This is a genomic window from Candidatus Blochmannia vicinus, assembly GCF_023586525.1.
Taxonomy (GTDB): Bacteria; Pseudomonadota; Gammaproteobacteria; order Enterobacterales; family Enterobacteriaceae; genus Blochmanniella; species Blochmanniella vicinus.
In genome coordinates, this window is record NZ_CP097763.1 from 173014 (window position 1) to 288356 (window position 115343).

General features: G+C 30.5%; 85 protein-coding genes, 4 tRNA genes, 2 rRNA genes, 1 other RNA gene and 1 pseudogene (2 of these 93 only partly in view). 27 read left to right on the forward strand and 66 right to left on the reverse strand.

Translation table 11 applies throughout. The features are described 5' to 3' along the window. A protein-coding gene (gene gyrA / locus M9408_RS00735; RefSeq protein WP_250248730.1) for a DNA gyrase subunit A crosses the window boundary here: on the reverse strand, window positions 1-413 show its 5' end (the start). The gene continues 2143 nt to the left of window position 1, outside the view; the window shows 413 of its 2556 coding nt (coding positions 1-413); it begins with the start codon at window positions 411-413; its stop codon lies off the left edge, out of view. 247 nt (window positions 414-660) lie between these two features. On the opposite strand from gyrA, the gene ubiG reads away from it, so the two are divergent. The 4 genes from ubiG (at window position 661) to yfaE (ending at window position 5598) form a co-directional block, all read left to right on the forward strand. Then, window positions 661-1395, forward strand: a complete 735-nt coding sequence (gene ubiG, locus M9408_RS00740; RefSeq protein WP_250257296.1) for a bifunctional 2-polyprenyl-6-hydroxyphenol methylase/3-demethylubiquinol 3-O-methyltransferase UbiG — start codon at window positions 661-663, stop codon at window positions 1393-1395. A 457-nt stretch (window positions 1396-1852) separates the two neighbouring features. Continuing rightward, on the forward strand, window positions 1853-4135 hold the full coding sequence (nrdA, locus tag M9408_RS00745; protein ID WP_250257297.1) for a class 1a ribonucleoside-diphosphate reductase subunit alpha: 2283 nt from the start codon (window positions 1853-1855) through the stop codon (window positions 4133-4135). Window positions 4136-4202: 67 nt separating this feature from the next. After that, on the forward strand, window positions 4203-5333 hold the full coding sequence (nrdB, locus tag M9408_RS00750; protein ID WP_250257298.1) for a class Ia ribonucleoside-diphosphate reductase subunit beta: 1131 nt from the start codon (window positions 4203-4205) through the stop codon (window positions 5331-5333). 31 nt (window positions 5334-5364) lie between these two features. Then, window positions 5365-5598, forward strand: coding sequence for a class I ribonucleotide reductase maintenance protein YfaE (gene yfaE / locus M9408_RS00755; protein ID WP_250257299.1), 234 nt, complete (start codon window positions 5365-5367; stop codon window positions 5596-5598). Between the two features lie 100 nt (window positions 5599-5698). Here the strand turns inward: yfaE and nuoN are convergent, their stop codons facing one another. The 18 genes from nuoN to fabB all read right to left on the reverse strand — a co-directional run bounded on the left by nuoN (window position 5699) and on the right by fabB (window position 28133). Continuing rightward, complete coding sequence (gene nuoN, locus M9408_RS00760) at window positions 5699-7189, reverse strand: NADH-quinone oxidoreductase subunit NuoN (RefSeq protein ID WP_250257300.1); 1491 nt, start codon at window positions 7187-7189, stop codon at window positions 5699-5701. 22 nt (window positions 7190-7211) lie between these two features. Continuing rightward, on the reverse strand, window positions 7212-8765 hold the full coding sequence (nuoM, locus tag M9408_RS00765) for an NADH-quinone oxidoreductase subunit M (RefSeq protein WP_250257301.1): 1554 nt from the start codon (window positions 8763-8765) through the stop codon (window positions 7212-7214). Between the two features lie 82 nt (window positions 8766-8847). Further along, window positions 8848-10737, reverse strand: a complete 1890-nt coding sequence (gene nuoL, locus M9408_RS00770) for an NADH-quinone oxidoreductase subunit L (RefSeq protein ID WP_250257302.1) — start codon at window positions 10735-10737, stop codon at window positions 8848-8850. Next, on the reverse strand, window positions 10734-11036 hold the full coding sequence (nuoK, locus tag M9408_RS00775; RefSeq protein ID WP_250257303.1) for an NADH-quinone oxidoreductase subunit NuoK: 303 nt from the start codon (window positions 11034-11036) through the stop codon (window positions 10734-10736). The genes nuoL and nuoK overlap by 4 nt, the downstream gene beginning before the upstream one ends. Before the next feature lie 5 nt (window positions 11037-11041). Then, window positions 11042-11584 carry an NADH-quinone oxidoreductase subunit J gene (nuoJ, locus tag M9408_RS00780; protein ID WP_250257304.1) on the reverse strand — a complete coding sequence of 181 codons (543 nt, stop codon included), beginning with the start codon at window positions 11582-11584 and terminating at the stop codon, window positions 11042-11044. Window positions 11585-11622: 38 nt separating this feature from the next. Next, window positions 11623-12165 (reverse strand): NADH-quinone oxidoreductase subunit NuoI, encoded by a 543-nt coding sequence (nuoI, locus tag M9408_RS00785; RefSeq protein WP_250257305.1) that lies wholly within the window; start codon window positions 12163-12165, stop codon window positions 11623-11625. Between the two features lie 23 nt (window positions 12166-12188). Next, the gene (gene nuoH, locus M9408_RS00790; RefSeq protein WP_250235828.1) at window positions 12189-13163 is read right to left on the reverse strand and encodes an NADH-quinone oxidoreductase subunit NuoH; all 975 of its coding nucleotides are present in this window, start codon (window positions 13161-13163) and stop codon (window positions 12189-12191) included. After that, complete coding sequence (gene nuoG, locus M9408_RS00795) at window positions 13160-15919, reverse strand: NADH-quinone oxidoreductase subunit NuoG (RefSeq protein WP_250257306.1); 2760 nt, start codon at window positions 15917-15919, stop codon at window positions 13160-13162. The genes nuoH and nuoG overlap by 4 nt, the downstream gene beginning before the upstream one ends. Window positions 15920-16035: 116 nt before the next feature. Then, window positions 16036-17367, reverse strand: a complete 1332-nt coding sequence (gene nuoF / locus M9408_RS00800; protein ID WP_250257307.1) for an NADH-quinone oxidoreductase subunit NuoF — start codon at window positions 17365-17367, stop codon at window positions 16036-16038. Next, window positions 17364-17888, reverse strand: a complete 525-nt coding sequence (nuoE, locus tag M9408_RS00805) for an NADH-quinone oxidoreductase subunit NuoE (protein WP_250257308.1) — start codon at window positions 17886-17888, stop codon at window positions 17364-17366. The genes nuoF and nuoE overlap by 4 nt, the downstream gene beginning before the upstream one ends. Before the next feature lie 13 nt (window positions 17889-17901). Next, the gene (gene nuoC / locus M9408_RS00810; protein ID WP_250257309.1) at window positions 17902-19677 is read right to left on the reverse strand and encodes an NADH-quinone oxidoreductase subunit C/D; all 1776 of its coding nucleotides are present in this window, start codon (window positions 19675-19677) and stop codon (window positions 17902-17904) included. Between the two features lie 81 nt (window positions 19678-19758). Beyond that, window positions 19759-20439, reverse strand: coding sequence for a NuoB/complex I 20 kDa subunit family protein (locus M9408_RS00815; RefSeq protein WP_250257310.1), 681 nt, complete (start codon window positions 20437-20439; stop codon window positions 19759-19761). Between the two features lie 2 nt (window positions 20440-20441). Then, entirely contained in the window at window positions 20442-20816 is a 375-nt protein-coding gene (gene ndhC / locus M9408_RS00820; RefSeq protein ID WP_250257311.1) for an NADH-quinone oxidoreductase subunit A, read from the reverse strand. Window positions 20817-21502: 686 nt separating this feature from the next. Then, window positions 21503-22786 carry a bifunctional tetrahydrofolate synthase/dihydrofolate synthase gene (gene folC / locus M9408_RS00825; RefSeq protein ID WP_250257312.1) on the reverse strand — a complete coding sequence of 428 codons (1284 nt, stop codon included), beginning with the start codon at window positions 22784-22786 and terminating at the stop codon, window positions 21503-21505. A 92-nt stretch (window positions 22787-22878) separates the two neighbouring features. After that, window positions 22879-23742, reverse strand: coding sequence for an acetyl-CoA carboxylase, carboxyltransferase subunit beta (gene accD, locus M9408_RS00830; protein ID WP_250257313.1), 864 nt, complete (start codon window positions 23740-23742; stop codon window positions 22879-22881). 357 nt (window positions 23743-24099) lie between these two features. Beyond that, window positions 24100-24885 (reverse strand): tRNA pseudouridine(38-40) synthase TruA, encoded by a 786-nt coding sequence (gene truA, locus M9408_RS00835; protein ID WP_250257314.1) that lies wholly within the window; start codon window positions 24883-24885, stop codon window positions 24100-24102. Between the two features lie 498 nt (window positions 24886-25383). Beyond that, on the reverse strand, window positions 25384-26517 hold the full coding sequence (locus tag M9408_RS00840; protein WP_250257315.1) for a 4-phosphoerythronate dehydrogenase: 1134 nt from the start codon (window positions 26515-26517) through the stop codon (window positions 25384-25386). Between the two features lie 401 nt (window positions 26518-26918). Then, a complete protein-coding gene (fabB, locus tag M9408_RS00845) occupies window positions 26919-28133 on the reverse strand; it encodes a beta-ketoacyl-ACP synthase I (protein WP_250257316.1) in 1215 nt (404 codons plus the stop codon). An 823-nt stretch (window positions 28134-28956) separates the two neighbouring features. On the opposite strand from fabB, the gene prmB reads away from it, so the two are divergent. The 3 genes from prmB (at window position 28957) to M9408_RS00860 (ending at window position 31302) form a co-directional block, all read left to right on the forward strand. Then, on the forward strand, window positions 28957-29877 hold the full coding sequence (gene prmB / locus M9408_RS00850) for a 50S ribosomal protein L3 N(5)-glutamine methyltransferase (protein ID WP_250257317.1): 921 nt from the start codon (window positions 28957-28959) through the stop codon (window positions 29875-29877). 19 nt (window positions 29878-29896) lie between these two features. Further along, window positions 29897-30961 carry a chorismate synthase gene (gene aroC / locus M9408_RS00855; RefSeq protein ID WP_250257318.1) on the forward strand — a complete coding sequence of 355 codons (1065 nt, stop codon included), beginning with the start codon at window positions 29897-29899 and terminating at the stop codon, window positions 30959-30961. Between the two features lie 269 nt (window positions 30962-31230). Continuing rightward, window positions 31231-31302, forward strand: a tRNA-Arg gene (locus M9408_RS00860). A 384-nt stretch (window positions 31303-31686) separates the two neighbouring features. Here the strand turns inward: M9408_RS00860 and M9408_RS00865 are convergent. After that, window positions 31687-32925 (reverse strand): Nramp family divalent metal transporter, encoded by a 1239-nt coding sequence (locus M9408_RS00865; protein ID WP_250257319.1) that lies wholly within the window; start codon window positions 32923-32925, stop codon window positions 31687-31689. A 338-nt stretch (window positions 32926-33263) separates the two neighbouring features. On the opposite strand from M9408_RS00865, the gene M9408_RS00870 reads away from it, so the two are divergent. Next, complete coding sequence (locus tag M9408_RS00870) at window positions 33264-34451, forward strand: NupC/NupG family nucleoside CNT transporter (protein WP_250257320.1); 1188 nt, start codon at window positions 33264-33266, stop codon at window positions 34449-34451. A gap of 373 nt (window positions 34452-34824) precedes the next feature. Here M9408_RS00870 and gltX read toward each other — a convergent pair whose 3' ends face one another. Next, the gene (gene gltX, locus M9408_RS00875) at window positions 34825-36258 is read right to left on the reverse strand and encodes a glutamate--tRNA ligase (RefSeq protein ID WP_250257321.1); all 1434 of its coding nucleotides are present in this window, start codon (window positions 36256-36258) and stop codon (window positions 34825-34827) included. A gap of 170 nt (window positions 36259-36428) precedes the next feature. Between gltX and M9408_RS00880 the strand changes: the two genes are divergently transcribed. Both M9408_RS00880 and M9408_RS00885 read left to right on the forward strand, forming a co-directional pair. Then, window positions 36429-36501 (forward strand) — tRNA-Val (locus M9408_RS00880). Window positions 36502-36524: 23 nt separating this feature from the next. Next, a tRNA-Lys gene (locus tag M9408_RS00885) sits at window positions 36525-36597 on the forward strand. Between the two features lie 300 nt (window positions 36598-36897). Here the strand turns inward: M9408_RS00885 and ligA are convergent. Beyond that, complete coding sequence (ligA, locus tag M9408_RS00890; RefSeq protein WP_250257322.1) at window positions 36898-38685, reverse strand: NAD-dependent DNA ligase LigA; 1788 nt, start codon at window positions 38683-38685, stop codon at window positions 36898-36900. A 373-nt stretch (window positions 38686-39058) separates the two neighbouring features. On the opposite strand from ligA, the gene cysK reads away from it, so the two are divergent. From cysK to ptsI, 3 genes are all read left to right on the forward strand, one after another. After that, complete coding sequence (cysK, locus tag M9408_RS00895; protein WP_250257323.1) at window positions 39059-40006, forward strand: cysteine synthase A; 948 nt, start codon at window positions 39059-39061, stop codon at window positions 40004-40006. Window positions 40007-40386: 380 nt separating this feature from the next. After that, entirely contained in the window at window positions 40387-40644 is a 258-nt protein-coding gene (locus M9408_RS00900) for an HPr family phosphocarrier protein (RefSeq protein ID WP_250236733.1), read from the forward strand. Between the two features lie 68 nt (window positions 40645-40712). Beyond that, complete coding sequence (ptsI, locus tag M9408_RS00905; RefSeq protein WP_250257324.1) at window positions 40713-42428, forward strand: phosphoenolpyruvate-protein phosphotransferase PtsI; 1716 nt, start codon at window positions 40713-40715, stop codon at window positions 42426-42428. Between the two features lie 485 nt (window positions 42429-42913). Here ptsI and cysA read toward each other — a convergent pair whose 3' ends face one another. The 4 genes from cysA to cysP all read right to left on the reverse strand — a co-directional run bounded on the left by cysA (window position 42914) and on the right by cysP (window position 46713). Next, window positions 42914-43981 carry a sulfate/thiosulfate ABC transporter ATP-binding protein CysA gene (cysA, locus tag M9408_RS00910; protein ID WP_250257325.1) on the reverse strand — a complete coding sequence of 356 codons (1068 nt, stop codon included), beginning with the start codon at window positions 43979-43981 and terminating at the stop codon, window positions 42914-42916. 22 nt (window positions 43982-44003) lie between these two features. Then, window positions 44004-44768 (reverse strand): sulfate ABC transporter permease, encoded by a 765-nt coding sequence (locus M9408_RS00915; RefSeq protein WP_250248886.1) that lies wholly within the window; start codon window positions 44766-44768, stop codon window positions 44004-44006. An 89-nt stretch (window positions 44769-44857) separates the two neighbouring features. After that, complete coding sequence (gene cysT / locus M9408_RS00920; RefSeq protein WP_250257326.1) at window positions 44858-45691, reverse strand: sulfate/thiosulfate ABC transporter permease CysT; 834 nt, start codon at window positions 45689-45691, stop codon at window positions 44858-44860. Next, complete coding sequence (gene cysP / locus M9408_RS00925; RefSeq protein WP_250257327.1) at window positions 45691-46713, reverse strand: thiosulfate ABC transporter substrate-binding protein CysP; 1023 nt, start codon at window positions 46711-46713, stop codon at window positions 45691-45693. The genes cysT and cysP overlap by 1 nt, the downstream gene beginning before the upstream one ends. Window positions 46714-48602: 1889 nt before the next feature. On the opposite strand from cysP, the gene tkt reads away from it, so the two are divergent. After that, entirely contained in the window at window positions 48603-50609 is a 2007-nt protein-coding gene (tkt, locus tag M9408_RS00930) for a transketolase (protein WP_250257328.1), read from the forward strand. A 173-nt stretch (window positions 50610-50782) separates the two neighbouring features. After that, entirely contained in the window at window positions 50783-51943 is a 1161-nt protein-coding gene (gene dapE / locus M9408_RS00935; protein ID WP_250257329.1) for a succinyl-diaminopimelate desuccinylase, read from the forward strand. 119 nt (window positions 51944-52062) lie between these two features. Here dapE and bamC read toward each other — a convergent pair whose 3' ends face one another. Then, a complete protein-coding gene (bamC, locus tag M9408_RS00940) occupies window positions 52063-52383 on the reverse strand; it encodes an outer membrane protein assembly factor BamC (RefSeq protein WP_250257330.1) in 321 nt (106 codons plus the stop codon). A gap of 35 nt (window positions 52384-52418) precedes the next feature. After that, entirely contained in the window at window positions 52419-53303 is an 885-nt protein-coding gene (dapA, locus tag M9408_RS00945) for a 4-hydroxy-tetrahydrodipicolinate synthase (protein WP_250257331.1), read from the reverse strand. 441 nt (window positions 53304-53744) lie between these two features. Between dapA and bcp the strand changes: the two genes are divergently transcribed. Beyond that, window positions 53745-54221: a thioredoxin-dependent thiol peroxidase gene (bcp, locus tag M9408_RS00950; RefSeq protein WP_250257332.1), complete on the forward strand. Its 477-nt coding sequence runs from the start codon at window positions 53745-53747 to the stop codon at window positions 54219-54221. A gap of 217 nt (window positions 54222-54438) precedes the next feature. Here bcp and upp read toward each other — a convergent pair whose 3' ends face one another. The 9 genes from upp to guaB all read right to left on the reverse strand — a co-directional run bounded on the left by upp (window position 54439) and on the right by guaB (window position 64457). Then, window positions 54439-55065 carry a uracil phosphoribosyltransferase gene (gene upp, locus M9408_RS00955; protein WP_250257502.1) on the reverse strand — a complete coding sequence of 209 codons (627 nt, stop codon included), beginning with the start codon at window positions 55063-55065 and terminating at the stop codon, window positions 54439-54441. Window positions 55066-55840: 775 nt separating this feature from the next. Beyond that, complete coding sequence (ureG, locus tag M9408_RS00960) at window positions 55841-56467, reverse strand: urease accessory protein UreG (protein WP_250257333.1); 627 nt, start codon at window positions 56465-56467, stop codon at window positions 55841-55843. Between the two features lie 75 nt (window positions 56468-56542). Then, window positions 56543-57229 (reverse strand): urease accessory protein UreF, encoded by a 687-nt coding sequence (locus tag M9408_RS00965; protein WP_250257334.1) that lies wholly within the window; start codon window positions 57227-57229, stop codon window positions 56543-56545. A gap of 463 nt (window positions 57230-57692) precedes the next feature. Then, the gene (ureC, locus tag M9408_RS00970; RefSeq protein ID WP_250257335.1) at window positions 57693-59399 is read right to left on the reverse strand and encodes an urease subunit alpha; all 1707 of its coding nucleotides are present in this window, start codon (window positions 59397-59399) and stop codon (window positions 57693-57695) included. 2 nt (window positions 59400-59401) lie between these two features. After that, window positions 59402-59710 (reverse strand): urease subunit beta, encoded by a 309-nt coding sequence (locus M9408_RS00975; RefSeq protein ID WP_250257336.1) that lies wholly within the window; start codon window positions 59708-59710, stop codon window positions 59402-59404. A 26-nt stretch (window positions 59711-59736) separates the two neighbouring features. After that, complete coding sequence (locus tag M9408_RS00980; RefSeq protein ID WP_250257337.1) at window positions 59737-60039, reverse strand: urease subunit gamma; 303 nt, start codon at window positions 60037-60039, stop codon at window positions 59737-59739. Window positions 60040-60054: 15 nt separating this feature from the next. Further along, window positions 60055-60891 (reverse strand): urease accessory protein UreD, encoded by an 837-nt coding sequence (locus tag M9408_RS00985; RefSeq protein ID WP_250257338.1) that lies wholly within the window; start codon window positions 60889-60891, stop codon window positions 60055-60057. Window positions 60892-61275: 384 nt separating this feature from the next. Next, window positions 61276-62886, reverse strand: a complete 1611-nt coding sequence (gene guaA / locus M9408_RS00990) for a glutamine-hydrolyzing GMP synthase (RefSeq protein WP_250257339.1) — start codon at window positions 62884-62886, stop codon at window positions 61276-61278. A 98-nt stretch (window positions 62887-62984) separates the two neighbouring features. Beyond that, window positions 62985-64457 carry an IMP dehydrogenase gene (gene guaB, locus M9408_RS00995; RefSeq protein WP_250257340.1) on the reverse strand — a complete coding sequence of 491 codons (1473 nt, stop codon included), beginning with the start codon at window positions 64455-64457 and terminating at the stop codon, window positions 62985-62987. A gap of 669 nt (window positions 64458-65126) precedes the next feature. Here guaB and M9408_RS01000 point away from each other — a divergent pair. After that, window positions 65127-65351: a malate:quinone oxidoreductase gene (locus M9408_RS01000; RefSeq protein ID WP_250257503.1), complete on the forward strand. Its 225-nt coding sequence runs from the start codon at window positions 65127-65129 to the stop codon at window positions 65349-65351. Here the strand turns inward: M9408_RS01000 and M9408_RS01005 are convergent. Then, window positions 65282-65602 (reverse strand): annotated as a pseudogene (locus M9408_RS01005) (malate:quinone oxidoreductase); the annotation flags it as partial. The gene M9408_RS01000 and the pseudogene M9408_RS01005 overlap by 70 nt on opposite strands. Window positions 65603-66500: 898 nt before the next feature. Between M9408_RS01005 and mqo the strand changes: the two are divergent. Next, the gene (mqo, locus tag M9408_RS01010; RefSeq protein WP_250257341.1) at window positions 66501-68075 is read left to right on the forward strand and encodes a malate dehydrogenase (quinone); all 1575 of its coding nucleotides are present in this window, start codon (window positions 66501-66503) and stop codon (window positions 68073-68075) included. 77 nt (window positions 68076-68152) lie between these two features. On the opposite strand, the gene der is transcribed toward mqo, so the two are convergent. From der to M9408_RS01040, 6 genes are all read right to left on the reverse strand, one after another. After that, on the reverse strand, window positions 68153-69577 hold the full coding sequence (gene der / locus M9408_RS01015) for a ribosome biogenesis GTPase Der (RefSeq protein ID WP_250257342.1): 1425 nt from the start codon (window positions 69575-69577) through the stop codon (window positions 68153-68155). 161 nt (window positions 69578-69738) lie between these two features. Further along, on the reverse strand, window positions 69739-71046 hold the full coding sequence (hisS, locus tag M9408_RS01020; RefSeq protein ID WP_250257343.1) for a histidine--tRNA ligase: 1308 nt from the start codon (window positions 71044-71046) through the stop codon (window positions 69739-69741). Between the two features lie 43 nt (window positions 71047-71089). Beyond that, window positions 71090-72190 (reverse strand): flavodoxin-dependent (E)-4-hydroxy-3-methylbut-2-enyl-diphosphate synthase, encoded by a 1101-nt coding sequence (gene ispG, locus M9408_RS01025; RefSeq protein ID WP_250257344.1) that lies wholly within the window; start codon window positions 72188-72190, stop codon window positions 71090-71092. A 308-nt stretch (window positions 72191-72498) separates the two neighbouring features. Continuing rightward, window positions 72499-73617, reverse strand: a complete 1119-nt coding sequence (rlmN, locus tag M9408_RS01030) for a 23S rRNA (adenine(2503)-C(2))-methyltransferase RlmN (RefSeq protein WP_250257345.1) — start codon at window positions 73615-73617, stop codon at window positions 72499-72501. 259 nt (window positions 73618-73876) lie between these two features. Continuing rightward, window positions 73877-74287 carry a nucleoside-diphosphate kinase gene (ndk, locus tag M9408_RS01035; RefSeq protein WP_250248675.1) on the reverse strand — a complete coding sequence of 137 codons (411 nt, stop codon included), beginning with the start codon at window positions 74285-74287 and terminating at the stop codon, window positions 73877-73879. A 496-nt stretch (window positions 74288-74783) separates the two neighbouring features. Continuing rightward, on the reverse strand, window positions 74784-75953 hold the full coding sequence (locus tag M9408_RS01040) for an IscS subfamily cysteine desulfurase (RefSeq protein WP_250257346.1): 1170 nt from the start codon (window positions 75951-75953) through the stop codon (window positions 74784-74786). 809 nt (window positions 75954-76762) lie between these two features. Between M9408_RS01040 and M9408_RS01045 the strand changes: the two genes are divergently transcribed. Next, entirely contained in the window at window positions 76763-77569 is an 807-nt protein-coding gene (locus M9408_RS01045; RefSeq protein WP_250257347.1) for an inositol monophosphatase family protein, read from the forward strand. Between the two features lie 104 nt (window positions 77570-77673). On the opposite strand, the gene glyA is transcribed toward M9408_RS01045, so the two are convergent. The 7 genes from glyA to lepA form a co-directional block, all read right to left on the reverse strand. Next, on the reverse strand, window positions 77674-78915 hold the full coding sequence (gene glyA / locus M9408_RS01050) for a serine hydroxymethyltransferase (RefSeq protein ID WP_250257348.1): 1242 nt from the start codon (window positions 78913-78915) through the stop codon (window positions 77674-77676). Between the two features lie 449 nt (window positions 78916-79364). Beyond that, the gene (gene tadA, locus M9408_RS01055; protein WP_250257350.1) at window positions 79365-79850 is read right to left on the reverse strand and encodes a tRNA adenosine(34) deaminase TadA; all 486 of its coding nucleotides are present in this window, start codon (window positions 79848-79850) and stop codon (window positions 79365-79367) included. Window positions 79851-80087: 237 nt separating this feature from the next. Beyond that, window positions 80088-80468 (reverse strand): holo-ACP synthase, encoded by a 381-nt coding sequence (gene acpS / locus M9408_RS01060; RefSeq protein ID WP_250236736.1) that lies wholly within the window; start codon window positions 80466-80468, stop codon window positions 80088-80090. Beyond that, window positions 80468-81202 (reverse strand): pyridoxine 5'-phosphate synthase, encoded by a 735-nt coding sequence (gene pdxJ, locus M9408_RS01065; protein ID WP_250257351.1) that lies wholly within the window; start codon window positions 81200-81202, stop codon window positions 80468-80470. Before pdxJ ends, acpS begins: the two co-directional genes overlap by 1 nt. 502 nt (window positions 81203-81704) lie before the next feature. Beyond that, window positions 81705-82385 (reverse strand): ribonuclease III, encoded by a 681-nt coding sequence (gene rnc / locus M9408_RS01070; protein WP_250257352.1) that lies wholly within the window; start codon window positions 82383-82385, stop codon window positions 81705-81707. 136 nt (window positions 82386-82521) lie between these two features. Beyond that, window positions 82522-83514: a signal peptidase I gene (lepB, locus tag M9408_RS01075; protein WP_250257353.1), complete on the reverse strand. Its 993-nt coding sequence runs from the start codon at window positions 83512-83514 to the stop codon at window positions 82522-82524. Window positions 83515-83529: 15 nt separating this feature from the next. Next, window positions 83530-85338, reverse strand: coding sequence for a translation elongation factor 4 (gene lepA / locus M9408_RS01080; protein ID WP_250257354.1), 1809 nt, complete (start codon window positions 85336-85338; stop codon window positions 83530-83532). Window positions 85339-85716: 378 nt separating this feature from the next. On the opposite strand from lepA, the gene ung reads away from it, so the two are divergent. Next, the gene (gene ung / locus M9408_RS01085) at window positions 85717-86397 is read left to right on the forward strand and encodes a uracil-DNA glycosylase (RefSeq protein WP_250257355.1); all 681 of its coding nucleotides are present in this window, start codon (window positions 85717-85719) and stop codon (window positions 86395-86397) included. 380 nt (window positions 86398-86777) lie between these two features. Here the strand turns inward: ung and grpE are convergent, their stop codons facing one another. Further along, complete coding sequence (grpE, locus tag M9408_RS01090; protein WP_250257356.1) at window positions 86778-87368, reverse strand: nucleotide exchange factor GrpE; 591 nt, start codon at window positions 87366-87368, stop codon at window positions 86778-86780. Window positions 87369-87498: 130 nt separating this feature from the next. Here grpE and nadK point away from each other — a divergent pair, with 130 nt between their 5' ends. Continuing rightward, entirely contained in the window at window positions 87499-88392 is an 894-nt protein-coding gene (gene nadK, locus M9408_RS01095) for an NAD(+) kinase (protein ID WP_250257357.1), read from the forward strand. Between the two features lie 176 nt (window positions 88393-88568). Further along, window positions 88569-88826, forward strand: a complete 258-nt coding sequence (gene bamE / locus M9408_RS01100) for an outer membrane protein assembly factor BamE domain-containing protein (protein ID WP_250257358.1) — start codon at window positions 88569-88571, stop codon at window positions 88824-88826. 119 nt (window positions 88827-88945) lie between these two features. Here the strand turns inward: bamE and M9408_RS01105 are convergent, their stop codons facing one another. Next, window positions 88946-89380 (reverse strand): type II toxin-antitoxin system RatA family toxin, encoded by a 435-nt coding sequence (locus tag M9408_RS01105; protein ID WP_250257359.1) that lies wholly within the window; start codon window positions 89378-89380, stop codon window positions 88946-88948. Between the two features lie 161 nt (window positions 89381-89541). Here M9408_RS01105 and smpB point away from each other — a divergent pair, with 161 nt between their 5' ends. The 4 genes from smpB to pssA all read left to right on the forward strand — a co-directional run bounded on the left by smpB (window position 89542) and on the right by pssA (window position 93008). Continuing rightward, entirely contained in the window at window positions 89542-90009 is a 468-nt protein-coding gene (gene smpB, locus M9408_RS01110; RefSeq protein ID WP_250248653.1) for an SsrA-binding protein SmpB, read from the forward strand. A gap of 48 nt (window positions 90010-90057) precedes the next feature. Next, window positions 90058-90459: a transfer-messenger RNA gene (ssrA, locus tag M9408_RS01115) on the forward strand. Between the two features lie 345 nt (window positions 90460-90804). After that, window positions 90805-91134: a DMT family transporter gene (locus tag M9408_RS01120; protein WP_250257360.1), complete on the forward strand. Its 330-nt coding sequence runs from the start codon at window positions 90805-90807 to the stop codon at window positions 91132-91134. A gap of 497 nt (window positions 91135-91631) precedes the next feature. Next, window positions 91632-93008, forward strand: coding sequence for a CDP-diacylglycerol--serine O-phosphatidyltransferase (gene pssA / locus M9408_RS01125; protein ID WP_250257361.1), 1377 nt, complete (start codon window positions 91632-91634; stop codon window positions 93006-93008). Window positions 93009-93059: 51 nt separating this feature from the next. Here the strand turns inward: pssA and M9408_RS01130 are convergent. The 3 genes from M9408_RS01130 to M9408_RS01140 all read right to left on the reverse strand — a co-directional run bounded on the left by M9408_RS01130 (window position 93060) and on the right by M9408_RS01140 (window position 98015). Further along, window positions 93060-96045, reverse strand: a 23S ribosomal RNA gene (locus tag M9408_RS01130). Between the two features lie 206 nt (window positions 96046-96251). Next, window positions 96252-96324 (reverse strand) — tRNA-Glu (locus M9408_RS01135). A gap of 120 nt (window positions 96325-96444) precedes the next feature. Continuing rightward, window positions 96445-98015, reverse strand: a 16S ribosomal RNA gene (locus tag M9408_RS01140). The 16S and 23S rRNA genes sit together here with 1 tRNA gene alongside, the layout of an rRNA operon. A 433-nt stretch (window positions 98016-98448) precedes the next feature. Here M9408_RS01140 and purH point away from each other — a divergent pair. Then, window positions 98449-100074: a bifunctional phosphoribosylaminoimidazolecarboxamide formyltransferase/IMP cyclohydrolase gene (gene purH, locus M9408_RS01145; RefSeq protein ID WP_250257363.1), complete on the forward strand. Its 1626-nt coding sequence runs from the start codon at window positions 98449-98451 to the stop codon at window positions 100072-100074. 493 nt (window positions 100075-100567) lie between these two features. On the opposite strand, the gene rpoC is transcribed toward purH, so the two are convergent. The 10 genes from rpoC to fusA all read right to left on the reverse strand — a co-directional run. Beyond that, on the reverse strand, window positions 100568-104821 hold the full coding sequence (gene rpoC, locus M9408_RS01150; RefSeq protein ID WP_250257364.1) for a DNA-directed RNA polymerase subunit beta': 4254 nt from the start codon (window positions 104819-104821) through the stop codon (window positions 100568-100570). Window positions 104822-104914: 93 nt separating this feature from the next. Then, window positions 104915-108940: a DNA-directed RNA polymerase subunit beta gene (rpoB, locus tag M9408_RS01155; protein WP_250257365.1), complete on the reverse strand. Its 4026-nt coding sequence runs from the start codon at window positions 108938-108940 to the stop codon at window positions 104915-104917. A 270-nt stretch (window positions 108941-109210) separates the two neighbouring features. Beyond that, on the reverse strand, window positions 109211-109579 hold the full coding sequence (gene rplL / locus M9408_RS01160; protein WP_250235983.1) for a 50S ribosomal protein L7/L12: 369 nt from the start codon (window positions 109577-109579) through the stop codon (window positions 109211-109213). An 85-nt stretch (window positions 109580-109664) separates the two neighbouring features. Further along, on the reverse strand, window positions 109665-110162 hold the full coding sequence (gene rplJ, locus M9408_RS01165; protein WP_250235985.1) for a 50S ribosomal protein L10: 498 nt from the start codon (window positions 110160-110162) through the stop codon (window positions 109665-109667). A gap of 389 nt (window positions 110163-110551) precedes the next feature. Next, window positions 110552-111253 carry a 50S ribosomal protein L1 gene (gene rplA / locus M9408_RS01170; RefSeq protein WP_250257366.1) on the reverse strand — a complete coding sequence of 234 codons (702 nt, stop codon included), beginning with the start codon at window positions 111251-111253 and terminating at the stop codon, window positions 110552-110554. Between the two features lie 6 nt (window positions 111254-111259). Next, on the reverse strand, window positions 111260-111691 hold the full coding sequence (gene rplK, locus M9408_RS01175; RefSeq protein ID WP_250257368.1) for a 50S ribosomal protein L11: 432 nt from the start codon (window positions 111689-111691) through the stop codon (window positions 111260-111262). A 140-nt stretch (window positions 111692-111831) separates the two neighbouring features. Further along, on the reverse strand, window positions 111832-112377 hold the full coding sequence (gene nusG / locus M9408_RS01180; RefSeq protein WP_250257370.1) for a transcription termination/antitermination protein NusG: 546 nt from the start codon (window positions 112375-112377) through the stop codon (window positions 111832-111834). A 1-nt stretch (window position 112378) separates the two neighbouring features. Further along, complete coding sequence (secE, locus tag M9408_RS01185) at window positions 112379-112756, reverse strand: preprotein translocase subunit SecE (RefSeq protein WP_250257371.1); 378 nt, start codon at window positions 112754-112756, stop codon at window positions 112379-112381. 65 nt (window positions 112757-112821) lie between these two features. Further along, window positions 112822-114006, reverse strand: coding sequence for an elongation factor Tu (tuf, locus tag M9408_RS01190; RefSeq protein ID WP_250257372.1), 1185 nt, complete (start codon window positions 114004-114006; stop codon window positions 112822-112824). Between the two features lie 62 nt (window positions 114007-114068). Next, a protein-coding gene (fusA, locus tag M9408_RS01195; protein WP_250257373.1) for an elongation factor G crosses the window boundary here: on the reverse strand, window positions 114069-115343 show its 3' portion. The gene runs 840 nt beyond the window's last position; the window shows 1275 of its 2115 coding nt (coding positions 841-2115); its start codon lies beyond the right edge, outside the window; the stop codon is at window positions 114069-114071.

Consider the following 115343-nt stretch of genomic DNA (forward strand, 5'->3'; position numbering starts at 1 on the left):
AGATCTAATAACAATTCATTTGCTATTTTAGACATACGTACTTCAGTATAACGCATAGCTGCTGCTGGATCTCCATCTACTGATCCAAAATTACCTTGTCCATCTACTAAAGCATAACGCATTAAAAAAGGTTGTGCCATACGTACAATTGTTTCATATACTGCCGCATCTCCATGAGGATGATATTTACCAATGACATCACCTACTACTCTAGCTGATTTTTTATAACCTCTATTCCAATAGTTACCTAGTACTTGCATAGCAAATAATACGCGCCGATGCACAGGCTTTAATCCATCTCGTACATCTGGTAATGCACGTCCAACAATTACCGACATAGCATAATCTAAATAAGAACGCGTTAATTCTTCTTCTACATCAATCTGTGTAATTTCTTTAGAAAAATTATTCATGCATTTATATCCTCTATTTATTCTTTAGTTATATGATACTAGAAATTAATTTACATCATTTATAATCTATAATATAAATCACTCAGCAATATAAAATTATTACATAAAAAATAAACGTATTTATTACTTTATATATATCATCTGATTTATAATCATATTTTAATAAACTAATAATTTTGTAAATCATTTATATTACTAATATTAAATATATAAAATTTAACATTTATTATTTTAGGAAAATCTTAACATGAAAAACATAGTTAACGATAAACTTACAATAGTTCAAAAAAATATAAATAAAACAAAAATTAATAAATTTAACGTATCTACATCTCAATGGTGGGGTCCTCACAATATATTTAAACCATTACATCATATTAATTTGACACGCTTTAATTATATTATCGAACACAGTAATGGACTGTTTGGAAAAAAAATATTAGACGTTGGATGCGGCGGAGGTATTTTATCGGAAAGTATGGCGCAAGCAGGAGCAAAAGTTATTGGACTAGACATAAATACTTCTGCTTTAGAAGCAGCAAAATTACATGCCTTAAACCAAGACTTAAATATTCACTATACTCAAGAACCCATAGAAAATCATGTTCTCAATCACACTGATTACTATGATGTAATAACCTGTATGGAAGTTTTAGAACATGTACCGGATCCTATATCAATTATTCATGCCTGCTCTACCATGATCAAAATAGATGGATCAGTGTTTTTTTCTACATTAAATCGTACTTTTAAATCATGGCTACTGGTTATAATAGGCGCTGAGTATTTATTCAGCCTTATCCCCAAAGGTACTCACAATTTTAATAAATTTATTACCCCGTCCGAGTTACTAGAATGGATTGACTCTACCACTTTAGAAGAACAAAACATCACTGGATTATATTATAATCCCTTTACAAATAAATGTACCTTAATCAACAACGTTGATGCGAACTATATTTTACACACTCAACGAAAATAAATACTCCTGTTTCTAAACAAAGATATTAATATAATTACTCTAATAAATAATAAATATTTTATACCATTAAAAGATAATTTAATATAACAAATACAATCTTCAAAAATATAATCTAAATTATATAATCATGTTGAAAATAAACAATATTTCTAATAATTCATTAAAACGCAATGCATTTGTTTCGATACGTTTAAAATTAAAAAATAATATAATATAATGTAATAGTGGGCTTTTGCGAGACAATTAATTACAATTATTTTTTAATACTTATATCAAATTAAAATAATACGAACATTCTTTACTTATATTGCTTGTAATTAATTATTATTATTTTTGCACATAAAAATTATAATGTCATCATTAATTCATTATTGTACTACAAATCTAAGCTAGAATTTATTCATAACGAATTACTGTGACTAATACTATTAGTATTTTAAAATAGGCATGTACTTATATGAATCAAACTCTACTAGTTACTAAACGAAATGGTCATCTCGAACCTATTAATCTCGACAAAATTCACCGAGTTATCAATTGGGCCGCCAAAGGCCTAAAAAAAGTTTCTGTTTCGCAAGTAGAATTACGTTCTCACATACAATTTTATAACGAAATAAAAACTTCTGATATTCAAGAAACCATCATAAAATCAGCAGCAGACTTAATTTCTAAAGAAGAACCAGACTACCAATATCTAGCAGCACGCTTAGCAGTATTTAATTTACGTAAAAAAGCTTATGGGCAATTTGAACCACCAACACTTTACAATCATGTATTACGATTAGTAAAAATAGGTAAATACGATAAACATTTACTAAACGATTATAATGCGGAAGAATTCGATCAAATGGATACATTTATTGATCATTGGAGAGACATGAATTTTTCATACGCTGCTATAAAACAATTAGAGGGAAAATACTTAGTACAAAATAGAGTAACTGGAGAAATCTATGAAAGTGCTCAGTTTTTATATATATTAACTGCAGCTTGTTTATTTTCTAAATATCCTCAGAAAACTCGCATGAGTTATATCAAACAATTTTACAATGCAATTTCAACTTTCAAAATTTCTTTAGCAACACCTATTATGTCTGGAGTACGTACACCTACACGTCAATTTAGCTCCTGTGTATTAATCGAATGTGATGACAGTCTCGATTCTATCAATGCAACATCTAGCGCTATTGTAAAATACGTTGCGCAGCGCGCTGGAATAGGTATTAATGCTGGACGCATTAGAGCATTAGGTAGTCCAATACGTAACGGAGAAGCATTTCACACTGGATGTATTCCATTTTATAAACATTTTCAAACAGCAGTAAAATCATGTTCTCAAGGAGGTGTACGTGGAGGAGCTGCTACATTATTTTATCCTATTTGGCATTTAGAAATAGAAAATTTACTTGTTTTAAAAAACAATCGTGGAATAGATTCTAATCGAATACGCCATTTAGACTATGGTGTACAAATCAATAAGTTAATGTATCAACGACTCATTCAAGGAAAATATATTACACTATTTAGTCCGTCCGATGTCCCCGGATTATATGAAGCTTTTTTTACTAATCAAAATGAATTTGAACGCTTGTATAATACATATGAACATAATCACAATATTAGACACCGAAGAATTAAAGCAATAGAACTGTTTTCTTTAATGATGCAAGAAAGAGCTTCTACTGGAAGAATTTATATTCAACATACAGATCATTGTAATACTCATAGCCCCTTTAATAGTGCTACTACACCAATTCGTCAATCTAATCTGTGCTTGGAAATAACATTACCAACAAAACCGTTAAATAATATTAATGACTATAATGGTGAAATTGCTTTATGTACATTATCTGCTTTCAATCTTGGTAACATTGAAAATCTTGACGACTTATCTGAATTATCTACTCTGATAGTACGCGCTCTCGATGCTTTGTTAGATTATCAAAACTATCCGATTCCTGCTGCACAGCGTAGTGCTATAAGAAGACGTTCTCTAGGAATTGGGGTAATTAATTATGCTTATTATCTAGCTAAACATGGAGTACGTTATTCAGACGGTAGTGCTAATAAACTAACACATCGTACTTTTGAAGCTATTCAATATTATTTATTAAAAGCTTCTAACAATTTAGCCAAAGAAAAAGGATCTTGTGAGTGGTTTAATGATACTTCATACGCTAAAGGTATACTGCCTATTGATACATATAAAAAGGACCTCAATTTTTTTATCAATGAACCATTACATTATAACTGGGAAGAGTTACGCGCTAAAATCAGACAATATGGATTACGAAATTCTACATTATCTGCGCTAATGCCATCAGAAACTTCGTCACAAATTTCCAATGCTACTAATGGAATAGAACCTCCTAGAGGTTACATTAGCATAAAAACTTCAAAAGACGGAGTTTTGCGACAAGTAGTACCTGAATCTATTAGGCTAGAATCTGCTTATGAATTATTATGGCAAATGCCAAATAATCGAGGATATCTGCAATTAATAGGAATTATGCAAAAATTTATCGACCAATCCATTTCAACTAATACTAACTACGATCCATCTCGTTTCCCGGGATCAAAAGTACCCATGAAACAACTACTTGCGGATCTATTATATGCATATAGACTTGGTATTAAAACATTATACTATCATAACACTCGTGATGGCGCTAAAGATACGCACAAATTAATATCACATAATCAATCCAATATATGTACTAGTGATGCTTGTGTAATTTAAAAATACAGTTACTATTATCTATAATCTAAATTATATATTTATGTTTCGTTTTAATATAGGAATAAAAATGACTTATACAACTTTCTCTCAAAAAAAAAATAATCAACTACTCGAACCAATGTTTTTGGGACAACCAGTGAATATTGCTCGATTTGACCAACAAAAACATTCTATTTTTGAAAAACTAATCGAAAAACAACTTTCTTTCTTTTGGCGCCCAGAAGAAATAGATATCTCCAAAGATCGAATAGATTTTCAATCATTACCAGAACACGAAAAACACATTTTTATTAGCAATTTAAAATATCAAACATTATTAGACTCTATTCAAGGACGTAGCCCCAATATAGCTCTATTACCATTAATTTCGATACCAGAACTAGAGACTTGGGTAGAAACTTGGTCATTTTTTGAAACTATCCACTCTCGTTCTTATACTCATATTATTCGTAATATTGTTAATCATCCGTCCTTAATATTCGATGATATTATTAGTAACAAAGAAATTTTAAAACGTGCTAAGGATATTGCAATATACTATGATAATTTAATTGAATTAACCAGTTATTATCATATTTTAGGAACTGGAATCCATCATATTAATAATAAAACTGTCACAGTAAACTTACATGAACTCAAAAAAAAACTATATTTATGTCTAATTAGCGTTAACGTTTTAGAAGCTATTCGCTTTTATGTAAGTTTCGCTTGCTCTTTTGCATTTGCTGAAAGAAAACTTATGGAAGGAAATGCAAAAATTATACGATTTATAGCCCGTGATGAGGCCTTACATTTAAACTCTACCCAACATATCCTTAATCTAATGCGTTATAGATTAGATGATCCAGAAATGGCTGACATCAGCGCGGAATGCCAAGAAGAAAGTTACGCACTGTTCTTAATGGCTGCAGAACAAGAAAAAAATTGGGCTAAATATTTATTCAAAGATGGTTCTATGATAGGTTTAAATGAAGATATACTTTGTCAATACATTGAATACGTTACCAACATGCGTATGCAAGCAATCGGACTGAACATGCCCTTTAATACTAAATCTAATCCAATACCCTGGATTAATTCTTGGCTATCATCGGACAATGTACAAGTAGCACCTCAAGAAGTAGAAGCTAGTTCTTATCTAGTAGGACAAATAGATGCCAATATTAAGGATGATGAATTTAATGATTTTCAACTGTAAAATATTTATTTTTTCAAAAAAATATCTAAATATGCAATTTTATCATAACAATAAAAATTATCGTTCTTTATTAGAAGCGCTGGAAATACACCGTATACCACTACTAAATTATCAATGCCGATCAGGTTATTGCGGAAGTTGCCGCGCCTTATTAATCAAAGGAAAAGTACAATATCATAAAGAACCTTTAGGTTATACTAGTTCCAATGAGATCCTGACCTGCTGTTGTGTCCCTATAGAACACATTATATTAAAATTGTTGTAACACATTTTTAGTCATGTTCTCATTAAAATGTATTCATTCAAAAATTCATTTGTTAAATTATTCATATTATGTGTTAAGATTTACAATCATCTTTTGTTGTTTAAAATAATCCGATTGCATCACCTAAATGCATTACATGGATTAAATAAATTATGGGTTGCGGATATAGCCCTAAAAACAATATAAAAAAAGATACAATAATTACTAATATTCCATTTGGAGTAATAATCCAACTAGACGCAGAACTAGAATTAATACCTACACAATTTCTAATAGGATTAAGGTATAAATTTATTATAATTCTTAAATAATAAATTATACTAATCACGCTGCTCATTGCTATAAAAATAGTAAGCCACCATAATTGACTGTTCATGCCCAACACAAATAAATAAAATTTACCAATAAAACCTAACGTCATTGGTATACCTGCTAAAGATAATATCATAATTGTAAATAATATCGATAAAATCGGTTGGCGCCAAAAAAGACCACGATATGTAAACAATACATCTGTATACGCATCAGCACAAAAAACTGATATGATAGAAATAACACCAAATACTCCTATATTAGCAAGCAAATAACTTATTAGATAAATACTAATGGCTTCTAAAGCCATGGAATTAGTTTGTAATGCTGCAATTACACCGATTAATGTATAACCTATATGTGCAATCGAAGAATAAGCTAAAACCCGCTTAAGATTATTTTGTTTAATGGCCATTAAATTTCCAAATAACGTTGAACAGCATGCTGTTCCTGATAAAAATATATAAAATATCTTATTATACTGATCAGGAAAAACCATAAACAATCGTATCAAAACTGATATAATAGCTATTTTACTACTAGTTGTTAGATATAGAGACACTGAAGATGGGGCCCCTTGATATACGTCAGGAGTCCATAAATGAAATGGAACTAATGATAATTTAAATCCAAATCCAATCATCACCATGCCCAATCCTATAATTAACAACAATATAGACTGATGCGACATAATGAGGTGTAATGCGCTAATAATACTAGTAAAAGATAAACAACCAGTTACAGCATATATTAGCGCTATACCAAACAATATAAACGATGAAGATATCCCGGATAATATAATATATTTAATACTTGCTTCTAAAGAAAATTTTTTAAAGAAAGAATAACCTATCAACCCAAACAACGGCAACGAAATTAATTCTATTCCTAAAAATAATATACCTAAATTATTTGTACTCGCTAATAGAATCCCGCCAATACTAGAAATAAGTAACAACAAATAAAATTCATCCCGGTTACTTGGATAGCTCAATAACCAATTATAAGCTAATATAGCGCTTGCTAAACTAGAAGCCAATACCAATATTATATATAATGTAGCGAAATTATCGATACATATTGATTGAAAAATATTTTGAATACCTTGATGCCGTACTATTCCAAGTGACCCCATCGCTGTACTCAATCCAAATATTGTCAATAAAGCATGTAAAAATAAATTACGCCGATACGCAATAGATAACAAAATAATGACTGTTGTCATTCCAATAATTAGTACAGGCAGTAATGAAATTATTTGTATCCAAGTTATTACCATTCAGAATTAATGCCCTATTATGTTACAATGTGATTATGTTTGAATAATTATATTCTTTTAACCAAACATCAATACTTTGCATAGTTATGCGCGAAGTATCCAAAATATATTGCGGGAAAAACCCAAGTAAAAAAATACACAATAATAATATTATAATGATAGACTTTTCTCGTAATGTCATATTCGTTAACAACTTACTTCTACTATCAATAGAAATTAATGTTGGACCATAATACATACGTTGTATCAAAATAAGAGAATAAATTGATGAAAATATTATCCCAAAACAAGCTAGTATTGTAATTATAGGAGCTGCTTTAAAATTACCAAATAAAATAGCTACTTCTCCGATAAAATTTCCAGTTCCTGGTAATCCTAATGTTGCTACCGAAAAACATAAAGAAAATGCAGGAATTAAATACGAACGACTCCATAGCCCTCCCATTAAACGCATATCTCTAGTATTTATTCGTTCATATAACTGACCAAAAAGTATAAACATTCCAGCAGCCGACAAACTATGAGAAATCATTTGTACAACAGCTCCTTGATATGATAAAGGAACACCACTATAAATCGCAATTAATACAAATCCCATGTGAGATATACTAGCGTATGCAATTAAACGCTTAACATCAGTTTGTGCAAATGCCATAAAAGCTCCATAAAAAATATTTAATAAGCCTAAACACATAGCAATCGAAGCAAAAGATTTAGAAGCACAAGGAAATAACGGCAAAATAAATCGGAAAAATCCATAAGCTGCTGTTTTTAATAAAATTCCTGCCAAATCTACTGACCCAGCAGTAGGAGCTTGACTATGAACATCTGGTAACCATGCATGAAACGGAACGATTGGCATTTTTACTGCAAAAGCAAAAAAAAATCCTAACATAATCAAGTATTCCATGTTCGATGATAACATCGTATTCAATAAATCTTGATAACTAAAAGACCACACTCCATTTATATTATAATTTATAGAAACAAGAGTAATAATAGAAATCAACATTAATAACCCACTAAATTGAGTATAAACAAAAAATTTAGTAGCAGTATTAATCCGATCACTTCTGTTTACTTCTTTATGTCCCCATAAAGATATTAAAAAATACATTGGAACAAGCATTATTTCCCAGAAAAAAAAGAATAAAAACATATCAATTGACAAAAAAACACCGATAACTCCACTTAAAATCCATAATAAATTGAGATAAAAAAGACCTTGATAACGATTAATTTCACACCAAGAACACAACACTGCCATACATCCTAAAAATCCGGATAATGTCACCATTAACAAAGAAAATCCATCTAACGCTAAATGAAAATTAATCCCGAATCTTGGAATCCAAGGATATATATATTCTAATTCCCATTGAGGAAATACATACCCTGTTGAATATACATTCAATACATTATTAAACTTATTTTTCCATATAAACAAAGTAATAAAAAATGTTGTACCTATTCCAGATAAAGCAACCCAACGAGGCATCCAATACCCAATACGTTCTGATTGCCAACATAACAATCCAAAAGAAAAAGGGATAAATATTAAGATAAGTAATAACATACTATTTTATTTTTCTCGCTGAAACACACATTCTAACATTTATTTTGTATTCATATACATCCAAATAGTATATTGGACTAACTTACATATGATTATAAGTTAAAATCATAATAAGTATAATCACTGCTCCTATATTCATTGACACTATATACCAATTTAGTTTTCCATTTTCACTTAATATCAAACCACTCTTAAGCCAACATAATAATGATGTGAAAATATTTATGATTATATTAATTGGATCAGAATAGGATAATTTTTTTGTTATAAACAAATATGGTTTTACAAATAGTAATTTATACAACCAATCAAACCCCCATCCATAGTAACATAACAATATTATATATCGCTCTACTATTTCAGGTAAACGAGGTCTAATAATCTGTCTTTCAATGCTATTTAAAGAATCCAGCCAAAAAATAGAAGCAAACCAAATACCAAAAATCACTAAAAACCCAGACGCTATTTCAAAATATACTTGGCTATAATTACATATCATATTGGTATCAGTACCAACGATATCTACTGATAAAGGTAATTTTATCCATCCCCCAATGAACGTAGATAATAACAACAACACAACTAGAGGAAAATTTTGAGTAAATTTATTACATATGCGTGGCTCTATTTTATTAGAACCATGAAACACAATAAAAATCATACGAAACGTATAGATAGGTGTCAAAAATATTCCTATTAATCCTGAAAACAGGAAAAAATAATCATGATTAATCAAGGTTTTTAACATAATTAATTCTTTCGAATAAAATCCAGCAGTAATTATAGGAACTCCAGATAAAGACGCGCCGCCTATTAAAAAACATACATAAATGAAAGGTATAGATTTATATAACCCTCCCATTTTAAAAATATTTTGTTCATATCTGCAAGCATAAATTAATGATCCTGCCGCTAAAAATAACAATGCTTTAAAAAAAGCATGCGTTACTACATGAAACATAGCAGCTCCCCAATGACGTCCTCCTAAAGCTAAAAACATGTATCCTATTTGACTAATAGTAGAATATGCTAAAATTTTTTTAATATTGCTTTGTAATAACGCGGAACAACCAAATAACACTATAGTCAATGAACCGATAACACCAGTCAAATATAAAATATTTGGAGTCATTAAAAAAAAATTATTCATACGAATTACTAAATATACACCAGAAGTAACCATAGTAGCTGCATGGATTAATGCCGACACCGGAGTTGGTCCAACCATAGCGCTTGTTAACCAAGTTTGTAAAGGTAACTGAGCTGATTTTCCTATTGCTCCGATGAGTAACATAAAAGATATCCATGTAGTATCACTAAAAAAATGATATGATGAAGAATATTTGAGTTCTAATGCTAATAGTCTACTAACACTTAAAGTTTGATATTGATCAAAAATCATAAATAGTGCGAATATCAAACATATATCTCCAAAGCGTGTTATAATAATCGTTTTTAGCGCTGCCATTCCGTTCCTAAAATCAAAATAATAAAACCCAACTAATAAATAACTACACAAACCTACGCCTTCCCATCCAAAATACATCAACAATAAATTATCTGATAATACTAAAAGAATCATATTCGCCATAAATAAATTAGTATAAGCAAAAAAACGAGAATAACCTTCACATCCACTCATATACCAAGCAGCATATAAATGAATAATAAATCCAACTCCAGTTATTAATGATAACATTATTAAGGATAATCCATCTAACCTAAGTGCTACAGCAATACATAAATCGTTAATAGAAAACCATGTCCACAGATCCTGTACAAACACAAAAGTCATGTCATTACCAACATTACAATAAAGATTAAATATTATACATATAGTAGTCAATAGAGATAAACTTACCGTACCTACTCCTATTATAGCAGAAATATTTTCAGACCATCTTCCTTGAGAAATAGCTAATATAGTAAATCCTAAAAACGGAAACAATATAGTTAAAAAAAGTAGATTCATCCACGCATCCCACTAATTTTATCAATCTGCAATGTGTGATAACGACGATATAGTTGAAGTAGCAAAGCTAAAGAAATTGCAGCTTCAGATGCAGCTAAAGTAATTACTAATATATATATAACTTGACCATCTGATTGCCCTAAATATGATCCTACAACTACAAAAGCTGAAGCAGCTGCATTCATCATAATTTCTAGCCCTAATAATATAAATAACATATTACGTCTTATTATTAGACCCACTAATCCTAATACGAATAAAATTATAGATAAACTAAGACCGTGCGATAAAGGAATCATATTCTCTATTCTTTCGACTGATCAGAAACAATATAATTATCAGATAATTTATGATCTCGTGATAAATGAAACACAGAGATTAATGCGCTTAATAATAAAAATGATGCCAACTCTACCATCAATAGATATGACCCAAATAACGAAATTCCAATTTGTTTGGAGTCTATCATTGGTCTATTTATATTGATGAAACAATCTTTCAACCCAAAAGAAACATACAATAAAATAATAAGCAAAATACTTGTCAATAGCATAGCGCCACAGCTTAATATAGGACTTAAAAATCTACTTTTTTTTTGTGCTCTAAATGTGATAGTTCTTGCATTAAGCATCATTATTACAAATACAAATAAAATCATGATAGCTCCGGCATAAATAATAACTTCTACAGCGCCGGCAAAAGGAGCTCCTAAAGAAAAAAAATTGCACGATAAAGATATAAATGAAACTATTAAATATAGCAAAGCATGTACTGGGTGATAATGCACAATTACGCACACTGTAGATATTATTGCTATAACACCAGAAACATAAAATAAAGCTGTCATAATACATCCCTCTTAATTACCCCTTCTTAACTTCAAGATTAAGGCAATATATTTTTAACGCTTATAGGCTGCATTTCTTTTTTTGCATCTCCCTTTTTTTTATCCAATATTTCTTTACCAGAAAATCGATAAAAATCATATTCTGAGTATTTACCAGGACCTGATATTAATAAATCAGATTTTTCGTACACTAAATCACGCCTTTTAAAATCACTCATTTCAAAGTCTGAAGTTAACTGAATAGCTGCAGTTGGACACGCCTCTTCGCACATACCACAAAAAATACACCTAGAAAAATTAATCCTAAAAAACTCTGGATACCATCGTCCATCCACAGATTCTCCTTTTTTTAAAGAAATACATCCTACTGGACAAGCTACAGCGCATAAATTACAAGCTACACACCGTTCTTGACCTGAAGAATTTCGAGTTAATACAATACGACCACGATATCTATGTGATGGAATATACGGAACATCAGGATACAGCTGAGTTTCACGTTTACTGAATGCCCGCATTCCTATCATCCAGACACTACGCAATATAGAACTGATATCTGTAAAAATCTTGCTCAACTTCATTATATTTAACCCATATAAATAATCTATAATAAAATAATAACAGCAGTACTTAATAAATTAAACAACGTAACAGGTAAAAGAAACTTCCAACCTATTAACATCACTTGATCATAGCGTGGACGAGGTAATGCCGCGCGAATTAATACAAATATAATCAAAAATAAAAAAGTTTTACCGACAAACCAGATAATAGGAGGAAACCAAGGTCCTTTCCAACCCCCAAAAAATAGCGTTACAATAAACGATGAAATTACAATCATGTTGATGTATTCAGAAATAAAAAACATACTAAATTTAATGCCAGAATACTCAATATGATAACCAGCAGCTAACTCTTGCTCTGATTCTGGTTGATCAAATGGATGCCTATGACACAAAGCTATTCCTGCTAAAAAGAAAGTAACAAATCCTAAAAATTGAGGAATTATATTCCATAAATATACTTGATCCTCAACTATATTTTTTAAATTAAATGATCCAGATTTAGCAACTACACCCATGACAGATAATCCTAAAAATACCTCATAACTAAGAGTTTGTGCTGCAGCACGCACAGATCCAATTAAAGAATACTTATTATTACTCGCCCAACCTGCAAGTAATACCGAATAAACCATTAATCCTGACATCATAAGAAAAAATAATACGCCAATATTACAATCTAATATTACCCATGTAGGAGTAAATGGGATAATTAATGCACTCATTAGTGAGAAAATGAAAGCTATTACTGGAGCTAAAATAAATATAACACGATCAGAAAATGGAGGGACCCAATCTTCTTTAAACATAATTTTAATTAAATCAGCCCATAACTGCAATAATCCATTCCAACCTACTCGATTAGGACCATAGCGATTTTGAAATAATGCTAACAGTCTGCGCTCTAAAAAACTCATATACGCGCCACAAGCAACTATCGCTAACAAAATAATTATGGCACGAAGAATAGCAGAACACCAATGTAGTGTAATAATTTCTGACGAACAACAAATCATGATAATACTCCTTGAACATCGTGCGCGTACATACCAGATAAAAATACAGGAATACCTGGAAAACCTAAAGGTAATCCAATATGTCCTTTAGGCAAATTAATGCTAAATTTTATTGGTAAACATAAAATTTGTTCAGCACACGTAAATTTAAGCAACATATTTTTTTTTATGTTCAATTGCAACGCATCTAATTGATTAATCATGACATAAGGATTAGGCATATAATCTTGAATACATTTAGCTCGTTGAGAAGTTTCTTCGCTTCCAAATAAATGCCAATAAGGTACTATTAACCATCGATCAAAATTTTTCATGATTTTAAAAGATTTAGGAATCATGTCAAACCAACTTAATATCGAACTATTATTAGTATGTAGTACACGTACTCCTGGATCTCCAGAATATAAATGACCACCTACCTTATCTTGAAATTTATTCCAAGCTTGTGGAGAATTCCATCCTGGAGCCCATGCAAATGCCACTTGTTTATGAATAGATCGAACATTATGACTGCCTTCCATAGAAAAAGAAAACATCGTATCATCATCTTTTTCTATACAGGGTTCATGTACATCAACATTAGTATGTATAGCTGTACGTCCACTATAACGATGTGGAGCTCGAGCTAACTTTTGCCCATGAATACGAAAAGTTGCATCTGGAGATGTTTGTTTAATTCCGATTAATTTTGGAAAACAATAAACAACCGCATCTATAACCTGATCAATATTCAGGTCCTTTTTCCTAGTATAGTCAATATAACAATCACGTATTGAATATAACCATCTCCAACTTTCTAAAACAACTACATTTCTCTCATACACCTGTTTCTTATATAAACTAAAAAATCTCTGTGCTCGTCCCTCATAATTAATCACGGTTCCATCGCTTTCAGCGAAGCTAGAAACCGACAAAACTAAATTTGCTTTTTCTTGAATCAAATTATATTGATGATCCAATACAATTAAATAATTAATTTTATTTAAAGCAGCATTGACTTGAGTTGCCTTTGCATGACGATATAAATCGTTTTCTAATACAATTAAACCAATAGATGAAGTATCACCGCTACAAATATCGATAAGAGCTGAATCCAAATCTTTTTTACCTAACATTACCAAACCCATACTATTCACTTCGCTCACAATAAAAGTAATGCCAACATCACTTCCACGATTTTTTAAAGCACGAGCGACATTTGCTGCAGAAGCAATTAATTCTTTACTACCTGCATTACTTCCTGAGATAATTAATGGTTTACGTGCTTCCATTAATTTTTGTACAGCTATATCTAATTTATCATTCAGTTTAGAGTCAAAATCTTTAACTGAAGGAGCAGTATTATCTAATGCGTGAGCAATAGCAAAACCGAAACGTGCTTGATTTTGTACTGAATCATAATATGTTAATATAGCAATATCATCTAATTTTGTTTTATCAACACTAGTAATTAATATAGGGTTTCTAACATTTTGAGAATTATTTATAATGGCTGCAGATTGCCAATCAAAAATTCCCTGAGCTTCCGCTTCTTTACGAGATTTTTCTTTAGAAGCTTGACGTACTGACAACGCTAGGCGTGCTCCAGTTTGAGTTAAATCCTCCCCCAATATTAATATCGTATCGTAACTTTCTATTTCGCGTAATGACGGAACATAAATTCCACTATTACACAATATTTCAGCTATTAATAATAATCGTTCTTGTTCGCAACTATTAATACCAGTATAAAAATTATCTGCTCCTACTAATTTTAATAAAGCAAAATTACTTTCCACACTAGCACGAGAAGATCCAATACCAATGATTTTATTACAATTATTTTTCAGTGTACTAGCAGCTTCTTGTATCGCTTGTTCTTTACTAAGCACAACCCAATCATCACCTTTCTTATGTAATGGGTTCTTAGGTCTATTATCAATATTGACATAATCGCAACCAAATCGACCACGATCACACAAAAAATAAGTATTAATGTTACCATTATAACGATTTTCAACACGACATAATTTTCCGTAACGTTCCCCTACAATAATATTGCATCCAATACTGCATTGTTGACAAATGCTAGGAGAAAAAATCATGTCCCACTTACGAGTATAATATTTTAATTGTGTTTTATCAGTAAACACCCCAGTAGGACACACTTCTACTAAATTACCAGAAAACTCACTTTGTAATGCGCCATCCTCAGTTCGTCCAAAATAAATATTATCATGTGCTCCAAATACACCTAAATCATCCCCGCCAGCATAATCTCTATAATAACGTACACAACGATAACAACTAATACATCTATTCATTTCATGAGAAATAAATGGCCCTAAGTATTGATTATAATGTGTTCGCTTAGTAAATCTATAACGACGGTATGTTTGCCCCACCATTACTGTCATATCTTGAAGATGACAATTCCCTCCCTCTTCACATATAGGACAATCATGAGGATGATTAATCATTAATAACTCTAATATATTCTTTCTAAATTCTTCTACTTCATCATCAAAAATAGTGATCACACTGCCATCTGATGCCGGTGTCATACAAGCCATCACTAAATAACCTTCCATATCATTTATCTTATTATTATTACGGTATGTTTTAACCGCACATTGTCTACAAGCTCCAATACTACCTAAGGCAGGATGCCAACAAAAATAAGGAATGTCGAATCCAAGAGATAAACATATTTCTAGTATATTTTTTGAATCTTCCACTATATATTTTTTACCTTCTATGTAAATAGAAACCATCATTTTTAATATACCAATTTTATTTTTTATTTAGCATCTCAAAAGTTAAATCAATTAATATACCCGTTTATTTTAATTAAGTTGATTACGTACAATTAATTTATATATTTAACTAAAAACTAATGTATTTGCACACAACGAATATAATTCGTTTCCTGTTGATAAAATTTATAAATACCCGATTCAAATTCATTCCTAAAATATCTTAAAGCACTTTTCAAAGGTTCTATAGCACCTGGAGCATGCGCACAAAAAGTTCTTCCAGGCCCAAGTGTACGACACAATTTATCTAATAATTCTATATCCCCAGGCCTACCATCTTTATTTTCTAAAGAAATTAATAACTTTACTATCCATGGTAACCCATCTCTACATGGAGTACACCAACCACAAGATTCCCGTGAAAAAAATTCTTCTAAATTACGTACTAAAGAAACCATATTTACAGTATTGTCTATCGCTATCGCCATACCAGTTCCAAATCGACTACCAGAAGCTGCAATATTTTCAAAATCCATGGGTACATCTAAATGATCTTGAGTTAAAAAATCTGTACTTGCTCCCCCAGGTTGCCATGCCTTTAAAGTAAATCCAGTGCACATACCTTGAGCATAATCTTCTAAAATTTCTCTAGCAGTTGTTCCAAAAGGCAACTCCCATACTCCTGGATTTTTTACTTTCCCGGAAAATCCCATTAATTTAGTACCTGAATCATTACTTTTTTTAGCAGAAATATTCTTGTACCAAGTCACTCCATGCTCTATAATTCCTGGAATATTACATAATGTTTCAACATTATTAACACAGGTAGGTTTTCCCCATAATCCTACATGACTAGGGAATGGTGGTTTAAACCGCGGTACTGCCCGACGGCCTTCTAAAGCATTAATCAATGCCGTTTCTTCCCCACAAATATATCTTCCCGCTCCTGTATGTAAGAATAACTCAAAATCAAACTCACTATTAAAAATGTTTTTACCAATCAAACCGATTGATTTAATCTCACTAATAGCACGATTTAAATACTCAGCTACAAGCATATATTCATATCTCAAAAAAATATATGCTCGTGATACTCCTAAAGCATAACTTGCAATTAACATACCTTCTAATAATAAATGAGGTAATCGTTCCATTAAAAATCTATCTTTGTAAGTCCCTGGTTCCATTTCATCTGCATTACATACTAGATAACGAGAACAACTGAGTTTATTTTTCCACATCATAGACCATTTTATTCCAGTAAAAAACCCGCCACCACCACGACCTCTTAAACCAGAATTGCTAACTAACTCAACAATCTCTTTTGGAGACATGCAAGTAATGGCTTTATGTGCAGCCTTATACCCATTTTTATCTTGATATTCACGTAGCCATACTGGCTTTTTATCACGACGCATCCTCCACATAAGTGGATTATTTTCTACATTAAGATTATAAATATTACTCATAGATACTGCCCCAATAATTTTGTAATTATTTCTGGAACCACATCAAGATAAATATCTTTGTTTATCATGATTACCGGGGCTTTATGACAAACACCTAAACAACAAGTAGGCAATAATGTAAAACGATTATCTGAAGTGGTCCCGCCTACCTTAATGTTTAACACATATGTTAATTTTTTTTTAATATTTTCATATCCAACTAAATAACATACTACACTGTCACAATACCTAATAATATTACGACCTACCGGTTGACGAAAAATTTGATTATAAAATGTAGCTACTCCTTCTACATCAGCAACAGAAATACTTAACATTTTAGCAATCAATATAATTGCTTCATCTGGTACCCAGCCACGATTTTTTTGAATAATTTTTAACGCTTCAATAGAAGCAGCGCGCATATCTTCATAGTGCGTACACTCTTCTTGAATGGCGCTATTTTCTGATTGACTCAATTTAAACCCACACTCACCATTATTTAAACTAACAGATACATCATTAATTTTATTTATAACCATACTGCCTCATTCATTAACGGTCCACATCAGACATAACAAAATCAATACTGCCTAAATATACAATTAAATCAGATACTAAATGACCACGAATAACATATGGAATTTGTTGTAAATGAGGAAAACTAGGAGTACGAATTCGCGTGCGATAACTCATAGTATTTCCGTCACTAATTAAATAATAACTATTAATACCTTTGGTAGCTTCCACCATCTGAAAAGATTCATTCGCCGGTATAACAGGACCCCAAGACATTTGAAGAAAATGAGTAATAAGCGTCTCTATGTGCTGTAAGGAATATTCCTTCATCGGTGGAGTAGTTAAAGGGTGGTCTGCTTTAAACGACCCCATTGGCATATTTTGTAAGCACTGCTCCAAAATTCGTACACTTTGATATATTTCTTCTACTTTTAACATCACTCTACTATAAGAATCACTAATGCCGTTCCCTATTGGTATGTCGAAATCAAAATTTTCATAACCAGAATAAGGACGCGCTTTACGTATATCAAAGTCAATACCAGTAGCACGCAAACCTGCACCAGTTACTCCCCAATCTAATGCCTCCTTAGCATTATATGCCCCAATACCACAAGCCCTTTTTTTCAATATACTATTTTCTAATGCTGACTTAACATAAAAAGAAACACGATTCGGTATCCAATCAAGACATTTTTTCAATAAAGAATCCCAACCTTTAGGCAAATCGTGAGCGACCCCACCAATTCGAAACCATGCTGGATGCATGCGAGATCCAGTAATTAATTCAACTACATCATAAATTTTTTGCCTATCAGTAAATGCTAAAAAAACTGGAGTCATAACTCCCACATCTTGCAAATAAGTGCTGATATACAATAAATGACTATTGATTCTAAATAATTCAGATAACATAACCCGAATTACTTTTACTCTATCTGATACTGTAATTTTAGCAAGTTTTTCAACGGCTAAAATATAAGGCATTTCATTTATACATCCTCCCAAATACTCAATACGATCAGTATAAGGAATATAACTATGCCAAGTTTGTCGTTCTCCCATTTTCTCAGCGCCACGATGATGATAACCAATATCCGGAACACAATCTACAATTTCTTCTCCATCTAATTGTAAAATAATACGAAATACTCCATGTACTGAAGGATGATTAGGTCCTAAATTAAGAAACATAAAATTTTCATGTTTTGTATGTTTCTGCATACCCCATTCTTCTGGTTTAAACAATAATTCTTCCATTGCTAAACTTTCTTTTTGTTTTGTAAGAGTAAAATAATTAAATTCCGTAGCTCGGGCTGGATATTCTTTTCGCAACGGATATCCGTTCCAATTCTTTGGCATAATTATACGCCTCAAATTAGGATGGTTATTAAAATGTATTCCAAACATCTCCCAAGTTTCTCGTTCATACCAATTTGCATTTATAAACAAAGAAACTATTGTTGGCAAATATAAAGACTGTTCTAACAAAGGAACTTTTATAAGTATGTCATCGTTACGTAATATGGAAACTAAATGATAAAACACCGTAAAATCTGATTTTGGTAACCCCTCTCTATGTATACGTAGCCTTTCATCTATACCATGCAAATCATATAACATAATATATGGTTTTGATGTTGTTTTCAAAAATGTCAATACTGGAATCAAGATCTCACGTTTTATCCAAATTATTAAAGTGCCAGTATAAGAAGATTGTAATACGAAAGCATTAGAACTAAATACAGAAAATAAATCAGCCAATATTGAAGTATCATTTGTACCAAACTTACTTGTAAGGTTATTATACATAATATCATCAACTAATGATAACCATCGAATAACTCATCTTTAATATTTATCACATTGCTTCATTTTATTTCAAATAAAAAATCAAATCTCATCATCTGGAGAAGAGAAGACAGTTTCTGCAATACGAGTATTACCTTTACGTTTCCGTTCTGATTGCATATTTTTTCTATATATTCCTTTGTCTCCCAATATCCAAGAAAGCGGACGTCGTTCTTCATTAATAGATTTCTTCAATAATAATAATGCCTGAATATACGCTTCGGGTCTAGGTGGACAACCAGGAATATAAATATCTACCGGAAGAAATTTATCTACTCCTTGTACTACAGAATAAATATCGTACATCCCGCCAGAATTAGCACAAGCCCCCATAGAAATTACCCATTTAGGTTCTAACATTTGATCATATAATCGTTGTATCACTGGAACCATTTTAATAAATGGCGTGCCGGCTATAACCATAAAATCTGCTTGCCGAGGAGATGCACGTAACACTTCTGAACCAAACCGAGCAACATCATGTATTGCAGTAAATGCAGTAGTCATTTCAACATAACAACATGATAATCCAAAATTATAAGGCCATAAAGAATTACTGCGTCCCCAATTAACAATTTTATGCAATAAAACACTCAGTTTTCCAAAAAACACATTCCGTTTAATAATTTTTTCTAACGGATCTGATATGATCTTTTTTTCTTGAAGAGGATATCGATCATCTTCGTTATGATTTGTTTTAGCTGTCGTTAAAGTATATTTCATACTTATTTCCTTCTGCTATTTTTTAATCGTTTTACAGTATCAATGTCAAAATGATCTACATAATTACCATGTCGCATTGATTGGTTTGTCCAATCAAACACACCAATTCTTACTAAATATATTAAACTAGCCAACAAAACAAAAATAAAGATAAAAACCTCACTAAATCCAATCCAACCTACATCTCGTATAGATACAGCCCAAACATACAAATATATCCCCTCTATATCAAAAATTACAAATACCATCGCGATCAAATAAAATTTAACAGAGAATCTTATTCTAGCATTCCCTACGGATTCAATACCTGATTCAAATGGTGTATTTTTAATACGTAAATCAGAGCGTCCTCCCAGAAAATATCCACACAACAACATAAAAACACATATAACCAAAATACCAAGTATGAATGTTATCACACCTAAATAACGAGTATCACACAAATTATATACCTTTTATTTTATTATTAGCTACTTAAATCAATACCAAATTATGCGCTCTTATAAACAAATAATTCAAATATTTTTAGTTTTAATATTATATTAAAGATCGATGCATAACTATTTATTGAATGATCTATTTAATATAATAATAAAAATTATTTTATATAACTATATTAATCTTATATTAAATAAAACTAATAATTATATAAACTCTAATCATGTATTACATCTATTATTAAAGTATGATTATTTTATGCTATACAAAATCAACATATTAATATTTAATGAAATATTCTTATAAATATTTTTATTTGCGTTACAAAATAATATAATCACAACTATTCAATTTATATCAATCAACTAAAGTATAAGAATTAAATTTGTTCTTACTCTCTTCTCCCAAAGAAAAATATTTCAAAAAATAAACATAAAAATTATATACAAAATTTATCTAAGTTTATTTAATTACTAGTATGGCAATAAGCTTACCAAAACATACACATTTACAAAAAATTATATCATCTTAGTAACTAAAAATTAATGACTAATAATTTTTAGTTACTAAGATGATATCATGTACTGACATTGGCTTACTAGTTGTACCAAAAACTATAAATCAACTAACAACTACTTATTATTTTTCTCATAATTGGACTTACAGCATGAAATGACCCAAATGCTATAACACAATCATCAAATGTAGCATCAGACATTGCTTGATTCCAAGCCTCTAATATATTACTAAATTGATGAACATTATCAGAATTAACCAAAAAAGCAGATAGTTCCTCAGAACTCGCAGAAAATGGTGTATCTAAATTAGAACAATACCAAACATTAATCAAATGATTTAAACAACATATGGTACCATGAATATCTTTAGTTTTTAACATTCCTATAACTATCCTTACACTACCTGTCCTGTCTAACAGGATTGCAGCTAATCGTTTAGCCAAATAATTAGCAGCATGAGGATTATGGCCCACATCCAAAATCACAAGCGGGCTATTAGTAATGATCTGGAAACGCCCTGGTAAATTAGCAGCCCGCAACCCATGACATATAGCCGTTTTTACAACTAAAAAAGGTAACCAACACAACACACTTAATGCAGTAGCAGCGTTTTCTAACGGAATGAGAGGTAATGGTAAATCATATAAAAAACCATTGTGACTAGAATACCTCCACCACATCCATTTATTTTCATAAACATGAAACCCCCAATCACGTCCGCGTGTGAACAGTATTGCCCCATAATATTTAGCCATTTTACTTATAGTTGTTGGAAGACAACTATCACCAATTACTACTGGTTTGTTAAAACGAAAAATACCAGATTTTTCTTTTGCAATCATATCACGACTTGTTCCTAAAAACTCAGTATGATCTATTGCAATATTAGTTATTACAGAAATATCAGGATCGACAATATTAGTAGCATCTAATCTGCCACCTAATCCAACCTCTAAGATGACCAAATCTAATTTTTCCTGCTTAAACATATATAAAGCAGATAAAGTAATAAATTCAAAATAAGTCAGCGCAATCTTATTACGAGCATCTTCTATCACAGACATTGCTGTAATATGAGCGCAATCCGGTAGCTCTTTGCCACAAATACGAATCCGTTCATTGTAAGAAAGTAAATGAGGTGAAGTATACAAACCAACCGTATTATTATTATTTAATAAAATCGCCTCCAATACACTACACGTCGTTCCTTTACCATTCGTCCCTCCTACCAGGATAACATATTCCGCAGGATGTATCAAATCAAGGTCAATCGCTATTTTTCGTATCCTATCCAGACTTAAGTCAATTGACACACAACTTAAACGTTCAATATAATATAACCATTCTGTCAATGACGATTGTTCGGTAGGAATAGATAAAATTTTACTCATATCTTGTACACTATTTCCACTATATAGTTATATGAATCTAAAACCTGAATATTAACAATAACATAAATGTTTATTTAAATAAATTGTAATAATCAACTTTGAGGTATTGATTTATGCATTAATTTTGCTAATAACCCTGCTACTTTAATTCGTAAATCTGGTCTACGAACAATCAAATCAATTGATCCCTTCTCTAATAAAAATTCACTACGTTGAAATCCTAATGGTAATTTTTCCCGAACTGTTTGCTCAATAACCCTAGGACCAGCAAATCCTATAAGAGCTTTTGGTTCAGCAATATTTAAATCTCCTAACATGGCTAAGCTAGCAGATACCCCCCCCATAGTAGGATTAGTTAAAACAGAAATGTATGGTAAACATTGTGCACGTAAATTGGCCAATGCAGCACTAGTCCTAGCCATCTGCATCAAAGACATCAACGCTTCCTGCATACGAGCACCGCCGCTCGCAGAAAAACAAACTAATGGACACCTAATTTTTAAGGCTTGATTTACCGCATACACAAAACGAGCTCCCACTACAGAAGACATTGATCCACCAATAAAAGCAAATTCGAAAGAAGCAGCGATGATCTCCATGCCATATAAAGTACCTTGCATAACTATTAATGCATCCTTTTCTTTCGTCATTTTTTGCGCTGAAAGCAGACGATCTTTATATCGTTTTACATCTTTAAACTTTAAAACATCTTTAGGTTCCAATTCGCTTCCTAATTCAAATGTACTATCTTGATCTAAAAAAGAAAGTAAACGTACTCGAGCCGAAATTATCATATGATGATCACATTTAGGGCATACTTCCAAATTGCGTTCTAATTCTTTTTTATACAATAATTGCCCACAATTATTGCACTTAGTCCATATACCTTCTGGAACATTTATTTTTCGGGTTGGAATAATGGCGTTTTTGTTAATAATTCGTTCAATCCAACTCATTTTTAACCTTTAATTTCTAAATTATTTTTAAAAAAATCATATTTGCTTAATAGTATTCATATACTTGAATAATTATACATATCATATTATTCGAAAATCTTTGACAGGAGAAATACATTACTCTCACAAAATAACTTAACAAAATCATAATATTATTTGTAGTAGCGTAACGATGTTATGCTAACATTATATCTTTATTTTTTACATGACACATTTTTTATAAAAATCTAATAACAGTACTCTATTCTAGTAAGTACTGTTTATAAAAAACTATAATTATTTTATAATTTATTTCTTGTTAAAACATAAATATATAGTATATTCACAAAAAATAATAAAATACGAATATAAATATGTTTACACACGCCATAATTCTTCTCTAAAAGAAGAAGGAATAGAAAAATATGAAGGATATTTAACTTCTACTAGATACAAACCACTAGCTGGAGCAGTCGAACCAGCTAACGATCTATCACAATTACTTAACAACTCTAAAACCCATGTTGTTGGTTTTTCTCCACAGCCGACTTTTACTAAACTCCCTACAATATTTCGTACCATATGATGCATAAAAGAATTTGCTTTGATATCTATCACAATACACTGACCTGTACGTACAATACGTATATGGTGTAATTTTCTTTGCTTTGAAGATGATTGACACCCTACCGCACAAAATGAAGTAAAGTCATTCTCTCCTAACAAGCAATGAGCAGCGTCACACATCTTGTTGATATCTAAATGTTTTTTATAGTGCCACGTGTTTCTAAACAATAAAGCAGATCTAATGTAGCCATTATAAATTACATAAAAATAACGACGAGAAATTGCGCTAAAGCGAGCATGAAAATCCTTATTTACCAATTTAACCCAACGCACGCAAATTTTAGATGGTAAATAATGATTGATACCTAGTGTCCAAGCAGATTTTGAACGCATAGAACAAGTTTCAAAATGAACAACTTGTCCTAACGCATGTACTCCAGAATCAGTACGTCCCGCACAAAATATAGTTACTTGCTCCGTTGTTATTTTTTTTATAGCATATTCTATACAACTTTGAATACTAGGCACATCTTTCTGTCTTTGCCAACCACAATATGAAGAGCCATCATATTCAATACCTAAGGCCAATTTTTGCATCACATTACAATTTTTATCATATTATATATAGTAACACATTTACATTAAACAATTAATAATGTTCTATCAACTCCGATTTAAAACAATAATACTTAATTAATACTTTAAACCCATAAATAATAGTATATACAACCAAAATTAATTTAACCTTGATCAATAGATATAAATCACAAACATACTAAATTTAAACACAATATTAGTCTCAATAATTATTATAAATTAATATATAATTCAATCGATGAATTCAAAAATATCTCATGTTAAAACAATTTCCTCAATAAAAATTATTTATTGTATTTTGTATTTAAAAACTACTACTCTATAACACAAACACATAGAAAAATTACATCGGAATAGACAAAATAATCTTTTAAAAAATGTCTTTTATTATAAGTCTTTCATCACTGCAAAAACCGTAACTATAATAAATAACATATATCACATAATAAAAAATAGTATTTTAAATAACATTTAACTATATTTATATATATATAATTATCATGTACAACATGTGTTCATACCCAAATTAGCTAATATTTCATTATTATAATCTATATCAGTTTCTACGCACAATGAAGACCACTCTCTACGATCTAAATAACGTCTACGTATCTTATCAAATCCTCCTTGTACTGCAGCAAATTGCCTTAATAACAAATCATCACAATGAATATTGTATACAAATTTAATCAATTTATTTAACAACATTTCATCTATTTTTCTTTGTAATTTCAAATAACAAATAACAGAAGGCTCTAACTCAGACAAATTAACCGTATCAAAAATATTAAAAAATTTACAGTACTCATTATATATTTGAGTAATGCTTCGTGTTTTACTTTCAAGAGTATATCCAGCAATATGAGCAGTTCCTATGTCTACATAAGACAACAGGGGTAAAGATAACTCTGGCTCTGTTTCCCATACGTCTAGTACTACTTTCAATTTTTTACCATGCTCTAACACTTTTAGTAACGCATGATTATCTATTACAGAACCTCGAGAAGTATTAATTAAAATACAATTAGTAGGTAATGCTTCTAAAACATCAATATCAACCATGTGCCATGTAGGATAATTTCCGTTATAAATTAAAGGAGTATGAAAAGTTAAAATATCTGCTTCAGAAACTAATTTTTCAAAAGACTTCCAAGAGTGTTTACGTTTACTTATATTTTTTTTTGCTAATGGAGGATCACATAACAAGGTATGTATACCAAAACTATGTAATCTTTCATACAACAAATTACCAACATGTCCTACACCAACAATGCCGATAATTTTATCACGTAAAAAAAATCTATCACGCTCTGCTAACCAAAATAATGCTGCAAAAACATATTCCACTACTGCCGCAGCGTTATTTCCTGGAGCATAAACAAAATTAATTCCATACTTTTTTAAATAATCTTGATCAATATGATCAACTCCAGAAGTTGCGGTGCCTACAAATTTTATAGAATCATCATCTAACAATTTCCGATTAACTTTTGTTACTGAACGCACTATCAAAGTATCTATGTTTCTTATATCTTTAGCAGAAATAGCACGTCCTGCACATACGACAATTTTATTATGTAAACCAAATAATTTATGGATATAAGGTATATCTTTATCAACCAAAATTCTCAAATTAATTCTCCAAACCAACTAGTGTACATAAATTAAAGTAGTCACTTTTTACAATCTTATGCAATTTAAAATTAAAGACAATATGAATATAAAATCTTCTAAATCTACTTTCATAAATTTCTTATATTTTAATTTTTACGCAACATGGATCTGTGCATTAAAACCGACAACAATATATATCTAAATCAACAAATTCACATTAAGCTTCATTATAATCCACATGTACTAAAACGTTGACACTATAAATATTAATTACTAAAATATTATTCGTAATGCACAAATATAATTAATAAAAATATCGCTAATTAAACATTAGTTTTTCACTAGCAGTGAAACAACACATACACAAGATAAAAATTTATAATACTGAACAGTAACCAATAATTTTTTAAAACAATATTTTAGGAATATTTACTCATAACTAATGTAGCATTTGTTCCTCCAAAACCAAAACTATTGGTCATAGCTGTTGTTAATTTACGGTAAATGGGCTTATTAATAACAATGTTCATGTTCTTTATATATGGATCTAAATGATCAATATTAATGCTTGGAGCAATAAAATTGTATTTTAACATTAATAAAGTAAAAATAATCTCATGAACTCCAGCAGCGCCTAACGAATGCCCGGTCATTGATTTAGTAGAAGAAAAAGTAGGATGTTGATCTCCAAAAATTTCACGAATTGCCCAAAGTTCTTTAATATCACCTATTTGGGTTGATGTACCATGCGTGTTGATATAATCTATTGGGCCAACAACATCTCTTAATGCCATTTTCATACATCGAACTGCTCCTTCTCCAGAAGGAGCAACCATATCACAGCCATCAGATGTAGCTCCATATCCAATAATCTCTGCGTAAATATGTGCATCACGATTTAATGCATGCGTTAATTCTTCTATTACAACTATTCCTCCTCCTCCTGCAATCACAAATCCGTCTCGATGAATATCGTAAGGACGAGACGCTTTTTCCGGCGTCATATTATACTTTGTAGATAGCGCTCCCATAGCGTCAAATTCACAAGCCATTTCCCAACATAACTCTTCTCCTCCTCCAGCAAAAATAATAGATTGTTTTCCTGATTGAATTAATTCAAGCGCATTTCCAATACAATGTGCAGATGTAGAACAAGCAGAGCTGATAGAATAACTAACTCCACGAATTTTAAAAGAAGTAGCCAAACATGCTGATACGCCCGAAGCCATAGATTTAGTAACCATATAAGGACCTACTCCCCTTAAACCACGTGAAAGCATCCCATTGGATCCAGATACTTGATTACGTGGCGAACCTCCTCCGGACCCAACAATCAATCCTGTTTGATCATTAGTAACCATACTTGTAGGTAATTCAGAATCTATTATGGCCTGCTCCATAGATAAATAAGTATAAATAGATGCATCGCTCATGAATCGAGAAATCTTGCGATCAATTAACCCTGATGTATTGATTTTAATACCACCCCAAATATGACTACGCATACCTGATTCTTCTAACTCTTTAGAAAAAGTAACTCCAGACCTACCATTTTTTAAAGAAGTTAAAACTTCGTTCTGATTATTTCCAATGCTTGATATAATCCCCAAACCAGTTATAACAGCACGTTTCATATTTAATACACCTCATGATAATAATATTTTGTAACATCAAAACTATACTAAATCTTAAAGATATCTACTTAAAATGTTAATCTTATAGAAGCAATTATTAATATAAGAAATAAATCAATCATTTGACACTAATTATGTATTACATAAAAAATCAAAAAATATTTTTCCTATATTTGAAATACTGTTCCTTCAATTAAAATACAACATATAAGCATATTACTTGTAACTAACATTTATACTGTTATAATACCAACTAGCATTAATCATATTGCTAATTAAATTAATTGTATTTAATAGGCAATATATAACTAATAATTAACTTAACCATCAAGATATAGTATTTATTAAAATAATAGCGCTGCATCCTATAGATTCAAAAGTCGTAACACAGTCATAAAAACACAATAACGATAATTATAGTTTATCAACAATGCATAAATATTTATCTATAACCTGATAACTAATCTTTTAAATTAAGAACACTATGCCAACAAAGAATATATTAACAATCTTTATTAATGTTATACATATTATTAATAACTTTATTTATTTATATGTTGACATATACTATAATAACGCTGAGAATCAGTGTATATAAGTTTTTGTAAAATAATACACACAAATTAACAACACCATGTGCTAAAACATGGAATGTAAAAACCTGTCTCTTATCGTCCTCCAACTATTACACTAAGATTCCTACTTAAAACATATTATTATGAAATAAAGATATAATCATTTTAATACTCTCCTTAAAACACATTATATTCTCAAATACAATCACTTTAACACACATTAATATCATCATAGGAGCTATAGATCTATGAACAACACAACGAAAAAAATATTAACAGAAATGCATACTATACTAGATATGTTACGCTGGGGCAGCAGTCAATTTAATGCTAATCCAATTTTTTATGGTCACGGTACTAATAATTTCTGGGATGAAACATTACATCTAATATTGCCTAGTTTAAACTTGCCTATAAATATTCCAACAGAAATATACCAAGCCCGTCTAACTAAGAAAGAACGCGCAAATATAATCAAACTAGTTTACCATCGTATTGACAAGCGTATACCAGTGCCTTATTTAACTCATAAAGCATGGTTTTGCGGTCTAGAATTTTACGTAGATAAACGAGTATTTATCCCCCGTTCTCCAATTGGAGAACTAATCACGTCATATTTTCATAATCTATTGCCCCAGTACCCATATCGCATTCTTGATATAGGCACGGGTAGCGGATGCATTGCTATCGCAACCGCTATAATCTATCCAAAATCTGAAGTAGATGCAGTAGATATTTCTATAGATGCATTGAAGGTAGCTGAACATAATATTAAATTATATAATTTAGAAAATCGTGTTGTTCCTATTTATTCAGATTTATTTAAAAATTTAGAAAAAATAAAATATGATCTAATAATAACTAATCCTCCTTATGTAAACAATTCATATATATATAAATTACCAAGAGAATTTCGTTACGAACCTGTGATATCCTTATCTGCAGGTAATAACGGATTAAAAATAATTCAAAAAATACTGATGAACGTTGTGCATCATTTAAACACAAATGGAATTTTTATATGCGAAGTAGGTAGAGCTAAAATGGCATTAATAAAATGTTTTCCAAATATACCTTTTCGTTGGTTACAACTTTATCACGGAGGAGAAGGTGTATTTATGTTGACTTATAAACAATTATTATCTTTTAACAACAATTGTATAATTTGATAACTAAGGAAAAATTATAATGGCTGGAAATAGTATTGGACAATTTTTTAGAGTTACAACATTTGGAGAATCTCATGGATCTGCAATAGGTGGTATTATTGACGGAGTACCTCCAGGCCTTCCTTTAACAACACAAGATCTACAAAATGATCTAAATCGTAGACGTCCGGGATCTTCTCGTTATACTAGTCAACGATCAGAATTAGATCTAGTAGAAATTTTATCTGGTGTTTTTAATGGAAAAACAACGGGTACCAGTATAGGCTTATTTATAAAAAATACTGATCAACGATCTCAAGATTATGAAAAAATAAAAGATTTATATCGGCCTGGGCATGCTGATTATACTTATGAAAAAAAATATGGCTTTAGGGATTACCGTGGTGGAGGACGTTCTTCAGCGCGTGAAACAGCGGTACGAGTGGCAGCAGGAGCTATTGCTAAAAAATATCTGTTTAACATAAAAAAAATAAAAATTCGAGGATTTTTAGCGCAAATGGGTAATATTCATTGCAATTTTAAAGATTGGGAGAAGGTCAATGATAATCCATTTTTTTGTTCTGATACTGAGCAATTAAGCGCATTAGATAGATTAGTAAATGATTTAATAAAATCTGGAGATTCTATTGGTGCAAAAATAACAATAATAGCGAGCAATATACCGATTGGTTTAGGAGAACCTGTATTTGATAGACTTGATGCTGATTTAGCTCATGCACTGATGAGTATTAATGCAGTAAAAGGTATAGAAATTGGCGATGGATTTTCAGCTATTACAAAACACGGTAGTGAACATCGAGATGAAATGACATCAAATGGATTTCAAAGTAATAATGCTGGAGGAATTTTAGGAGGGATTAGCAATGGACAACCAATAATTGCACATATAGCCGTTAAACCGACTTCAAGTATAACAGTTCCAGGCAATACCATTACATCTAAAAATGAAGAAACACAAGTAATTACTACAGGACGTCACGATCCATGTATTGGTCTAAGAGTAGTTCCCATAGCAGAAGCCATGATAGCTATCGTTTTAATGGATCACCTGCTCAGACAACGCGCACAATGTGGAAACCCATAACAAGACATTTTTTAAGTTAAAATTATAACACTTAATGACTAAAATAGCTATATATATAAACTTATTTGAGATTAATTATGAATAAATTGTACTTACGGCGTTCTATTGCATTAATAAATTATTTATTTATAAAAAATCATATTCATTTTTTTATAAATAAATCCTCAACTTTAAAATATAACGTTTATCTATAATTTTTAAAGCACCTAAAACAATACATGATAATTACATATAGAATAAAATAAAAATTAACAAATTTATAATAACAAGTCTTCGTAGTTAAACGGATATAACGCACCTCTCCTAAGGGTTAATTGCAGGTTCGATTCCTGTCGAAGACGCAATTATAGTTATTATTATACATATTATCCAAATTCTAGATTTACTAAATCATTATTTATATACTACTAGTAACAAATGTTCAATCATTACCTAAAGTATCATGATACTTTAGGTAATGATTGAACATTAAACATATAATATAGATTATTTATATAGAACACAAAAGATACACTACAAATTAAATTAATTGCTTTATATTTTAATAAAATTATAAAACTACTTGACTAAACACTAAAATGGACCCACTGAACATGGGTATAAAAAATTTATGAATTTAACTAAAATATGTTTTATATCAATAAAATATATCTATGAAATGAATTTTTCTATAAAAACTAAAAATTTTTAAAGAAATAGCTTTCTATATTGATTCATTTAATATACTAAATAATAATACCAACCAACAGATATATATTTAATATTATTACTATTATTGTTATTAACCAACCAACCAACTTAATTAATAAAGAATTTACTAATTCATCCATTAATTTGGCATTTCCAGTAAATACTAACAATGGTATCAATGCAAGCGCGATTCCAAAACTAAGTAATACTTGACTCATTATCAAAATACGTGTGGAATCAATTCCAAAAGAAATAACTATAAATGAGGGTAGCATAGTAATAACACGACGTAATAACAATGGAATATGGAAATGAACAAAACCTTGCATCACTACTTGACCTGCTAAAGTGCCTACCACTGTGGAGGATAATCCTGCTGCTGTCAAACTTAAACCAAAAACTGTGGCGGCAGTATGGTTCAATAAAGGAGATAAAGTTAAATAAGCCTCATTTAAATTGGAAATACCAGTATATCCACTGCAATGAAATACTGCTGCTGCAGTGGCCATCATAGATAAATTTACAAATCCAGCAACAGTCATCGCAATAGCAACATCTAATTTTGTAGAAGAATATCGATCAGCTCTACTTGCCGTTATATTATTATCTTGAGTAAGAGAAGAATGTAAATAAATGACATGCGGCATAATTGTGGCGCCCAAAACCCCTGCTGACAAAAATACTGCTTCTCTATTTGGAAGCATTGGAAATAATATACTCATGCCTAATACAAGAAATTTAGGTTTTGAGTAAAATAACTCAATAACATAAGCAATCGCAACAAAAAATAATAAACCTCCAACAACAAATTCTAATGGTTTTTTACCATATTTTTGCAAGGTTAAAATTAAAAAAGTTATTAACCCTGTCAAAAATGCACCTTGCAATAAAGATATTCCGAACAATATTTGAAATCCAATAGCAGCCCCAATAAATTCTGCTAAATCTGTAGCCATAGCAATAATTTCAGCTTGAATCCAATATATCCATACAACCGATTTTGGAAATTGATCTCGAATATGTTCCGCCAAATTTTTTCCAGTAGCAATCCCAAGTTTTGCAGAAAGCAACTGAATTATCATAGCCATGATATTTGCCCATACTACAACCCACAATAATTGGTAACCAAAAGTAGCTCCAGCTTGTATATTAGTTGCAAAATTTCCAGGATCTATATATCCAATAGCAGCTATAAAAGCAGGACCAAGTAACGAAAATTTAATTTTTCTACTAGCACGATGCTCAACAACTACTGTATCTTGCTTATTTTGCATACTAATAGTCCTCATGAAATCATCTTATTCAATTAACTTTATATACTTAAACAAAAAATAATTATACTATAATGGAAATAATAATTATTACATGATCAAATTTAAAGATATAACCTCACCATAGGTGAGATTGTATTTTATATTATTAATAAGTATAGCATAGGCTATACTTATTAAATTATATTTTTTAGACTCATTAATAATCTTTTAATCATTATGGGTTTATATACAAAAATTAAATCTAATTAAATTGTTTACATATAACTAATTTTTATTGCTGTTTTTTGCTATATAAAATAATACAAATTTTTTTGTATTACATTAGTGGAGTAAAAATTGTGTCTCGTATCTTACATTTTATTCTAGGATTCACTGCAATAGTAATTCTATCACTGCTTGTCAGTAGTAATCCAAAAAATATTCGTATACGTTTTATTTTTCAGATATTAATCATAGAAATTTTATTGGGATACTTTATTTTACATTCCCAATTAGGATCAGATTCTGTACAAAGATTATGTACTTTATTTAATGCACTATCAATTTTTGCATTAGAAGGGACTAATTTTGTTTTTGGAGGAATGCACACACAAGGATTAGCTACTTTTTTTTTAAACATACTTTGCCCAATTATTTTTATTTCCGCTCTAATTGGTATTCTACGGTACACTGGAATATTAACGTTCACTATTCAAATAATTGGCACTATTTTATCTAAAATTAACGGAATGGGAAAATTAGAATCTTTCAATGCTGTTAGTTCACTGATTTTAGGGCAATCTGAAAATTTTATAGTTTATAAAGATATTATTAAAAATATATCTGAGCCTCGAATGTATACTATGGCAGCAACTTCTATGTCTACAGTATCTATCTCTATAATGGGAACATATATGACCATGCTATCTCCAAAATATGTTGTAGCTGCATTAATATTGAATATATTTAGCGCCTTTCTTATACTATCACTACTTAATCCTTATGTAATAAACAAAGAGAAAGACTTACATATAGCCTATTTATATACTAATAATCAAAATATCTTTGAAATTATAAGCGAATATATTTTAATTGGGTTTAAAATAGCTATTACTGTTGCTGCAATGTTAATAGGGTTTATTGCTCTCATCTCTGCTCTTAATGCAATATTTCAAGTGTTACTGCATATATCTTTGCAAGAAATTTTAAGTTATGTTTTCTTTCCATTCGCTTGGATTATAGGGATACCTACCGATGAAATATTACAAGCAAGTAGTATCATGGCAATTAAGTTAGTTTCTAATGAATTTATTGCCATTATAAATTTACAGAAAAATTCTGACATTCTATCATCTCAAACTGTAGGAATAGTATCAGTTTTTTTAGTTTCATTTTCTAATTTTTCATCTATTGGTATTATTATAGGCGCTATTAAAGGATTGAATAAGACACAAGGAAGTATGATATCGCATTACGGATTTAAACTAATATATAGCTCTACACTAATTAACATGTTATCAGCCACAATAACTGGTTTAGTAATGTAATTTTTACTAATAAATAAAATGTTTTCTATATTTAGCTATGAAATTAGTACTCATCTGAGAATAAATACTGAGTAATATCACATTGATGTAATTAAAAATTAAATAATTCTTAAAACGGTAAAAATAATCACAATAAAACAAGATATATTATACGATATACAGGATAATATTTTTAAAAATTACATGAAAACCAAAGCAGACTCTACCTAGATTACGCCAAATTCTTGAAATACCACACTTGAAAGAGGAGGTATCCTCAACTAACAACCAACTATAGTCCTAAAATTTATTATAAAAAATAATAACCTCTGTTATCTGTCATATATTTAATAGTCTCGATTATATATTTGAATTAAAAGTTTGATGATAATAATTATTTACTTGTATACTGAATACAGCGCGTTGAAATATAACGTACAGCTTGATTAATACGCTCTAATACACGAGATTTTCCAATAGCATGTATAATACGACTAAGAGTTGGAGATCGATCTGTTCCAGTTAATGCTACGCGAAGTGGCATCCCTATTTGATCCATACTGACGTTTAATTCATTAACAGCTTCAATAATAACTGATTTAATGGTTTCTGGTGTCCAATGGACTATATTACTGAATTTTATTTTTAAATATTTTAATGGCATTATTGCTATAGGCTTCAAGTAATCTTTAGCTACCTTATTTTCAAATATATTAAAATCTATATAAAAATAATGACAATTATCTGCAATTTCTTTTAATGTTCGCGAACGTTTCGAAAATAATTTTATTATATCAGTTAACTGCGGACCATTTTTCGTGCTGATTCTTTGTTGACGCATGTGCCACGACAAATGTGAAGCTACATAATCTATTGGCAAATGATTAATATAATAATGATTTAACCAAAGCAATTTTTCAAAATTAAAAATACTAGGAGATTTACTAATTCCACTAAAATCAAAATATTTTTTCATCTGCTCAATGCTAAAAATTTCTTGATTCCCATAAGACCATCCTAATTTTACTAAATAATTAAGTATAGCTTCAGGAAGAAATCCATCGTCACGGTATTTCATAATTCCTAACGCTTCACGACGTTTTGATAATTTTTTACGTTCATGATCTAAAATCATTGACACATGAGCATATGTTGGTATTGGAGCTTTTAATGCTTTTAAAATATTTATTTGACGCGGGGTGTTGTTAATATGTTCCTCTCCTCGTATCACGTGAGTAATTTGCATATCCATATCATCTACAACAACGCAAAAATTATACGTTGGAGACCCATCAGAACGACGAATAATTAAATCATCTAGTTCTTTATTACTGAACGTAATTGTGCCTCTAATCTGATCGTGGAAAATCACCACACCTTTCTGAGGATTACAAAAACGAACGACATAAGAATTAACACACGAATTATAATTTATAGCTGTAGATTTGAAACGACAATAACCATCATATTTAGGTTTTTCTCCTTTTTTTATTTGATTTAACCGTAATAATTCCAATCTTTCTGATGAACAATAGCATTTATAGGCCATATTATGTTGAATCATATAATTTATTACACTATTATAACGAGCAAACCTATCAGTTTGAAAATAAGGACCTTCATCCCAATCTAAACTGAGCCAATTCATTCCCGAAACAACAAATTTAACAGCATCATGTACAGAACGTTGTAAATTAGAATCTTCTATACGCAACAAAAATTTTCCGCCTTGCTTACGAGCAAATAACCAAGAATATAAAGCGGTACGAATGTTTCCAATATGTATAGAGCCTGTAGGACTAGGAGCAAATCGAGTTTTAATATTCATAAAGATTAAATACCTAATTATACAAAATATACAAATCACTTATCTAAGTTAATACTATATTAAATAGAATTACTACATGTAATAAATAACAACTAAAAATCTATATTTTTATAAAAATCCATTGACTCATATCAATATGAATCCATATAATTCAATCCAAACAATAAAAAAGGTGATTAGCTCAGATGGCAGAGCATCTCCCTTACAAGGAGAGGGTCGGCGGTTCAAATCCGCCATCACCTATTTTATTTGTCTTAATAAACTTAGGGTCGTTAGCTCAGAAGGTAGAGCAGTTGACTTTTAATCAATTGGTCGCAGGTTCGAATCCTGCACGACCCAAGGAATTAATCGCTTTAATCATGCTAATAAAAATATGTACATAATTGATGTAATAAAAAATTAAATCACGACTGTTATGTTACTAATACTCATTAATAAAAAGAAACACTGCTCTTTACTAAGGTTTAAAAATTAAAATATATATGCTAATTTTAGACTTAAATAAGAAAACTTCGTTAATATAAACTAAATATTTACTAATAAACTTAAATTCACAATCCTTTATTTTTATCTAAATTATTCTAACAATAAACTCCATTGTAGCATTCCTATAATTTTTAATCTTTTAAAATTTTTGCTTTAAATAATAACACTTAATTGAATCCCAATAGAAGGATCAATTAAGTCCTGGATATTTTTTAAATTATCAGGATTTCTAAAAAAATGATATATATTATTAGCTACAATTGGGCCAATATATTTCAAATCTGACAATGACCGTAAATCAGCAGTAACTAAATTTTCAATAGTTTTATATACAACAGCTAAGTTATTTGCTACCGTTTCACCTACACCCCGAATACCTAATGCATATATAAACCGAGCCAAAGTAATTTTTTTAGAATTTTCAATAGCCCATAATAAACGTTTAGCATGCTCCGCGCCAAACCCTTCCAAACAAAGCAACTTATTTTCATTTAAATTAAAAAAATCAACTGGAGTAGATACTAAATTTTTATTAACTAATTGGTCAATAATTCTATTCCCCATGCCATAAATATTCATTGCTTTTCTAGAAGAAAAATGTTCAAGCGCTGCCTTTCTCTGAGCAAGGCACGATAATCCAGCTGTACAACGTAATATTGACTGACGATACTGCGTTGCAATAAGAGATCCACATATCGGACAAAAATGTGGAAATTTTATAGCTTTCACACGATCAGTACGTTTCGATAAAACTACTTCTAAAATTTTAGGAATAACATCACCAGATCTTTGTATACGAACCGTATCACCAACCATCAATCCAAGTCTCTTAACTTCATTAATATTATGAATACTAACTTTCCTAATTATAACATCAGAAATCATAATAGGCTCCAAATAAGCTATTGGAGTAATAATACCTGTTCGTCCAACCTGGAAAATTACATTATCTACTTTAGTAGATCTTATCTCTGCAGGAAATTTATAAGAAACAGCCCAATTAGGAGCTTTAGACCCGCAACCTAACTTATTTTGATATTTACAACTATTTATTTTAACCACTATCCCATCAATGTTAAACTCTAAACTAGCTCGTATTCTTTCTATATAGGAATAATATGCTAATACTTTATCAATTCCGTTAACTAAGCTAATATGATTACTAATTGGTAAACCCCAATTTTTACATAACTGTAATCGTTCCCAATGACTATCTGGTAATTCTTTTTTTCCAAAATAATCACTAACACCATAACAATAAAAACTTAATGGACGTTTAGCAGTAATAGCAGGATCTAATTGACGTAATGAACCAGAAGCAGCATTTCTAGAATTAGAAAAAGGTCTATTACCTTCCCGCACTGTTATCTCATTTAATTGTAAAAAGCATAATTTAGATATAAATATTTCTCCTCTAATTTCTAACAAATATGGTATTTTATCATGATTATTGACATCAATTTTTAAATACATAGGTACTGAATAAATGGTACGCACATTTTCAGTAACATCTTCTCCAATTTTTCCATCACCTCGAGTTGCTGCACAAACTAATTTTCCGTTTTTATATAACAAACTAACTGCCACTCCGTCTATTTTTAACTCACAACAATATGGGATAATATGATGATCATCAAGTTTAATTTTTACTCGTCTATCAAATGATAACAATTGATGTGATTTAATAATACTATTTAAAGATAACATCGGTATTTTATGATTTATTTTTTTAAAATTATCTTGCAACACACCTCCTATACATTGAGTAGGAGAATTTTCTGTAATTAAATGGGGATAAATTTTTTCTAACTGATGTAGTTCTGCTAATATTGCGTCATATTTTTCATCAGATACTTCAGATGCATTTTTTATGTAATATAAATATTCCCAATGATGTAATTTTTTTCTTAAGTTTTGTATTTTTTTTTCAATAAATTTCATAATATAAACGTCCCAATAAACATGGGGTATAATAATCGACCTGCAATTAAAATAAGTGTTTCTGTCGACCTGTAATTAAAGGTAAATAATACTAATGTTTTAAAAAATTAACTTATTTAACATAAATAATACTTGAATATTAGTAATTATTGAATTTACTTTCATAAAGTTATCTATAGCAATATAGATAACTTTAATAATTATTATATAATAGACGTATGTGTATACAGTTAATGCATAATAATTGATTTTATTCTGATATAAAATATTTAAATATTGATTTACATTTTAATTTAATTCTGGCTATTTTTAAAGATATTCTATTTCAAAAAATATATTATGTAATGTTATATAAAGCTGAGGAACATTAAATATGCATAAAATTTATCAAGACAATTCTTATACTATCGGTCACACCCCATTAGTCCGTCTTAATAAAATTGGAAATGGACGCATTATGGTCAAAATAGAATCTAGAAATCCTAGCTTTAGTGTTAAATGTCGTATTGGCGCTAATATGATTTGGGATGCAGAAAAGAGAAACCTATTAAGATCAGACACAAAATTGATAGAAGCAACAAGCGGCAATACTGGTATTGCTTTAGCTTACGTAGCAGCTGCACGTCACTACAAATTAACTTTGACCATGCCAGAAACAATGAGCATTGAACGCCGTAAATTAATTAAAGCCTTAGGAGCTGAAATTATATTAACAGAAGGAAGTGATGGAATGAAAGGAGCTATTGCCAAAGCAAAAAAAATTGCTTCTTCTGATCCTAAACGTTATCTATTATTACAACAATTTAGTAATCCTGCAAACCCAGAAATTCATGAAAAAACAACAGGACCTGAAATTTGGAATGACTCTAATGGGCAAATAGATGTACTTGTAGCTGGCGTTGGAACAGGAGGAACTATCACCGGAATTGGAAGGTTTTTCAAACGTATAAAAAAAAGTAAAAAAATAATTATCGTAGCAGTAGAACCAGAAGACTCTCCAATCATTACTCAAACACTATCTGGGCAAAAAATAAATCCAGCGCCACATAAAATTCAGGGTATTGGCGCTGGATTTATTCCAAAAAATCTTGACTTAACTTTAATTGATCACGTAGAAACTGTAAGCATAGACGCAGCTATTAGCTATGCCAAACATTTAATGGAAAAAGAAGGAATTTTAGCTGGAATTTCTTCAGGTGCTGCATTGGCAGCTGCTATACAACTACAAGCAGACAAAATCTATGAGACCAAAAATATAGTAGTTATACTACCATCATCTAGTGAACGATATTTAAGTACTATATTATTTTCAAACTTATAAAAATTATTATTTTTATATTAATACTAATACTAAACAAAATAGAAAACACTCGCCAACGAGTGTTTTCTATTTATATTTTTCATAAACAAATGCTATGCACTTTTATTCGTTGAAGAATTTATAAAAACATTGAATTAATTACATTATATAAATAGAATACTATATTTTCTGATATATTATAAAAATCTTAAAAGGATTAACGAAACATATCTTTAGTTCATATTCTATTTTGAATGTGATATACATGAAAGATAAAAAAACAATAAATTATTTATATAACAAATTTTGTTCCTCTATATTCATAAACAAAAGTAATTTAATTTAATAAACTTGAAAAAAACATTATTTTCATCATATTATTTAATCAAATGGAGATAAAAATGTATCAAAAAGAAATTGTAATTACCGCTTCCAATGGTTTACATACTCGCCCAGCTACTCAATTTGTGAAAGAAGCAAAAAACTTTAATTCTGAAATTACAGTAATCTCTAATGAAAAAAAAGCAAGTGCTAAAAGTTTATTTAAACTGCAAACACTAGGGTTAAGTAAAGGTTCTGTAATTATTATTTCTGCTAACGGTATAGATGAAGAACAAGCAGTGCAGCATTTAATTAAATTCATTGCTGAACTTAAATAAATAAAAAATAACATAATTAATCAATGTGTAGATAATACACGCTCCATAACCCTAATGAAGGTAGAATTATGATTTCAGGAACTTCAGTATCACCTGGCATCGCCTTCGGAAAAGCGTTGCTATTAGAAGAAAAAAAAATTCTCATTAATTCAGAAAAAATTGCTACTAGTTCTATTAAACAAGAAATAAATCGATTTATTTCTGGACGCACTGAAACTTCTAGACAATTAAAAGAAATCAAAAATAAAATTAAAAAACAATTAGATTCAAAAAAAGAAGCTATCTTTGAAGGCCATATCATATTACTAGAAGATGAAGAACTTGAACAAGATATCATCACTCTTATCAAAGAAGAACTATTTAGCGCAGATGCTGCTGTATATTCAGTGATCGAAACTCAAGCAAAAGCCTTAGAAAAACTAGAAGATGAATATTTGAAGGAACGTGCCACCGACGTAAGAGATATCGGCAATCGTTTATTAAAAAATATTTTAGGGATCCCAATTATCGATTTAAACACAATTACTGAAGAAGTAATAATCATTGCTGTAGATCTTAGCCCATCAGAAACGGCTCAATTAAATTTAAAAAAAGTTTTAGGCTTTATTACTGATGTTGGAGGGAAAACCTCACACACTTCCATCATGGCTCGTTCTTTAGAATTACCAGCTATTGTAGGAACTGGTGTTATTACAAAAAAAGTTTCTAATGGAGACTTTATAATACTTGATGCCTTAAATAATAAAATTTACATTAATCCAACCCCAAAAATCATTAAAAATATCAATATATTAAAAGAAAAATATATTTCTGAAAAATATGAGTTAACTAAGTTCACACATCTTCCAGCAATTACTCTCGACGCGCATCAAGTACGAGTATGCGCCAACATCGGTGATACAATACACGATATCATTAGAGCCAAAGAAAACGGAGCTGAAGGCATAGGGTTATATAGAACCGAATTTTTATTCATGAACCGTAATGCATTGCCTACAGAAGAAGAACAATTTCAAGCTTATAAAAAGGCAGCTGAATCAATGATTAATCAAGCTGTAATCATACGTATTATGGATATTGGAGGTGACAAAAATTTGCCTTATATGCACCTTCCAAACGAAGAAAATCCATTTCTTGGATGGCGCGCAATTCGCATAATGTTAGATAGAAAAGATATACTACATACCCAATTACGTGCTATCTTGCGCGCTTCTTTTTTTGGTAAATTACGTATAATGTATCCTATGATTATTTCTGTAGAAGAAATAAAAACCTTAAATATAGAACTAAATTTATTAAAAAAACAATTACGTAAAGAAGGAAAAAAATTCGACGAAAATATTAAAGTAGGAATTATGATCGAAACTCCTGCTTCTGCCATTATCGCTCATCATTTGATTAAAGAAGTAGATTTTTTTAGTATCGGAACCAATGATTTGACACAATATACTCTTGCAGTAGATCGTGGCAACAAATTAATATCTCATTTGTATAACCCTATATCTCCATCTATTTTAATATTAATTAAACAAGTAATCGAAGCTGCACATTCTGAAGGCAAATGGGTAGCTATGTGTGGAGAAATGGCAGGAGATGAACGTACTACTTTACTATTATTAGGAATGGGGTTGGATGAGTTTAGTATGAACTCCGTATCTATTCCACGAATTAAAAAAATAATCCGTAATTCATATTATCATGATGCAAAGAAAATCGCTGAAAAAGCATTAAATTATCCAACTACAGAATCAATAATGCACTTACTTATGCAGAATAAACAATAATACATTCGTATCAAAACAAACCTAAATCATAATGTTAATCTTTAATTAAAACACAATCTACCATGAAAATATAACCTAAAAAATAATAACTTCATAAGTCTATCAGACTAGATAATCTATAAAAAATTTATCTATATTAATACACGTATTTATAAATAAAAACAACGTAAAAATATATAGACTATAAATTTACCTTATCGAGTATATATTTCTATACAAAATATTTTATTACTTACTCTATATAATTTTCATAATATCCTTTATTAGCTTGTTTACTCAACTATTTTGAAAATCTTATAATTCACACACGAATCAAAACCAAGTCTTTTCATGTACAGCACTTAAATCTAAGAGAATCATGAAATTATTTATACATCCATTTGCCACAACATGGCCACACAAATAAAACTAACGTCAATTATTACTTACATTCTATCTTTAATATCATTAAATCATCTCCAAAAACAAATAATTATTACTTACACTTATAATGCCATTTCTCCTGAAAATAATCGTGCATTACGACCGCTTAAATAACAACATGATCCACATTCTGGAATACCAAAAATATCCCTAATCCCTAAAATTATAGTCAATAAATCTCGATGCCATCCCAAAGGTTCTACACTTAATTGCCAATAAAATCCATGCAAACTAACATTAACAATCTTAGCTGGTAATGGATGCAATACATTAAATTCTTTACTAATATCCATTTCCCAAGGACGAAAAAATACTTCTACTTTTCCTTGTAAAGCAGGCACATATGGTAAAGACCAATGATAAGAACCAATAGATAGTTCTGAGCCACATACTATGCCTTGTAGACAATTAACTTCACTTAAAAACTCTAAAACAAAACGAGTAGCTGGAACATACCAAATATCTTTAGGTGTACCTATTTGTTCAATAATTCCTCGATTCATCACCACTATCCTATTAGCAACTTCCATCGCTTCTTCTTGGTCATGTGTAACAAAAACACTAGTGAATTTAAATTCACTATGCAATCTACGAAGCCAACGACGTAATTCTTTTCTAACTTGAGTATCCAATGCCCCGAAAGGTTCGTCTAGTAGCAAGATTTCTGGTTCAATTGCTAAAGAACGCGCTAAAGCAACACGTTGTTTCTGCCCTCCAGAAAGTTGAGCGGGATATCTATTACCTAAACCTTCTAATTGAACCATAGTTAACAACTGCATAACTTTTTTATTAATTGCATGAGAACTTGGACGTTTATGACGTGGTAACATTCTTATACCAAAAGAAATATTATCCGATACTGTCATATGACGAAATAAAGCATAATTTTGAAAAACAAAACCAACATGACGATCACGTGCACTAAGCTGACTTACGTCTTTACCTCTAAAACGCAAACAACCACTATTATGTTGTTCTAATCCAGCAATAACACGTAGTAATGTTGTTTTACCAGAACCAGACGGGCCCAATAATGCTATAATTTCTCCAGATGCAATATGTAAAGAAATATTAGTTAATACTTTGTCATGACCAAAAAATTTAGTGATCCCATCTATTTCAATACTCATTTCTTATCCCTGGTCACAAATATTAATTCATACGTTTCAAACGACTTTGTAAATAATTCTTCATAAACAACATAATAATTGAAATAGAAGCTAATAATGATGCGGCAACAAATGCGCCAACAGTATTATAATCTTGGTATAATAACTCTACATATAGTGATAAAGTATATGTTTCACCACGTATCAACCCTGAGACTATGGATACTGCTCCAAACTCACCAATAGCACGAGCATTAGTTAAGATGGCGCCATATAATAAAGCCCAACGGATATTTGGAAAAGTAACATAACGAAACATCATCCAACCAGAAGCCCCAAGCAGTACTGCTGCCTCATCTTCCTGTCTTCCTCTATTTGCCATCACCGGAACAAGCTCATGTACTACAAAAGGACAAGTGACAAAAATAGTAACTAATACTACTCCCAACCACGTAAATATTATTTGTATGTTATACAAATCCAGCCAATTTGCGATTACATTATTGTTTGTATAAAGTAACAGATATAATAATCCAGCAATTACTGGAGAAACAGCAATAGGTATATTTAAAAAAACTAATAAAAGTTGTCTTCCATAAAATTTAAAACGAGTTACTAACCAAGCCATTAACACTCCAAAAAATATATTGATAGGTACAGTAAATAACGCTACAACAACCGTTAAAAAAATTGCATGCATCATATCTTTATCAATCAAATTTATTCTGACTACTTTTAATCCTTCTGAAAAAGCAGATACAAAGATCATAATTAAAGGAACCAACAATAACACTGTTGATATAAACATAGTTAAACTAATTAGAACCCATTGGCTCAATGTAATACGACCAATACAATTATTATTTCTATTTACATAATTATTAAATATGTTTATCACTAAAATCCTTTAAACCTCCGATTTATTCGTAATTGAAACATGTTAGTAAACAATAATAATAATAAAGAAATCATCAAAATTACAGAAGCAATAGCACTAGCTGCTGGGTAATCAAATTCTTGTAAACGAATAAAAATAATTAAAGATATCACCTCATTCTTCCATGCAATATTTCCAGCAATGAAAATGACTGCTCCAAATTCACCTAAGCTTCGGATAAAAGATAACACCACACCAGATAACCAAGCTGGCGCCAATTCCGGAAAAATTATATTATAAAAGATTTGCCAATAATCAGCGCCAAGAGTCTTTGCTACTTCTTCATATTCTTCGGAAAACTCTTCTAATACTGGCTGTACCGTACGTACTACAAATGGAATACTTGTAAAAATCATAGCAATAGATATGCCTATCCACGTATATGATACTGTAATACCTACTCGAGATAACCAACTGCCATACCAACCTGATGTTGAAAATAATGTTGCTAAAGTCAATCCTGCTACTGCAGTAGGTAAAGCAAAAGGTAAATCTATTAATGCATCTAATAATTTCTTACCAGGAAATCTGTATCTAGTTATTACCCACGATACCAGCATACCAAATACAGCGTTAAATAATGTTGCTAATCCAGCAGATAATAAGGTAATTTTATAGGAGACTAATAATGCTGGATCTGTAATTATATCCCAATATTGATAAACACTCATTTGAGATAATTGCATTACTAATGCACTCAAAGGTAATAATAAAATCAAGCAAACAAACAATAAACTGCTGCCAAGAGCTATGCCAAATCCAGGCAACACATATTTAACTGAAAAAAATAACATCAACGATGTCCTACTGATAATAATTTATCCAATTCACCTCCACGCCTAAAATGTGTCTCCATAAGAATATTCCAATTACCATACTGATCTTCTATCCTAAATAATTGATTCTCAACAGATCCATCCTGATACATTGGAATAACATCCATTGTATTTACACGATACCCAAACTTAGTGATAATCTTTTGCGCTGAAGGAGTATACAGATAATTTAAATAAGCTTGTGCTACATTTTCAGTTCCATTTCGGAGAACATTTCTATCTATCCAAGTCACTGGAAATTCCACCAAAATATTAGGTTTAGGTATTACAATATCATAGTTATCAGATCCATGTTGCTTCTGTACTAATTTTGCTTCAGATTCAAAATTAATTAATACATCCCCTTGATTTCGATCAATAAAAGTAGAAGTAGCGGCACGTCCTCCAGTATCAAATACTACTACATTTTGTAAAAACTTTTGCATCCAAAATCTAGTTTGCTCTATATTTTCATTACTGTTTTTAAAAAATACATTCCAAGCAGCTAAATAAGTATAACGGCCATTTCCAGAAGTTTTAGGATTAGGAAATACTATCTTCACCCCCTCATTAGTTAAATCATGCCAATTATAAATTCCTTTTGGATTGCCTTGTCTTACCAAAAAAACCATAGTTGAATAAAATGGCGAACTACGATTAGGTAATCGATCTTGCCAGTCTTCAGGAATTAATTTCCCACGATCGTGTAAAATTTGTACATCTATTACCTGATTATAAGTAACTACATCTGCTCGCAATCCTTGTAAGATAGCCATAGCTTGCCTGGTAGATCCTGCATGAGACTGCCGAATAATTAATGTGTCTTCGGGGTTTTTATCCTTCCAATATTTAATAAAATTAGAATTAATCTCTAAAAACAACTCTCTAGACACGTCATACGAACTATTTAATAAAACAGTTCCAAAAACTGAAGCATAAAAAATGCAGTACAACAACACTGTTGCTCTAATTGTTTTTAAAAAAATACGTGCAATAATCATATGTATCCAAATATAAACACGATTATTAAAATAAATTTTCTTTTATTCCAGAGAAATATGATATATAATGTATACGTTTGTGAAATAGATCGTGTATAAATATATATTTACTTAAAAAATAATTAATCAATTACTAATATACAAACAATATTTTTTAATAAAATAGAATTAATTTATAATTAATAATTTATTAATTAATAAAAGTTTATATTTTTTATATATTTATAAAAATAAACTACTACAATAATGAAATGATTATTAATGTACAATAAAACATAAAATATTTCTATATATTTATTTTTAAAATAAATCAAACAGTCATTTCATAACAGAACCGATAATTAAAATGATTCTACACAAAAACTAAAAATTTTCTTCATTAATACAATAAAAACTTGAAATAATTATATATACATATATTTATATATAAATAAAAATTATATAATTAAAATTCAAATCAAATACTTTATTTATTAGAACAAAATATCTAAGTATTATTATCTCTATATAAAATCCATTATATAATTGGGTTTTTTATATGTATAAATCACTCGTTTTAAACTAAAAATACCTATCTTAAATTTAATTAAAAAATTATTTGAGCACTAATGGATGTATTCATTACATAATATTTAAACTATTACTTAAAAAAGTAATTATTGAATATCAAACATAAACTGCATCTTTTATTCTACTCATCTCAAATTATCACCTCATTTATTATAACAATATATACACAACCCAATATACTCTTATTCGATCTAAAAAATTAATAACTCTTTAATTTAATTCTACAATGCTATTGAACTTTTACTATTTTTATAAATAATATAAATACACACAACTCAAATCATCAATCATACAGGGTCAGGAAATCATTATCGCTATCTCACTATGATTGCTCCATACTAAACGGTAATTAATCAATCAAATAATTCAAGATCCCTCCATATAGCTATATAACACATAGCCTAAACGTAAACAAAAACCTAATATAAAAAATTAACTATCACAATTTACGTAATGCTATTATCGTTCATTCATCTCTTATTTTAAAATCAATGTCTCTCTATCTATTACATATTACTTAAAGATAATCTATTCTTGCTAAAAAATAAATAATATGTACTTACATAATTAACAAATTAATAATAAATATAAACACTAAAATTTTTTATAAAATATCTAGATACATATCTACCGACATAAAAAATGACATCATTTACAACAAATAAACAACAATAAAAATATGATAAATTAATTAAAATAAATCATAAAAAAACACAGATAAATCGTATATTACTATTAATTATTTGATCTAATTTTCAAAAAGATATTAAAATCACATAAAAATTAAAATAACAATAATATCTAATTTCATTGAATGAAATTACTTCCTTTTAATTAAAAAACTGTATATATCAAAATAAAATATATATTTTAATTCATATATTTTTAAATATTATTTACAATGAATACTATCAATATATTTATCAAATAAAATAATATATTCATAATTATGCCATTATGTGTAAAATAATAAAAATTATTCTTGCTATAAACAATATTACTATCATATGATTAATTATCAATGTTAGTTAACTATCATGCAGATAAGCAAACCATAAATACGATTATATATAATTATGTAATTATTTTTCAATAATTACTAAAACATTAGTCTTAAATATACAAATTCCTAAATATTTTTATTTTCTCTCGTAGATAAAATATTTAATAAACCTATTTTTATATCATTCGTTTTTAAAATATAATATAAATAACATGGCTATATAAAAATTATTCAGTGCACTCGACAATTCTCTATAAAGAGACAATTTATTTTAATAATCCTTTTAATTAAAAATTAAATATTAGGAAAACGCTTTATGTTAACAAATAAAATATTAGCTAATGCTATACGTATACTAAGCATAGATGCTATACAACAGGCTAATTCAGGACACCCTGGTTGTCCCATGGGTATGGCTGATATTGCAGAAGTATTATGGAGGGATTACATAAATCATAATCCAAGCAACCCAAATTGGATTAATCGAGATAGATTTGTTCTGTCTAATGGACACGGATCAATGTTATTATATAGCATACTGCATTTAACTGGATACTCCATATCTATAGAAGATCTAAAAAGTTTTAGACAATTAAATTCTAAAACGCCTGGACATCCAGAATATAGACATACTGATGGAGTAGAAGTTACGACAGGACCATTAGGACAAGGCCTAGCTAATGCTGTAGGATTAGCAATTGCCGAGCGGACACTAGCGGCTCAATTTAATCGTATACAATTTAATATCATTGATCATTATACTTATGTATTTTTAGGAGACGGATGCATGATGGAAGGTATTTCTCATGAAGCTTGCTCGTTAGCTGGAACTATGAAACTAAATAAACTAATTATGTTTTATGATAACAATGGTATTTCTATAGATGGTGATGTAACAGAATGGTTCACGGATGATACTGCTATGCGCTTTGAATCCTATGGATGGAATGTAATACGTAATATAAACGGACATAATAGAGATTCTATTAAAATTGCAATTGACCAAGCTAAATCCATATTAAATAAACCATCACTATTAATATGTAACACTATTATTGCCTTTGGGTCGCCAAATAAAAGTGGGACACACAGTGCGCATGGTGCTCCGCTAGGACAAGAAGAGGTAGCTGCTACGCGAAAAATGCTTCATTGGAATGAACCTCCATTTGTTATACCTAAAAAAATATATAAATTGTGGAATGCTAAAATAATAGGTCAAGAGAAAGAAGACGCTTGGAAGAAACTATTTTATCAATACACACTAACTTATCCTGATTTAGCAAAAGAATTAATAAGACGAATACAGCGAAAACTACCTAATGATTGGCACAAGAAAACACAAAAATTTATTGAAAACTTACAAATGAACCCTCAAAATATTGCTACACGTCAAGCTTCTCAAATTACAATTGAATCTTTTTCCAAAAAACTACCTGAGCTTTTTGGCGGATCTGCAGATTTAACACCCAGTAATTTAACAACTTGGTCACAATCTTCTTCTGTCATGAAAAATAATGCTGGTAATTATATTCATTACGGTGTACGAGAATTCGGTATGACTGCAATTGCTAATGGTATTGCTAATTATGGAGCTTTTTTACCCTATACTGCTACATTTTTAACATTTGTTGAATACGCGCGTAATGCAGTTCGTATGGCGGCATTAATGAATAGTCATCATATTATGATTTATACTCATGATTCTATTGGATTAGGAGAAGATGGTCCGACTCATCAACCTATAGAACAATTATCAAATTTGCGTATGACTCCAAATTTAACAGTATGGCGTCCCTGTGATCAAGTAGAAACAGCAGTGGCTTGGAAAGCTGCAATTGAACATCATGGCCCAACTGCATTAGTTTTATCTAGACAAAATCTTATACAACAAGAACGCACATCAGCACAAATTAACAATATTGTTCGAGGAGGGTACATTCTTAAAGATTGTCAAGGAGTACCTGAATTAATTATAATTGCTACCGGATCAGAAATAATACTAGCTATAAATTCATATCGCCACCTAACTAATGAAGGATATAAAGTACGAGTTGTTTCCTTACCTTCTACTAACATATTTGATCGACAAAACACATCATACCGTGAACACGTATTGCCGAATACAATAATTAGTAGACTAGCTATTGAAGCTAGTAGTAGTGATTATTGGTACAAATATGTTGGATTACACGGTGAAATAATAGGTATGAATACATTTGGAAAATCAGCCCCATCAAATCAACTATTTAAATTTTTTAACTTTACTGTAGATTACATAATTGAAAAATCATATAAATTATTAAATAAATTTGCTAATAAATAAATAATCATAAAATTTTTATGCACAAAATATATTAGTACTTTAATTTATATAGCATATGTAATTAAACTAATATGTCCAAATCAATATTTGGACATATTAGTTTATAATGTCAGATATGTAGTGATTAAACTTAAAATACTTTTAATCTATAACTATAAATAGGACCATACAATATGAATTTTTCTAAGCTAGAAATGTTAGCTCAAAAATTAATTAAACAACCATCAGTATATCCAAGAAACAATAGTTGCCATGAAATAATTATAGATTATTTACAAAAATTAAACTTTAATATAGAACTCATGCAATTTGATGATACTTTTAATATTTGGGCGTATCATGGCGATAAAAAACAACAACAACAACACACATTATTATTTCTTGGGCATACTGATGTGGTAGACCCTGGAAACCTACAATCCTGGAATTATCCCCCATTCTCAGGAATAATACATGATAATGCGTTGCACGGACGAGGCGCGGTAGATATGAAAGGCGCGTTAGCTGCTATGTTAGTTGCTTCTGATAATTTTATAAACACACATCCTAATTATCAAGGTCGCCTCGCATTTCTTATTACCTCTGACGAAGAAGGAACTGGAATCAATGGAACTACAAAAGTTGTAGAATCTTTAACAATACGCAACGAACATATAGATTATTGCATAGTAGGCGAACCATCTAGTCAACATCAAATAGGAGATGTTATAAAAAATGGAAGACGTGGGTCACTTATAGGAAAATTAACAATATATGGATCGCAAGGACACGTAGCGTATCCTCAATTCTCAAAAAACCCAATACATTTAGTTATTCCAACATTATCAGAGTTCCTAAATACTACATGGGATCAAGATAAAAATATATTCTTTCCTCCTACTACTATGCAAATTACCAATATTTACACAAATAACAACGTAAATAATAATATTATACCGCATACAATTACATTAGACTTTAATTTTCGCTTTAATAATAAATCTTCTATTGAAGATATTAAAAAATGTATAAAAAAAATACTTGAATATCATTCTTTAACTTATAATATTGATTGGAAACTTTCTGCAGAACCTTATTTTAGCAATCCAGGAAAATTAACTAATGTTGTAGTCAATGCTATTAAATATTATCAAAAACTTGAGCCTTGTTTAGAAACTACAGGAGGCACTTCTGATGGGCGTTTTATAGCTAAAATGGGAGCAGAAGTTATAGAATTAGGCGCACGTAATCATACTATCCATAAAGTCAACGAATATATTGACTTAGCAGATTTAAAATTACTTAGCTCTATATATCAAAAAATAATAGAAGATTTACTTCTATATCGACAATAAATATAAAAAATATTATTTGTTATACGTACTTTAATGTAATTTTCATAATACCTATATATATTTCTATATACTCAAACATAAATAATATGACAAAAATTTTTTGATGTATTCCAATTTAATCAATCCTCAGCATTAATTAAACAAGATGTATGCGTTGTTTCTGTAAGAAATACTACAGGAGGAGGGCATATATTTAACTTTTTACCTATTTTTTGAGTATTAGCATCATTAACATTACTAATTTTTGGAATAACATAATCATCATATGATACAGGCAATAAAATATCTAAATCTTCTGGTAAATTTAATTCTAATAAAGCTACAGTATCTAAATACTCTAAATTCCCACTAAGTTTACAACGATTTTCCTTATATAATATTTCAGAAGAACAACAAGCCGACAGAAATATCACACATAAAATCTCTAAAAAAGTTAACATTACAACCCTTATATAAATAATTACTTATGACTATATTAAGTATAAAATAATTCTGAATCTATTAAAGCCTTCTTTAACACATGACGATCTACTTTAGATAAATAAGTCATAGGTAAACGTAAAGTATCACATGAAATTAATCCTAATTCTTTACAAGCCCATTTTACTGGTATAGGATTAGAATCAATAAATAACGCTTGATGCACAGGCATCAAGCGTTGATTAATGTGTTGTGCATTTAAAAAATCTTTTTTGTTTGCTAATTTACATAAATCAGCCATTTCTTTTGCAGCAATATTAGCAGTAACAGAAATTACCCCAACTCCTCCCAGTTTTATAAAATCTAATGCGCTTAAGTCATCTCCACTTAATAAAATAAAATCTTCATGAACCAGCTGTTTTAATTGATTAACTCTGTTTAAATTTCCTGTCGCCTCTTTAATCCCAATTATATTTTTTATCTTGGATAAACGAGAAACAGTACTCGGCACCATATCACAGCCAGTACGCAACGGAACATTATATAATATCTGTGGTAATTCTGTGCTTTCTGAAATAGCTTTAAAATGCTGAAATAACCCTTCTTGATTAGGACGATTATAATAGGGTGTTACACTTAAACAAGCCGCTATATCGCTATTATTAAATTTATTAGTTAATAAAACAGCTTCTGCTGTCGAATTTGCGCCCGTACCCGCTATAATTGGCAACCTACCATCACTAAACTCTAAAGTTTTCATGACCACGTCAACATGTTCTTCCTGTGTAAGCCCGGACATTTCCCCTGTCGTTCCGACAGAAACAATAGCTGATGTACCACTGATTACATGATAATCAACAAGCTTTTTCAAACTTATCCAATCTACGGAACCTTTTAAATCCATTGGGGTTATTAAAGCAACTATACTTCCAGTAAACATGAATTATCATCTCCAATAAACTTAATATACAAGGTTTTTTACATTTAATAAGACCTGACTAAACAAGAGCAAACATAAACTTATTTAATTTCATTTGAATAGAAAGTAATATTACAATTTTTATAGTTACATATTATAGTTATACTTATTTATGAATATACATATTATTTACCATTGTTTAATAATTTTAAATGAATTAAAAATTATTTTCATTATATTTTTGATTATTAAGTAAATTATTATTCGTTAAGGATATATCCAATACTAAATAGTCATTTAAAACAATCCTCTGTTATTTTTATGGTAATTTTTTAAATACCATCATATGTAGATATGAAACTCTTTTAAATAATTTAATTATATTATATACAAAATTTTAAAGTAGTATTAAAGTGTAATCAATTTTAAAAATTTATTAATTATTCAATGGAATATATTACTATGACATTATTGCAACCTGGAGATAAAGCACCTCACTTTATTTTACCTGATCAAGATGGTATTTTAGTCGATCTTTGTTTTTTTATAGGAAAAAAAGTTCTTATTTACTTTTATCCTAAAGCTATGACACCAGGATGTACCATACAAGCATGTAAATTAAGAGACAATATCGATATATTTAGGAAATTAGACGTAGAAATAATTGGAATTAGCAACGATAAACCAGAAAAACTTTTAAAATTTCATGAAAAAGAAATGTTACGTTTTACTTTACTTTCTGATGAACACTACAAAGTTACGAAGAAATTTGGAGCATGGGGAGAAAAAAAATTTATGGGGAAAATATATAATGGAGTACATCGTGTTAGTTTTATAATAGATGCCACCGGCTCTGTAGAACAAGTATTTGCACATTTTAAACCTGTTGAGCATGACCAAATTATATTACGTTATCTAAATAATCAAATAATAACATAAAGTAAATAATTTTTCATATAACCCCGATATAAGCTATACCAACAGTACTACTTTAGTATATAAAAATCAATACCATTAATATTTAATAATTGTTAATAATATATATACGTTCATAATATAAACATTTGTCATAAATAACATACTGAATTTATTTGTTAATAAAAATATATATATTTATATTAAATAAATAATTTTTAATTACATAAAAAATTATACATTATTTAGTTCCAAATGTTTTATCACCAGCATCTCCAAATCCTGGAATAATGTAACCATGTTTGTTAATTTTTTGATCTACAGAAGCTAAATATAATTCAATATCTGGATGTTTTTTTTCCAAGGCTTCAATGCCCTCCGGAGCTGCTACTATCGACAAAACTTTTATATTATTACATCCAAATTTTTTTAATAAATCAATAGTAGCAATTATTGATCCACCAGTAGCCAGCATAGGATCTAACACCATTGCCATACGTTCATTTATATTAGAAACTAATTTATGAAAATACGGAATCGGCTCAAGAGTAATTTCATTACGATAAATCCCTATTATACTAATACGTGCACTTGGAAGATGCTTCAATACACCATTCATCATACCTAGTCCAGCTCTTAAGATTGGCACTACTGTTATTTTTTTGCCTTTAATACGCGCAATTTTTACTAATCCACACCATCCTTTAATAGTTACTATTTCTACTTCTAAATCATCAGTAGCTACATAAGTTAATAAACTTCCTAATTCTGCAGATAACTCTCTAAAACGTTTAGTACTAATATCACAAATACGCATCAGTCCTAATTTGTGTTGAACTAATGGATGCCTAATCTCAACTATTTTCATATCAATTTTATTCTCCATGAAAGTAAATTTTCAAATCTGAAAAGTTGTACTTTCTAATTACCATTTATAATAATATTCATAAATTTATGAAAATAAATATAAAATATTATTTAATTGATATTTGTAGAATAATAATGATAATATGGGAACCTATACAAAAATTGATTACATCATTTATTTTCTATATATAACATAAATCAAATCTTAATATTTAAGACATATAATATAATTTGACTGGATATTATTGACTATTTGAACAAATAATTATCTTAAAAATATAAGAACATCATATCATAAACAATATAAAAATATTGTTTATGATATGATGTTCTTATATTTAATACAACTTTGGTAATAATCACTGATTTATACAACTCCTAAGTTTGTTTAATAAAAATAATTTTATTTAACAAACTATATATATTTACACAAAAATTTATGACAATTATATTAAATTATATTATTTTGTAACTCTTGAAATAAAGATACTAGTTATTTGTATGAAAAAAAAGAAAACAAAAGTACGTATTACTAAATGGGTATTATTCATCAGTTTTATGATATTATTTATCAGGTTAATATATGCTTCTATAAATGCCTGGAATTATAATAAAAACAACGATAGGAATTGCTCCATTGTATCAAACAATAAATTATAATTATTTAAATAAAAATACAATATTTACAACTAACCTTTATTAAAATAAAACTAACTAATTTTACATTGCCTACCCATAAAAAATTATTATTATTATTTATCAAAACCCTATATAATTTAAATTAACAAAGATAACCGCTTCTCTAAAATAAAATCCACAACAAATTGTACCCCATGACCTATTTTTAAATTAGTAAAAGACCATGGCAATCCCTTTCTCATAAAATTAGTATCTCTAGCCATAATTTCTAAAGACGCCCCTACGTACGAAGCCAAATCAATTTTATTAATTATTAAAAAATCAGAACGTGTTATACCTGGACCTCCTTTTCGAGGTATTTTATCACCTGCAGCTACGTCAATAACATATAAATTTAAATCCGATAATTCAGGACTAAACGTAGCGCTCAAATTATCTCCACCGCTTTCAATAAAAATAATATCTAAATTCTTAAATCTATATGTTAGTTCTTCTATAGCTAATAAATTAATGGAGGCATCTTCACGAATAGCAGCATGAGGGCATCCTCCAGTTTCTACACCAATAATACGATCAGCCGATAAAGCGTTTGCATCTATTAAAATACGTTGATCTTCTTTAGTATAGATATCATTGGTTACCACTGCTAATTGATAATTATCTTTCATTTTTTTACATAAGACTTCAAGTAATGCAGTTTTACCTGTTCCTACTGGACCACCTACACCTATACGAAATGGTTGAGTATATTTTTTACGTAACAAAACATATCCCTTTAATTAAAATTAATAAACATATAGCATATATATATGCTATATGTTTAGTCAAATCAAGTATTTTTAAGAACGAAATAATCGTGAGTACTGTGTTTCATGACAAGAAGACGCTATAGATTGTAATAGAAAACTACTTCCTAATTCATGATCCATGATCATATCCGCCTTATTCCAAGCATTTGGAAAAAATTCCATTAAATATCTTAACAACTTTTGAGCAGCTCTTTGTCCAAAAGGTATCAATTTCAATCCTGCCATTATAGAAGATTCTAACATATTATATGCATATCCCAGCGCTAAATCTCTTAAAGGAATGCCCCACATACATCCTAACCATGCTATAGACGCCAAACCGCTACGCTCTAAAGCTGATAACCAAATATCATCACGAGTAAGTGGGTACCACTGCAATATTAATTTTGTCATTGCTTGTCCGCGTTGGTTTTCTTCTAACCTAAACTCACGAGTATCACGATATGACAAAATTCTTAATACACATTGAAAAAACCTAACTTCGTCTCTAATTTGAGTATAATAATAGCAACGCTTAAGCATAGGCCACTCTAAATAAATTAATGGCCCATCAATCCATTGTTTTTGCCATTCAGAAAAGGTTTCTACAGAATTTACCCAATTACACTCTACAGCCCACTCTAAACCTCGTGAATAAGCAAATCCTCCTAAAGGAAAATTAGAACTAATCAACTGCATTAAAGATAATAATGAATTTTCGTTCTGAGTAACACACATAATACAATTAGGACAATATATTCATAAATTATTTATATAAATATTTCTTAAATTTTTCAATGATTATTAAATATAATAATACACATATACACAACTTATTATTATAATGTTATGAATACGTATATTTATCCAGCTACAAGATAAACAAAATATAAAAATGTAGCAATTAATGCTTTATTATATAACAACAAGAATCTATCTAAATAAACTTGAAAAATTGTATCTATTACATATCTTGAATCTATAAATTTAATCGTAGAACACAACCATAAAATATAATTAAATGTAACTAAATATTGTAAACCACGCATATAACTATATATTTTATTACTATAATAATATATAGTAGCTCATAGCAATTACTGATACTATCAGAATAAAAAATTAATTTTTAAACAATTAATAAAAATAATATTAAATTTTATGAATATATATATATTCAAGTACATAACGCTATTGCACACTAAAATAAAAAATAACGTTGCGACATAGGCAATGAATATGAAGGTTCACAAGTTAATAATTCTCCATTTGCACGTACTTGGTAAGTCTGAGGATCTACCTCAATCATTGGTTGCCAGGAATTATTAATCATATGTTTTTTTTGAATATCTCTGCACTTATAAGCTTCGCCAATTAAACTAGTCAACTTTAAACGATTTATTAATTCTGAATGATAAGCAACTTTAGACACAAACGTCATTCGTGTCGCATGTCTTGCATTACCATGTGCTCCAAACATTAATCGATAATGTACTGGTTGTGGAGTGGGTATAGAAGCATTAGGATCTCCCATAGTTGCAGAATTAATCATACCGCCTTTAATTATCATTTCTGGTTTAACTCCAAAAAAAACAGGAGACCATAACACTAAATCTGCTAATTTTCCTGTTTCAATGGAACCAACCTCATGAGAAATACCATGGGTTATTGCTGGATTAATTGTATATTTAGCAATATACCGTTTTACACGAATATTATCATTATATTTGTCATCACCTGATAATGAACCCCTTTGTAATTTCATCTTATGAGCTGTTTGCCAAGTACGTAGAATAACTTCTCCAACTCGCCCCATGGCTTGAGAATCAGAAGAAATCATAGATAAAGCTCCAAGATCATGTAAAATATCTTCAGCAGCGATTGTCTCTTTACGAATTCTAGATTCTGAAAACGCCATATCTTCAGGAAGATTAGGATTAAGATTATGACAAACCATCATCATATCTAAATGTTCATCTATTGTATTAATAGTATAAGGCATAGTAGGATTAGTAGATGATGGTAATACGTTATTAAATCCGCATATTCGTATGATATCTGGTGAATGTCCGCCACCTGCACCTTCAGTATGATAAGCATGTATTGTTCTTCCTTTAATCGCAGATAACGTATCTTCAACAAATCCTGATTCGTTTAAAGTGTCAGTATGTATAGAAACTTGAACATCAAAATTATCGGCTACATTTAAACAACAATCAATAGCTGCAGGTGTTGCCCCCCAATCTTCGTGAATCTTTAAACCAATAGCCCCAGCAATTATTTGCTCTTCTAAAGCCATAGGTAAAGAGGCGCTACCTTTACCAGTAAGTCCGACATTAACAGGCAAGGAATCTGCTACCTGTAGCATACGAGATAAAAACCAAGGACCTGGGGTACAAGTTGTTGCATTACTTCCTGTTGTTGGTCCAGTACCTCCTCCAATAAATGTAGTAATTCCAGAACATAATCCTTCTTCTACTTGTTGAGGACAAATAAAATGAATGTGAGAGTCAATACCTCCGGCAGTAACTATTTTACCTTCTGCCGATATTACATCTGTACCAGGTCCAATAAATATTGTCACATCTGGCTGTACATCTGGATTTCCCGATTTACCAATACCTGTTATACGACCATTATTTATACCAATATCTGCTTTTACTATCCCCCAATAATCAATAATTATTACATTAGTTAATACTAAATCAACACAATCTTTACTACTCATTTGCCCTTGACCCATACCATCTCGTATAACTTTACCTCCTCCAAATTTTACTTCTTCTCCATATACAGTAAAATCTTTTTCTACTTTTATCCACAATTCGGTATCAGCTAATCGCACCGAATCACCTATAGTTGGTCCGAATAAAGAAGCATACTCATGTCTAGATAATATACTACTCATAATTAATCCAATTTACCCATAATAGCTTTACAAAATCCATAAATTTTACATACACCTGCATATTTTACAAGATCTACAGTTCTAGACTGCCCTGGCTCAAAACGAATTGCTGTACCAGACGGAATATTTAAACGAAACCCACGAACAATAACTCTATTAAATTTTAAAGCAGTATTAACTTCATAAAAATGAAAATGGGAACCAATCTGTATCGGTCTATCTCCATAATTAACAACAGTTACTAATACCCGCTGTCGTCCAACATTCAATTCTATATCCCCATCAGAAATAAATAATTCACCTGGTATCATGATAAAACATACTCATTTAATTGTTCTTAAATTATCGGGTCATGTATTGTAACCAATTTGGTGCCATCAATAAAGGTAGCTTCTACTTGTACATTAGTAATCATTTCAGGCACTCCCACCATGACTTCGTCTCTGGTTAATATATTCCTGCCTATATCCATTAATTCAGCAACATTTTTTCCTTCACGCGCTCCTTCTAAAATTACAGAACTAATCAACGCTATTGCTTCTGGATAATTTAATTTTAAACCTCGATTACGACGCCTCTCTGCTAACAATGCCGCTGTAAATAATAATAATTTGTCTTTTTCACGGGGTAATAGCTTCATTTATAAGTTCTCTACTTATGTCAACCAAATACGAGGTAGCACCATTTTTCTTCCTATTACAAAAGGACGTATAGTATACCAAATATTACAAAGCAATTTTTTTAAACATTGATTATCATTACCTAATAATCGCACTACAAGAATGTTGTCTAATAAAGTAGCACCTCCTACTTGAAAATATTTAACCGATGTAATAAGTTTACGCACTATATCTAATATTTTTTCATCTGATGGAATTGCAAAAAGTAAAGCACTTATTTTAAATCCACCTAATTTCACAATACAATTCGATTCATTAATCTGCAATCTTTCCTGTAAACCAACAGAATTAGACAAACAAATATTTAAAAAAATATCTACTTCTTCGGGATATACACAAATACCTAATGATGAATTTACAAAACATGACATTTCAAATGATATTATTTTAGATTCTTGTTCTAAGATAAAAGTAGTATCTATTTTTGCTTTTGTTTTAGGAAAAAAAATACTGCTTTGAGGGACCCATTCCAAAGCAGTATTACGATCTAATGTAAATATATGCTTCTGAACCGCTCGGATACCATTACTACGATAAAATTTAGAAGAACCAGGTGTCGTTAATAATGCTCTACTTCCTGATTCTAATTTAACATCTAGTATCAATTTATCACCTCCAACTAATCCACCAGGAGGATGCAATAAATATACATGTGGGGTATTATCATTTTTTGAATAAAAACTCTTTTTTACATAAAAAGGACCAGTGTGTTTACATTTAGTAAGCACACTGCGACCCTTCCGCAAAGCAAAATTTAACTCCAACTCTCCTAACCAACCATCAATAAAATTCTGAGATAATTTATTATTCATTAAAAATTTAATACAAAATACCTGTAACTGTAAAAAGTAAAATAAAAGCCACATATAAAATTACTTTTTTAATAAAACCCCATCTATTTATTATACAACATAATGTAAGTATACTTACATATACCTTTTATTTCTCATATGAAAGCTTTATCATAAAACACTAATATACTATAAATTTTATATAAATAAACAATTTTTAGATACTCATATTTTATAAAAATTTGAATTTTATTAATATTTTGTCAACAATAAATAGATAAAAAAATTATATCTTATTCTTAATCACCGCAAATATATACGCATCTCAAACTCTTCAATAGACAGATAGCATAAACCAACAAAAGTTATTAAAAACTTCTTAAATTTTCACAAGAGTACGCATATTTATTCCCATTCAATAGTAGCCGGAGGTTTAGAGGAAATATCATACACTACACGAGAGATTCCCTCAACCTCATTAACAATACGATTGGATACTTTATTCAAAAACTCATAAGGAAGATAAGCCCAACGTGCCGTCATAAAATCAATGGTTTCTACTGCACGCAAAGAAACTACCCATTCATACTTACGTAGATCTCCTTGTATACCTACTGAATGTATTGGCAAGAAAACTGCAAAAGCTTGACTAATATTATAATACAAATTATCACGCTTAAGTTCTTCAATAAAAATAAAATCTACCTTACGCAAAATATCACAATATTCTCTCTTTACTTCTCCTAAGATTCTAATTGCCAAACCAGGACCTGGAAATGGATAACGATATACTATACTGCGAGGGATCCCTAATTCTAATCCAATACTACGAACCTCATCCTTAAACAAGTTTCTTATAGGCTCTAGTAACTTAACATTCATAATTCCTGAAAAACAACCTACATTATGATGCGACTTAATTACATTTTTAAAATAAGACAAAGACATACCAGATTCAATGATATCTGAATATATAGTACCTTGAACTAACCATTTTATAGGCACTAAATTACGAATTTGTTCTTCAAACACTTCTGTAAAAATTTTTCCAATTATCTTTCTTTTTTCCTCTGGATCAATAATCCCAATTAAAGCATCTAAAAACAGTTGTTCTTTTGACACATAAATTATTTTTAAATCATAATTTTTATCACAAAAATCCTTAATTCGATCAAATTCACGATGTAATAATAACCCATTATCAACAAAAATACAAATGAACTGACAACCAACTGCGCGTCGCAACAATAAAGCTGTAACAAGAGAATCAATTCCACCTGAAAATCCTAGTATTACTTTATCATTACCCACCTTCATACGAATATCCATAACAATATTATCAATAATATTAGCTATCTTCCATGAAGATTTGCAAGAACAAATACGCATGACAAAACGTTCTAAGATATTTTTACCTTTTTTAGTGTGAGTAACTTCCGGATGAAATTGTACACCATATAAACGCCGATCCTCATTAGCCATAACAGCAACTTGCTGATATTTATTAATACCAATAACAGTAAAATCTTGAGGAATAGTAGTAACTATATCTCCATGACTCATCCACACATCTAGTACCGAATGACCTGTAATATCATCAACATAATCACACATATCACTTGTCAGAATACTTTCAGTAACAAGTGTTATTCGAGTACGACCAAACTCACGTTGAGTTGTTAAATGCTTTACTTCTCCGCCTAACTGTTTTGACATAACCTGCATACCATAACAAATGCCAAATATGGGTATACCTAATTGAAATACGAATTCAGGAATAGACGGAAAATGCAGATCAGCAACACTATGGGGGCCCCCCGAAAGAATAATGCCACTAGGATTAAATGAATATATTTGTGACTCACTAATATTCCAGGAAAAAAGTTCAGAATATACACCTAACTCACGGATTCTTCTTAACAACAATTGAGTATATTGAGATCCAAAATCTATTACTAAAATACGATGATCACTACATTTTATGTTATGATCTATTTTATTACTTAAAGCAACCATTTATTACCTAATTAAAATAATTAATGATTAATTGATAATACATATTTTTAAATTAAATAAATATTATAACTATTATCATACATGACGCAAATAAATGATTATTTTAAACGATAATTGGGGGATTCTTTTGTTATAATTACATCATGCACATGACTTTCCCGTATGCCAGAATAACTCACACGAACAAATTTAGTCTGTGTTCTTAAATCATGAATAGTCATACAACCTGTTAAACCCATACAGGATCGTAAACCTCCCATTAATTGATGCACAACAGTTTCCAACTTACCTTTATAAGGAACACGTCCCTCTATACCTTCCGGTACCAATTTACAAGAAGCAACATCATTTCCTTGTTGTTGAAAATAACGATCAGCAGATCCTTTATTCATAGCTCCTAAAGAACCCATTCCACGGTAAGTTTTAAAAGACCTACCTTGATAAAATTCTATATCTCCTGGCGATTCTTCTGTTCCCGCCAGTAACGAACCAATCATAACACAATGAGCACCTGCAGCTATTGCTTTGGCAATATCTCCGGAAAATCTAATACCCCCATCTGCAATAATCGGAATATCTGTATTTTTTAATGCTTCTGCTACATCAGAAATAGCTGTAATTTGAGGAATTCCTACACCAGTAACAATACGGGTCGTACAAATAGAACCAGGTCCAACACCAACTTTCACAGCACTAACGCCAGATTCTACTAACGCTAAAGCACCATCTTTAGTAACAACATTACCTCCCACAACAGGTAAATCAGGGTATATTTTACGAATCGCTGTAATACATTTCAAAACCCCATCTGAATGCCCATGAGAAGAATCAACTAATAACACATCTATCCCGGCATTAACTAGCCCCATAACACGTTCTATGCAATCATTTCCTGTTCCGACAGCAGCACCAACACGCAGGCGTCCGTAATCATCTTTGCATGCATATGGTTTTCGTTCTGCTTTTTCAAAATCTTTTGCAGTGATCATACCTTTAAGATTAAATAAAGAATCAATTAATAAAATTTTTTCTACTCTTTTGTCATGCATTTTTCTTAGTACTATTTTTCGGTTTTCTTTTTCTAATACTGTAACTAAACGCTCTTTAGGGGTCATAACAGAAGAAACATAATTTGATAAATCACTTGCAAACCTAACATCCCGACCTGTGATTATTCCTACTAGTTTATTCGTATCTATTACAACAGGATAACCAGCAAACCCATTACGAGAGGTCAATTCTTTTACTCGTAATAAAGTTGTATCAGGAGCAACACATTGTGGATTAGCCACTATTCCACTTTCATAACGTTTAACACGACGCACTTCATTAATTTGTTGCTCCAAAGACATATTTTTATGAATAAAACCTATGCCACCTTCTTGCGCTAAAGCAATAGCTAAACCCGATTCTGTTACCGTATCCATAGCCGAAGACGCAATAGGGATATGCAAAGAAATAGAATTAGTTATCAAACTATCTAGAACCGTCTCCGTAGGAAGTACTTTCGAATGAGATGGTATAATAAGCACATCGTCAAAAGTCAAAGCTTCTTTATCAAAAGAAACCATCACGTTAGTTTACACTTATTTTCAAATACACACATCAATAGCACCCAAAATTTAGAAAACTAAAATCAATTCACTATAATCTATAGTAAGATAATATCACCCTCTACACTATATAGTGTAGAGGGTGATATTATCTTATCTTACGCCCTAGCAGGGTTAGATTTTATCATGAATTATGTAATTAATCAAGTTTAAATATATAAGTTTTTTTAAAAGTTAATGGTTATAAATTTTGTTGAAATTATGTATATATTGTTATGTAGTATTGTTGCAGTGGATGCTTTTGTATAGAATATTTATGTGTAAATCTTTGTTGGTTAATGGTAAAAAATAGGTTGTATGTTGTGTTTAGTGGTTTTTAAATTTGATTTGGCGTTGGTTTATGTTGTATTTAAAGGTTTGTATATAATTAAATATTAAGATGTGATATTATTAAAGTAGTGTTGTTTCGAATGTGTATGTTATTGATGATTTTTATTGTTTTTATTATGGGTATATTGATCATCAGTATATTGATTATGGTGTTGTTAAGGTAAGGTAGTGTTATTTGAGTGATACAAAATGAGTAATATTGTAGTTGTGAATAATAAACAACATCACTTGGTTAAAATTGAATCTTCTGTGGATGTATTGTTGGTTGGTGCTGGTATTATGAGCACTACTTTTGCTATGTTTTTGACAATTCTTGAGCCAACTTGGAAAATTCATATATATGAACGTCTTGATGAGCCGGCACGAGAAAGTTCTAATGTATGGAACAATGCTGGGACTGGACATGCGGCATTTTGCGAACTTAATTATACTCAATATAATTATAAAGATTGTTCTGTTGACATTTCAAAAGCTTCATTAACAGCAACAGCTTTTGAAATGTCAACAGAACAATCTTTATAATTATATTGAGTATAATTAAGTTCGCAAAATGCCGCATGTCCAGTCCCAGCATTGTTCCATACATTAGAACTTTCTCGTGCCGGCTCATCAAGACGTTCATATATATGAATTTTCCAAGTTGGCTCAAGAATTGTCAAAAACATAGCAAAAGTAGTGCTCATAATACCAGCACCAACCAACAATACATCCACAGAAGATTCAATTTTAACCAAGTGATGTTGTTTATTATTCACAACTACAATATTACTCATTTTGTATCACTCAAATAACACTACCTTACCTTAACAACACCATAATCAATATACTGATGATCAATATACCCATAATAAAAACAATAAAAATCATCAATAACATACACATTCGAAACAACACTACTTTAATAATATCACATCTTAATATTTAATTATATACAAACCTTTAAATACAACATAAACCAACGCCAAATCAAATTTAAAAACCACTAAACACAACATACAACCTATTTTTTACCATTAACCAACAAAGATTTACACATAAATATTCTATACAAAAGCATCCACTGCAACAATACTACATAACAATATATACATAATTTCAACAAAATTTATAACCATTAACTTTTAAAAAAACTTATATATTTAAACTTGATTAATTACATAATTCATGATAAAATCTAACCCTGCTAGGGCGTAAGATAAGATAATATCACCCTCTACACTATATAGTGTAGAGGGTGATATTATCTTATCTTACGCCCTAGCAGGGTTAGATTTTATCATGAATTATGTAATTAATCAAGTTTAAATATATAAGTTTTTTTAAAAGTTAATGGTTATAAATTTTGTTGAAATTATGTATATATTGTTATGTAGTATTGTTGCAGTGGATGCTTTTGTATAGAATATTTATGTGTAAATCTTTGTTGGTTAATGGTAAAAAATAGGTTGTATGTTGTGTTTAGTGGTTTTTAAATTTGATTTGGCGTTGGTTTATGTTGTATTTAAAGGTTTGTATATAATTAAATATTAAGATGTGATATTATTAAAGTAGTGTTGTTTCGAATGTGTATGTTATTGATGATTTTTATTGTTTTTATTATGGGTATATTGATCATCAGTATATTGATTATGGTGTTGTTAAGGTAAGGTAGTGTTATTTGAGTGATACAAAATGAGTAATATTGTAGTTGTGAATAATAAACAACATCACTTGGTTAAAATTGAATCTTCTGTGGATGTATTGTTGGTTGGTGCTGGTATTATGAGCACTACTTTTGCTATGTTTTTGACAATTCTTGAGCCAACTTGGAAAATTCATATATATGAACGTCTTGATGAGCCGGCACGAGAAAGTTCTAATGTATGGAACAATGCTGGGACTGGACATGCGGCATTTTGCGAACTTAATTATACTCAATATAATTATAAAGATTGTTCTGTTGACATTTCAAAAGCTGTTGCTGTTAATGAAGCTTTTGAAATGTCGCGTCAGTTTTGGGCGTATTTAGTGCAAACAAAAGCTCTTAATAATCCGAGTTCTTTTATTAACAATGTGCCACATATGAGTTTTGTTTGGGGAGAAGAGAATGTTTCCTTTTTAAAGAAACGTTTTCAAGCATTGCAAAGTAGTATTTTGTTTAGTGGTATGATGTATTCTGAAGATTTTCAGCAAATTCATAAGTGGGTTCCTCTTATTATTAATGGACGTAATGTATCTCAAAAAATAGCGGTTACTCGTATGGAGATGGGTACGGATATTAATTTTGGAGCACTTACTCAACAGTTATTGAGTGAGTTGAAAAAAAGTTTAAATTTTAAATTATATTTACAACATGATGTATATCGTATAAAACATAGTTTTGATAAAACTTGGGATATTCATATTATTGATCGATGCCATAGTCAAAAAAAGTGTGTTCGTTCAAATTATGTATTTATAGGGGCTGGAGGGAAATCAATTAGTCTTTTGCAAAGTTCTGGCGTTCCGGAAGTTAGGGGGTATGCTGGATTTCCGGTAGGCGGTCAGTTTTTAGTTACGAGAAATAAGAAGATAGTTGCACAACATTTGGCGAAAGTATATGGAAAAGCACCTGTTAATGCTCCCCCAATGTCGGTACCTCATATAGATACTAGAATATTGGATGGCAATAAGATTTTATTATTTGGTCCGTTTGCTACTTTTAGTAGTAAATTTTTAAAATATGGATCATGGTTAGATTTATTTCATTCTTTAAATAAACATAATTTAATTCCAATATTTCAAGCTGGGATAGATAATTTTGATTTGTTGAGGTATTTAATTAGTCAATTAATTATGTCGGATATGCAACGTATTGATGCGCTTAGAGAATATTATCCTGAAGTTAACTCATCGGATTGGACTTTAGTTAAAGCAGGACAGCGTGTGCAAATTATTAAAAGGAATAATGAAGAAAGAGGTATATTACAATTTGGAACAGAGGTGATTAGTTCTAATGATGGAACTTTGTCGGCACTTCTTGGCGCATCTCCGGGAGCATCTACTGTAGTTTCAATAATATTAGAACTTTTAAGAACGATGTTTAATAGTAAAATTAATAGTGATTCTTGGAAAAATATAATTATAGACATGATACCATCATATACCAGAAAGTTAGATGGGAATATTGCTTTGTTGAATAAAATTAGACGGTATACTTGTAATGTTCTGGAATTAAATTATATGGAAGCAACAGATAGTAAAAATATGGGGAAGAATGGGTATTAATTAGTTAGAATGCTTTTAGAAGAATATCGGTAGATAGACAGATTATATGTATGTTTATGTATTTAAAATATTATTTTTTATTTGTTGATGAATGGATTAATGGCATCTTTAAATTGTATGTTTAATAAAACGCCTGTAATATTTAACATACGGTAGAAATATTTTTTTAAATATCGTTTGTAACTGTTAGGTAATTTAGTAACATGATTTCCATGAATTATTAAAGTTAATGGATTATGTTTGCCAACGTGAATGTATTTGGGTTTTATTTTTTTACCATATAGAAGTGGAGGAGGAAATTTAGAGATGGCTTTATGTAGAATATTAATCAAACGCGTTGTGCTAATAGTTTTTGTAAAACATGAATGTAGATGCGTTTCTTTGATTGATTGAAATAATGTTTTGATACCCTCCCCGTGCAGTGCTGAAATAAAGTGTATTTTTCTAAAATTAATAAAATTTATTTTTTTGTATAGAGCTTCTTTGGTTTTATAACGTAGATCTAGGGAAATTTTGTCCCATTTATTAAAAATGATTATTAACGCGTTACCATTATTTACAATAAATCGTAATAAGTATAAATCTTGATCAGATATCCCTAGATCTACGTCACCCATAAATAACAAGATGTGTGCGGTCTTGATAATTTGGAGTGTTTTAGAAATAGAAATTTTTTCTGCTATATTGTCTATTTTTTTTCTTTTTCGTACTCCTGCTGTATCAATTAATGTATATTTTTGTTTATTGTATATAATGGGTATATGAATGCAATTTCGAGTAGTTCCTGGTGTATTACAGGTTATCATGCGGTCTTTTCTTAAAATATAATTAATAAAAGTGGATTTTCCGGAGTTAGGTCGTCCTACAACAGCTAATGTGATGTTAGTAGGATTATTTTTTTTATTATATGATGATGAAGTTATGTAGTTTTTATGAATAGTTTCGTTTAAATTAGTTCTAGATATATTATTTTCATAGCTAGATATATTCTTTGAAATTAGCAGAGATATATTTTCTAATAAATTATTAATTCCGTTTCCATGAATTGCGGAAATAAAGATAACATTTTTTATACCAAAAGAATAATAATCCCACATAATATTATGTATATGATATTCAATATCATCAACTTTATTAATAACCATGAATATGGGTTTTTTTAATTTTTTTAAAAAATTGGCAATATCATAATTTACAGATGTTGCTATAGATTGTCTATCCATAAGGAATAATATGATATCGGCTTCTTTTATTGCTGAAATTGTTTGATGAGTTATATAATTTTGAATATCTTCTGTGTTTATGCTATGATACGGCTTATCGATGCTTCCAGTATCAATTAAAATAGATTTAAATTGTTTGCATTGAAAGTAACCATATTGTCGGTCTCGAGTTAATCCTGGATAATTAGAAATTAAAGCATCGTGTGTATGTGTTAATTTGTTGAATAAAGTAGATTTTCCTACATTTTTTTGTCCAATTAATGTAATAATAGGGAACATTTTTTAATCCACAAAATACATGTATTTATAAATAATAATATTAGTATTAGACGACATAATAAAAATTTTATTAATTCTCTGAGTAATTATATATAATATTACGGTCTGATTATAGAATGTTTTTAATAATTTAAACATATTATGATATTGTGTTAACAAACTTAAGTTTGATTTATACATAATATATTTTTTAATCTCTCAACGACTTCATCATGTTGTAATATTTCTTGAGTGCCTAATTGTAAATTTTTTAGCATAACTGTTTTTGTAAGATAATTTTTTTCATTTATGATTAATACGGTTCGTGTTTTATATTTGTTAGCGGTATGAAGTTGTTTTCTTATATTATTTTTTCCATGGTGTACCATTAATCGTATAGATGGCAATATTGAACGAATATGTTCAGATAGTAATATTGAATATTTTTTAGCATTATCTCCTAAGCTGACTAAATATACATCGATATTAATATATATATTATTTTTATCTAAAAAAGCATTATTAGTTTCTTGCATTAACAAAATTACACGTTCTAATCCTATGGAGAATCCTACAGCAGGGATTGCATTTCCTCCTAATTCCTGTACTAATTCATCGTAACGGCCGCCAGCACAGATAGTTTTTTTTACCCCTAATCTATCGGTAACCCATTCAAAAACTGTTTTGTTATAATAATCTAAACCACGTACCAAATATGGATTAATTGTATATGGTATTTTTAATAGGTCTAATAATTGGCACAATTCAGAAAAATGAGCACGTGAATCATTATCTAAATAATCACTTAATACGGGAGCATGAAGTAATAATTCTTTAGTTTTGCTATTTTTTGTATCTAATATCCGCATGGGATTAGAGTATAAACGACGCAGAGCATTATGATCTAGATTGTTTGAGTGTTTTTCTAAAAAGGTTATTAATTTTTTTCGATAATTTGACCTAGATGATAATGAACCGATTGAATTTAATTCTAAGGATAAATGATGGTTAATTCCTAATTGTTTCCAGCAACGAGCAGTAATTAAAATTAATTCGACATCTATATCGGGTCCTATTTGTCCAAAAGCTTCGGCACTAAACTGATGAAATTGTCTATGACGTCCTTTTTGAGGACGTTCGTATCGAAACATTGGACCGAGATACCATAGACGTTGTTCTTGTTTATAAAAAAGTCCGTGTTCGATACCTGCTCGAACGCATCCAGATGTTCCTTCCGGGCGTAAGGTTAAACTATTACCATTACGATCATTAAAACTATACATTTCTTTTTCTATTACATCTGTCATGTTTCCAATTGAACGTTTGAATAAATTTGTGTCTTCAACAATAGGAAATCTGATTTCTTTATATCCATAACTATTTAATATACTTGTAAATGTATTTTCTACGTGTTTCCATATAGTTATGTCTTGTGGTAAATAATCATGCATGCCACGAATAGATTGGATTTTTGTATTATGTTTAATCATACATTAATCTTTGATTATTTATTTATTCTGTTTGATTTAATAGCTAGATTTTTTTATTTATTGATTCAGATTTAGTTCTAATACGTCGTTCTAATTCTTCGACGATTGATATATTATCACACTTTTTTTGTTGTCGTATACCATCTTCATATATACCACTTTTATTACGTGCTCCGGCGACACCAATTGTTGACTTCAATGCTTCTCCTGGCCCATTGACTACACATCCAATAATAGATACATCCATAGGTGTTGTAATATCGCTTACTTTTTGTTCTAAAGCATCAACTACATTGATCACATTAAATTCTTGTCGGGCGCATCCTGGACAAGCTATAAAATTAATGCCATGAGCACGAATTTTTAAAACTCTCAAAATGTCAAATGCTACTTTAACTTCTTCTATAGGATCTGCGGCTAATGATATACGTATTGTATCTCCGATTCCTTCGTGCAATAAGAAACCTAATGCTATTGCAGATTTTACTGTGCCATTACGTAAAGCTCCCGATTCAGTAAGACCTACATGTAATGGTTGATCTATTTTAGATGCTAAGATACGGTATGCTTCTACTGTTATTAGTACGTCAGAAGATTTGACACTGACTTTAAATTGGTGGAAGTTTAATTTGTCTAAAATATCTACGTGTCTCATTGCTGACTCTAATAGAACATGCTCTGTTGGATTTCCGTCATATTTTTTTTGTAAATCGCGTTCAAGAGAACCAGAGTTTATACCAATACGAATAGGTATATTCTTATCTTGGGCACAATGTACTACAGATCGAATACGTTTGTTATTTCCGATATTACCGGGATTAATACGTAAACAATCTGCGCCATATTCAGCTGCTTTTAATGCAATGCGATAATCAAAATGAATGTCTGCTATTAATGGAACGTCAACTATTTGCTGTTTAATCGTTTTAAAGGCTTCAGCTGCGTCTATGGTAGGTATTGATACCCGAACAATATCCACTCCTGCTTTTTTTAGAGCATTGATTTGTTTAACTGTTTCTGCTATGTTTATAGTACGAGTGTTGACCATGGATTGCACTGCAATAGGCGCTCCATTTCCAATAGGAATATTACCAATATAAATACGTGTAGATTTTCGGCGAATAATGCTCGCGATATTATTCATAATTTCTCCAATGTTTTATATTATAAAACTAATTAGTAATATTTATACATATAATTATTATTCATTGATGTATTTATTGATTATTACTTATATATTAAATAGTTTTATTTTTTAAGTATATTGATTTTCCTTAATTAAAAGACCTGAATATAAGCAGAAATTATATTACTAACTGTGTTGATATAAAAAAATAAATCATTGTTACTATTAAATTTTTTTATGATAATAAATTTCATTTATAGTGAGAATAAATGTCATCTAGGCTATAGGGATTTAAAACCAACAATACCATTCTTGTTTAAATACATTTAAACAAGAATGGTATTGTTGGTTTTATGCTGAATTACATTATAATTTAGTCGGTTAATTACTTCTCCTGTTAATTGCCCACAAGCAGCGTTAATATCCGCGCCTCTTATTTTTCTTACAATAGTTACTATATTATGTTTTAATAAGACTTTAAGAAAAGCGCGAATACGAATATGTGAGCTGCATGTGTATTGCGAGTTAGGAATTGGATTCCATGGAATTAAATTAATTTTACATGGTATACCTTTAAGTTTTTTAGCTAGTTGGTGGGCGTGTAAAATTTCATCATTAACATGATTTAATAATATATATTCTATTGTTACTCGACTGCGGTTAGCTTTAGTTTTTTTTAAATATTTACGCGTTGCTTCTAGTACACTACTAATATTATATTTTTTGTTAATCGGCATAATCTTATTTCTGATGAGATCATTTGGAGCATGCAGAGATATAGCGAGTGGTATATCGATCATGGTTTTTAGTTTTGTTATACCCGGGACAACTCCAGCAGTTGAGATAGTGATATGTCGTTTTGAAAATCCAAAACCAAAATTATCCAACATAATTTTTATTGCTGACACAACATTAATAATATTTAATAATGGTTCTCCCATTCCCATAAACACTATGTTAGTGATAGGGGATTTATTTATTGTTTTAATGTGTTTATTTAGAGCAATAAGTTTTGAAATTCTCCAAATTTGACCAATAATTTCAGATACATCTAGATTTCTGTTAAATCCTTGTTTTGCTGTGCCACAAAAACTACATCCTAAAGGACACCCAATTTGAGATGAAATACATAGTGTGGTTCTCATATTTTCAGGAATGTAAACTGTTTCTATTTGTTGTTGATCAACTTTCATAGCCCATTTAATCGTCCCATCTGAAGATAGTTGTGTTTTTGCAATTATTGGCGCTCGAATTTCTGCTATTTTATTTAATTTTATTTTTAAAGATTTACTTAAATTTGTCATTTGATTGAAATCATCACAATAGTCATGGTATATCCATTTCATTATTTGATGAGAACGGAAAGATTGTTCACCTAATTTAGATAAAAAAATTATTAATTCCTTTTTGTTCATATTTAGTAAATTAACTTTTTTTATACACATAAAATGTATCTCTAATAATTAATTTTTTATAAAAAATTTATATTGATTATTAATTTAATATTTAATTAGGATGGGATCGACATAAGATTAATTAAATTATAATTTATTGGTTTTATATATTTTTAAAGAGTTTATTTTTATTTTTATGTTAATATCATGACTAACAGTAGATTTTCAGTGTTTAAAATTGTTCTGTAAATAATTCTATAATTATCTAATTTTTTATTGTAAGCAATACAGTATCTATAAGTCTGTATTTTCATGTATTAAAGAAATAATGAATCTCACGTATAGCTGATATTTTAGAATCTGATCCATGAATAGCATTTTTGGTACAATCATAACCATAATCAGATCTAATAGTTCCTGCTAATGCATGTTTTGGATTAGTAGCTCCCATGATTTCTCTGTTCCGTTGTATTGAATTATTACCTGCTAGTATTTGTATAAATATTGGCCCAGAAATTATAAAGTTTATTAAACTTTCAAAAAAAGATTTTTTTTGATGTTCGGAATAAAACTCAGAAGCTTGTATATATGTTAGTTTTAGCATCTTAGCTTCTATAACAGAAAGACCAGATGTCTCAAACCTATTAATTATAGATCCAATTATGTTTTTAGCAACTGCATCAGGTTTTATAATTGATAGTGTATGTTCTTTAAAAAGCATAAAACCTCCTGTCAGTTTTTTATTTTAATGTTATACAAGCATGAGTATACAAAAAATTCAGTATAAACGTATATTGGTAGAAAATCTATATAGTTAATAATAGCATGAAAGATTAAATTTTAAAGTAAATGCATCTTAGTTTCTATATTATAGAATGCATAATGTTTTTATAAAATTTTTTATTGATCTAATTATATAACTAAGATCCTTATATTAGTAATGATTATTATTTATAACTAATTTTCATGAGACATTTATAATTTATATTAAATAATAATGCAAATAGTAATACTTAAATTAATCATTAGTTGTTTGAAATATTTAATAATAAAATATATAAAAATAGAAATCTTAAGGTACAGAAGATGTAATTTGAAAATTATTTGTTATTTATATATAGATAGCATTAATAAAATTTCTAATTTTATATATGTTGCTTATTTCAATAATTGTGTTTTTAATGATAAACGTGTTATAATCTTATAATATTACAAGATTATAACACGTTTATCATTGCATTTAATTTTACAACAGTAGCGACAATATGATGAATAGCATATTCTATTTCTTCTTCAGTTGTAAATCGTCCTAAAGAAAATCTAATTGAATTATATGCTAGTTCATTATTTCTTCCTAAAGCTTGTAACACGTGTGATGGATTTAAAGTACCAGAGGCGCAAGCAGAACCAGAGGATAATGCAAAATCTTTTAATGCTATCATTAGTGTTTCGCCATCGATATGACTAAAACTAATGTTTAATAACGTACCTATACTGTGATTTAAATCACCATTAATTAACACCCCTTCAATTTGTTGTAACCCTTTCCATAAACGGTTTCTCATTTTTTTTAAATAAATCATTTCTGTTGTCATAGTTTCTTTAGCTAAACGATATGCTTCGGCCATTCCGATAATTTGATGTACTGGTAATGTTCCAGAACGTATACCAAACTCATGTCCTCCGCCATGCATTTGAGTGATAATATTAATTTTTGGATTTCTATCTCGTCGCACATATAAGCCACCGATACCTTTTGGCCCGTATAGTTTATGTCCATTGAAAGACATTAAATCTACCGGTAATACAGATAGATCAATGTGTAATTTACCAACGCTTTGTGTTGCATCTACATGAAAAATTATGTCGTTCAGACGACATAATTTACCAATTTTTGTAATATCTTGAATGATACCAATCTCATTATTTACATGCATAATAGATAATAAGATTGTCTCATCACGTAGAGCATTACTAATTTGATTAAAATTAATCAATCCGTTAGGTTGTGGAATCACGCGGGTAATTTTAAATCCTTTATTTTCAAGATATTGACAGGTATCTAAGACTGATTTGTGTTCTGTCATACTTGTAATGATGTGGTTTCCTTTTTTATGATAAGCTTGAGCTATGCCTTTAATAGCTAAATTTACTGATTCGGTAGCTCCTGAAGTAAAAATTATTTCATTTGATTCAGCTCCTATTAATCGAGCAATTTGTTTACGAGCTATATCTACGGCTTCTTCAGCTTTCCATCCATAATAATGAGAACGCGAAGATGGGTTACCAAATATACCGTCTAGGGTAAGATATTGTGTCATTTTTTCTACTACTCTTGGGTCTACTGGAGTAGTAGCGGCATAATCAAAATATATTGGTAACTTCATCTAATAATGCTCCAAAAGTAAAAATTTGTTTTGATGCAGAAAATAAAATTATGGCAATTATTGCTACGTATATGCCGGATTAGTTAGATATTGCAAATATATATTCATTTTTAGTTGGATGTATATTTTGTGTTAGAGCGTTATTCTATATGAAATCATTATTTATTACTACATAAAGGAATAAAACTTGTTTTTATTTTTATTTTGTACATGACTAGTTTAAATCTATATGAATAAGTATTTAATTATTTAATTTGTAATAGATGTATATTATGTTGTGTTAATACTATTAATTATTTAAATTAATCGATTTCAGAGATGCTATTTTAAATAAAATATAACAAAATCTTATGCTTAAATATTTAGAAAAAATTTATATAAAAATAAATGTTTCAGGTATTTATTGTTTAAAATAATAGTAAAAATTAATTTTTTAAAAACTAACACTGTTGGTGAAAATGACAAGTCATTTTTTAATGATAAAAGTATAAATGGTTATGTATCAATATATATATTATATGTATTATTTTGTTATTGTTTATTTTTATATCACTTTGTGATTTTCATAAAAATAAGCCTTATAATAATTAAGGCTATATATAAACTATATATTTAAAATTGAAATAAATATTCTTACTTATAAATTTTAAAGATTTTTAGTGATTATATATTTAAAATGCATTATGTAATGAGTATTACAATAATATTTATGTTGTTTAAAAAACGTAGTTCAATAGATACATAATGTAGTATAATGTGCATTATATTTTATTTTAATTTTTTACGATGAATTACTGGATGAATGATTTATGCATCCGATGATGAATATCGCTATTCAAGCGATAAGAAAAGCGGGAGATTTTGTTGTTAAGCAATATGAATTTTTCGATAAAAATAGTATATGTTCAAATCATATCAACGATTTGATTTATAAAATAAATGAAAAATCATCTAATATTATAGCGACAATTATTCGAAAATTTTATCCATTACATACTATTGTAACTACATGGCAAGATCATAATATTAACGATAATATATGTTGTAAAGAAAATATTCGTTGGATAATTGGATCTATAGATAGTGATATTAATTTTATTAAGCAGTTTCCTTTTTTTGCTTTATCTATTTCTGTCTTTTTTAAAGAGCATATCGAGATAGGGGTGATATATGATCCTATTCACAATGAGTTGTTTAGCGCTTGTCGTGGAAAAGGAGCTCAGCTTAATGGTTATCGGATTCGTGTAGGTACTGCTAAGAATTTAAACGGAGGTATTATAGCTATATCTTGTGTTTATGAAAAACGACATGTGGTTATTAATTTTTTAAATAAACTCAATAATAAATATATATATTTTCGATATACTGGGGCGACTATATTAGATTTAGCTTATGTTGCAGTTGGACGTGTAGATGGATGTATTGTTATTTTTTTAAAAAATATTAATAACAACAAATTGGCTAGTGGTACTTTAATTATTCGTGAATCGGGGGGTTTAATTGTTGATTTTACTGGGACTGATCACTACTTATTATTTGGAAATGTAATTGCGGGTAATGCAAAGATAATTCGGACCATTTTACCTTTGGTTCAATCATCTATTCCAGATGATTGAACCAAAGCATTCATAAAAAAATATCTATTTGTGTTAAAAATGATTTTTATATCGTATAAAAGAATATCATTTGTGGGAATTTTATTTATTCTATTTCTAGAATATTAAGTATATATAGGATACTGAGAGCAAATGAGTGAGACTTTATTTTTTGTGGACAAAATAATTTCATTGTTATCGATATGGTTTAGTATATCACAGATCCAGTGAGTCAATTTTTTGACATCGTGTTCGTTTAAACCACGCCTGGTTATTGCCGGTGTACCAATACGTATGCCAGATGCAATGAAAGGATTTCTACCGTCATTAGGTATGCTGTTTTTGTTAACAATAATGTTTGCATGTTCTAAGGCTATGCTAGCATCTTGTCCGGTAATATTTTTGTTTCTTAAATCTAACAAAAAAAGATGATTATGAGTTACACCAGAAATTACTTTAAATTTGTGTAGCAAAAATTCTTTAACCATTATTTTAGCATGGTGAACGACTTTTTGTTGATATAACTTAAAAGATGGATCCATTGCTTCTTTTAAGGCAATTGCTTTAGCTGCAATAACATGCATTAATGGACCTCCTTGTGAACCAGGGAAGACCGAAGCATCTAGTTTTTTATACAGTTCTGGATCACCCCCACTAGCCAAAATTAAACCACCTCTTGGCCCTGCTAATGTTTTATGAGTAGTAGCGGTTACTACATGTGCATGTGGTAGTGGATTTGGGTATATGCCTGCCGCAACTAATCCTGCAACATGAGCTATATCAATAAATAGATATGCTTGAATAACATCGGCAATTTGACGCATTTTAGACCAATTTATAATACCAGAATATGCAGAAAATCCTCCTACGATCATTTTTGGCTTATGTATTGTAGCTAAATTATATAATTCTTCATAATTAATACACCCGGTTTCATCAACACCATAAAATATAGCGTTATATAGTTTTCCTGAAAAGTTTACTGGTGAACCATGCGTTAAATGTCCTCCATGGTTTAGGTGCATACCTAAAATAGTATCCCCAGGTTGTAATAAGGCGTTGTAAACAGAAAAATTAGCTTGGGATCCAGAGTGTGGTTGTATATTTGCATAATCTGCAGAAAATAGTTTTTTTGCGCGATCAATACCCAATTTTTCAATCATATCAACGTATTCGCATCCGCCATAGTAACGTTTACCTGGATATCCTTCAGCATATTTATTGGTAAGCTGAGAACCTTGTATTTTCATGACTTGAGGGCTAACATAATTTTCAGATGCAATTAATTCAATATGTTCTTCTTGTCGAGAGATTTCTTGCTTCATTATTTCCCATAATTCAGTATCATAATTTGTATATATTGACATAATAATCGCCTATGTTTTTGTGTTAAAATAATAACAATATACTATAAAGTGGTATTTTAAATAATTTTTTAATTAAATAAATAATTGCAAATGTATTAATTATTTTTCAAAATTGAATTATTCTTAAATTTATTTTTATAAAAGTATTATTAAAATATGAAATTAATGATTTTATATTTGATAAATAGATATTTCCGTTAATATCTGTATTAATTGTTTTATATATTTACATTATTAAATATTTTCTTTGTTTATGATGTGAAAAAACTATTTTTATTTTTTAAATTGTATAAGCGTAATATGTTTATATGAATTGTTAGAAATATGATCATGTTAATGATTGTATCATTATATTAAAGTAATTTACTATTATAAAAATATGTATGATTAAGCGATAATAAAAAATTATATTTATCTGTATAGATTGATTGGATTTTTAATTCTTTGCGCTATTTTAGTGATGGAATTGAAGTGTGGCGTCGGCGTTTAAAAAATTTATTTAATTGTGAAGCACATTCCTTTTCTAATATCCCGGTGGTTAAAGATATATGATGATTAACCATTGGATGATGGAGTATATTTTTTAACCAGGGCGTCTGTCTAGATTTTTTGTTTTTTGCGCCACAAACTAATCGATGAATACGAGCGTGAATTATCGCTCCAATACACATCATGCATGGTTCTAAAGTAACATAAAGAGTCGTTCCTAATAAGCGATAATTACCTAAAATTTTTCCTCCTATGCGTAATGCTATAATTTCTGCATGAGCGCTAGGATCATGACATATAATAGAAGAATTCCATCCACAACTTATAAGTTGACCGTCTTGGATTAAAACTGCTCCTACCGATATTTCTCCGATAATTTCAGCATAGGCAGCTAATGTAATAGCATGACGCATCCATATAGTATCCAAATCTTCTATTTCATACATAGACTTTCTTTATGCACAAAAAGAATATTATAATTGTGCAATTGTGGAGTAATTTGTTATACATGAAATGTAAATATTTTATTAAAATAAAATAAAAATAATTTTTAATTATAAAAACTGTTAATTTCTATTTTATTTATATTTAATTAAAATTTTTTAGCTAAAATTATTAGGTTTTATTAGTATAAATAATACAATGGCAATAACTATATGTATATAGTTTTATTATTATTTAGTTTATCGTTCAAATACTACGAGCGCGCATGCATATAAATTAGTATCAGACAAGGTAATATGCATTTTTTTTAATGATAATTTATTGGCTAATAGTGCTGTATATGAAAATAGATGTAACATTGGTTTTCCTAATTTATCGTTGAATATTTCAATTTGACTAAATGTTACCCCTTGGTTTATTCCGGTTCCAAATGCCTTAGCTACTGCTTCTTTTGCAGCAAAACGTTTTGCTAAGAAACGAACAGGATGTTTTTTGTTTTGATATATTTTCCATTCTGATTTACTAAGTATGCGTTTAGCTAATTTATCTCCGCTATGCGTTATTATTTTTTTAATTTTGATAATATCGACGATATCTACACCAATGCCGTGAATCACTATTAACCTCGTCTTGATTTTTGTAATAATGCTTTCATATCTTTAATGGCTTTAGATAATCCACAGAACATTGATCGGCTAATTATGGAATGTCCTATATTTAATTCTTGTATCCCTTGTAACATTGCAATAGGCAGAACATTGTGATAATCGAGGCCATGTCCAGCATTGACTTTTAAACCGTTATCTATAGCGTATTGTATGCTTTTTTTGATACGTTTATATTCTAAATTTTGAGTTTTTTGATCTATAGCATTAGAATACATACCGGTATGTATTTCTATGTAGGACACCCCTGTATTATATGCCGCATTAATTTGTTGTTCATCAGGATCGATAAATAGTGAAACTCTAATCCCAGAGTCAATAAGCTTGCATATTATGTTTTGTAATTTATTTGATTTGTTAATTATATCTAAACCGCCTTCAGTTGTCAGTTCTTGACGCCTTTCAGGCACTAAGCAACAATAATGTGGTTTTAACATACATGCGATATTAGTCATTTCATTTGTTGCTGCTATTTCTAAGTTCATAGCTGTTTGTATAGTTTTACGTAATATTTTGACATCGCGATCTGTAATATGACGACGATCTTCTCTTAGATGTACAGTAATACTATCTGCTCCCGATTGTTCTGCAATAAATGCAGCATGTATAGGATCGGGATATGCAGTATTTCTCGCATTGCGTAGTGCTGCGATGTGATCAATATTTACTCCTAATAATAAATTAGACATTATGTATACACTCTTAAGTTTAGTCTTTGTAAATTAGTCTATTTGAGTACGAATATAATATATAATAATTATTATTTTTCAAGTTTGTAAATTTTTATATTGAATGATTGGTTGCTAAACGGGGTTTAAAATTTATTAGTATAAATACTTATATAATATCACCAATATTATAGGATCGAATAATCTAGAAAGGTATTATTTTTATTAAGAACAAAGCAAGGTAGTTTTATTAAAGACAATAATAATCAAGTGGGTGTAGATATATGTTATTGTTAACGATTTACTTTCATTATAATACAAATATTTAAATTCTAACGGTTTAGGGATCAAGTAGTATTTGATATTATTGTTTACGTGTATATTACGATATAATAAAAAGAGTGGTAATTAAGTGTGTAATAATTTATATAAACAAATTTTAATATCTATTAGATATTTGTTGAGCAAAAAAATATATTTTTGGTTGATTAAATTTGTCAGCATCTAAATATATTATAGCAGTTCATTTGTTTTTGTTACATTCTAATATTTCTAGAGTTTTTTTTGCTGCGTCTTGTTCAGCCCTACGTCGACTAGAACCAGATCCAATGACAGGTTGCGCTAACTCGTTAATGTGACAATTTATGGTAAAAATTTGATTATGTGCCTCTCCAACTATTTGATTAACCCAGTATATAGGTAATGGTAAATGACGATGCTGCATATATTCTTGTAGGCGAGTTTTTGGATCTTTTTGTTTATCACAAGGATTCATTTGATCTAAACGTACTTGATACCAATTAGTAATTAATACTTCAGTAGTTTGAATATTACTGTCTAAAAATATACTACCTATTATTGCTTCTATTGCATTAGCTAAAATAGATTCACGATGATATCCACCGTTTTTTAGCTCACCTTGTCCTAATTGTAAATAATCTCCTAGGTTAAATTCTCGTGCTAGTGTTGCTAAGGTATTTTCGCACACTAAATTCGCCCGCATCCTACTCATATCCCCTTCGCTAATATAAGGAAATTTATGATATAATACGTTAGCGATTACATAATTTAATATGGCATCCCCTAAAAACTCTAATCTTTCGTTATGTTGATTACTAGAACTTCTATGGGTTAGTGCTTGCAATAATAAATTATATTGAGTGAAAATATAACCAATTTTTTTTTGAAGCGCATCAACTGACATAATGTTTTACAGATTACATATTACATGTAACGTAAAAAAATAAATAAAAATCAACTATAAAAATTTTTATTTATTTTTTTACGTGTCTAGTAAAAGTAACATTTTAAATTTATATACTATTTCAGATACATTGATCTTATTGTATCTTTCCTATTCTATTCATTTGTATACTAATTGGCCATGTTCCTTCTTGTTTTTTTATATTCATCCAAATTATTATTGCTTTTCCTACTATATTACGCTCAGGAACAAATCCCCAGTAACGACTATCTGCGCTGTTATCTCTATTGTCTCCCATTACAAAATATTCATCTATAGGCACTAACCATTCAGATATTAAGTGTTTTGTATGTTGATCATATATTTTTATTAGATTTTGATCACCAGGTGGTATCATTGTTAAAATATTATGTTCCATTCCATTGAATGATTCTGTAGTTTGGATTAACCGAATACCATTCAGATTGTTTTCTTGTGATTTTGTTTTGATAAAAGCAGAATTGACCTTTCCGTTTGCATCGCTGTTAAATATTTGAATAAAGTTACTAGGGGAAATATTATTGTAAGTAATGGGTAATGGTTGTATATACTTAATATTATTGATATGATCAGGATATATTGTTAATTGTTTAGTGATGATATTATAAATGACTTTGTCTCCTGGCTCTCCAATTACTCGTTTAATATAGTTTAGCGTGGGATTTTTGGGATATTTAAATACTATTACATCTCCACGTTTTGGATGTCCAGTATTAATTAATGTTTTCTGAGTAACGGGATTTTTAATACCATATACAAATTTTTTTACTAAAATGAAATCTCCTATTAATAAAGTTGGCATCATGGATCCAGAAGGTATCCGAAATGGTTCAAAAATAAATGATCGTATTATAAGTACTAATAATAATATTGGAAAAAGCGAAGATATAAATTCAGAGGTTTTTGAACAATATGAAATTGCTAATGAATAAGTATTTTTTGATTGTTGATAAATATCATTTGATTTTTTAAAAAATATTTTTTTCTGCTGATTATGATTATATATTATTGTACATAGTTGCTTTATTCCCCAGAAGATACCTGATATTCCCGTAATAATTACCAAGACCAAAGAAAATGTGCTAATCATATTAAATAAAATCCTTTAGTTATTTTTTTTGTTGTTATTGACATCAAAAATTTCTAGAAACACAGTGTGTGGTACATTAATACTACCTATTTTTTTCATGCGTTTTTTTCCTTCTTTTTGATTATACAATAATTTTTTCTTTCGAGTTACATCACCTCCATGACATTTTTTTAAAACATTTTTTCGTAATTGCTTGATTGTATTTCGAGAGATTATTCGTTTACCAATAGTTGCTTGGATGACAATTTCAAATTGTTGTCTTGGTATTAATTTTTGTAATTTTTCCACTAATACATGTCCACGAGATATAGATTTTCTTTGATGAGTGATTATTGATAATGCATCAATACGTTGTTTGTTAATTAATATTTCTATACACACTATACTTGATGTTTGGAAGTGACTGAATTTATATTCAAATGAGGCATATCCACGGGATACAGATTTTATCTGATCAAAAAAATCTAATATTATTTCAGACATAGGTAATTCGTAAGTTATCATGATCTGATCGTCATGATATTTCATGGAAATCTGAGTGCCTCTTTTTTTAGTACATAGGGAAATAATTTCTCCAACATATTTTTTTGGAAGTAATATATTACATAACACAATAGGTTCGCGTATTTCTTTAATTTTTGTTAAGGCAAGTAGTTTTGATGGGCTATCTATATATATTATTTGATTGTCAATAGTTAATATTTCGTAAATTACCATTGGAGCTGTAACAATTAGATTAAGTGAATATTCACGTTTTAATCTTTCTTGTATAATTTCCATATGTAATAATCCAAGGAATCCACAACGAAAACCTAAACCTAAAAACTCTGATCTTTCTGGTTCATAAAATAAAGAAGCATCGTTTAAACTAAGTTTAAATAGAGCATCATGAAAAATTTTTTTATTTTTAGAGCCTACAGGAAATAGTCCTGCATAAACGTAAGGTTGTATTTTTTTAAAGCTATGGCATATATTGTTTGCGGGACGAGTTGACAGAGTTAATGTATCTCCTACAGGAGTACGTATAATATTTTTGTTGGAGCAAACTAACCAACCCACTTCTCCACAATCCAACATTTCACGTCTTACTTGTTTTGGAGTAAAAATACCTATTTGATCAACAGTGTATTTTTGCCCTGTATTCATGGATTGTAATATATCGCCTTTATTTAATTTTCCATTTTTAATACATACTAATGATACAATGCCTAAATATTTATTAAACCAAGAATCAATAATTAGTGCTTGCAAAGGAGCAAACGAATTTCCTTGAGGATGTGGAATGTCACAAATTATACGCTCTAATAATTCTGGTATGCCATAACCAGTTTTAGCTGAACATTGTATTGCATTATCTGCATTGATACCGATAATATTTTTGATTTCTTGAGATACTCGGATAGGATCTGCCGTCGATAAATCGATCTTATTTAATGCTATAACGACCTTTAAATTCATTTCTGTAGCAATTTGATAATTAGCTACAGTTTGTGCTTCCACTCCTTGTGTAACGTCTACTATTAATACAGCGCCTTCGCATGCTGCTAGAGACCGGGACACTTCATAAGAAAAATCAACATGTCCCGGAGTATCAATAAGATTTAATTGATAAGATTGGCCATGTTTAGAGGTATAATTTAGTGTTACGTTTTGTGATTTTATCGTAATGCCACGTTCTCGTTCTAATTCCATAGAATCTAATACTTGAGGTGTCATTTCACGTACATTTAATCCTCCACAAGTTTGAATAAATCGATCAGATAATGTTGATTTTCCATGATCAATGTGTGCAATAATAGAAAAATTACGTATGTATTTTATCATGATTAATATCAGTTGTGAGTAAAACCAAATTTAATTGATATCTAATTAGAATTAGTTAGTGTACAATAAGATGTTTTGAATAGATATGAAATAATTATAGAACAGATCGGTAGTTTGTGAGGAATATATTAGCGAATGATTTATAACCTGTATCCATAGAATTATTAATTGTATTATGTGTTGTCCTTTAGATATCAATAATTTGATTACGTTAAAACTATATATGACACTACAATATAAGCGTTGTTTATTAAAGTTGTGTAATATTAGAAGTAAATTTAATTACATATTAAATTTATACTTATTTAATATTAAAAATTTTTATTAATTCAATAATATTGAGACTTTAAATAAAAAATGTTCGGATATTAGAATAATATGATGAAAGAGTTGAGTTGGCGATATTTTTTATCAGAAGAAAAAAAATTATCATATTTTAATAATATATTATCTTATTTAGAAGAACAGAAAAAGAAAGGAATTGTTTATTATCCAAAACAAAAAGATATTTTTAATGCATTTCGATTTACTAGTTTTGAATCTGTTAAAGTTGTTATTATAGGACAAGATCCTTATCATGGACCAAATCAAGCGCATGGGCTTGCTTTTTCTGTGTTACCTGGCGTTTTAATACCTCCTTCTTTAAAGAATATCTATAAAGAACTCGTGTCCGATATACCCAATTTTATTATACCAAATCATGGGTTTTTGAAAAGTTGGACAAAGGAAGGGGTATTGTTACTGAATAGTATTTTGACTGTTGAAGCAGGAAAAAGTCATTCTCACGCTCATATTGGATGGGAATTATTTACAAATAAAGTAATACATATACTTAATGTTTATAAAGAAAAAATTATATTTATGTTATGGGGGCGATATGCTCAAAGAAAAGGGAATATGATTAGTCAAAAAAAACATCATATTTTAACTGCATCGCATCCTTCACCTATATCAGCTCAATATGGGTTTTTAGGATGTCGGCATTTTTCTAAGGCTAATATGTTTTTAATGCAAGAAGATAAACAGGTTATTGATTGGCAACCTAAAATAGGTGGTTGAAGTTTAATAAAAATTGAAAATGTTCTAAAGGGTGTTTAGATATTATAATTGCATGGTGTTATTATATAGTTTTAATTATTTTTATTTTGTGTTTTAAATACTTGCTTATTTTTTACTAACAAATAATTTTTTAAAGCAATAGTTCATCATATACCGTAAAGATTATATAACATGAATAATCTAAAATCGATATTTTATCGCTAATTTAATGCAATGGTTATTACAATTATATAAATTTTAATAAAATTACCTATGTCCTATATAATAGGATAACTTTTCCATTAGGGTGTCAATTGTTGTATAATTGTTATTTAGCAACTGTATACAGCAGACATGTAATTAACTCTGATTTATTATAGAATGTTTTACATACATAATATTTAGCATTTAGCTCTTGATACTGTAACCATAGCAGGTCGAATTAATCTACCATTAAGAATGTATCCTTTTTGAATAATTGTTAATACTTGATTTGGTTTTTGATCCTCGGATTCTACCATAGATATTGCTTGATGTATTTCAGGATTAAACGGGACATGAATTTCGTGTATAGATTCTAGTCCTAATTTGTATACAGTATCTAAAAATGATTTTAATGTTAGTTCAATTCCTTCTATTATGGCAGATAATGAAGCATTGGAATGATCCGAAATATTCAATGTACGTTCTAAATTATCAATGACTGGTAGTAATTCAAACATGAACCGTTCTAGCCCAAATTTATGGATTTTTTCTATTTCTTGGGCATTACGTCGGCGAATATTTTCTATTTCAGCTGTCAGACGTAGTATGGTATCGCGTTCATGTTCTTTAAGTTGAGCTAATTTGATTTTTAATTTAACAATTTGATCATTTTTTGGATCAATAATGTTATCTGCTGTAGAATTAGATTCTAATAATTCTTCTTTTTCTATTTTTTTATCTTGTGATATATGTTCATTAATATTGTTTTTTATATTGTTGTCTATCATGAATTTTATCCTCTGCTTATTAATTACATATTTTATAATTCAGTTATTATAAGGATGAATAACAGGTATTCAAGATATCATTTGTGATGAATAAAAAAATTACAACAAAACAGAAAGGATTCATAATAACATGACTTCTTCTATTTTTAGTACCGTTGGTATTATAGGATACTCTCGTTATCCGCAAGCTATACACACATATGATATTTTATATCGTTGGCTGTATAATAAAGGGATAACGGTAATCATTGAACATCATGCGGCTAGTTTATTAAATATGCAAAAATCGGTTGTAGGTGATTTGAATCATATAGGTAATTATGCAGATTTAGCTATAGTTATAGGAGGAGATGGAAATATGTTAAGAGCTGCGAATATTTTAGCTCAGTATGATATTAAAGTTATTGGTATTAATCGCGGAACTCTTGGATTTCTTACTGATTTAGATCCTAATTCAGCGCTAATGGAATTGTCCGAAGTTTTATCTGGTCATTTTGTTAATGAAAAGCGCTTTTTGTTAGATGTAACAGTACAACGCTGTAGTAAAGTTACCAAGTTAGGTAGTGCTATTAATGAAGTTATTTTACATACAAATACAATTAGACGCATGATTGAGTTTGAGCTATATATTGATAATAATTTTGTTTTTTCTCAGAGATCTGATGGGCTAATTATTTCTACTCCAACGGGATCAACTGCATATGCCTTATCTGCGGGAGGACCTATTCTTAGTCCAATGGTAGACGCTATTATATTAGTGTCAATATGTCCTCATACTTTATCATCTCGTCCAGTTGTGATTAATAGTGAAAGTATTATTCGTTTAAAATTCTCTAAAGTGACGTCTGAATTGAAAATTGGTTGCGACAATCAAATTCCTATTTTCATAGGTAAAGAAGAAGAAATTTTTATTCAACGTAGTAATTATTATCTTGATTTAATTCACCCTAATAACTATAACTATTTTAAAACATTGAATATTAAGCTTGGTTGGTCAAAAAATATTTCTGAAACAGAAAAGTAGTAGCAATATAATTAGATAATAGCTTCATGAAATATTTATTTTTGTTTTAATGATTTTCAACTATGGAATGAATTGGATAGAAGATTATGTGTTTGAAAGTGTTGCAACCTATACTACACACCATCGTTTCGATAGCAACGATGGTGTGTAGTATAGGTTGCACAATGATACAGTATATGCCTAAACAGTTTGATGTAAAGCAAGGTAATTATTTGTCTGAGTGTGAAATAAATAGAATTTGTCTTGGTATGACAAAATCTGACGTATCTTCTAATATTGGAGCTCCAACGTTGCAAGGTTTGTTAGCGCCAAATATATGGTATTATATTTTTTATCATCGTATTGGTAATAAAATAGTAAAACATCAAATTTTGACATTAAAGTTTGATACTAATGATGTTTTAATAACTATTGATAAAAAAGTAATAGTTTAAAATTTAATGATAAGATTACGAGTTTTTAATGAAATTTTACGGGTTTTCATGTAAAAATAAGTATTGAAATTAACAAATTTAAATATGAATATTTTTTGTATTTTATGTGATAAAATATATTACATACCGTACATTTTATTAGCTCTGGAAACGAATGATTTAATTATGTTTTTATACTTTTTTTTAAAAATGTGATTGAAAAATTTTTCAATAAATATTGATTTAAATTCATAATAGGAAGCATATTCAATTCTACTGATACTAGAAGTAATAGGAATAAATTTCCAGTAACCATAAAATGATTTAAATGGTCCTCTTACTAAAACGATTATGATGCTTTTGTTTTCTATAAAAAAATTATGAGTTACTAATGATTTAACCATTCCATTTGTAACTAGATTTATTTCGGCAATTAATTCGTTATCCTTTTGATCTAAAATTTTACTTACATTACATCCAGGAATAAATTGAGTATAGGAATTAATATCGTTTACTAAGTGAAACATTTGTTTTACGCTATAAGGAACTGAGGTAAAATATTTAACATGATACATATTTATCTTGTTTTTATTTTTAATAATTTTTATCTTTGTATATATACTAATTTATGCAAAGATAAAACAATTATGTTTCATATATGTAAAACATTATATTAGCAATGTATTTATTTTTAAACAATAAAATTAAAAGCAATATCTTTTATGAAAATTATGTTATGAATCAATTAATTTTAAAAAAAATTACTCAAAATAAGCGTGCGTATTATGAATATTTTATTGAAAAAAAAATAGAAGCCGGAATTGTATTGTTGGGATGGGAAGTAAAATCAGCGCGTTCTAATATGGTAACTATTGATAACAGCTATGTATCTTTTGATAATAGGGAAGCGTATATTTATAATTCTATATTCCAGACAAGTATAACGCAATTGTATAATGAAGTTTATAATGCAGTTCGCATACGTAAGTTATTATTAAAGAAAAATGAATTACTATTTTTGATGGAAACGGTTAAGCGAAGAGGTTATACTATAGTTGTTTTAGATTTGTATTGGAGGTATTCTTGGATTAAAATAAATATCGGAATTGCTAAAGGTAAAAAAAAGTATGATAAAAGAGATGTAATAGATGCACATAAATGGAAGAAAGAAAAAGTACATATTTTAAAATATATGAATAAATAGTGTTTCGTATATACGTTATTTTATGTTACAATGGTCTTTATTTACAGCGGGGCTGATTTAGGATTCGACGGGATATCTTATATTTGAAGTGCATGCCGAGGTGGGGTAGGCCTCGTAAAACAGCCTCAAAAAATAACTGCAAATAGTACACGTAGTGAATCTGTTGCTTTGGCAGCTTAAATCAGATTGATAATTTGAAGGTTCCCTCTCATATTTAGTATTTACTCTTAGATATTAAAAATAAAATCGGTAAGAGAGGTCATAGAAATAAGAGTGCACGTGAAAGTTTGCTTTTTGACTTAGCGTTAAGTAATTATAAAAAGGCTAGTGGGTTTAGTGATTGGTCTTAATATATCTAAATCGATTAAATACAATTTAAGACCTAAGCATGTAGGTGACTAAGAATAATTAGAATTCTGGACGCGGGTTCAAATCCCGCCAGCTCCACCAAAGATGTAAAGATATAAAATGTGAGTAAATCCAATTAAATAATCAATTATTTAAAAGGGAATTTTATATAAGTAGATGTGTTACTGTTTTGATTATGAAAGATAATCAGTTGGATTTGTGTGCTACATTAAGATTAGTTTGGGTAAGGTTGATATAATAAAAATTTCAGAGTTGTTTTCTACACCTACTTATTTAGTAAATGTATACAGTCGCTTTCTTATTGTACCATTCAAAAATTTTATCTAACAAGATAATGTTTGTTTTCTTGTTTAAAATTTAATTATTTAATAACAAGAATATCTATTGTTTGAAAACTAAATTAAGAAATTTTTAAGAAAAAATTATATGGATTATTTATATTTATTTGTTGCTATTCTTTCAGAAGTTGTTGCTACTGCTTCTTTAAAAGCATCTGAAGGATTTAGTAAATTGTATCCTTCTATTGTGGTAGTGGTTGGTTATTTACTTTCTTTTATATTGTTATCTTTAGTATTACAAACAATACCAATGGGTATTGCATATTCTTGTTGGGCTGGTCTTGGAATTATATTTATCACTATAGTAGGATATTTGTTCTATGATCAAAAATTAGATAGTCTAGCTATTATTGGTATTACTTTTATTATTATTGGTGTTGTATTAATTAATGTATTTTCCAGAGCTATAAAACATTAATCTGCGTGTAATTAATGTTTTATAGCTCACCTTTATAAAATTTATTGTAAAAATTATATTTTTATCTATATATTTTGTATAATTTAAAATTATTTTGTTTGTGTTTGAGGTAATTTTTATTGGTATTAAAGTGTGTTTTGTTTATTTTAGGCAGGTAAGTTTTGTTTACATTTTTTGTAATTTATTGAAATTTTTAATCATTTTATTTGTGGAAATGTTATTTTAGAGTTTGATATTTTAATTAGATTGTTATGTTGATGTCTGTAGATCGTATACGTATTGCTATGATACATTAATAATGATTAGGTGTAATATAATTTTTTTATAGTTTTAATTGTTCTAAAATTTTTTGTTTTAAAGGGATTAGAATGTTGTGGAAAATTTATGTGTACGTATAGTATGAATTTGTTTGTTGGGTTTATCATAATTAATATGGGTATTTTATCGTAAACTATAATGACTAATTCTTGAACGTAATTGACGATGTAAATTAATATATGGTAAAAATGAAATTTAATATTTTAAATAAGTTTGATGATCATAAAAAATTTCTTGTAGGCTTACCTAAAATTGTTCAGAGGTTGGATTATTTTAGAATTTTGTATAGTCCTAAAGAATTTAGCAATGAATTGCTATACGCTATTTCTAGAGCATGTAATCATATTTGTTTAGTAACACTTTATTTAGAAGGTGATCAAGGAGGTAAAAAGATTATTGATGCCTTATTTCGAGTAAAGAAAATTCGTCCGAAAATTAAGATTATAATTTTAGTGGATTGGCATCGTGCTAGGAGAGGTCGTATTGGTTCATCTAAAGAATATACAAATATTGACTGGTATACAGATCTTGTAAATAAGTATCCTAATACTGAGATTGCAATATATGGAATACCAATTAACATAAATGAGGCATTAGGGGTTTTTCATTTGAAGGGATTTATTATTGATGATCAAATATTATATAGCGGAGCTAGTTTGAGTGATGAGTATTTACATATAAATACTAAGTATCGATACGATCGGTACCATATAATACGGAATCGTCAATTGTCAAATATTATGTTGGATTATATTGATAAAGAATTATTGTCTTCGAGGGTCAGTAATAAATTAGGGTGTGAAAGTTCTTTAAGCAAATTAAATAAGTATAGGAAAAATGATGTTCGTTTGTTACGTCGTAATTTGCGAAGAGTTTGTTATTGTTATCAGGGTAATGCGACATTTAATGAATTGGCAATAGCTCCGTTGGTTGGTTTGGGTAAAAATAGTGAACTTAATCAAGCAATTTATCATTTAATTTGTTCGTCAAAGAATAAAATTATATTATGCACTCCATATTTTAATATGCCAAATGTATTAATAAATGCTTTAATTTATTTGTTACACAAAGGAAGGAATATAGAAATTATTGTAGGAGATAAAATTGCTAATGATTTTTATATTCCTTCTAATAAACCATTTACATTAATTAGTGTTTTACCGTATTTATATGAACTAAATTTGCGTTATTTTTTGAAGAAATTGCAAAATTATGTTGATAATAAACAATTAACAGTGCGGATGTGGAAAGAAGGTAATAATGGGTATCATGTTAAAGGTATTTGGGTGGATGACGAGTGGCAGTTGCTTACCGGAAATAATTTAAATCCTAGATCTTTGAGGTTTGATTTGGAGAACGCTTTACTTATACATGATCCATGTAAAATGTTGTTGAACCAAAATAATAAAGAACTGAATACTATTCGTATGCACACTAGTCCAATTATTCATTATACGTCGTTACAACATATATCTAATTATCCAGTGAAAGTAGGACAGTTTCTTCATAAAATTCGTAAATTTAGGTTTGATCGGTTAATTAATCGTATTTTATAAGCACGTTACTTTTCAATATGGGATTAGAACACAGAAGTCTCAGGTATTGCGAAGTTAAGTTCTCACGGGTCATTAGTATCGGTTAGCTTAACACTTTGCAGTGCTTATACACCCGACCTATCAACGTCATCGTCTTTAACGTCCCTTCAGGAGGACTTTTATCCTCAGGGAAGACTCATCTTGAGGCAAGTTTCCCACTTATATGCTTTCAGCGGTTATCTTTTCCGCACGTAGCTACCGGGCAATGCCATTGGCATGACAACCCGAACACCAGCGGTGCGTCCACTCCGGTCCTCTCGTACTAGGAGCAGCCCCTCTCAATCTTCCAACGCCCACGGCAGATAGGGACCGAACTGTCTCACGACGTTCTAAACCCAGCTCGCGTACCACTTTAAATGGCGAACAGCCATACCCTTGGGACCTACTGCAGCCCCAGGATGTGATGAGCCGACATCGAGGTGCCAAACACCGCCGTCGATATGAACTCTTGGGCGGTATTAGCCTGTTATCCCCGGAGTACCTTTTATCCGTTGAGCGATGGCCTTTCCATTCAGAACCACCGGATCACTAAGACCTGCTTTCGCATCTGCTCGAATCGTCACTCTCGCAGTTAAGCTAGCTTATGCCTTTGCACTAACCTCACGATGTCCAACCGTGATTAGCTAACCTTTGTGCTCCTCCGTTACTCTTTGGGAGGAGACCGCCCCAGTCAAACTACCCACCAGACACTGTCCTTGATCCGGATAACGGACCTAAGTTAGAATATCAAATGTTAAAGGGTGGTATTTCAAGGATGGCTCCATAAAAGCTAGCGCTTTTACTTCGTTGCCTCCCACCTATCCTACACATCAAAATTTAATATTCAGTATCAAGCTATAGTAAAGGTTCACGGGGTCTTTCCGTCTTGCCGCGGGTACGCCGCATCTTCACGGCGAATTCAATTTCACTGAGTCTCGGGTGGAGACAGTCTGGCCATCATTACGCCATTCGTGCAGGTCGGAACTTACCCGACAAGGAATTTCGCTACCTTAGGACCGTTATAGTTACGGCCGCCGTTTACCGAGGCTTCGATCAAGAGCTTTTCTTTATTACAAACAAAGATAACCCTTTCAATTAACCTTCCGGCACCGGGCAGGCGTCACACCGTATACTTCCACTTTCGTGTTTGCACAGTGCTGTGTTTTTAATAAACAGTTGCAGCCAGCTGGTATCTTCGACTGGGTTCAGCTTCAGAAGCAATATATTTATTGTTCTTTCACTTACGTTCCAGTGTGCCTTCTCCCGAAGTTACGGCACTATTTTGCCTAGTTCCTTCACCCGAGTTCTCTCAAGCGCCTGAGTATTCTCTACCTAACCACCTGTGTCGGTTTATGGTACGATTAGATATAACCTGAAGCTTAGAGGATTTTCTTGGAAGTATAGCATTAATTCCTTCGCCATCTTGATGGCTCGTCATAGCGCCTCAGCGTTAGAAAGAATGGATTTTCCTTAATCTTTCCGCTTACACGTTTAAACCGAGACTACCGATCCTCGGAGAACCTAGCTTTCTTCGTCACCCCATCGCAGTTAAATCTAGTACAGGAATATTAACCTGTTTCCCATCAGCTACGCCTGTTGGCCTCGCCTTAGGGGTCGACTTACCCTGCCCCGATTAACGTTGGACAGGAACCCTTAGTTTTTCGGCGAGCGGGTTTTTCACCCGCTTTATCGTTACTTATGTCAGCATTCGCACTTCTGATACCTCCAGCATGTTTTACAACATACCTTCTCAGGCTTACAGAACGCTCCCCTACCCAATAAAACTTTATGTTTGATATAATTTTGAACACAAAATATTAAACTATAAAATATATATTGCCGCAGCTTCGGTACATGATTTAGCCCCGTTAAATCTTCCGCGCAAGCCGACTCGACCAGTGAGCTATTACGCTTTCTTTAAATGATGGCTGCTTCTAAGCCAACATCCTGGCTGTCTAAGCCTTCTCACATCGTTTCCCACTTAATCATGATTTAGGGACCTTAGCTGGCGATCTGGGTTGTTTCCCTCTCCACGACGAATGTTAGCACCCGCCGTGTGTCTCCCGTAATAGCATTCTTTGGTATTCGTAGTTTGCATCGAGTTGGTAGTCTGGGAAGACCCCTAGTCGAAACAGTGCTCTACCCCCAAAGATGAATTTACGAGGCGCTACCTAAATAGCTTTCGGGGAGAACCAGCTATCTCCCGGTTTGATTGGCCTTTCACCCCTAACCACAAATCATCCGCTAATTTTTCAACATTAGTCGGTTCGGTCCTTCAATCAGTGTTACCTAATTTTCAACCTGTTCATGGTTAGATCACCGGGTTTCGGGTCTATATCCTGCAACTTAACGCCCAGTTAAGACTCGGTTTCCCTATGGCTCCCTTATTTAGTTAACCTTGCTACAGAATATAAGTCGCTGACCCATTATACAAAAGGTACGCAGTCACACAAATAAGTAATAATTCATGCTCCTACTGCTTGTACGTACACGGTTTCAGGTTCTATTTCACTCCCCTAGCCGGGGTTCTTTTCGCCTTTCCCTCACGGTACTGGTTCACTATCGGTCAGTCAAGAGTATTTAGCCTTGGAGGATGGTCCCCCCATCTTCAGACAAAATATCACGTGTTTCGTCCTACTCATTGAGTTATAATAACTAACATATTTTCAGATACGAGGCTATCACTCTATATTGCTAATTTTTCCAAATTATTCTCTTAATATATCAGTAGTACTAAGTAACTCTGGGCTGTTCCCTGTTCGCTCGCCGCTACTAAGGGAATCTCAAATTGATTTCTGTTCCTCAGAGTACTAAGATGTTTCAGTTCCTCTGGTTTGCTTCATTTAGCTATGAATTTACTAAATGATAATGCACAATTTAGCTTGCATTAGGTTTCCCCATTCGGAAATCACCGGTTCAAACGCTTCACATCAGCTTACCGATGCTTTTCGCAGATCAGCACGTCCTTCATCGCCTTTGACTGCCAAGGCATTCGCCGTGTACGCTTAAATTACTTAACTTCGCAATCCTCAGACCTCTAATTTAATTTAGATGAATTATATTTTATTTTTATATAAACACATTTATCTCAATATGTGTGGATATTAATAATCCTAAATATAATATTTTATTCATTTTTAACATATTTAAAAGTTTAAGATTTAAGTTTTATCCTAATTGTTAAAGAACTATAAAATACCAAATTTATTTGTGAATATTTTAAACTGTCCCCTAGGGGCTTTGAACCCCTGTTGCCGCCGTGAAAGGGCAGTGTCCTAGACCTCTAGACGAAGGGGACCCTGTGGGGGTTCTAGTTGCAATTAATAAATCAAAATTTGGTATTTATCTATGTTTTTAGTCATATCTAAAAACATTAAATAATTTATGTGGACACTTCGCTTATATTACTTTTGATAAGTAAGGAGGTGATCCAACCGCAGGTTCCCCTACGGTTACCTTGTTACGACTTCACCCCAGTCATGAATCACAAAGTGGTAAGCGTCCTCCCGAAGGTTAAACTACTTACTTCTTTTGCAACCCACTTCCATGGTGTGACGGGCGGTGTGTACAAGGCCCGGGAACGTATTCACCGTGACATTCTGATCCACGATTACTAGCGATTCCGACTTCATGGAGTCGAGTTGCAGACTCCAATCCGGACTAAGACGTACTTTATGAGGTTTGCTTGCTCTTACGAGATTGCTTCTCTTTGTATACGCCATTGTAGCACGTTTGTAGCCCTACTCATAAGGGCCATGATGACTTGACGTCATCCTCACCTTCCTCCGGTTTATCACCGGCAGTCTCCTTTGAGTTCCCGACTTTACTCGTTGGCAACAAAGGATAAGGGTTGCGCTCGTTGCGGGACTTAACCCAACATTTCACAACACGAGCTGACGACAGCCATGCAGCACCTGTCTCAAAGTTCCCGAAGGCACTCTCATATTTCTATGCGATTCTTTGGATGTCAAGAGTAGGTAAGGTTCTTCGTGTTGCATCGAATTAAACCACATGCTCCACCGCTTGTGCGGGCCCCCGTCAATTCATTTGAGTTTTAACCTTGCGGTCGTACTCCCCAGGCGGTCGATTTAATGCGTTAGCTTCGAAAGCCACAGATCAAGTCTGCAACCTTCAAATCGACATCGTTTACGGCATGGACTACCAGGGTATCTAATCCTGTTTGCTCCCCATGCTTTCGTACCTGAGTGTCAGTTTTCGTCTAGGGGGTCGCCTTCGCCACCGGTATTCCTCCAGATCTCTACGCATTTCACCGCTACACCTGGAATTCTACCCCCCTCTACGAAACTCTAGCTTACCAGTTTCAAATGCAGTTCCTAAGTTGAGCTCAGGGATTTCACATCTGACTTGATAAACCACCTACGTACGCTTTACGCCCAGTAATTCCGATTAACGCTTGCACCCTCCGTATTACCGCGGCTGCTGGCACGGAGTTAGCCGGTGCTTCTTGTATGGGTAACGTCAATTAAAATTGGTATTATCAAAGTTAAATTCTTCCCCATTGAAAGTGCTTTACAACCCGAAGGCCTTCTTCACACACACGGTATAGCTGCATCAGGGTTTCCCCCATTGTGCAATATTCCCCACTGCTGCCTCCCGTAAGAGTCTGGACCGTGTCTCAGTTCCAGTGTGGCTGATCGTCCTCTCAGACCAGCTAAGGATCGTGGCCTAGGTGGGCTATTACCCCGCCTACTAGCTAATCCTATCTGGGTTCATCCGATAGCATAAGGCTTTGTTTTTTGCGAACAAAATGCAAAGTCCCCTATTTTGGTCTTTATGACTTCATGCGGTATTAGCTATCGTTTCCAATAGTTATCCCCCTCTACCGGGCAGATCCCCAGATTTTACTCACCCGTTTGCCGCTCGCCAATCAGGACAACAAAAAAATCGCTGTCCCTGCTGCCGCTCGACTTGCATGTGTTAAGCTTACCGTCAGCGTTCAATCTGAGCCATGATCAAACTCTTCAATTTAAATCAGTTTTCATTTATAATAAACAAGCGGATTAATTTCTAGCATAACTATCAATTAATCAAACTTTATATTCTATAAATGGTATTATACTATCTTTCATATTCGCGTAAGTGCCCACATAGATTATCTAGAATTCAATTGTTAAAGAACTATATTTCCGATTGTTCATACTTCATATTATTTTCAAAATAACAAAACAAATACATCATTAGCATTGATTTTAGTTAATGTCAATAGTATTTAATATTATTTCTATGATTTAATAGTTATTATTTAAAGTATTAAATTAATTTTTTATGACTATGTTAAATTATTTAAATAATTTAACATTTTAGGAAATGATATATAATATTATTGTAATTATGTTATTGCGTGTAATATTTGTAAAATTGCAATTAATATTGTGGTTTAACTTGTTGTTGTGAGGATACTATGACGCAATCATCATTGTTCGTTCGTCGTGTGTTAATTAGTGTGTTTGATAAATCTAATATTTTAAAATTTGCTCAATCATTAATTGAACGGGGCATTCAATTATTGTCGACTGGAGGTACGGCTCAAGTATTAGCTGATGCTGGGTTACCAGTATTTAAAATTTCTGATTATATTAATTTACCTGAAATAATGGATGGACGCATTAAAACGTTACATTATAAGATATACGCTGGAATTCTTGGAAGACGAGGATTAGACGATACTGTTATGCGTCAATATAATATTCAATCAATTGATATGGTAGTGATTAATTTCTATTCGTTTAATTCTTTGTTAAAGAAAAATAAAATATGTTCTGAAGAAGAAATGTTAGAATATATTGATATTAGTGGGCCAAGTATGGTAAGAGCGGCAGCAAAAAATTATAGAAATGTAGCTACTGTGGTCGATAGTGATAATTATGAAAAAATTTTAGATGAAATTAATCACCGCAATGGACTGATCAGCTTAAAGACCCGGTTTCATTTAGCTGCAAAAGCATTTAAATATGTTGCTGAATATGATAATGCAATTGCCGATTATTTTAACTGTCAGCTGGAAAATAATCGTTGTGTTACTACGATTGATGAGGACAATTATGATGTATTATCTCATCCTTTTCCTAAAAAATTAACTTTTATGAATCTTAAATTCATTAAAAAACAAGATATGTGTTATGGAGAAAATCCGCACCAACGAGCAGCATTTTATATAGATACATGCGAGAAACAAATAGGATCTATTGCTACTGCTCATCAATTACAAGGAAAGCCATTATCTTATAATAATATTTTAGATATGGATACGGCTTTGGAATGTGTAAAAATGTTTGATGAACCAACTTGTGTAATTGTTAAACATACTAATCCATGTGGGGTTGCTACTTCTAATACAATTAGCTCAGCATATGTTAAAGCTCATCAATCAGATCCTATTTCTGCGTTTGGAGGAATTATTGCCTTTAATAGATCTTTAGATAAAAATACGGCTCAAACTATCGTTAAGCGACAATTTGTAGAAGCAATTGTGGCTCCAAGTATTGATCGAGATTGTCTTAGTATTTTATCTAGTAAAAAAAATATGCGAGTGTTGGAATGTGGTGTGTGGACTTTGAGAAAATCAGATATAGATTTTAGACGTATTAATGGAGGATTATTGGTACAGGATCATGATGTCATGACAGAGTTACAATCTTTAGAAACAGTTACCATTCGTCAGCCAACAAATGAGGAAATAAAAGATGCATTGTTTTGTTGGAAGATAGTTAAGTTTGTTAAATCTAATGCAATTGTTTGCGGTAAAAATTGTCAAATAACTGGAATTGGTGGTGGCCAAATGAATCGGGTACATGCGGTAAAAATAGCTGTTTCTTTCAAAGAACAGGGCATGTTGAATGTTCAAGGATCAGTGATGGCTTCTGATGCTTTTTTCCCTTTTCCTGATGTTATACGTATTGCGTCTGAAGTAGGTATTAATTGCATCATACAACCAGGAGGATCTATTCGAGATCGGGAAATTATTAAAACTGCCGATAGATATGGTATCTCGATGATTTTTACACGTATTCGTCATTTTAGGCATTGATTCTTCAAAATATGAGTTTAATAGGATTTATTTTATTTATATAAATACTAGTTGTAAAATTTGCGTTTACTTATAGACAATATATGTAAAATTTGGTAGTGGTATTTATTTGTATTAAGGTATTTCAAGAATCGTTGGTGCAATAAGTCTTAATGTTAAATTGAAATATTATTTAAATAGTTTTGATTAATTGATGTGCAATATTTACTTAGATTAGACAACTAATGTCATGAATAGTTTATATTTAATTTGTTTATTTTTATAGGGATTTATAAATATAGAGTTTTATATACTTACTTTAATATAGACTTATAGGAGTGATTTTAAAACATAAAAAATTATGTTATTTATGTTCAAGTGTTTGAAATATGTTAAATTATATATTTTTATATATTTGATGTATATTATTAATTGTTAGTATAACTTGTTATTTTTAGTCTATAATAATCATTATATATTAGTAACATTTTTTAATCATAACTAAATTTAAGGTTTATGTAGCGTTTAACAACTCAGTTAGGTTTGCTGACGCTTCATCTGCTGTAATTTGAGAAGAAATATTTGTTGTTGTGTTGGATTTGTCTATCTCATTCTTATTCTTATTATTGAGATGACGACGGTGATGCATACGTTCTTGATGGTAAGAGTAACCAGTTCCGGCTGGAATTAGTCTTCCAACAATAACGTTTTCTTTGAGACCACGTAATTCATCCCTTTTTCCAGCTACAGATGATTCAGTTAATACACGTGTTGTTTCTTGAAAAGATGCTGCAGAGATAAATGATTCTGTAGCTAACGATGCCTTGGTTATTCCTAATAAATTACGCATGAAACTTATTTTTACTTTTCCTTCATTCTCTAGTTTACGGTTAGCAATTTTAATACGTGAATATTCCACTTGTTCACCTACTAATAAATCAGAATTTCCTGATCGAATAACAGTAGCTTTACGTAACATTTGCCGCACAATGACCTCTATATGTTTATCGTTAATTTTTACTCCTTGCAAACGATAAACATCTTGTACTTCATTGACAATATAGTGAGTTACTGAATGTACCCCACGTAATCGTAGAATATCGTGTGGAGATTCTGGTCCGTCAGAAATAATATCTCCACGATCTACATATTCACCTTCAAAAACGTTAAGATGACGCCATTTTGGAATCATTTCTTCATAAATATCCTCCTTGTCATTTATGGGGGAGATCATCAAGCGACGTTTTCCTTTTGTTTCCTTTCCAAAAGAAATTGTTCCACTAATTTCCGCTAAAATTGCTGATTCTTTTGGACGACGTGCTTCGAATAAGTCTGCAACGCGTGGTAACCCACCAGTAATATCTTTAGTACCACTGCTTTCATGTGGTAATCTTGCTAATGTATCTCCACAAATAATTCTTGATCCATTAATTAACTGGATCACACTTCTACCAGGTAAAAAATATTGCACTGGAACATCTGTGCCTGGAATAAAAATATCATAACCATTAACATCTACTATTTTTAATGTGGGTCTTAAATCTTTAGCCCCGCTCACACGTTCAGAAGTATCCAATACTACAATAGAGGTTAATCCTGTTAACTCATCAGTTTGTTTAATAATACTTTGCCCATCTACCATATCAACAAATTGAATAAATCCACTTACTTCTGCAATTACCGGCATAGTATGTGGATCCCAATAAGCTACTATTTCTCCATGTGTTACTTCTTCTCCATTTTTTTTTGTTATTATAGCACCATAAGGTACTTTATAGCTTTCTTTAGTACGAGAAAATTGATCAATAATTTTAAGTTCGGTATTACGAGATGTAATTACTAATTTTCCTTCTCCATTTGTTACAGATTTAATATTTTTTAAGTGAACAGTACCTTTATTTTTGATTTGAATGCTTGATTCTGAAGCAGATCTAGAGGCAGCTCCACCGATATGAAAGGTACGCATTGTTAATTGTGTACCTGGTTCGCCTATAGATTGGGCTGCAATGACGCCAATTGCTTCTCCTTTATTTACAAGTTGACCTCTAGCCAAATCTCGGCCATAACATTTTGCGCATACACCAAAGTCAGTATCACAGGTTACAACAGACCGTACTTTAACGGTATCAATTGAATATTCATCTAAAATATCACACCAATATTCGTTTAATAAAGTATTACGTTTGATCAATACTCTACTAGTATCTTCGTTAGATTCTAAAATATCTTCTGCTAAAACTCGGCCTAATACACGCTCTCGTAGAGGTTCTTTTACGTCGCCGCCTTCAATGACGGGGCTCATTATGATACCAGCAAATGTATTACAGTCGTCCTGTGTAATTACTAAATCTTGAGCTACATCTACTAGACGCCGTGTTAAATAGCCAGAGTTAGCCGTTTTTAAAGCGGTATCAGCTAATCCTTTACGGGCTCCATGTGTAGAAATAAAATACTGTAATACATTTAGTCCTTCTCGGAAATTTGCAGTAATAGGAGTTTCAATAATTGATCCATCTGGCTTTGCCATTAAACCACGCATACCAGCAAGTTGACGTATTTGCGCTGCTGATCCCCGCGCGCCAGAGTCCGCCATCATAAAAATATTATTAAACGATGCCTGTATTTCTATTTGTCCATTCCGATTTTTTACAGTTTCAGTAGCTAAATTGTCCATCATTGCTTGCGCCACTCGTTCATTAGCTGCAGCCCATATATCAATAACTTTATTATAACGTTCACCTGCTGTAACTAATCCGGTCTGAAATTGTTCTTGTATTTCTGCTACTTCAGATTCTGCTTCATCAATTATATCAGCTTTTTTTGAAGGAATAATCATATCATCAATACCGACAGAGGCTCCAGAACGAGCAGCGTATGCAAATCCAGTATACATAATTTGATCAGCTAATATAACAGTAGCTTTTAGTCCTAGTAAACGATAGCAACTATTTAACATTGTAGATATAGCTTTTTTTCCTAATACTTGATTGACCAATATAAATGGCAGTCCTTTGGGTATAATCATCCAAAAAATAGCACGTCCTATTGTGCTGTTAACAATATTTGTTTTTTTTAACCATTCTCCATTTTTTCCACATTCATATTCAGTAATACGTATCTTAATGCGAGCATGTAGTTCAGCTAAACCTAGACGATAGAGGTATTCTGCTTCTTTTGGCCCGGTTAATATCATTCCTTCTCCTTTAGAATTTGCACGTTCGCGTGTCATATAGTATAAACCTAATACTACATCTTGAGATGGGACAATAATAGGCTCTCCATTAGCAGGAGATAATATGTTGTTGGTAGACATCATTAAAGCTCTAGCTTCTAATTGAGCTTCTAGTGTCAACGGAACATGCACTGCCATTTGATCTCCGTCAAAATCAGCATTATATGCAGCACAAACTAATGGGTGTAATTGAATAGCCTTTCCTTCTATTAATACTGGTTCAAAAGCTTGAATACCTAATCTATGTAATGTAGGAGCACGATTTAACATTACTGGATGCTCTCGAATTACATTGTCAAGAATATCCCATACTACTGCTTCTTCTCTATCTACCATTTTCTTAGCAGCTTTGATAGTGCTAGCAAAACCCTGCAATTCTAATTTCCCATAAATAAATGGTTTAAATAACTCTAAAGCCATTTTTTTTGGTAACCCACATTGATGTAATTTTAAATAAGGACCAACGGTAATTACTGAACGACCAGAATAATCAACACGCTTTCCTAAAAGATTTTGACGAAATCTACCTTGTTTACCCTTAATCATATCAGCTAAAGATTTCAAAGGACGCTTATTGGAGCCGGTAATTGCACGACCTCTACGTCCATTATCCAATAATGCATCTACTGCTTCTTGCAGCATCCTTTTTTCATTACGTACTATAATTTCTGGCGCGGCTAAGTCTAACAATCGTTTTAATCTATTATTTCTGTTAATAACACGACGATATAAATCATTTAAATCGGAAGTAGCAAAACGCCCTCCATCTAATGGAACTAGCGGCCTTAAATCTGGAGGAAGCACTGGCAATACATTTAGAATCATCCATTCAGGTTTATTTTCGGAATATATAAACGATTCAATTAATTTTATACGTTTTGTTATTTTTTTACGTTTAGTTTCAGAATTACTGTCTTCTAATATTTCTCGTAGAAATTCGCATTCGGTTTTTAAATTTTTATTTCTTAATAAAATTTGAATGGCTTCAGCTCCCATTTTCGCTTCGAATTCATCGCCAAATTCTTCTAATGCGTCTAAATATTCTTCCTCAGTTAAGATTTGATGACATTCAAGGCTAGTCATACCATTTTCGATTACCACATAGGATTCAAAGTATAGAACACGTTCGATATCACGTAACGGCATATCCAGTAATAAACCAATACGTGATGGTAATGATTTTAGAAACCAAATATGAGCAGTAGGAGAAGCTAATTCGATGTGTCCCATACGTTCTCGTCGTACTTTGCTTTGTGTCACTTCTACTCCGCATTTTTCACAGACTACTCCACGATGCTTTAGACGTTTATACTTGCCACATAGACATTCATAGTCTTTAATAGGACCGAAAATTCGTGCACAAAATAAACCGTCTCGTTCGGGTTTAAAAGTGCGGTAATTAATAGTTTCTGGTTTTTTTACTTCACCAAAAGACCAAGATCTAATCATATCTGGAGAAGCAAGCGCAATTTTAATTGCATTAAATTCTTCTACTTGAGTATGTTGTATCTTAAAAAATTTGAGCAAATCTTTCACAGAGAGCCTTTATTAGAGTTGTATTTGTTGAATGTATGAACATTATATGAGTATGTGATAGTAAATTTATTATACAGATTTTAAATTTAAAAATTAGTCTTCTAATTCAATGTTAATTGCTAAAGAACGAATTTCTTTTAATAACACGTTGAAAGATTCAGGCATACCAGGATCCATTACATGATTCCCATCAACAATATTTTTATACATTCTAGTACGTCCATTTACATCATCTGATTTTACTGTTAACATTTCTTGCAGGGTATATGATGCGCCATAAGCTTCTAATGCCCATACTTCCATTTCACCGAAACGTTGGCCACCAAATTGAGCCTTTCCTCCTAATGGTTGTTGCGTTACTAAACTATAAGATCCGGTAGAACGTGCGTGCATCTTATCGTCTACTAAGTGATTTAATTTCAGCATGTACATATAACCCACAGTAACCTTTCTTTCAAATACTTCTCCTGTGCATCCATCAAATAATGTAATTTGACCAGAAGTTGGTAATCCAGATAATTGTAAAAGATCTTTAATTTCCTTTTCTGTAGCCCCGTCAAATACTGGAGTAGCAATAGGTATTCCTTCTTTTAAATTATTAGCTAATTGCAATATTTCTGTATCTGAAAATTTGTTAAGATCAATGTGTTGTCGCAATCCCTTTCCTAAATCATACGCTTCTTGAATAAATTTTCGCAATTGATTTATTTCTTTGTATTTTTGTAACATGAAGTTTATTTTGTCTCCAATACCTTTCGCGGCCATACCAAGATGAGTTTCTAAAATTTGACCAATATTCATTCGAGATGGTACGCCGAGAGGGTTGAGTACGATATCTATTGGTACTCCATTTTGATCATATGGCATATCTTCGATAGGGTTAATTTTTGAAATTACACCTTTATTTCCATGTCGTCCTGCCATTTTATCCCCAGGTTGTATTTGACGTTTCACAGCTAAATATACTTTAACTATTTTTAATATGCCAGGAGCCAATTCATCTCCCTGAGTAATTTTACGATGCTGAATTTCTGTTTTTTTTTCAAACATACGTTTTAAATTAAAATATTGTTTAGTTAATTGAGATAATTGACATTGTTTTTTCGTATCTGATAGTACCAGATTTAACCAAGAATTACGGTTAATTTTAGTCAATTTTTCTTTTTCGACCCCACTTGTAATTAATATATCATAAACTCGATCAAATAATGCTGATTCAAAAATTTGAAATTCTTCGTTTAAATCTTTTTTTACTTGTTTTAATTTAGCAGATTCAATCGTTAATGAACGGTTGTCTTTTTTAACGCCATCTCTAGTAAATATTTGTACATCAATTACAGTACCGCATACTCCATTAGGAACTCGTAAGGATGAATCCTTTACATCAGATGCTTTTTCACCAAAGATAGCACGAAGTAGTTTTTCTTCCGGTGTTAATTGAGTTTCTCCTTTAGGCGTAACTTTTCCAACAAGAATGTCTCCTCCTATTACCTCCGCTCCAATGTAAATAATTCCGGATTCGTCTAGTTTAGATAACGCTGTTTCTCCTATATTTGGAATATCAGCTGTAATTTCTTCAGAGCCTAATTTAGTATCACGGGATACACAAGTTAATTCTTGGATATGTATACTTGTAAACCTATCTTCTTGTACTACACGTTCTGATACTAACATTGAGTCTTCAAAATTGTATCCATTCCAAGGCATAAAGGCAATTCGCATATTCTGCCCTAAAGCTAATTCTCCTAAATCAGTAGATGGCCCGTCTGCTATTACATCTCCACGTTCTACTGATTCTTCTAAAGACACACAAGGTCGTTGATTAATACAAGTATTTTGATTTGATCGAATATATTTTATTAAGTGATAGATATCAATTCCTGATTCTTCATCATGTGTTTCATTCTTATTAACATGTATTACAATACGTGATGCATCGACATATTTAACGATACCACCACGTTTAGCTATTGCGGTAACACCGGAATCTATGGCGACTGCACGTTCCATTCCAGTTCCTACTAACGGTTTTTCACTACATAAGACAGGAACAGCTTGACGTTGCATATTTGCACCCATAAGAGCGCGATTAGCATCATCATGTTCTAAAAAAGGAATTAATGAGGCAGCAACTGATACTATTTGTTGCGTAGAGACATCCATGTAATCAACTTGATCTTTTTTAAAAAGACCAGATTCGCCTTTATTTCTACAGGTTACTAAATCATTAACAAATTCCCCTGTTGAAGATAGGTTTGTATTTGCTTGAGCAATAACAAAATTACTTTCTTCGATTGCAGATAAATAATGAATATCATTACTGACGACACCATTTTGAACTTTACGATATGGAGTTTCTAAAAATCCGTATTCATTAGCTCGAGCGTATACAGATAATGAGTTAATTAGTCCTATATTTGGTCCTTCTGGGGTTTCTATTGGACAGACCCGACCATAATGTGTAGGATGGACATCACGTACTTCAAATCCTGCACGTTCTCTAGTTAAACCTCCTGGCCCTAAGGCAGATATACGACGTTTGTGGGTAATTTCTGATAATGGATTATTTTGATCCATAAATTGAGATAATTGACTAGAAGTAAAAAATTCTCTTACTGCAGCTGAAATTGGTTTAGCATTAATCAAATCTTGAGGGGTTAATGTATCTAAATCACCTAAAGATAATCGTTCTTTTACTGCACGTTCTACTCTAACTAATCCGATTCTAAATTGATTTTCTGCCATCTCGCCTACAGATCGAATACGTCGATTTCCTAAATGATCAATATCATCTATATCTCCTTTACCATTTCTAATATCAATTAATTTTTTAATTACATCAACAATATCGTCTTTTTTTAATATGCCTAAATCTTCTATTTGCGCTCGTTGCAATGAACGATTGAATTTCATTCTACCTACAGCAGATAAATCATAACGTTCTTCTGAGAAAAATAAGTTTTCAAACAAATATTCAGCAGCTTCTTTAGTTGGTGGTTCTCCCGGACGCATTACACGATAAATTTCTATTAATGCATCAAATCTATTGGTGGTTGTATCAATACGCAAGGTTTCAGAAATATAATTACCATAATCGAGATCATTGCTAAATAATGTTTCTATGGACTTATATCCTGATTGAATTAAGTTATGTAATATATCGGTAGATATTTCTGTATTAGCTGAAACAATAAGTGCATTCGTATTTTTATCAATATAGTCTTTAATAACAACTTTACCAATTATATAATCTATGGGTATTTCAATTTTTGAAATATTGTCTTTTTTTAATTGATGAATATGTTTAGCTGCAATACGACGTCCTTTTTTTACATATGTGATACCATTAACAACAATGTCAAAAGATGCTGTTTCGCCCCGTAATCTTTCAGGTATTAGATGCATATATAATGTATTATTTTGAATTTCATATATTACTTTATTAAAGAACATATTTAAAATTTGGTCAGTAGTATAATTTAAAGCACGTAATATTACTGTTACTGGTAACTTTCTTCGCCTATCAATTCGTACAAATAAATTATCTTTTAGATCGAATTCAAAATCTAGCCAAGATCCTCGGTATGGGATAATGCGCGCATTATATAATACTTTTCCGGATGAATGTGTTTTACCTTTATCACTATCGAAAAATACGCCAGGGCTTCTATGTAATTGAGACACAATGACTCGTTCAATTCCATTAATAATAAAAGTACCGTTGTTGGTCATAAGTGGAATTTCACCCATATATACTTCTTGTTCATTGGTATTTTTTATTACGTTATTTAGTCCATCACGTTCGTAAATAATTAGACACAGACATACGCGTAACGGCGCAGAAAAAGTGATACCACGTGTTTGACATTCTTTTACGTCAAATGTAGGTTCTCCTAATCGATATTTAATGTATCTTAGTTCAGCATTACCATTATAGCTTTTAATGGGAAAAACGGATCGAAAAGCTGCTTCTAATCCACATTGCTTCTCTGGATCATGCCTAATAAATTTTTTAAAGGAATTAAGCTGAATAGAAAGAAGATATGGAATATCCAAAACTTGAGGACGTTTTCCAAAATCTTTACGAATACGTTTCTTTTCAGTATAGGAATACACCATAAAGTTCCTCGATTAGTTAATATAGACGATTGTTTTCAAGAAATAAGCTAACCACTATATAAATAATATATAGTAATATAATTTACTGTATATATTTATTTTAGATGTAGACTGATATATACAAATTATTTGTGCGTTTTTGCAGTTGAAATACATAAAATATTGAAACATTATAATTTTATGTTGTTTAAAATTAAACATCGTTTACTTTTAAACAACATAAAATCCTATATAGCCAATAACCAATAATAAATTATCATTGATTTATCTTCACTTAATTTCAACAGTTGCACCTGCTGTTTCCAAAGTTTTTTTTAAAGTTTCAGCATCATCTTTATTTATTGATTCTTTTAAAATTACGGGTGCAGATTCTACTAATTCTTTTGCTTCTTTTAACCCTAGTCCAGTAATACTGCGTACAGTTTTAATTACAGGAATTTTGTTATTTCCAATAGCAGTTAAAAAAACGTTAAATTCAGTTTGTTCTTTTACGACTGGCTCTGATACATCAGGTTTAACAGTGACTAACGGAGCAGCAGATACTCCAAATTTTTCTTCCATCATGGAAGTTAATTTAACTATTTCCATAATAGACATATTGGAAATAGCATCCAAAATTTGTTCTTTTGTGAGAGACATAAAAATTTCCAAAAATATAAAATATTAAAGAGGATTACATAATCAAATTATTATTTATCAAAATAGATATAATATTTTTACTAAATTACAACTTTAGTTTTTGATTAGATAATACGTATAAGACTCGTATTAAATTTCCTATGCTACTTGTTTTTATAATTGTCATTAATCTGGAAATAGCTTCTTCATGGTTGGGTAAATCAGATAATAGATTAATTTTTAATGCGGGAATAAATTTACCCTCAAAAGCCGCACCTTTTATTTTAAAATGCTTATGACTTTTATTAAATTTTACAAAAACACGCGCAGAATCACGAGGTTGGTGTATAGAGAACGCAACAATGTTTTGTCCTATTAAAATATTCTGCAAACATGATAAAGACGTATCTTTTACTACTTTCCGCATTAACGTATTGCGAACAACATGTATGTAGACTTTAAGATCTCGCGCTTCTTTTCGTAACTTAGTTACTTCATTTACAGTAATGCCGTCTAGAGAAGCTACTACTGCTGATAAAGATTTTTTAGCTGTTTCGCGTATCTTATAAATAATTTCTTCTTTTTTTTGTAGGCTTAATGCCATAAAAACAACACCCTGATTTAATTTAATATAAGATTTACTACGCACTAGAACACTAATCTAAACATAAATATATATCTTTTATATATATTTATGTTTAGAGATTGTAGTACTAAAATTTTAAATAAAATATTTTTATAAGGAAACTATTTTTCTTTATAAGATGAAATAAGAAAGAATATTGCCTTAATTCATCGTAATGATAACTGTGTTATCAGATATTATATCGTATGTTTAACATCCATAAAATTATTTTAAATAAAATTATGTAATTTGAATTAAACTAACACATTTAAAATTGTAATCATAAACACAGCAACCTAGTAAAGTTTAGACTAATTTGTAAATCATGTAAAGAATCTATTAATAAAAACACATGAATATCACCACAGTCAATGTGTGATAAACAGAGTATTTTGATCAATAGATATAGATTTACTCATAGTGGTAGAAAGGGTTACTTTTTTAATGTATGTTCCTTTAAAAATCACTGGTTTAGCTTGTTTTAAAGATATTATTAATGCTTCTAAATTTTCCTTGAGTTTTATGATATCAAAATTAATTTTACCAATGGTAGAATGAATAATGCCATTTTTGTCATTTTTATAACGTATCTGTCCTAGTTTAATGTTTTTAACTGATTCTTCTATATTACTAGATATAGTGCCCATTTTAAGATTTGGCATTAAACCTTTAGGCCCTAAAACAGGGCCCAATTTACTTACTATATGCATTACATCAGGAGATGCGATAACCACATCTAGTCGGTATTTTCCTGTTTTTATTTTATCAGATAAATCATGTAATCCAACTAAATCAGCTCCAGCATTTTTAGCCAACAAAATATTATCTCCTTGCGTAAAAACAGCAACGTGAATATCGCGACCAATACCATGTGGCAGAATGACATGACTGCGTATGTTTTGATCAGATTTACGTGCATCAATTCCTAGATTGATAGCGACATCAACACTTTCAATGAATTTAACTTTTGTAATTTTTTTTAATAATTGTAATCCATCTATCGCAGAATATTGTATAGAAGTATCTGCGTAATTTCGAATTATACGCATTCTTTTGCTTAATTTACCCATTTTTTATTAATCTTCCACTTTTAGTCCCATAGAATGAGCTGTACCTATAATAGAACGTGATATTGATTCTATATTAGAACCTGTCATATCAACAGCCTTAATTTTTGCAATTTCATAAATTTGAGTACGTGATACTTTACCAATATTTATTATATTTGGTTTTTCGGACCCAGACTGAATATTTGCAGCTTTTTTTAATAATATCGAAGCAGGAGGGGTTTTAGTAATAAATGAAAAAGAACGATCGGTATAAACAGTAATGATAACAGGAATCGGTAATCCTGTTTCAAGTTTTTCAGTTTTTGCGTTAAATTCTTTGCAAAATTCCATAATATTTACCCCCTGTTGGCCTAAAGCGGGTCCAACAGGGGGACTAGGATTAGCAGCTCCAGCGGAAATTTGTAGTTTAATATAGGCTTGTATCTTTTTTTTAACCATATTAATTATCCTAGCAATAAAATTGACAATGTTTGCTTTTTATTTATATTTCGTTATTATTTAATGACAAATATAAAGTAATAACTGTCTTTATCGTATATACCTAATGTATAATTCTTTCAATATATGATTCTGTACAATTAAGATTTTTCAACTTGAGAAAAATCCAATTCTACCGGGGTAGCTCGTCCAAAGATGGAAACTGATACTTTTAAGCGATTTTTTTCATAATCTACTTCTTCTACTACAGCATTAAAATCAGAAAAAGGGCCATCGCTAACTCGGATAAGTTCTCCAGGTTCAAACAATGTTTTGGGACGGGGTTTATCTCCTATTTGCTGCAGTCGGTGAATAATATCATTAACTTCTTTATCTCCAATAGGAGCAGGCTTATCGCATGTTCCTCCAACGAATCCCATAACACGTGGGACACTTTTTACTAAATGCCAACTAGAATCATTCATTATCATTTGTACTAGTACGTAACCAGGAAAAAATTTACGTTCGCTTTTTCTACGTTGTCCAGCTCGCATTTCTACTACCTCTTCTGTTGGGATCATGATTTCACCAAACATTGCATCCATATTGTATAGTTTAATATACTCACGTAAGGAATGAGCTACACGATTTTCAAACCCAGAAAACGCTTGAATAACATACCAATTTTTTTTTAAAGCATCAGTCATATTATAACCTCAGACTAAATGATATTAGATGCACTAAAATAGTATCTAATCCCCATAATAATAATGATATTACTATAGTTACTCCTATTACAATTAAGGTAGTATTTAATCCGTCTCGGTAAGTAGGCCACACTACTTTTCGTAATTCAATGCGTGAATCATTTCCAAATATAACTATTAGTTTTCCTATTTTAGTAGTTGAGGCAATATATGCAACAGTAGTAATGATAATAAAAATTACCATGCCTCTCGCGAAAACATTGTAATCACGGTATAAGTAGTTTCCAATGATAGACGTTAAGACTAATCCTATAATGCTAATCCATTTGGTTACTTCTAATATATATATATATTTTTTATTTTTATTTTCTATATGCATACTAATAGATTACTACATTTTTATAAATATAACTACATAACAACTGTATTTGTCATATCGCTCAATTAAGATATAATTTTAGATACAATACCAGCCCCTATGGTACGACCGCCTTCTCTGATAGCGAATCGAAGACCATCATTCATAGCTATTGGAGAAATTAAATTAACAGTCATTTTAACGTTATCTCCAGGCATTACCATATCTACTCCTTCTGGTAATTCAATGGTACCAGTGACATCTGTAGTACGAAAATAAAATTGGGGACGATAACCTTTAAAAAATGGCGTGTGTCTTCCTCCTTCATCTTTATTAAGAATATATACTTCTGATTCAAAATAAGAATGAGGCTTGATGTATCCAGGTTTAGATAATACCTGACCACGTTCTACTTCATCACGTTTAGTACCACGTAATAAAATACCAACATTTTCTCCAGCGCGTCCTTCGTCTAATAATTTTCTAAACATTTCTACTCCAGTACATGTGGTTTTTATAGTATTTTTTATACCGACAATTTCCATTTCTTCTCCAACTTTTATAATACCACGTTCAATACGGCCTGTTACGACTGTGCCTCGGCCAGAAATAGAAAATACATCTTCAATAGGTAATAAAAATGGTTGGTCTACAGATCGTTTGGGCTCTGGAATATAATTGTCTAATACATCTGATAATTCTAAAATTTTATTAGACCATATTTTCTCTCCCTCTAATGCTTTTAACGCAGATCCACGAATAATTGGTGTATTTTCTCCTGGAAAATCATATTGGGATAGCAATTCTCGCATTTCCATTTCAACTAATTCTAATAATTCTTCATCATTAACCATATCGCATTTATTCATAAATACAATTATATGAGGCACTCCTACTTGCCTGGCCAATAAAATATGCTCACGAGTTTGTGGCATAGGCCCATCAGTGGCAGCTACTACTAATATTGCTCCATCCATTTGTGCAGCTCCAGTAATCATGTTTTTTACATAATCAGCATGTCCGGGGCAGTCAACATGTGCGTAATGTCGATTTGCAGTATCATATTCAACATGAGAAGTATTTATGGTAATTCCTCGTGCTTTTTCTTCTGGAGCATTGTCAATTTGATCGAAAGCACGTGCACATCCGCCATAATGTTTAGATAAAACAGTAGTTATAGCGGCAGTTAGAGTAGTTTTCCCGTGGTCTACGTGACCAATGGTACCTACGTTAATATGTGGTTTTACGCGTTTAAATTTTTCTTTGGACACCTCTAAACTCCTTAGATCTTTTATAGTTTTTCAAAACGATTAAATCTAAATATTATTTATTATTACTTAGTTTGACGAGAATTGATAATAATTTGAGCTATATTGTTGGGTACTTCGTTATATTTTAAAAATTCCATAGAATAGCAAGCACGTCCTTGAGTTTGTGAGCGTAAACTAGTAGCATAACCAAACATGTCTGATAAAGGAACTTGAGCACAAATTATCTTACCACTAATTGCAGAATTTTCTAAACTACTAATTATACCTCGGCGACGATTTAAATCTGCAATAACATCTCCCATATAATTTTCGGGTGTTTCAATTTCTACATGCATAATAGGCTCTAATAATACGGGATGGGCTTTCATAAATCCTTCTTTAAATGCTATAGATCCTGCTATTTTAAATGCTATTTCTGAAGAATCAACTTCGTGATAAGAACCATCAAAAATAGTCACACAAATGCCTACAATTGGATATCCTGCAAGAATGCCATTGCTTATTTGTTCTTGTACGCCTTTATCTACAGCGGGTATATATTCCTTAGGGATAGCGCCACCTACAATTTTGTTTAAAAATTTATAATTTTCTTCGTCTTTTGTATGCATAGGTTCGATACGCAACCAAACATGGCCAAATTGACCTCTACCTCCTGATTGGCGAATAAATTTACCTTCTTGTATTACACTAGTACGGATGGTTTCGCGGTATGCAACTTGAGGTTTTCCTACATTAGCTTCAACATTAAACTCTCTTCTCATGCGTTCTACAAGAATTTCTAAATGCAATTCACCCATTCCGGCAATAATAGTTTGACCAGAGTCTTTATCGATCCATACACGAAATGACGGATCTTCTTGGGCTAGACGATTTAAAGCTAAACTCATTTTATCTTGATCTGCTTTAGTTTTAGCTTCGACCATTACAGAAATAACTGGTTCTGGAAATTCCATACGTTCAAGGATAATTGGTGAGGATGGGTCACATAAGGTATCTCCAGTATCAACATCTTTTAGACCAATAGCTGCAGCAATATCCCCAGCATGAACAGCTTTAATTTCTTCTCTTTTGTTTGCATGCATTTGTACAATGCGACCGAATCGTTCACGTTTTTCTTTTATAGGGTTTAAAACATTATCTCCAGAACTTACTACACCTGAATATACTCGAAAAAAAGTTAAGTTTCCTACAAATGGATCAGTAGCTATTTTAAATGCTAACGCTGAAAACGGTTCGTTGTCATTAGCATGGCGTTTAGTTTGAGTAGATCCGTCTTTTAATACGCCTGTAATAGATGTTATATCACTTGGAGATGGTAAATATTCTACAACAGCATC

What these genes read in the sequence shown, in the direction of transcription:
- ndhC (WP_250257311.1), bottom strand. Translation starts at nt 20,816, where the DNA reads ATGTTGTTGTGTGGATATTTTCTGGGAGGACGCTCTGATTTACGTATT.
- bamE (WP_250257358.1), top strand. Translation starts at nt 88,569, where the DNA reads ATGCCTAAACAGTTTGATGTAAAGCAAGGTAATTATTTGTCTGAGTGT.
- aroC (WP_250257318.1), top strand. Translation starts at nt 29,897, where the DNA reads ATGGCTGGAAATAGTATTGGACAATTTTTTAGAGTTACAACATTTGGA.
- yfaE (WP_250257299.1), top strand. Translation starts at nt 5,365, where the DNA reads ATGCAATTTTATCATAACAATAAAAATTATCGTTCTTTATTAGAAGCG.
- glyA (WP_250257348.1), bottom strand. Translation starts at nt 78,915, where the DNA reads ATGTCAATATATACAAATTATGATACTGAATTATGGGAAATAATGAAG.
- folC (WP_250257312.1), bottom strand. Translation starts at nt 22,786, where the DNA reads ATGAGTAAAATTTTATCTATTCCTACCGAACAATCGTCATTGACAGAA.
- dapA (WP_250257331.1), bottom strand. Translation starts at nt 53,303, where the DNA reads ATGTTTACTGGAAGTATAGTTGCTTTAATAACCCCAATGGATTTAAAA.
- M9408_RS00865 (WP_250257319.1), bottom strand. Translation starts at nt 32,925, where the DNA reads ATGCAAAATAAGCAAGATACAGTAGTTGTTGAGCATCGTGCTAGTAGA.
- upp (WP_250257502.1), bottom strand. Translation starts at nt 55,065, where the DNA reads ATGAAAATAGTTGAGATTAGGCATCCATTAGTTCAACACAAATTAGGA.
- dapE (WP_250257329.1), top strand. Translation starts at nt 50,783, where the DNA reads ATGAATTTTTCTAAGCTAGAAATGTTAGCTCAAAAATTAATTAAACAA.
- tadA (WP_250257350.1), bottom strand. Translation starts at nt 79,850, where the DNA reads ATGTATGAAATAGAAGATTTGGATACTATATGGATGCGTCATGCTATT.
- nuoF (WP_250257307.1), bottom strand. Translation starts at nt 17,367, where the DNA reads ATGAGTAATATTTATAATCTTAATGTAGAAAATAATCCACTTATGTGG.
- purH (WP_250257363.1), top strand. Translation starts at nt 98,449, where the DNA reads ATGACGCAATCATCATTGTTCGTTCGTCGTGTGTTAATTAGTGTGTTT.
- rnc (WP_250257352.1), bottom strand. Translation starts at nt 82,385, where the DNA reads ATGTCAGTTGATGCGCTTCAAAAAAAAATTGGTTATATTTTCACTCAA.
- nuoM (WP_250257301.1), bottom strand. Translation starts at nt 8,765, where the DNA reads ATGTTATTACTTATCTTAATATTTATCCCTTTTTCTTTTGGATTGTTA.
- fabB (WP_250257316.1), bottom strand. Translation starts at nt 28,133, where the DNA reads ATGAAACGTGCTGTTATAACTGGTTTGGGGATTATATCAAGCATTGGA.
- lepB (WP_250257353.1), bottom strand. Translation starts at nt 83,514, where the DNA reads ATGATTAGCACATTTTCTTTGGTCTTGGTAATTATTACGGGAATATCA.
- accD (WP_250257313.1), bottom strand. Translation starts at nt 23,742, where the DNA reads ATGAGTTGGATTGAACGAATTATTAACAAAAACGCCATTATTCCAACC.
- guaB (WP_250257340.1), bottom strand. Translation starts at nt 64,457, where the DNA reads ATGGTTTCTTTTGATAAAGAAGCTTTGACTTTTGACGATGTGCTTATT.
- pdxJ (WP_250257351.1), bottom strand. Translation starts at nt 81,202, where the DNA reads ATGTCTAATTTATTATTAGGAGTAAATATTGATCACATCGCAGCACTA.
- ptsI (WP_250257324.1), top strand. Translation starts at nt 40,713, where the DNA reads ATGATTTCAGGAACTTCAGTATCACCTGGCATCGCCTTCGGAAAAGCG.
- truA (WP_250257314.1), bottom strand. Translation starts at nt 24,885, where the DNA reads ATGCAAAAATTGGCCTTAGGTATTGAATATGATGGCTCTTCATATTGT.
- M9408_RS00815 (WP_250257310.1), bottom strand. Translation starts at nt 20,439, where the DNA reads ATGAAATATACTTTAACGACAGCTAAAACAAATCATAACGAAGATGAT.
- rplK (WP_250257368.1), bottom strand. Translation starts at nt 111,691, where the DNA reads ATGGTTAAAAAAAAGATACAAGCCTATATTAAACTACAAATTTCCGCT.
- tkt (WP_250257328.1), top strand. Translation starts at nt 48,603, where the DNA reads ATGTTAACAAATAAAATATTAGCTAATGCTATACGTATACTAAGCATA.
- ispG (WP_250257344.1), bottom strand. Translation starts at nt 72,190, where the DNA reads ATGAATAATATCGCGAGCATTATTCGCCGAAAATCTACACGTATTTAT.
- nuoK (WP_250257303.1), bottom strand. Translation starts at nt 11,036, where the DNA reads ATGATTCCTTTATCGCACGGTCTTAGTTTATCTATAATTTTATTCGTA.
- ligA (WP_250257322.1), bottom strand. Translation starts at nt 38,685, where the DNA reads ATGAAATTTATTGAAAAAAAAATACAAAACTTAAGAAAAAAATTACAT.
- cysT (WP_250257326.1), bottom strand. Translation starts at nt 45,691, where the DNA reads ATGTTATTTTTTTCAGTTAAATATGTGTTGCCTGGATTTGGCATAGCT.
- cysK (WP_250257323.1), top strand. Translation starts at nt 39,059, where the DNA reads ATGCATAAAATTTATCAAGACAATTCTTATACTATCGGTCACACCCCA.
- lepA (WP_250257354.1), bottom strand. Translation starts at nt 85,338, where the DNA reads ATGATAAAATACATACGTAATTTTTCTATTATTGCACACATTGATCAT.
- M9408_RS01120 (WP_250257360.1), top strand. Translation starts at nt 90,805, where the DNA reads ATGGATTATTTATATTTATTTGTTGCTATTCTTTCAGAAGTTGTTGCT.
- M9408_RS01040 (WP_250257346.1), bottom strand. Translation starts at nt 75,953, where the DNA reads ATGAAGTTACCAATATATTTTGATTATGCCGCTACTACTCCAGTAGAC.
- ung (WP_250257355.1), top strand. Translation starts at nt 85,717, where the DNA reads ATGATGAAAGAGTTGAGTTGGCGATATTTTTTATCAGAAGAAAAAAAA.
- M9408_RS01000 (WP_250257503.1), top strand. Translation starts at nt 65,127, where the DNA reads ATGTTTTTGACAATTCTTGAGCCAACTTGGAAAATTCATATATATGAA.
- gltX (WP_250257321.1), bottom strand. Translation starts at nt 36,258, where the DNA reads ATGAATATTAAAACTCGATTTGCTCCTAGTCCTACAGGCTCTATACAT.
- mqo (WP_250257341.1), top strand. Translation starts at nt 66,501, where the DNA reads ATGAGTAATATTGTAGTTGTGAATAATAAACAACATCACTTGGTTAAA.
- cysA (WP_250257325.1), bottom strand. Translation starts at nt 43,981, where the DNA reads ATGAGTATTGAAATAGATGGGATCACTAAATTTTTTGGTCATGACAAA.
- ubiG (WP_250257296.1), top strand. Translation starts at nt 661, where the DNA reads ATGAAAAACATAGTTAACGATAAACTTACAATAGTTCAAAAAAATATA.
- cysP (WP_250257327.1), bottom strand. Translation starts at nt 46,713, where the DNA reads ATGATTATTGCACGTATTTTTTTAAAAACAATTAGAGCAACAGTGTTG.
- ureC (WP_250257335.1), bottom strand. Translation starts at nt 59,399, where the DNA reads ATGAGTAGTATATTATCTAGACATGAGTATGCTTCTTTATTCGGACCA.
- nusG (WP_250257370.1), bottom strand. Translation starts at nt 112,377, where the DNA reads ATGACTGATGCTTTAAAAAAAAATTGGTATGTTATTCAAGCGTTTTCT.
- smpB (WP_250248653.1), top strand. Translation starts at nt 89,542, where the DNA reads ATGAATCAATTAATTTTAAAAAAAATTACTCAAAATAAGCGTGCGTAT.
- M9408_RS01045 (WP_250257347.1), top strand. Translation starts at nt 76,763, where the DNA reads ATGCATCCGATGATGAATATCGCTATTCAAGCGATAAGAAAAGCGGGA.
- hisS (WP_250257343.1), bottom strand. Translation starts at nt 71,046, where the DNA reads ATGATTAAACATAATACAAAAATCCAATCTATTCGTGGCATGCATGAT.
- secE (WP_250257371.1), bottom strand. Translation starts at nt 112,756, where the DNA reads ATGCATATAGAAAATAAAAATAAAAAATATATATATATATTAGAAGTA.
- M9408_RS00965 (WP_250257334.1), bottom strand. Translation starts at nt 57,229, where the DNA reads ATGTGTGTTACTCAGAACGAAAATTCATTATTATCTTTAATGCAGTTG.
- ndk (WP_250248675.1), bottom strand. Translation starts at nt 74,287, where the DNA reads ATGCTTTTTAAAGAACATACACTATCAATTATAAAACCTGATGCAGTT.
- rplL (WP_250235983.1), bottom strand. Translation starts at nt 109,579, where the DNA reads ATGTCTCTCACAAAAGAACAAATTTTGGATGCTATTTCCAATATGTCT.
- rpoB (WP_250257365.1), bottom strand. Translation starts at nt 108,940, where the DNA reads ATGGTGTATTCCTATACTGAAAAGAAACGTATTCGTAAAGATTTTGGA.
- rplJ (WP_250235985.1), bottom strand. Translation starts at nt 110,162, where the DNA reads ATGGCATTAAGCCTACAAAAAAAAGAAGAAATTATTTATAAGATACGC.
- rplA (WP_250257366.1), bottom strand. Translation starts at nt 111,253, where the DNA reads ATGGGTAAATTAAGCAAAAGAATGCGTATAATTCGAAATTACGCAGAT.
- nuoC (WP_250257309.1), bottom strand. Translation starts at nt 19,677, where the DNA reads ATGTATAATAACCTTACAAGTAAGTTTGGTACAAATGATACTTCAATA.
- rlmN (WP_250257345.1), bottom strand. Translation starts at nt 73,617, where the DNA reads ATGTGTATAAAAAAAGTTAATTTACTAAATATGAACAAAAAGGAATTA.
- nuoN (WP_250257300.1), bottom strand. Translation starts at nt 7,189, where the DNA reads ATGGTAATAACTTGGATACAAATAATTTCATTACTGCCTGTACTAATT.
- nuoH (WP_250235828.1), bottom strand. Translation starts at nt 13,163, where the DNA reads ATGATTTGTTGTTCGTCAGAAATTATTACACTACATTGGTGTTCTGCT.
- pssA (WP_250257361.1), top strand. Translation starts at nt 91,632, where the DNA reads ATGGTAAAAATGAAATTTAATATTTTAAATAAGTTTGATGATCATAAA.
- nrdB (WP_250257298.1), top strand. Translation starts at nt 4,203, where the DNA reads ATGACTTATACAACTTTCTCTCAAAAAAAAAATAATCAACTACTCGAA.
- M9408_RS00900 (WP_250236733.1), top strand. Translation starts at nt 40,387, where the DNA reads ATGTATCAAAAAGAAATTGTAATTACCGCTTCCAATGGTTTACATACT.
- grpE (WP_250257356.1), bottom strand. Translation starts at nt 87,368, where the DNA reads ATGATAGACAACAATATAAAAAACAATATTAATGAACATATATCACAA.
- M9408_RS01105 (WP_250257359.1), bottom strand. Translation starts at nt 89,380, where the DNA reads ATGTATCATGTTAAATATTTTACCTCAGTTCCTTATAGCGTAAAACAA.
- bamC (WP_250257330.1), bottom strand. Translation starts at nt 52,383, where the DNA reads ATGTTAACTTTTTTAGAGATTTTATGTGTGATATTTCTGTCGGCTTGT.
- bcp (WP_250257332.1), top strand. Translation starts at nt 53,745, where the DNA reads ATGACATTATTGCAACCTGGAGATAAAGCACCTCACTTTATTTTACCT.
- nadK (WP_250257357.1), top strand. Translation starts at nt 87,499, where the DNA reads ATGACTTCTTCTATTTTTAGTACCGTTGGTATTATAGGATACTCTCGT.
- nuoJ (WP_250257304.1), bottom strand. Translation starts at nt 11,584, where the DNA reads ATGACAGCTTTATTTTATGTTTCTGGTGTTATAGCAATAATATCTACA.
- M9408_RS00985 (WP_250257338.1), bottom strand. Translation starts at nt 60,891, where the DNA reads ATGAATAATAAATTATCTCAGAATTTTATTGATGGTTGGTTAGGAGAG.
- guaA (WP_250257339.1), bottom strand. Translation starts at nt 62,886, where the DNA reads ATGGTTGCTTTAAGTAATAAAATAGATCATAACATAAAATGTAGTGAT.
- M9408_RS00980 (WP_250257337.1), bottom strand. Translation starts at nt 60,039, where the DNA reads ATGAAGCTATTACCCCGTGAAAAAGACAAATTATTATTATTTACAGCG.
- der (WP_250257342.1), bottom strand. Translation starts at nt 69,577, where the DNA reads ATGTTCCCTATTATTACATTAATTGGACAAAAAAATGTAGGAAAATCT.
- nrdA (WP_250257297.1), top strand. Translation starts at nt 1,853, where the DNA reads ATGAATCAAACTCTACTAGTTACTAAACGAAATGGTCATCTCGAACCT.
- prmB (WP_250257317.1), top strand. Translation starts at nt 28,957, where the DNA reads ATGAACAACACAACGAAAAAAATATTAACAGAAATGCATACTATACTA.
- nuoG (WP_250257306.1), bottom strand. Translation starts at nt 15,919, where the DNA reads ATGATGGTTTCTATTTACATAGAAGGTAAAAAATATATAGTGGAAGAT.
- nuoI (WP_250257305.1), bottom strand. Translation starts at nt 12,165, where the DNA reads ATGAAGTTGAGCAAGATTTTTACAGATATCAGTTCTATATTGCGTAGT.
- M9408_RS00975 (WP_250257336.1), bottom strand. Translation starts at nt 59,710, where the DNA reads ATGATACCAGGTGAATTATTTATTTCTGATGGGGATATAGAATTGAAT.
- M9408_RS00915 (WP_250248886.1), bottom strand. Translation starts at nt 44,768, where the DNA reads ATGTTTATATCAACAGTGTTATTGTTGGTTCCTTTAATTATGATCTTT.
- nuoE (WP_250257308.1), bottom strand. Translation starts at nt 17,888, where the DNA reads ATGGTTATAAATAAAATTAATGATGTATCTGTTAGTTTAAATAATGGT.
- nuoL (WP_250257302.1), bottom strand. Translation starts at nt 10,737, where the DNA reads ATGAATCTACTTTTTTTAACTATATTGTTTCCGTTTTTAGGATTTACT.